Origin of the sequence: Spongiibacter pelagi (assembly GCF_014705705.1) — a bacterium.
In the GTDB taxonomy this organism is placed as follows: domain Bacteria; phylum Pseudomonadota; class Gammaproteobacteria; order Pseudomonadales; family Spongiibacteraceae; genus Spongiibacter; species Spongiibacter pelagi.
The window spans coordinates 230,687-346,029 of record NZ_JACXLD010000003.1 but is presented as its reverse complement, the minus strand read 5'-3'; the positions used below and the strand labels follow the sequence as shown (position 1 = coordinate 346,029).

The 115,343-nt window shown below is 51.6% G+C and carries 97 protein-coding genes (1 of these 97 cut by a window edge); 33 read left to right on the top strand and 64 right to left on the bottom strand.

Annotation, left to right across the window (positions count from 1 at the left end; genetic code table 11):
• On the bottom strand, positions 1-1,340 hold the 5' portion of the coding sequence (roxC, locus tag IB286_RS07780; RefSeq protein ID WP_190764210.1) for a putative rubber dioxygenase RoxC. It extends 1,123 nt beyond the left edge of the window; 1,340 of the gene's 2,463 nt are visible here — the first part of the coding sequence; its start codon is at positions 1,338-1,340; the stop codon falls past the left edge of the window.
• Positions 1,341-1,526: 186 nt separating this feature from the next.
• Positions 1,527-3,593: a rubber dioxygenase RoxB gene (gene roxB, locus IB286_RS07775; protein WP_190764208.1), complete on the bottom strand. Its 2,067-nt coding sequence runs from the start codon at positions 3,591-3,593 to the stop codon at positions 1,527-1,529.
• Positions 3,594-3,686: 93 nt separating this feature from the next.
• Between roxB (IB286_RS07775) and IB286_RS07770 the strand changes: the two genes are divergently transcribed.
• The 3 genes from IB286_RS07770 (at position 3,687) to IB286_RS07760 (ending at position 5,886) form a co-directional block, all read left to right on the top strand.
• Positions 3,687-4,337 carry a TetR/AcrR family transcriptional regulator gene (locus IB286_RS07770; RefSeq protein WP_190764206.1) on the top strand — a complete coding sequence of 217 codons (651 nt, stop codon included), beginning with the start codon at positions 3,687-3,689 and terminating at the stop codon, positions 4,335-4,337.
• 67 nt (positions 4,338-4,404) lie between these two features.
• Entirely contained in the window at positions 4,405-4,848 is a 444-nt protein-coding gene (locus IB286_RS07765; protein WP_190764204.1) for a DUF4334 domain-containing protein, read from the top strand.
• Between the two features lie 510 nt (positions 4,849-5,358).
• On the top strand, positions 5,359-5,886 hold the full coding sequence (locus IB286_RS07760) for a DNA-binding protein (RefSeq protein WP_190764202.1): 528 nt from the start codon (positions 5,359-5,361) through the stop codon (positions 5,884-5,886).
• 65 nt (positions 5,887-5,951) lie between these two features.
• Here the strand turns inward: IB286_RS07760 and IB286_RS07755 are convergent, their stop codons facing one another.
• Positions 5,952-7,097 (bottom strand): acyl-CoA dehydrogenase family protein, encoded by a 1,146-nt coding sequence (locus tag IB286_RS07755; RefSeq protein ID WP_190764200.1) that lies wholly within the window; start codon positions 7,095-7,097, stop codon positions 5,952-5,954.
• A gap of 195 nt (positions 7,098-7,292) precedes the next feature.
• Here IB286_RS07755 and IB286_RS07750 point away from each other — a divergent pair, with 195 nt between their 5' ends.
• Positions 7,293-8,315 carry an AraC family transcriptional regulator gene (locus IB286_RS07750; RefSeq protein ID WP_190764198.1) on the top strand — a complete coding sequence of 341 codons (1,023 nt, stop codon included), beginning with the start codon at positions 7,293-7,295 and terminating at the stop codon, positions 8,313-8,315.
• A 16-nt stretch (positions 8,316-8,331) separates the two neighbouring features.
• Here the strand turns inward: IB286_RS07750 and IB286_RS07745 are convergent, their stop codons facing one another.
• The gene (locus IB286_RS07745; protein WP_190764196.1) at positions 8,332-9,351 is read right to left on the bottom strand and encodes an AraC family transcriptional regulator; all 1,020 of its coding nucleotides are present in this window, start codon (positions 9,349-9,351) and stop codon (positions 8,332-8,334) included.
• A 187-nt stretch (positions 9,352-9,538) separates the two neighbouring features.
• On the opposite strand from IB286_RS07745, the gene IB286_RS07740 reads away from it, so the two are divergent.
• Positions 9,539-10,588, top strand: coding sequence for an AraC family transcriptional regulator (locus IB286_RS07740; protein WP_190764194.1), 1,050 nt, complete (start codon positions 9,539-9,541; stop codon positions 10,586-10,588).
• A 178-nt stretch (positions 10,589-10,766) separates the two neighbouring features.
• Here the strand turns inward: IB286_RS07740 and IB286_RS07735 are convergent, their stop codons facing one another.
• The 10 genes from IB286_RS07735 to IB286_RS07690 all read right to left on the bottom strand — a co-directional run bounded on the left by IB286_RS07735 (position 10,767) and on the right by IB286_RS07690 (position 23,577).
• Positions 10,767-11,882, bottom strand: coding sequence for an acyl-CoA dehydrogenase family protein (locus IB286_RS07735; RefSeq protein WP_190764192.1), 1,116 nt, complete (start codon positions 11,880-11,882; stop codon positions 10,767-10,769).
• Between the two features lie 2 nt (positions 11,883-11,884).
• A complete protein-coding gene (locus tag IB286_RS07730; protein ID WP_190764191.1) occupies positions 11,885-13,090 on the bottom strand; it encodes an acyl-CoA dehydrogenase family protein in 1,206 nt (401 codons plus the stop codon).
• A 54-nt stretch (positions 13,091-13,144) separates the two neighbouring features.
• Complete coding sequence (locus IB286_RS07725; protein ID WP_190764189.1) at positions 13,145-13,576, bottom strand: acyl-CoA thioesterase; 432 nt, start codon at positions 13,574-13,576, stop codon at positions 13,145-13,147.
• Between the two features lie 35 nt (positions 13,577-13,611).
• Positions 13,612-14,598 (bottom strand): NAD(P)H-dependent flavin oxidoreductase, encoded by a 987-nt coding sequence (locus tag IB286_RS07720; RefSeq protein ID WP_223826196.1) that lies wholly within the window; start codon positions 14,596-14,598, stop codon positions 13,612-13,614.
• A 276-nt stretch (positions 14,599-14,874) separates the two neighbouring features.
• On the bottom strand, positions 14,875-15,807 hold the full coding sequence (locus IB286_RS07715) for an alpha/beta hydrolase (RefSeq protein ID WP_190764187.1): 933 nt from the start codon (positions 15,805-15,807) through the stop codon (positions 14,875-14,877).
• A 90-nt stretch (positions 15,808-15,897) separates the two neighbouring features.
• Positions 15,898-17,094, bottom strand: a complete 1,197-nt coding sequence (locus tag IB286_RS07710) for an iron-containing alcohol dehydrogenase (protein ID WP_190764185.1) — start codon at positions 17,092-17,094, stop codon at positions 15,898-15,900.
• 48 nt (positions 17,095-17,142) lie between these two features.
• Positions 17,143-19,623 (bottom strand): rubber dioxygenase RoxB, encoded by a 2,481-nt coding sequence (roxB, locus tag IB286_RS07705; protein ID WP_190764183.1) that lies wholly within the window; start codon positions 19,621-19,623, stop codon positions 17,143-17,145.
• A gap of 204 nt (positions 19,624-19,827) precedes the next feature.
• The gene (locus IB286_RS07700; protein ID WP_190764181.1) at positions 19,828-20,415 is read right to left on the bottom strand and encodes a Crp/Fnr family transcriptional regulator; all 588 of its coding nucleotides are present in this window, start codon (positions 20,413-20,415) and stop codon (positions 19,828-19,830) included.
• Between the two features lie 19 nt (positions 20,416-20,434).
• On the bottom strand, positions 20,435-22,585 hold the full coding sequence (locus tag IB286_RS07695; protein WP_190764179.1) for a c-type cytochrome: 2,151 nt from the start codon (positions 22,583-22,585) through the stop codon (positions 20,435-20,437).
• 359 nt (positions 22,586-22,944) lie between these two features.
• Entirely contained in the window at positions 22,945-23,577 is a 633-nt protein-coding gene (locus tag IB286_RS07690) for a MarC family protein (protein WP_190764177.1), read from the bottom strand.
• Between the two features lie 153 nt (positions 23,578-23,730).
• On the opposite strand from IB286_RS07690, the gene IB286_RS07685 reads away from it, so the two are divergent.
• The 3 genes from IB286_RS07685 to roxB (IB286_RS07675) all read left to right on the top strand — a co-directional run bounded on the left by IB286_RS07685 (position 23,731) and on the right by roxB (IB286_RS07675) (position 29,825).
• On the top strand, positions 23,731-25,995 hold the full coding sequence (locus IB286_RS07685; RefSeq protein WP_190764175.1) for a TonB-dependent receptor: 2,265 nt from the start codon (positions 23,731-23,733) through the stop codon (positions 25,993-25,995).
• Positions 25,996-26,191: 196 nt separating this feature from the next.
• Complete coding sequence (locus tag IB286_RS07680; protein WP_190764173.1) at positions 26,192-27,490, top strand: mechanosensitive ion channel family protein; 1,299 nt, start codon at positions 26,192-26,194, stop codon at positions 27,488-27,490.
• 268 nt (positions 27,491-27,758) lie between these two features.
• The gene (gene roxB, locus IB286_RS07675) at positions 27,759-29,825 is read left to right on the top strand and encodes a rubber dioxygenase RoxB (protein WP_190764171.1); all 2,067 of its coding nucleotides are present in this window, start codon (positions 27,759-27,761) and stop codon (positions 29,823-29,825) included.
• Positions 29,826-29,953: 128 nt separating this feature from the next.
• On the opposite strand, the gene IB286_RS07670 is transcribed toward roxB (IB286_RS07675), so the two are convergent.
• Both IB286_RS07670 and IB286_RS07665 read right to left on the bottom strand, forming a co-directional pair.
• On the bottom strand, positions 29,954-30,439 hold the full coding sequence (locus tag IB286_RS07670; protein WP_190764168.1) for a GNAT family N-acetyltransferase: 486 nt from the start codon (positions 30,437-30,439) through the stop codon (positions 29,954-29,956).
• Positions 30,427-30,699, bottom strand: coding sequence for a type II toxin-antitoxin system TacA family antitoxin (locus IB286_RS07665; protein ID WP_190764166.1), 273 nt, complete (start codon positions 30,697-30,699; stop codon positions 30,427-30,429). Before IB286_RS07665 ends, IB286_RS07670 begins: the two co-directional genes overlap by 13 nt.
• A 256-nt stretch (positions 30,700-30,955) precedes the next feature.
• Between IB286_RS07665 and IB286_RS07660 the strand changes: the two genes are divergently transcribed.
• From IB286_RS07660 to IB286_RS07645, 4 genes are all read left to right on the top strand, one after another.
• Entirely contained in the window at positions 30,956-33,319 is a 2,364-nt protein-coding gene (locus IB286_RS07660; RefSeq protein WP_190764164.1) for a TonB-dependent receptor, read from the top strand.
• Between the two features lie 209 nt (positions 33,320-33,528).
• Positions 33,529-35,838, top strand: coding sequence for a TonB-dependent receptor (locus tag IB286_RS07655; protein WP_190764163.1), 2,310 nt, complete (start codon positions 33,529-33,531; stop codon positions 35,836-35,838).
• Between the two features lie 75 nt (positions 35,839-35,913).
• On the top strand, positions 35,914-36,168 hold the full coding sequence (locus tag IB286_RS07650) for a type II toxin-antitoxin system HicA family toxin (protein ID WP_190764161.1): 255 nt from the start codon (positions 35,914-35,916) through the stop codon (positions 36,166-36,168).
• Positions 36,165-36,503: a type II toxin-antitoxin system HicB family antitoxin gene (locus IB286_RS07645; protein ID WP_190764159.1), complete on the top strand. Its 339-nt coding sequence runs from the start codon at positions 36,165-36,167 to the stop codon at positions 36,501-36,503. Before IB286_RS07650 ends, IB286_RS07645 begins: the two co-directional genes overlap by 4 nt.
• A gap of 13 nt (positions 36,504-36,516) precedes the next feature.
• Here IB286_RS07645 and IB286_RS07640 read toward each other — a convergent pair whose 3' ends face one another.
• The 7 genes from IB286_RS07640 to IB286_RS07610 form a co-directional block, all read right to left on the bottom strand.
• Positions 36,517-37,989, bottom strand: a complete 1,473-nt coding sequence (locus IB286_RS07640; RefSeq protein ID WP_190764151.1) for a flavin-containing monooxygenase — start codon at positions 37,987-37,989, stop codon at positions 36,517-36,519.
• Positions 37,990-38,006: 17 nt separating this feature from the next.
• Positions 38,007-40,466: a c-type cytochrome gene (locus tag IB286_RS07635; protein WP_190764149.1), complete on the bottom strand. Its 2,460-nt coding sequence runs from the start codon at positions 40,464-40,466 to the stop codon at positions 38,007-38,009.
• Between the two features lie 208 nt (positions 40,467-40,674).
• Positions 40,675-46,101 (bottom strand): thrombospondin type 3 repeat-containing protein, encoded by a 5,427-nt coding sequence (locus IB286_RS07630; RefSeq protein ID WP_190764147.1) that lies wholly within the window; start codon positions 46,099-46,101, stop codon positions 40,675-40,677.
• Between the two features lie 235 nt (positions 46,102-46,336).
• Entirely contained in the window at positions 46,337-47,227 is an 891-nt protein-coding gene (locus IB286_RS07625) for an FAD:protein FMN transferase (protein ID WP_190764145.1), read from the bottom strand.
• Between the two features lie 20 nt (positions 47,228-47,247).
• Entirely contained in the window at positions 47,248-48,465 is a 1,218-nt protein-coding gene (locus IB286_RS07620) for a DUF3570 domain-containing protein (RefSeq protein WP_190764143.1), read from the bottom strand.
• A 15-nt stretch (positions 48,466-48,480) separates the two neighbouring features.
• Positions 48,481-48,696: a DUF4266 domain-containing protein gene (locus IB286_RS07615; protein WP_317889725.1), complete on the bottom strand. Its 216-nt coding sequence runs from the start codon at positions 48,694-48,696 to the stop codon at positions 48,481-48,483.
• Positions 48,693-49,217: a TlpA family protein disulfide reductase gene (locus IB286_RS07610; RefSeq protein ID WP_190764141.1), complete on the bottom strand. Its 525-nt coding sequence runs from the start codon at positions 49,215-49,217 to the stop codon at positions 48,693-48,695. The genes IB286_RS07615 and IB286_RS07610 overlap by 4 nt, the downstream gene beginning before the upstream one ends.
• A 307-nt stretch (positions 49,218-49,524) precedes the next feature.
• Between IB286_RS07610 and IB286_RS07605 the strand changes: the two genes are divergently transcribed.
• Positions 49,525-51,078, top strand: coding sequence for a long-chain-fatty-acid--CoA ligase (locus tag IB286_RS07605; RefSeq protein WP_190764139.1), 1,554 nt, complete (start codon positions 49,525-49,527; stop codon positions 51,076-51,078).
• A gap of 198 nt (positions 51,079-51,276) precedes the next feature.
• Positions 51,277-52,302 carry an SDR family oxidoreductase gene (locus IB286_RS07600; RefSeq protein ID WP_190764137.1) on the top strand — a complete coding sequence of 342 codons (1,026 nt, stop codon included), beginning with the start codon at positions 51,277-51,279 and terminating at the stop codon, positions 52,300-52,302.
• Positions 52,303-52,365: 63 nt separating this feature from the next.
• Here IB286_RS07600 and IB286_RS07595 read toward each other — a convergent pair whose 3' ends face one another.
• Positions 52,366-52,959, bottom strand: a complete 594-nt coding sequence (locus IB286_RS07595) for a hypothetical protein (RefSeq protein WP_190764135.1) — start codon at positions 52,957-52,959, stop codon at positions 52,366-52,368.
• 9 nt (positions 52,960-52,968) lie between these two features.
• The gene (locus tag IB286_RS07590) at positions 52,969-53,265 is read right to left on the bottom strand and encodes a hypothetical protein (RefSeq protein ID WP_190764133.1); all 297 of its coding nucleotides are present in this window, start codon (positions 53,263-53,265) and stop codon (positions 52,969-52,971) included.
• Positions 53,266-53,402: 137 nt separating this feature from the next.
• Here IB286_RS07590 and IB286_RS15790 point away from each other — a divergent pair, with 137 nt between their 5' ends.
• Entirely contained in the window at positions 53,403-53,540 is a 138-nt protein-coding gene (locus IB286_RS15790) for a CopG family antitoxin (RefSeq protein WP_223826228.1), read from the top strand.
• 110 nt (positions 53,541-53,650) lie between these two features.
• Here the strand turns inward: IB286_RS15790 and lipA are convergent, their stop codons facing one another.
• The 19 genes from lipA to IB286_RS07490 form a co-directional block, all read right to left on the bottom strand.
• The gene (gene lipA / locus IB286_RS07580; RefSeq protein WP_190764129.1) at positions 53,651-54,604 is read right to left on the bottom strand and encodes a lipoyl synthase; all 954 of its coding nucleotides are present in this window, start codon (positions 54,602-54,604) and stop codon (positions 53,651-53,653) included.
• Entirely contained in the window at positions 54,601-55,299 is a 699-nt protein-coding gene (gene lipB, locus IB286_RS07575) for a lipoyl(octanoyl) transferase LipB (RefSeq protein ID WP_190764127.1), read from the bottom strand. The genes lipA and lipB overlap by 4 nt, the downstream gene beginning before the upstream one ends.
• Positions 55,299-55,571 carry an HP0495 family protein gene (locus IB286_RS07570; protein ID WP_190764125.1) on the bottom strand — a complete coding sequence of 91 codons (273 nt, stop codon included), beginning with the start codon at positions 55,569-55,571 and terminating at the stop codon, positions 55,299-55,301. Before IB286_RS07570 ends, lipB begins: the two co-directional genes overlap by 1 nt.
• A 5-nt stretch (positions 55,572-55,576) precedes the next feature.
• Positions 55,577-56,692, bottom strand: a complete 1,116-nt coding sequence (locus tag IB286_RS07565; RefSeq protein ID WP_223826227.1) for a D-alanyl-D-alanine carboxypeptidase family protein — start codon at positions 56,690-56,692, stop codon at positions 55,577-55,579.
• A gap of 131 nt (positions 56,693-56,823) precedes the next feature.
• Positions 56,824-57,672, bottom strand: a complete 849-nt coding sequence (locus IB286_RS07560) for a septal ring lytic transglycosylase RlpA family protein (protein ID WP_190764121.1) — start codon at positions 57,670-57,672, stop codon at positions 56,824-56,826.
• A 2-nt stretch (positions 57,673-57,674) separates the two neighbouring features.
• Positions 57,675-58,703, bottom strand: coding sequence for a lytic murein transglycosylase B (gene mltB, locus IB286_RS07555; protein ID WP_190764119.1), 1,029 nt, complete (start codon positions 58,701-58,703; stop codon positions 57,675-57,677).
• A 37-nt stretch (positions 58,704-58,740) separates the two neighbouring features.
• The gene (rodA, locus tag IB286_RS07550; RefSeq protein WP_190764117.1) at positions 58,741-59,886 is read right to left on the bottom strand and encodes a rod shape-determining protein RodA; all 1,146 of its coding nucleotides are present in this window, start codon (positions 59,884-59,886) and stop codon (positions 58,741-58,743) included.
• Positions 59,879-61,753: a penicillin-binding protein 2 gene (mrdA, locus tag IB286_RS07545; protein ID WP_190764115.1), complete on the bottom strand. Its 1,875-nt coding sequence runs from the start codon at positions 61,751-61,753 to the stop codon at positions 59,879-59,881. The genes rodA and mrdA overlap by 8 nt, the downstream gene beginning before the upstream one ends.
• Positions 61,754-61,770: 17 nt before the next feature.
• Positions 61,771-62,238 carry a 23S rRNA (pseudouridine(1915)-N(3))-methyltransferase RlmH gene (rlmH, locus tag IB286_RS07540; protein WP_190764113.1) on the bottom strand — a complete coding sequence of 156 codons (468 nt, stop codon included), beginning with the start codon at positions 62,236-62,238 and terminating at the stop codon, positions 61,771-61,773.
• Between the two features lie 8 nt (positions 62,239-62,246).
• A complete protein-coding gene (rsfS, locus tag IB286_RS07535) occupies positions 62,247-62,594 on the bottom strand; it encodes a ribosome silencing factor (RefSeq protein ID WP_190764111.1) in 348 nt (115 codons plus the stop codon).
• A 39-nt stretch (positions 62,595-62,633) separates the two neighbouring features.
• The gene (gene nadD / locus IB286_RS07530) at positions 62,634-63,281 is read right to left on the bottom strand and encodes a nicotinate-nucleotide adenylyltransferase (RefSeq protein WP_317889724.1); all 648 of its coding nucleotides are present in this window, start codon (positions 63,279-63,281) and stop codon (positions 62,634-62,636) included.
• Positions 63,278-64,534, bottom strand: coding sequence for a glutamate-5-semialdehyde dehydrogenase (locus tag IB286_RS07525; protein WP_190764109.1), 1,257 nt, complete (start codon positions 64,532-64,534; stop codon positions 63,278-63,280). Before IB286_RS07525 ends, nadD begins: the two co-directional genes overlap by 4 nt.
• Positions 64,535-64,644: 110 nt before the next feature.
• Positions 64,645-65,298 carry an LON peptidase substrate-binding domain-containing protein gene (locus IB286_RS07520; protein WP_190764107.1) on the bottom strand — a complete coding sequence of 218 codons (654 nt, stop codon included), beginning with the start codon at positions 65,296-65,298 and terminating at the stop codon, positions 64,645-64,647.
• A 6-nt stretch (positions 65,299-65,304) separates the two neighbouring features.
• Positions 65,305-67,914 (bottom strand): efflux RND transporter permease subunit, encoded by a 2,610-nt coding sequence (locus tag IB286_RS07515; protein ID WP_190764105.1) that lies wholly within the window; start codon positions 67,912-67,914, stop codon positions 65,305-65,307.
• A 78-nt stretch (positions 67,915-67,992) separates the two neighbouring features.
• Entirely contained in the window at positions 67,993-68,616 is a 624-nt protein-coding gene (locus tag IB286_RS07510) for a flavin prenyltransferase UbiX (protein ID WP_190764103.1), read from the bottom strand.
• A 26-nt stretch (positions 68,617-68,642) separates the two neighbouring features.
• Positions 68,643-70,016 (bottom strand): UDP-N-acetylmuramate:L-alanyl-gamma-D-glutamyl-meso-diaminopimelate ligase, encoded by a 1,374-nt coding sequence (mpl, locus tag IB286_RS07505; protein WP_190764101.1) that lies wholly within the window; start codon positions 70,014-70,016, stop codon positions 68,643-68,645.
• Positions 70,017-70,267: 251 nt separating this feature from the next.
• Positions 70,268-71,494 carry an alginate export family protein gene (locus IB286_RS07500; RefSeq protein WP_190764099.1) on the bottom strand — a complete coding sequence of 409 codons (1,227 nt, stop codon included), beginning with the start codon at positions 71,492-71,494 and terminating at the stop codon, positions 70,268-70,270.
• A 440-nt stretch (positions 71,495-71,934) separates the two neighbouring features.
• Positions 71,935-73,647 carry a bifunctional protein-serine/threonine kinase/phosphatase gene (locus IB286_RS07495; RefSeq protein WP_190764097.1) on the bottom strand — a complete coding sequence of 571 codons (1,713 nt, stop codon included), beginning with the start codon at positions 73,645-73,647 and terminating at the stop codon, positions 71,935-71,937.
• 80 nt (positions 73,648-73,727) lie between these two features.
• Positions 73,728-75,200, bottom strand: a complete 1,473-nt coding sequence (locus tag IB286_RS07490) for a NarK family nitrate/nitrite MFS transporter (protein WP_190764095.1) — start codon at positions 75,198-75,200, stop codon at positions 73,728-73,730.
• Between the two features lie 463 nt (positions 75,201-75,663).
• Here IB286_RS07490 and nirB point away from each other — a divergent pair, with 463 nt between their 5' ends.
• The 4 genes from nirB (at position 75,664) to zntR (ending at position 79,910) form a co-directional block, all read left to right on the top strand.
• Entirely contained in the window at positions 75,664-78,213 is a 2,550-nt protein-coding gene (gene nirB / locus IB286_RS07485; protein WP_190764092.1) for a nitrite reductase large subunit NirB, read from the top strand.
• A 66-nt stretch (positions 78,214-78,279) separates the two neighbouring features.
• Complete coding sequence (nirD, locus tag IB286_RS07480; RefSeq protein WP_190764090.1) at positions 78,280-78,597, top strand: nitrite reductase small subunit NirD; 318 nt, start codon at positions 78,280-78,282, stop codon at positions 78,595-78,597.
• A gap of 165 nt (positions 78,598-78,762) precedes the next feature.
• Complete coding sequence (ppa, locus tag IB286_RS07475; RefSeq protein ID WP_190764088.1) at positions 78,763-79,290, top strand: inorganic diphosphatase; 528 nt, start codon at positions 78,763-78,765, stop codon at positions 79,288-79,290.
• A 182-nt stretch (positions 79,291-79,472) separates the two neighbouring features.
• A complete protein-coding gene (zntR, locus tag IB286_RS07470) occupies positions 79,473-79,910 on the top strand; it encodes a Zn(2+)-responsive transcriptional regulator (protein WP_190764086.1) in 438 nt (145 codons plus the stop codon).
• Positions 79,911-80,001: 91 nt separating this feature from the next.
• On the opposite strand, the gene IB286_RS07465 is transcribed toward zntR, so the two are convergent.
• The 3 genes from IB286_RS07465 to IB286_RS07455 all read right to left on the bottom strand — a co-directional run bounded on the left by IB286_RS07465 (position 80,002) and on the right by IB286_RS07455 (position 82,291).
• Positions 80,002-80,478, bottom strand: a complete 477-nt coding sequence (locus tag IB286_RS07465; protein WP_190764084.1) for a hypothetical protein — start codon at positions 80,476-80,478, stop codon at positions 80,002-80,004.
• 272 nt (positions 80,479-80,750) lie between these two features.
• Positions 80,751-81,530 carry a serine O-acetyltransferase gene (cysE, locus tag IB286_RS07460; protein ID WP_190764082.1) on the bottom strand — a complete coding sequence of 260 codons (780 nt, stop codon included), beginning with the start codon at positions 81,528-81,530 and terminating at the stop codon, positions 80,751-80,753.
• Positions 81,531-81,553: 23 nt separating this feature from the next.
• Positions 81,554-82,291 carry a M15 family metallopeptidase gene (locus IB286_RS07455; protein ID WP_190764080.1) on the bottom strand — a complete coding sequence of 246 codons (738 nt, stop codon included), beginning with the start codon at positions 82,289-82,291 and terminating at the stop codon, positions 81,554-81,556.
• Between the two features lie 119 nt (positions 82,292-82,410).
• Here IB286_RS07455 and IB286_RS07450 point away from each other — a divergent pair, with 119 nt between their 5' ends.
• Complete coding sequence (locus tag IB286_RS07450; protein ID WP_317889723.1) at positions 82,411-83,475, top strand: patatin-like phospholipase family protein; 1,065 nt, start codon at positions 82,411-82,413, stop codon at positions 83,473-83,475.
• On the top strand, positions 83,465-83,785 hold the full coding sequence (locus IB286_RS07445) for a Rieske (2Fe-2S) protein (RefSeq protein WP_190764078.1): 321 nt from the start codon (positions 83,465-83,467) through the stop codon (positions 83,783-83,785). The genes IB286_RS07450 and IB286_RS07445 overlap by 11 nt, the downstream gene beginning before the upstream one ends.
• On the opposite strand, the gene sfsA is transcribed toward IB286_RS07445, so the two are convergent.
• Complete coding sequence (sfsA, locus tag IB286_RS07440) at positions 83,782-84,528, bottom strand: DNA/RNA nuclease SfsA (RefSeq protein ID WP_190764076.1); 747 nt, start codon at positions 84,526-84,528, stop codon at positions 83,782-83,784. The two genes, IB286_RS07445 and sfsA, sit on opposite strands and share 4 nt — an antisense overlap.
• 138 nt (positions 84,529-84,666) lie before the next feature.
• Between sfsA and IB286_RS07435 the strand changes: the two genes are divergently transcribed.
• Positions 84,667-87,417 carry an AsmA family protein gene (locus tag IB286_RS07435; RefSeq protein WP_190764074.1) on the top strand — a complete coding sequence of 917 codons (2,751 nt, stop codon included), beginning with the start codon at positions 84,667-84,669 and terminating at the stop codon, positions 87,415-87,417.
• Here IB286_RS07435 and IB286_RS07430 read toward each other — a convergent pair.
• From IB286_RS07430 to IB286_RS07395, 8 genes are all read right to left on the bottom strand, one after another.
• On the bottom strand, positions 87,402-88,427 hold the full coding sequence (locus tag IB286_RS07430; protein WP_190764072.1) for a methyltransferase: 1,026 nt from the start codon (positions 88,425-88,427) through the stop codon (positions 87,402-87,404). The genes IB286_RS07435 and IB286_RS07430 overlap by 16 nt on opposite strands.
• A 12-nt stretch (positions 88,428-88,439) precedes the next feature.
• The gene (gene rsuA, locus IB286_RS07425) at positions 88,440-89,156 is read right to left on the bottom strand and encodes a 16S rRNA pseudouridine(516) synthase RsuA (protein ID WP_190764070.1); all 717 of its coding nucleotides are present in this window, start codon (positions 89,154-89,156) and stop codon (positions 88,440-88,442) included.
• An 88-nt stretch (positions 89,157-89,244) separates the two neighbouring features.
• Complete coding sequence (locus IB286_RS07420) at positions 89,245-89,721, bottom strand: hypothetical protein (RefSeq protein ID WP_190764069.1); 477 nt, start codon at positions 89,719-89,721, stop codon at positions 89,245-89,247.
• A gap of 156 nt (positions 89,722-89,877) precedes the next feature.
• Complete coding sequence (locus IB286_RS07415; protein WP_190764068.1) at positions 89,878-90,162, bottom strand: type II toxin-antitoxin system RelE family toxin; 285 nt, start codon at positions 90,160-90,162, stop codon at positions 89,878-89,880.
• Complete coding sequence (locus IB286_RS07410) at positions 90,152-90,400, bottom strand: type II toxin-antitoxin system Phd/YefM family antitoxin (protein ID WP_190764067.1); 249 nt, start codon at positions 90,398-90,400, stop codon at positions 90,152-90,154. Before IB286_RS07410 ends, IB286_RS07415 begins: the two co-directional genes overlap by 11 nt.
• Positions 90,401-90,477: 77 nt before the next feature.
• Entirely contained in the window at positions 90,478-92,067 is a 1,590-nt protein-coding gene (locus tag IB286_RS07405; protein ID WP_190764066.1) for a peptide chain release factor 3, read from the bottom strand.
• Between the two features lie 125 nt (positions 92,068-92,192).
• The gene (locus IB286_RS07400) at positions 92,193-94,862 is read right to left on the bottom strand and encodes a thrombospondin type 3 repeat-containing protein (protein WP_190764065.1); all 2,670 of its coding nucleotides are present in this window, start codon (positions 94,860-94,862) and stop codon (positions 92,193-92,195) included.
• Positions 94,863-94,907: 45 nt separating this feature from the next.
• Positions 94,908-95,948 (bottom strand): OmpA family protein, encoded by a 1,041-nt coding sequence (locus IB286_RS07395; RefSeq protein WP_190764064.1) that lies wholly within the window; start codon positions 95,946-95,948, stop codon positions 94,908-94,910.
• Positions 95,949-96,183: 235 nt separating this feature from the next.
• Between IB286_RS07395 and IB286_RS15700 the strand changes: the two genes are divergently transcribed.
• Entirely contained in the window at positions 96,184-97,506 is a 1,323-nt protein-coding gene (locus IB286_RS15700; RefSeq protein WP_190764063.1) for an ATP-binding protein, read from the top strand.
• The gene (locus IB286_RS07385) at positions 97,499-98,041 is read left to right on the top strand and encodes a response regulator transcription factor (RefSeq protein WP_190764061.1); all 543 of its coding nucleotides are present in this window, start codon (positions 97,499-97,501) and stop codon (positions 98,039-98,041) included. The genes IB286_RS15700 and IB286_RS07385 overlap by 8 nt, the downstream gene beginning before the upstream one ends.
• A gap of 64 nt (positions 98,042-98,105) precedes the next feature.
• Here IB286_RS07385 and IB286_RS07380 read toward each other — a convergent pair whose 3' ends face one another.
• Both IB286_RS07380 and IB286_RS07375 read right to left on the bottom strand, forming a co-directional pair.
• Entirely contained in the window at positions 98,106-101,084 is a 2,979-nt protein-coding gene (locus IB286_RS07380) for a choice-of-anchor I family protein (RefSeq protein ID WP_190764059.1), read from the bottom strand.
• A 116-nt stretch (positions 101,085-101,200) separates the two neighbouring features.
• Positions 101,201-102,421: an argininosuccinate synthase gene (locus tag IB286_RS07375; RefSeq protein WP_190764057.1), complete on the bottom strand. Its 1,221-nt coding sequence runs from the start codon at positions 102,419-102,421 to the stop codon at positions 101,201-101,203.
• 337 nt (positions 102,422-102,758) lie between these two features.
• On the opposite strand from IB286_RS07375, the gene IB286_RS07370 reads away from it, so the two are divergent.
• The 8 genes from IB286_RS07370 (at position 102,759) to IB286_RS07335 (ending at position 109,589) form a co-directional block, all read left to right on the top strand.
• A complete protein-coding gene (locus IB286_RS07370; RefSeq protein ID WP_190764055.1) occupies positions 102,759-103,835 on the top strand; it encodes an ABC transporter ATP-binding protein in 1,077 nt (358 codons plus the stop codon).
• A 2-nt stretch (positions 103,836-103,837) separates the two neighbouring features.
• The gene (locus IB286_RS07365; RefSeq protein ID WP_317889722.1) at positions 103,838-104,743 is read left to right on the top strand and encodes an ABC transporter permease; all 906 of its coding nucleotides are present in this window, start codon (positions 103,838-103,840) and stop codon (positions 104,741-104,743) included.
• Complete coding sequence (locus IB286_RS07360; RefSeq protein WP_190764053.1) at positions 104,740-105,549, top strand: ABC transporter permease; 810 nt, start codon at positions 104,740-104,742, stop codon at positions 105,547-105,549. The genes IB286_RS07365 and IB286_RS07360 overlap by 4 nt, the downstream gene beginning before the upstream one ends.
• Before the next feature lie 28 nt (positions 105,550-105,577).
• Positions 105,578-106,651 (top strand): ABC transporter substrate-binding protein, encoded by a 1,074-nt coding sequence (locus IB286_RS07355; protein ID WP_190764052.1) that lies wholly within the window; start codon positions 105,578-105,580, stop codon positions 106,649-106,651.
• 149 nt (positions 106,652-106,800) lie between these two features.
• Positions 106,801-107,106, top strand: a complete 306-nt coding sequence (locus IB286_RS07350; RefSeq protein ID WP_190764050.1) for a ComEA family DNA-binding protein — start codon at positions 106,801-106,803, stop codon at positions 107,104-107,106.
• 145 nt (positions 107,107-107,251) lie between these two features.
• Positions 107,252-108,286: a dihydroorotase gene (gene pyrC / locus IB286_RS07345; RefSeq protein ID WP_190764048.1), complete on the top strand. Its 1,035-nt coding sequence runs from the start codon at positions 107,252-107,254 to the stop codon at positions 108,284-108,286.
• Positions 108,286-108,924 carry a ribonuclease T gene (gene rnt, locus IB286_RS07340; RefSeq protein WP_190764046.1) on the top strand — a complete coding sequence of 213 codons (639 nt, stop codon included), beginning with the start codon at positions 108,286-108,288 and terminating at the stop codon, positions 108,922-108,924. The genes pyrC and rnt overlap by 1 nt, the downstream gene beginning before the upstream one ends.
• An 80-nt stretch (positions 108,925-109,004) precedes the next feature.
• The gene (locus tag IB286_RS07335) at positions 109,005-109,589 is read left to right on the top strand and encodes a superoxide dismutase (protein WP_190764044.1); all 585 of its coding nucleotides are present in this window, start codon (positions 109,005-109,007) and stop codon (positions 109,587-109,589) included.
• 726 nt (positions 109,590-110,315) lie between these two features.
• On the opposite strand, the gene IB286_RS07330 is transcribed toward IB286_RS07335, so the two are convergent.
• Positions 110,316-110,918, bottom strand: a complete 603-nt coding sequence (locus tag IB286_RS07330) for a peroxiredoxin (RefSeq protein WP_190764042.1) — start codon at positions 110,916-110,918, stop codon at positions 110,316-110,318.
• Between the two features lie 297 nt (positions 110,919-111,215).
• On the opposite strand from IB286_RS07330, the gene IB286_RS07325 reads away from it, so the two are divergent.
• A complete protein-coding gene (locus IB286_RS07325; RefSeq protein WP_190764040.1) occupies positions 111,216-111,413 on the top strand; it encodes a bacterioferritin-associated ferredoxin in 198 nt (65 codons plus the stop codon).
• A gap of 77 nt (positions 111,414-111,490) precedes the next feature.
• Here the strand turns inward: IB286_RS07325 and IB286_RS07320 are convergent, their stop codons facing one another.
• The 5 genes from IB286_RS07320 to grxD all read right to left on the bottom strand — a co-directional run bounded on the left by IB286_RS07320 (position 111,491) and on the right by grxD (position 115,129).
• Positions 111,491-112,018: a hotdog fold domain-containing protein gene (locus IB286_RS07320; protein ID WP_223826194.1), complete on the bottom strand. Its 528-nt coding sequence runs from the start codon at positions 112,016-112,018 to the stop codon at positions 111,491-111,493.
• Positions 112,019-112,051: 33 nt separating this feature from the next.
• Positions 112,052-112,807 carry a PepSY domain-containing protein gene (locus IB286_RS07315; RefSeq protein WP_190764038.1) on the bottom strand — a complete coding sequence of 252 codons (756 nt, stop codon included), beginning with the start codon at positions 112,805-112,807 and terminating at the stop codon, positions 112,052-112,054.
• Positions 112,807-113,457, bottom strand: coding sequence for an FMN-binding protein (locus IB286_RS07310; protein ID WP_223826193.1), 651 nt, complete (start codon positions 113,455-113,457; stop codon positions 112,807-112,809). Before IB286_RS07310 ends, IB286_RS07315 begins: the two co-directional genes overlap by 1 nt.
• Positions 113,458-113,459: 2 nt before the next feature.
• Positions 113,460-114,638, bottom strand: coding sequence for a porin (locus tag IB286_RS07305; RefSeq protein WP_190764036.1), 1,179 nt, complete (start codon positions 114,636-114,638; stop codon positions 113,460-113,462).
• A gap of 161 nt (positions 114,639-114,799) precedes the next feature.
• The gene (gene grxD, locus IB286_RS07300; protein WP_190764034.1) at positions 114,800-115,129 is read right to left on the bottom strand and encodes a Grx4 family monothiol glutaredoxin; all 330 of its coding nucleotides are present in this window, start codon (positions 115,127-115,129) and stop codon (positions 114,800-114,802) included.
• Between the last annotated feature and the right edge of the window lie 214 nt (positions 115,130-115,343).

Genomic DNA, 115,343 nt, shown 5'->3' with positions numbered 1-115,343 from the left:
TGCGCGGTGGGGTGATCCAAGTCTGGCCCGACACTGGCTAAGGATTTCAGCGGATTGGGTGAAACCCCCAAGGAATCCTGATCCAGCAAAAATGCCAGCAGCTCAAACGCGCCCACGGCATTGTTTTGTCCGCGCTGTTTTACGCCAAGGTTTAACAGCACTTCCACCGATATATTGCCGGTATAAAGCGGAATGCCCAGCGCTTGCAGTGGTGAATTGTCGGCACCCAACTGGATGTAATCCATATTGGCATTGCCCAAGCCAAAGCTCTCACGGGTAATCAGCGGTCCGTTTTCAGATTCGATCTGACCACCATGACACTGGAAGCAAGCCACTGAACCGATCTGCCCCGTCCAATTGCCCTGCTCATCTTTTAGCTGGCGATAACCTTGGGGCAACTGCCCTGATCCGCCATTATTTTGGTTGGGATCTTCGCCGGACAAGGGATAGGGGTTGTCATAGGGCGCCTCGTTCATGCCATAACGCAGCGTGAACAATTGATCGAAATTCGCTGGCCGCTCCTCCAAGCCCCACTTCTGCCACGTGGTGTTGTAAGACTCAGAATCAGTGATACTCAAGCCCTGATCTGCCAAGGTATCCACAAAGGCCAAATAGCCCCGATCCCGGCGCTGGCGATGCTCGCCACAGGTTTTTGCGTTCTGTTCTTTCAGAGGCAAATCCGCCTGACACTCTTCAAACCACGCATTGAAATAGATGGCCTTGCCATCATTGCGACCGGGTATAACGGTGCTGCGTGGATCAACCGGCAATAGGGTGCTGTCCGGTTTACCTTCACAAAAACTCTCATAAACATGGCGGGCATGACTGCTGCCGAGCAGCGGAAACTCTTCGGTAATGCTGGGCTCGGAAGTACTAAAACTACAGCTCGCTGGCGTTTCCCAGCAGGACAGCAAACTCAACATCGACTGATAGGCCGTGGAGTTTTTAGACCACGGCTTACCGCCGCTGTGCGGCTCTGCTGGATCACTGGCTTCGAGCAAGATTGGGTTAGTGGACGCACCACCACCCAAGGTAGACCAAGCGGTGTGCAGGCGGGTGAAGTCATCAAGACCATTCGCCGATAACATTAGGCCATCACCTTCATCTTGGTCGGCCACACCGCCAGACTGGTGACAGGTGCGACAGAAATCCATCTGCGGCTCAACGGATTTTACAAAGAATTGTTCCAGTGTGAGTTCACCACCACCGCCAGTATTCTCTCCCGTGTTTGAACCGGGATTGCTATCCAGCGTCACCGAGCCCGAATTTGAACTTCCTCCACCACATCCTGTAATTAATAAGAGGCCACTAAAAAGTACAGCTAGGGTTTTGCGAGTCATCGTGTAACTCCACTTTTATTATTAATTTTTTTTGAGCACCTGGCTCTCTTTGTCGAGAGAGCCACACACCGTTTCAACCTGCGCTCAAAGGCTAAAACTGTTTTTTCTTTCTTCTTAACTTCTTAACTTCTTAACTTCTTAACTTCTTTGCTTCATTCCCGCATCAGAACGAGAAATTTATTATTCTCACAAGGTTTTTAAATATTCTTTAATCGCGCGACGCTCAGCCTCGGTCAGCACCGCAGTAAAGGCATGACCACTATTGCTTTGGCTATAAAAGCGCGTGTTATAAATTTTGCGCTCTTCCAACTGTTCATTGGTCAAAATCGGCACATTGATCAGGTTCCAGGCCAAGCCGCCATTACCCCAAACCAGACCAAGCCCGTCTTGCAGGCTCGCGCCCTCTGCATCCAGCGGATTGCAATCCAACAGCGGATTAGTCACGCCTAGCAGTGGTAAAGAAGCGCCCGCCTCACAGGGTAGTTCGTCGTAACGCCAGCCCATTTTTTCTGAGTCGTAGCCGCTTTGCAGGCTGTAGTCGTAGCCCATCACCACACTGCCCTCTAAACCGGCTGGTGCCGCTGCAGATTGACGTCGCCAAATGGTCGGCCTTTTTTCTGGATTCAAAACACCATCAATATCGGGTACCGCCCCATTGTGGAAATACGGTGCCGTAGCCAAAACACCAAACAGTGGCGGAGCGAGATAACCCAATTCGCGCTCACCGCGCAGGGCTTCATCATTCCAGTTTCCGCAAATTGGCGCGCCAGCTTCATTCTTTTCACCGTCGCCGTAAATAAACCAGTTATCGCGGGTGTAATCGGCCACACGCTGGGAATTGCCGTTTAAGCGCGCACGATCGGTATCAATAATATCGATGGGCGTAACATAGGCGGCCACGCCATCCAGCAGCGGAGAGGCCAGCCATTTAGGATTATTGGTATAGCGCGGTGAGTAAGCGCCATGACAACTGGCGCAAGAACCATTACCACCCTCGGGACGCGCCACCGGATTTTGCAGACCCTGTGCCCACAGGTTTTTTTCATGAAATAGAATCGCGCCCGCCTCGGCGAGGTTTTGATCAATCGCACCCAATTTAGCTTCTGGCCAAACCGGTGATTTCAGTGAATGTAACCAGGCGTCACCGGCCTGCTGGTGATCTAACACCCATTGCTTAGCTGCTTCATAATCACCGAAGAAGTCCGGGAAGTGAAACGACAGCTCAATGCGCTTAGCATCCACCATCATGCCCGCATCAAAAAACTTCGCGGTGCGACTCCCCAAATTCCACCACACTGGTGGATCTTCGGTACCCGTTGAAGGCTCGGCCTGAATGGTCAGCCATGAAGGAATCGATTCGTAATCGCCAAAGGTGAGCACGCCAAATAATTGGAAATTAGTGATATTGCCGGTGCCACGTACCTTGTTCTGCGCCACAATCGCCAGTGCCGCTTGCTGTGGAGCAAGGCGAACCAGATCGGCGTACATCGCCGTAATATCAGACAGCGAGTTAGTACCGTACTGCGCCCCCAGACCGGGGCCATCGGCATCGCTGCCCACGGCGCCACCATGACAAATACTGCAGGACAAATTTAACTGACCCGTCCAGCGCCCGTCCGCTTCGCGCAACTGCGTTACGCCCATTGGCAACTGGCCGCTACCGCCATTGGTTTCATTGGGATCTTCGCCAGCAAGCGGATAGGGATTACGAATACGAGAGAGCGGCATACCCCAACGCTGGGCTACCAACTCGTCATACTGTGCGGGGCGCTCTTCAAGCTGCCAGATGCTATTCCACATCTCCGCATAGGCGGAAGCCGGAAAGGCATATGTTGATGTAGCGGCATCACCGGAAAACATACTCGCCGCACCGGGCCGCCCCTCGGCGGCAATTAAAGCCAAACCGCGCTCGCTTTGGCGGCGCAATTCACCACAGGTTCCCGGATGATTTCCCTCTTGGCAAACCTGCCAAGGCGCATTCATTAATACCGCCCGCCCCGCGTCTACGCCGGGCACCACCAATTCACGGGGATCGGCAGGCACCACGGTCGAATCAGGCTTTCCCGCACAGAAATCATGCCAGTAATGACCGCCACGGCGGCTGACCAATAACTCGGAGTTCTGGCTAGCGCTTGGCTCATTACCGGTATTTGGGGTATTGCCTGTCGGGGACGAAGACGACGAGCTGCTGCCACCGCAGGCGGATAACGCGGCAAACATACTCAATAAGACTGCAAGGCGAAATTGGGACATACCTACTACCATTAAGTATTATTCTTTTTCTTTTGTGTCATTGCGATATTTGTACACATGTACATTTATAAAGTCAATTGGTAAACTTGCCCGATGAATGAAGCTAATATCCTAGAGTCCGCTCCCAACTTAAATACCGCTCGCCCGCCCCAGCAAGCGCGGGGTAAAGAGCGCTTTGAGCGAATTCTGGCCGCCGCCGAAGCCCAGCTAATGGCACGCAGCCTCAATGATTTTTCAATTCCGGATTTAGCGGCAGAGCTATCTTGCACCCGCACCAGCATCTATCACTTTTTCCCTAGCCCGTACGCGATTTTGAATGAGCTCACCCGGCGTCATCTGGTCAGCCTGGAGCAGGAAGTAGAGATCGTCAGCAAGGGTGTAAGTACCAAACCTTGGCGAGACATTATTGATGATGTTTCCAAAGCGGTATCGGGCTATTACAACGCCCACCCGGTCGCGGGCACCCTGATTTTGGGCAGCGTTGCCAGCCATGAAAGCCATCAGGCAATGCAGCTAACCATTCTGCATTTAGGGCGTCATGTTGAACGCCTTATGGGCCTGATGAATATCACGCTGCCCACCAATCCAGATGCAAAAGCACTCACGGTAGAAGCCGGCACTGCCTGCCTGCGCCTATCCTATTTCCTGCACGGAAAAATCACTCCGCAGTACCAGCAGGAATGTGCGCGGATGATGACCAGCTACTTAGAAAATTTTGTCGAACAAAAGGAAAGTTCTGATTAATACGCCCCAGCATTAATCAGCACTGCCAAATTACATTAAGCACTCACTGAAAGACTAGGAACACAAAATGCTGAACCCCGCTGAACTCAAAAACCTATCTGCCACGGCTGAAAAACTCACCGTTGAACAACTGCACGAGCTGTACGACACCCTGCCTGCGGTAGAGTGCGAAAGCATGATTGGCGACTGGAAAGGTAGCTGTTTTAACACTGGCCACACCGGCGAGGGCAAACTGAGCGCATTGGGCTGGGCTGGCAAATCCTTCCGCAGTGCTAATGATGTGATGCCAATTATGAGCCTGAATGAAAATGGCGAACTGGTTGAAAACCCCATTATGGGCACCGCCAGCCTGCGCAAAGTGGAATTTCGCGGTGTAGCCACGGCCACTATGGTTTATGACCAACACCCCATTTTTGATCACTTCAAAAAAGTAGATGAACAAACCGTTCTCGGCGTAATGGATGCCAAGGGCGATGCGTTTCCGCTTTACTTCCTGCTAGTTAAAGCCTAAGACATTAAGACCTTAATATCTTACTTCTGCGGCCTGACTTCCCCAAGGTTAGGGCCGCAAGTTTCCGCTCTCCCCCAGACAACTGCAATTCCCCCTCTTTTTCCTATACTGAATAAGCCAACACAGGCTTTTCTCATCGTCAATTTTATTTTCGCTATCAAATTGTAAGCATCAATCCAGACAAGAATAGTTGTCACTTGACAACCATAAGAGCGCCCTCCAATATTCACTGAGATCTGAACAAAAATGGCAAGGAAGCCACACCCGAAAAAAGAGATTCAAGACGCTATCGACTATGCCGCAGCAAAAGGCTGGCGAATAAAACCAGCAAATGGTCACGGCCACGCATGGGGAAAAATGTACTGCCCGTATCATAGTAAGGACTGCCGCTGCGGTGAATTTTGCATTAGCAGTATTTGGAGCACGCCCAAAAACGCCGGCAATCATGCGAAACAGATTAAACGAATTGTCGATAACTGTAGCGGCGGTTCAGACTCTGAGGATTAAGCAATGAAAACATTTGAATTTACCCTGAAATTTTCAATTCAAGGTGATAAAACAAATACGGACTCAATAGTTGAGAAGCTCGCAGAGGCTGGCTGCAATGACGCCCTTATTGGCTTAGGTCAAAGTGGTCGTATCGCACTGAATTTTGACCGAGAAGCAAAAACAGCCCTTGCAGCCGTTTCAAGTGCAATAACAGATGTAAAAAGCGCCATTCCGTCAGCGAGGCTTATAGAGGCCACTCCCGATTTGGTGGGTTTATCTGACCTTGCGGACTTAGCCCAATGCAGCCGCCAAAATATGCGAAAAATCATGCTGAACAGTGGCCAAAATTTTCCCGCTCCACTACACGAAGGAAAAGTCTCACTTTGGCATTTATCGAATGTTTTAATCTGGTTGCGAGATGAAAAGCACTACATATTTGATGACGCCTTACTGGAAGTCGCCAAAATTACTATGCAGCTCAATATCGCAAGAGAGGCACGGGCAATGGATGCCAGTCTTCAACACCGCATCCAGCGCTTAATGTCTTAGAAACGAGATTTTTTCTAAGAATAACTAGCGGCAGGAGCCCCCGCCGCTAGCCAATCATCTGGGACTTAACGCCCAACAATACCGCGCGAAATCACTTCTTTCATAATTTCCGAGGTACCGGCGTAGATTGTTTGAATACGCGCATCCACATAGAAACGTGAGATCGGGTATTCAACCGTATAGCCGTAACCGCCGAACAATTGCAGACACTCATTCACCGCGCGCAACTGCATTTCAGTCGTTGCCAGTTTCAGAATCGCCGCATCCTCAACAGTCATTTCGCCCTTGCCAAACTTCACCACATTTTGCTGCAGCAAAGCATTGCTCAGGGCGATGTCGGTTTTCACTTCCGCCAGTTTGAAACGGGTATTTTGGAACTGAGAAATAGGCTGACCGAAGGCTTTACGCTCTTGCACGTAAGCCGCCGCCAAATCCAGCGCACCCTGCGCCGAAGCCACTGCCTGAGTAGCACAGCCCAAACGCTCGCGGGGCAGTTCTTTCATCAGGTAGATAAAGCCTTTGTTCTCTTCACCCAGCAGTGCATTGGCGGGAACGCGCAGATTGTCGAAGAACAGCTCGGCGGTATCGCTGGCGTGCTGACCGATCTTTTCAATAGACTTACCTTTAGAGAAACCGGGCAGGCTAGTATCGACCAAGAACAGGGAGATACCTTTGGCACCCGCGCTAGGATCTGTTTTGGCACAAACAATCGCCAGATCCGCCAGAATACCGTTGGTGATAAACACTTTAGAGCCGTTAAGTACCCACTCATCGCCATCACGAACAGCGGTGGTACGCATACCGGCAAGGTCAGAACCCGCGCCGGGTTCGGTCATGGCGATACAGGACACCACTTCACCGGTTACCATTTTAGGCAGCCAGTAGGCTTTCTGCTCTTCATTGGCAATATTGTAAATATAGGGCGCAACGATATTGGAATGGATATTGTAGTTACTGCCCAAACCGCCATAACCCAGACGCGCCATTTCCCAGGCGATCAGCTGGTTTACTTCAAAGCTGGCGGCAGCCGCACCGTATTCTTCTGGCAGGTCGACACACAACATGCCCGCCTCACCCATGGTGTTCCAAAATTCGCGGGGCAGTTGGTGGTTGCGTTCCCACTCTTCGTAATGGGGTGCTACTTCCTGCTCCAGAAAGCGCAGTACCATTTCACGGAACAATTCCAGTTCTTCGTTGTTCGTCTCAGACATGTCAAAGCCCTCTGTTGAATATTGTCATGGGTTAAAAATTTAGCCGCAAAGTCTGCCCGAGCCCAGTGTCTACCGCAATGCTCAAAGCTGACCAAAAACTATCATTAACGGACATTTATTCGGTATCATGGCCGATAATTTCGATATTACACGAGCATTAATATCATTAGCGGACAAATAACCACAGCTTCGCAAGTGGATTTGGCACCCGAAGCCAAACACACCATTGCCAGCCATTTTGCGCGCGCTCATTTAGCCAACGCCCAGCGCCAAGGCTTGAACCGAGCCGCTCTGCTCAATCGCGCCGGCCTAAGCGAAGCGGTACTGGCAGAGGAGCAGGCACGGGTGGCTCCGCAACAGCTCGCCAGTCTCTTTCAAGGGATCTGGCAAGGACTGGATGACGAGCTGCTGGGGCTGTGCGAACGTCCACTAAAGGTCGGAGTCTTCGCACTCTCTGCGGAATCAATGGTGCGCTGCCACACCTTGGGCGAAGCGCTGCAAGCACAATTGCGCATTTACCAATTGATCGATCCCGGCTTTGACATTCGCTTAGAACGAACAGCCCATCATGTGCATCTCCACTTTCAACTGCGGCAACCTCAACGCGACACCCACCATTTGCTTATCGAACTGTTAATGCTGGTCTGGCACCGTTTTCCCGCTTGGCTGGTTGCCGAGCGTATCCCGCTTGAGGAAATCCAGTTCAGCTATGCACCGCCAAAACACCGCGAAGAATACGCCCTGCTCTACCCCGGCCCGAGTCGCTTTTTTCAAGACAGCAATTGCCTAACGTGGCCCCTCGAGGTTCTCGACTGGCCAGTGCGACGCAATGTAGAGCAACTCGGTAATTATTTTAAATTGGTGCCGCTGCCGTGGTTTCGCAAACAAACCTTTAATGAGAGCCTCTCCGATCAGGTTATTCGTTTACTTGAAAGCGCCCCGCCGGAAACCTTGGCAACTGTTGATGATATCGCCAAACAATTGCATATCACTGCGCGCACCCTGCGCCGCAAACTCACCCTGGAAGGCAACGCTTTTCATCAGCTCAAAGAAAATCTGCGCCGCGACCGGGCAATTTACTGGCTGAGCCAAGAGGATGTACCCATTGCCGAAGTCTCACGGCGCTGCGGCTATGTCGAACCCACCGCATTTATTCGCGCCTTTAAAAGCTGGACAAAAAAAACGCCGGGGCAGTACCGCCGGCGAATGCGAAGTTAAGACAACTGGGTGAAGATTAACTGGCGGCCTGCAATACCATGCGGTAACGGCCGGGGGCCTGTCCAAACCAGCGTTTAAACGCTTTCTGGAAAGCACTTTGATCGCTGAAACCCAGCTCGGCGGAAATATCCAGCAAGCCGATTTCAAAATCGGAAATCAGTCGGCGCGAGCGCTCCTTGCGAGCTTCATCGACCAGACTTTTAAAATTGGTTTCGGTGTTATTCAAACGGCGCTGCAAGGTGCGCGGTGCCAAACCAAGTTCTTCGGCCACATCTTCCAGCTTGGGTGCACCTTCGCGCAGGCGGTTTTGAATACACACAAGCACATCGCGAATAACCTTGTCTTCCATCTGCAATTTGGCCATTTCGTTGCGGGCGGCCTGTTGCAAAGACTGATAAATAGTAGGGTGAGGAAAGCGGATTGGGCGATCAAGAAAATGGCTATCAAAGGCCACGTAGTTGGCTTCGCTGCCGTAATGTACCGGCGCTTCGATAATTCGTTCGATCTCAGAGGTATCTGCCGGGCCAGCGTGGGCAAAGTGAATTTCACGCTTACTGCACCAGCGATCCAGCGTGGGTTTGTTTACCCGATACCAACTGGCAAAAAAGAATTCAACAACGTGACGAGATGGCAATTGGCGCTCTGGCAACGTCCACACTAAGGTGGCGGTTTCGCTCTGGCTTTCTTCGGTAAGTACCACATCGCCTTGGTCGATCAGCAGGCGGGAAAACTCCACCACTGCACCGAGTGCTGCGCGGCTATCTGGCGCGCTCATGCCCAGATAATTCACCATGCCCCACGCCTGCTTTGTGGCGTTAGCACCGGCATGGGCACCAATAAAATAATCGCCGAGCAGTACACTGCCCGCATCCAACATCATTTCAAACAAACGCAGCGGAAAGCGACCGTGCTCACTCACATAATCTTCAGGATTAAGACGCATTGCTTCACGCAGTTGCGCTTGGGTTACACCACGGGAGTACAGATACTCCAGCAGATTATCCAAGTATTCACGACAGACGGTGGGTGTTCTCATAATGGTCGCCCCAATGCTCTTATCTGAAATTATGTGGGTGAAGTGCCAGCCTTGAGCGGCTTGGTCACGGAACACAGAATACCAGTCTTAATTTGTCGTGAGCGGCAATCTTGTATCATTTTTGACAACAACAGGTTATCATTTTTGACCACAATTGCTTAAATAATCACCATAACGGGCAGTTCTTATGCAGTTATTCCAATTGGAGCATATGGGCAAACGCCGCTTGGCGATGCTTAGAAACTTGCTGGAATCGCAATTTCCCCAGATTGATGCCACCGCCTTGGCCGCGTCTAGCGAAGTACTGAGCGACTGGTCTGACGGTTATCATCACGACAGCATGTACGGTTTTCTGCGGGCCGCAGAACAACTGCGCCGCAAAGAGATTCCCGATATTAGCCTGCAAATAGGTGACCGTGCCCAACTCACCGACTCCGGTCTGCTCGGTTATGCGGTACTCACCGCGCCCACCGTCGGCCACGCTGCCAAATTGACCAGCCACGCTCTAAATTCATCGCAGTATTTGGTGCGCACCAAGCAGTCGCCCAAAGACGGGCTCAACCGGGTGGTATTCAATATTGTGAATGACGCCCGCCCCTACCGCGAGGCGCTATTAGAGATGAGTGTGCTGGCCGTGTGGCGCTGCACCCAGTCAATTCTGATCGATGGCCGCGCGGCCACACCGAGCTTTGTCACCTTTAATTATCCCGAGCCACCCCACGGTAATAAATACCGCGAACTGTTTTCCTGCCCGGTCATGTTTGACGAAGCCCATACGGTATTGGCCTACCCCGAAGAGTGGAGCAAAGAAGCCATTCCCAGCGGCAATAGTGAAATGCTGCGTATCTGCTCATCGGAAATGAAGCAGGTACTCGGCGAAGGCTATCGCGGCAATAATTTGGTCGCTCGGGTCAAACGAGCGCTGGTGGAACACCCCAAGGAATGTAATTACTCGCTGGAATCCACCGCTGAATTGCTGAATTTAAGCTCACGCAATTTGCGCCGACAATTAGCACAGGCTAATACGGGGTTTCGAGATATTTGTTTGGGGGTAAGGATGGAGTTGGCGCAACAATATTTACAGTCGACCAATATGCCGCTGAAAGCGATTGCCTTTCAGTTGGGCTATCGGCACGCCAATAATTTTCATCGCGCCTACACTGATTATTACAGTGAGTCGCCGACCCTGACGCGAGAGAAACATCTTACTCGGATCGGCGTAGAAAGGAGTCTGTGATTAATTACTGCGTTTGCAATCTTAGCCGTCGGCGGTGCTGGAAATGCTCATTTATTCGCATATACCAACAGTAGGCGCTTTAGGCGAACTCCGCGTTCTGCGCTCCGGCGACAACTAACCTTGCTGCACTCGCTACATTAATCAAGGACTCCCTAGACTAGCGTCGTTGGCATTTTAATTAAGCAGCTTTACGTATCTTAATTAAGCGGCTCAGCTGATAATCACGCCCACCTAAGATCAAATCCATCGCAGTCAAACGCTTAAAGTAAGCACCCACGCTCAGCTCATCGGTCATACCGATACCGCCGTGCAGCTGTACCGCTTGCTGACCGAGGTAACGACCGCTCTTACCAATCTCAGCTTTCAACATGGCCGCGCTTTCAGCAAATTCAGCCGTACCTACGGTTTGCAGTGCGCCCCACATCAGTGAGCGAATTTTCTCGCAGGCGATATACATATCCGCATAGCGGTGTTGGAGCGCTTGGAAGGCCGCAATCGGCATACCGAATTGCTTGCGGGTTTGCAGGTACTCGCCGGTGATGGCCATTAACTGATCCATCAAACCAACCGCTTCAGCACCCATTACCAACAGGGCTTCGTCAATCACCAGCTCAAGGCTGGCAGCGGCATCGCCGCTAAACAGCGAGGCAGACGCCGGCACTTTAACATTGTCAAAACGCAGATTAGAGGCGCGCGCACCATCTACCGTTTGGTATTCAGTGGCGGTCACGCCGGCTGCATCAGCGGCAACCAGCAGTACTTTGACCGCACCGCTTTCGTCTTTAGCCGTAACCAGATATTGGCTGGCTTGGGGCGCGGCATAAACGGCGTGTTTTTCACCGTTAATGACCAACTCACCACCTTCAGCTTTAACGGAAGTTGCCATAATCAGCGGATTGCCACGGCTGGCTTTTTCTTCGCTGGCCAGTGCAATCAACAGTTCACCGCCAATTAGGCTGGGGATCAGTTCATTTTTCAACTCGGCGTTATCACCGGCGGCCAGCAAACGACCTGCCAAGGCTAATACCGGGAACATAGGCTCCAGCACCAGACCGCGACCGAATTCTTCAGCCACACCCATCAGGTAGCCCAGATCCAGTTCTAAACCGCCGAACTCTTCGGCAAACGGCAGGCCGAACACACCCAGCTCAGCCAGTTGCTGCCAGTATTCCGCTTTGTAACCGTTACCCTCTTTGGCGAGGTGACGGCGTGATTCGTAGTCGTAATGATCCTGTACAAATTTGCGCAGGCTGTCTTTGAATTCGCTTTGTTCAGATGTGTATTGGTATTGCATGATTACGCTCCCAACGCCGCTTTTGCCAGCAGGCTGCGCTGCACTTCATTGGAACCGGCATAGATAGATGCCGCACGGGTATTTAAGTAGTAAGGCATGGCCAGCAGCGCTGACTCTTCACCAATAGGGGCAACATTGCTACCCACGACCAGAGCGTCGTTCTGCAATGGCAAACCTGCCAAACCCGCCACTTCCAATTGCAGCTCTGAGAAACGCTGCATCACTTCAGTACCCATAATTTTAAGCAGTGACGCCATTGGACCGGGGTTCTCGCCGTGTTTTAGATTGGCGTTTACGCGCTTTTCATTGTGCTCAACGGCGCGAATATCAATATCCAGCTCAGCCAGCTTGTACGACAGAATAGGATCGTCAGACAGGCGGTTACCGCTGGCATCTGGGGTATCACAAACGGCGTGAAGTTGCTCCATGGCCGGCACTAAGAAAGTACCGAAGGTGCTGCCGCCACGCTCGAATTCCAGAACGTATTTGGCCACAGTCCAGCCTTGGTTTTCTTCACCGATACGATTGCGCTTAGGCACGCGCACATCAGTAAAGAACACTTCGCATTGCTCTGGCTCACCGTCCAGGCCAATGATCGGACGCACTTCCATGCCGGGCAGCCCCATATCCAGCAGCAGGAAAGTAATACCTTGCTGAGGCTTGCCTTCGGTGCTGGTGCGCACCAGCGCAAACATTTTATTGGCGTGGTGGCCGTAAGTCGTCCAGGTTTTTGAGCCATTCAGAATGTAATCATCGCCATCGCTTTCCGCGCGGCATTTCAGGCTCGCCAAGTCAGAACCAGCGCCGGGCTCAGAGTAACCCTGACACCAGAAATCTTCGCCAGACAGCATTTTTGGCAGGTATTCCGCCTTCTGCTCATCGGTGCCAAAACCCAATACCGCAGGGCCAACCATCTGGATATTTTGAGGCAACAGCGGTGGCACGCCACGGCGGTTACATTCCTGAGTAAAAATATAGCGCTGCTGGATATTCCAGCCGGTTCCGCCGTATTCCTGCGGCCATGACGGAGCAACCCAACCCTTGTCATTCAGGATTTTTTGCCAGGCCATAGTTTCTTTAAAAGGCGCAAATACGCTGGTGGTTTTGCGGCCAGCTTCAAGAATTTCCGGGGTTGGTGCCGTTTCAAGAAAGGCACGCACTTCCTGACGGAAGCTTTCCAGATCGACGGATTGGTCAGTAGTACTCATGATTTTCTCAGTTCCTTGGGATCGGAGCTTTAGATTCAGGCGAGAAGGCCAGAATCACACTGCAGCATTGAGAGGCGAATAATTGATACGCTGAAAGTCCAGTATCTCGTTTTCAAAAACTTTCTGTACGGACTCACTGATCGGCATGGGATTTCCGTAAACCGGGTCGCGGCATTCCAACTCACTGTGGCCGACCACGCACAGGCGCTTGCCCTGCACAATTCGGCAACCCAGCAATAAACTGGAACGGCGCAGTTCGGAAACCGCCACTTCGATACTGACTTCACCCTCACCCTGACACTCGCTGAAGTAATCAAGGTGGAGTGAGATCGGCGACCAACGCATTTTGGCGCTGGCCGTCTGATTTTTTAGTGTTGCGAGATATTTACCCTGAACCTGCTCAAACCAGTCAGACAGCACGCTCTTGCGTAGCTGGCCGTTCTGATCGACATCGTTCGCCGCAGGTTGAAAGTGATAAAGAGGCATCGCGCAACACTCAAACTAAAACCGCCGCAGCGGAATTAGCCAGTCACCAACATGGAAGCCAAACGCTTGCCCATAATTTCTTCGGCATCGCGCACCATACGGCTCAGCAGTTCTTCACAGCTTGGGATATCGTCGATCAGACCCATCACCAAACCAGCAGTCCATACGCCGTCATCGGTGTCACCGGCAACCAGTACACGCTCACGACCACGGGTGCCCGCTACCAGCGGTTGCAGTTCGCCGAATTCGGTATCACCGGGCTTGCCTTCAATTTCCAGAACTTGCTTGGCGATATTGTTTTTGTAGATACGCGCGGTGTTGCGCAGGGTACGGAAGATCAGCGCCGTATCCAGCTCAGAGCTTTCTACCATCATTTTCTTCACGTTTTCGTGTACTGGCGCTTCTTTAGTCGCCACGAAACGGGTACCCATGTTCACGCCTTCCGCACCCAGTGCCAGCGCAGCAGCCAGACCACGGCCATCGCCAATACCACCAGAAGCCACCATAGGAATGGTCAGCTTGGAACCGGCGCAGGGCAGCAGCACCATGTTTGGTACATCGTCTTCACCGGGGTGACCGGCACATTCGAAACCGTCCACACTGACTGCTGAACAACCGATTTGCTCCGCTTTCAGAGAGTGGCGCACAGAAGTACATTTGTGGATAACGTGAACACCGGCTTCTTTCAGCGCAGGAATGTATTTCTCTGGGCTGCGACCGGCGGTTTCAACCACTTTCACGCCGCTGTCGATGATGACTTGAATGTATTCATCGTAAGGCACGGGGTTGATGGTTGGCAGCAACGTTACGTTGACACCAAAAGGCTTGTTAGTCATTTCACGGCAGCGACCGATTTCCTGACGCAGCGCTTCAGGAGTTGGCTGAGTCAGTGCAGTCAGAATACCCAGACCACCGGCATTGGAAACCGCAGAGGCCAGCTCAGCCAGACCTACGTGCATCATGCCACCCTGAATAATCGGGTGATCAATTTCCAACATTTCTGTAAGTTTTGTCTTAATCATTGGATGTCTCTTTTTAAGCGCCGCGCACCACAGTGGCGACTGACTTGTAGAAAGTTTTGGTTGCTGACTCCAAGTGCAATACCGCGGAGCCGGTGTTTAACCTGAACACACTTTAGCTTTTGTTAGTAATGCGGGACAGGTCGATGGGCGACAGGGCTTGTCAGAAAACGTCAGTGCTATCTAAACAAACCCAAACCGGGGGCAATTGTAGGAGATTTTGTCGCTAATTTGAGCAAAAAAAGGGCGATATCGCCCTAAAGCGATTAAAAGTCGGGCTTATGCCTGCACCGACTTGAGCCACTTGACGGCATCGGCAATCATAATTTTTCCTGTAGGAATCACCGCAAACAAATTCCAGGCGCCATGAATGGTGCCGTCATAGCGTTTGCTCTGTACAGACACGCCCTGCGCAGTCATCGCCGCCGCATAGTTTTCACCGTCATCGCGCAGCGGATCAAACTCACAGGTTGCCACCCACGCTGGCGGCAACGCCGATAAATCCGCCGTCGCACCCGGCGATAAATCCGGCTGCAATACATCCACATCCTCGCCCACATAATTGGACATAAAATAATCCATATCACCGCGCGTCAGCAGATAACCTTCCGCATTGACCGTCATCGATTCGGTTTCCACCGAGGCATTGGTCACCGGATAGATCAATAATTGGCCCGCTAAGGTAGGGCCGGATTCACGCAAGCTGCGCTGCGCCATCACCGCCGATAAATTTCCACCGGCGCTATCGCCACCCACAATCAGGCAGTCGACATTTCCATTAAAGCTGGCTGCGTTTTCCGCCACCCAGCACAATGCCGCGTAACCGTCGTTGGGCGCCGCCGGAAATGCCGCTTCTGGTGCCAAACGGTATTCCACTGATACCACGACATAGCCAGATTGGTGGCAAAGTTCGCGGCATACGGGGTCGTAATCCTGCACCGAGCCCACCACAAAGCCACCGCCGTGGTAATACACCAGTACCGGAAATGGCCCCTGACCTTCGGGGGTATAAATTCGCACGGGAATATCGCGATCGGAAAGAGAGATCACGCGATCTTCAATCGCCACATCGGGCTGCTCTTGCGGCGCAGTGATTTGGCATAGCGCACTAAAAGACTGGCGGGATTGCTCGGGGGGTAAATCAGAAAATGCTGGCGCGCCTTTGCTGGTCAGCATTTTCAAAAAACCTTCGGTATAGGGATCTAAGGACATGGGGGCTCCGCTTTTTTATTTTCAATGATCGCGACATTATCCCCCGCCCACGGGCGATTGTGAATTCGCCCTATTGTGTTTGGCTTGCTGTCAGGCCGACAAACACTGACGCAAAATCGCCTCACAATCTTGCTTGTCCATCAAAATGGGCACGGGCAGCCAACGGCCTTCATTCACCGCCGCATCAATAATATTGTCGAAGTCCGCTTGCTTTAGTTTCTCAAGGCTGCGAGGAATGCCAATGCTGTCATTCAATGCCACCACGCCGGCAATAAATGCATCGGCGGCCGCACTATCTGCGGTAGAAGCCTCAGCCAAACCTACCGCTCGCGCCAAATTTGCCAAACGCGCTGCAGATGCCTGCTTGGTAAAACGCAATACATAGGGCAACACCACCGCATTGGCCAAACCATGAGGAGTGCTGTACACCCGACCAAACTGGTGGGCGATGGCATGAACATTACCGATATTGGTGTCGTTAATGGCCAGACCGGCGTAACACGCCGCCAGCGACATTTGTCCGCGAGCGGCCACATCGGCACCATTGCTACAGGCAGTTTGCAAAGAAGCGAATACCATTTTTACCGCAGACAGGGCATAGCTTTCTGAACGCGGATTAGCCCAACAACTAATATAGGATTCAATAGCGTGAGTGAGTGCATCCATACCGGTAGCGGCAGTAATATGAGGCGGTAAACCGGTAATCAGTGTTGGATCAAGCGCGACCGCCTGGGGCAGCATTTTGGGGTCGGCGACATAGCTTTTTTCGTGGGTATCCGAATCAGCAATCACCGCACCCACGGTCACTTCTGAGCCTGTGCCTGAAGTCGTAGGAATCGCAAACAGCGGCAGTGGCGCAATTTTTACTTTGAAATAACCGGCCAATGCTTTCGGTTGAAAACCGTTGGTTGCTGCTGAAGCGATAGTTTTACCAGTATCAATAGAAGAGCCACCACCAATGGCCAGTACCGCCTCAGATTTGGATTGTTTCAACAATTCCAAACCGCCTTCCACGACTGCAAAGGTGGGGTCGGGCAACACGCCATCGTAAATGGTGACGTCAACACCCGCGTCTTGCAGGTTTTGTTTTAGCGGCTCAACCAAGCCCAGCTCCACCAGTGGCTTATCGCTCACAATCAACAAGCGCTGAATACCTTGGCGAGCAATGTGCTGGCAAAGTTGAATCGCACTTTTCTCGCCAGAGAACACAAAAAAACTGAGCGGCGGCATAAAGCGCATCAGCACTGACATAACCGCCAGATACAGTTTGTGAATAACAGATTTCATTTCCCTACTCTCCCGACGGGGCGCAGGATTTACGCCCCAGAAAATGACTTACAAGGTTTTCAGGTATTCGATAATCGCGCGGCGCTCAGTATCGGTTAGCACGGCGGTGAAGTCGTGACCTTCGTTACCTTGACTGTACAGATTGGTGTTGTAGATCTTGCGATCTTCAACCTGCTGCGGCGTCATTTGAGTAAATACGGGGACCTGTCCAAGGTTCCACGCCAAAATCAAATTGCCGTAAAGTGGCTCCAGAATTTGCTGAATAATCGGCTCACCGAGTCCCAGCGGATCACAATCCAGGAAGGGAATGGTGGTGGTGCCGCTGGCACAAGCCAGGCTGTCGTATTTCCAACCCATTTTACTTTCGTCGTAGGCACGCGACATGCTCACGTCGTAACCCATAACTACCGTGTCTTGGCCTGCGGGTTTAGGGGTAGAAACCCGACGCCAGATTTCTGGGCGATCTTCCGGTTTGAGCAGCGACCAAACATCGGGCACCGAACCGTTATGCAGGTAAGGCGCAGTTGCCCACACACCGTAAAGCGGCGGTGCTAAATAGCCCATCTCACGATCGCCGCGCAGCTCGGCACGGTTGCGTGGGCCACAGTCATTGTCTGTACCCACGGTTTCACCAAAACCAAGAAAGCTATCGGCACCGTATTGGTTTACCGCTTCGTTGTTGGTGTCGACACGCGCGCGGTCGGTACGAATGACATCGTTTGGCGTGACATTACTGGCCACCCCTTCCATCAATGGATCGGCGAGGAAGTTAGGATCATTCACATAGCGTGGCGAGTACGCACCGTGACAGCTCGCACAAGAACCATTACCGCCTTGGGGCTCGGGCACTGGATTATTCAGGCTGGCTTCCCACAGGTTTTTGCTGTGGAACAACACCGCGCCCTGCTCGGCCAAGGATTCATTAACTGCCAGCGGGTATTTGGGTGACTTTAAAGACACCATCCATTTATCGGCATCTTGGGCGTGATCACGCACCCAAAGCTCACCTTCTGCGTCGCCGGTCAGGGCATCCAGCGGTGTGTAGAAAATCAGGTCTACGCGGCTGGAATCCATGGGGAAGAACGCGTCTTGGAATTTCACCGGACGGTGACCCATATTCCACCAAGCCGGCGTATCGCCAGAAGCGGTTGAGCCCGAGGTAATCACCTCGAACAATTCCTGATCAAGGGTTCTATTTTGCTTGTTAGCCAGGAAGAAAATATTCACATCGCTGGCGTTATTGGTGCCACGACTGGTACCAAACAGGCTGAAAATACTACCAAAGCCTTCGCCGGTCAGTCCTGCGGCTGAACTCATGCCCAGCTCTTTAGACATCAGCGCAATATCTTGCAGGGAGTTACCGCCACCGTATTGAATACCGGTGTCCTCACCCTCACCGGGCAAGCCCGCAGCGCCGGTGTGACAAGCGTGACAGGTATAACCCAGCGTGCCAGTCCACTCGCCATTATCGCCACGCATTTGCGTCAAAAATACCGGCAACTGACCAGAGCCACCATTTGCGCCCGGCGCATTGGGATCTTCGCCGTCCAGCGGATACGGATTTGGCGCATCGCCCATAGGCATACCGTAGCGCTCAGCCACCAACTCGTCGAAATTATCGGGACGCGAGGTCAAACCCCACAACATCCACAGACGGTTATACGCCTCAGAGGAAAGTGCTAACAGTGCGTCTGTGTCGTGATAATCCGCATCAAAGAAAGTGCCGGAACCGGTCTCGCCATTGCCGACCATAAGCTCACGACCATGCTCCCAACTTACCCGCAATTCGCCACAGTTTTTTGGGTGGGCACGCTCGCCGACCAAAACCGGATCAACATGGCAGTCCGCCCAGTATTCATTGAAGTGAACCGCTTTGCCGTCACTCACACCGGGCTGAACCAGTGCGCGTGGATCAGGTGGCAATAAGGCGCTATCTGGGCGGGCATTACCGTTGCCGTCATCGGCACAGAAATCAAACCACTTGTGACCGCCGTAGCTACTACCCAGCAGCGGCAATAATTCCTCTGCGCCACCGCCGTTATTATTGCCCCCCGCCAAGCTGCAGTTTGCCGGATTATCCCAGCAGCTCATCAGCGTAATCATGGCATCGTAAGCAACACTGCCCACCGGCCAAGGTTGACCACCATCGTGCGACTCACTGGGGTCGCTCACCTTAACCACCAAGGGGTTAGTCGCCACGCCTTTACCGAGGCTTTCCCACGCGGCGTAAAAATTCGCAAAGTCCTCAGCGCTATTGCTGCTCAGCATCAAGCCATCGCCTTCGGGCTTGTCCGCTACACCACCGGGAATGTGGCAGGTACGGCAAAATCCACCCGCACTTTGCAGATTTGTTTGAAAAAATTCTTGCTGAGTAACGCCGCTGCCGCCGTTATTTCCGCCGCTATCACCACCATTATTGGCGCCAGAATTACTGGACGGAATGCTGTTGGTGGAACCACCGCCGCCACAGGCAGCAAGTATTAAACAGGTCAGGGCAACTACCAGACCGCGAGATTGGAAACTATGCATTATGACTCCCGGCGAACTCTTTACACACTCGAGGAAATAAACAATGGTGATTATTAATTGTTGAACTTTCAGCAGATAGCAGGATGGCGACAGGGATTGTCTGAGGACACCGAAAGTGATCATCAGCGACAAAAGCCCCATCCAGTGCTGGAGGGGCATCCTATGAAATCGGCGTTAAATTCGCCTTGATTTTTGTTAAGACGGCTAACGATCTGACTTGGTAATTTGTCGCTTTGTGCGACTGAGGGATTCCGGCGTCATCCCCAAATACGAGGCGATATGCACAGCCGGCGTGCGCTCAATAATGGCGGGGTCGGTATGTTCCAAAAAGAAGCGAAGACGCTCTTCAGCGGATTTGTACTGAATCATCAGCAGGCGGTTTTCCATCGCCAGAAAATGCCGCTCTGCCACATTGGTGGTCAACCTTTGCAAAGGGGGAAAGGCGTCAATTGCCGCGTCCATTTGCGCACGGGAAAACCAGAACCCCTCACAGGGCTCGAGCGCCTGAATATACTCCCGGCTCACCGTTCGCTGAATATAACTTGAGTAGGCCAAAACCACGGAGGGCTCGGCCAGCAGACGTAGGTTTACTTCTTTATCTTCATGCAGGTAGTAACAGCGCACCAAGCCCTTAATCATCACAAAAAGGTGATCACAGGGGCTGCCCGCATTAAATAAATGCTCGCCCTTGGCAAAGCTACGCGGCTGCGCCACTTGTTCAAGTAGCGCTTCCAGTGCCGGATCAACCTCAAGGAAATTTGAGGCGAATTCAATTAAAGCTTTAATCGACACTACCTACCTCACAACGAGCTTAGAGTGTTTTTAGATACTCAATAATCGCACGTCGCTCGGTATCCGTCAGCACCGCCGCAAAAGCGTGGCCCTGATTTCCCTGCGAATAAATATTGGTGTTGTAGACCTTGCGGTTTTCAATTTGCTGATCGGTGAAGGGCAAATTGCTTAATTCGTCCACCGGCAAATTCCACAACAATGCCACTTGGGAATAAATGCCGCCCAATAAGGTTTGCAAGGTTAGCAGTGTTGGGTCAACAGGATTACAAGCCAGCAAAGGCTGGGTTTGCAGGAAATCCATTACACAGTCGCGCTCGGTGTACTTCCAACCCAATTTATCTTGGTCATAAGCGCGGTCGAAGTTGGTATCAAAACCCATCACCACACGGCCTTCCATACCTTCTGGCGCTGGCGCCGAATCACGAACCCAAATATTGGGGCGGCTGTCGTTGCCGCTCAAAAGTTGCCAGATATTCGGCACAGAGGCGTTGTGCAGATACGGCGCTGAAGCCCAAATACCATACAGTGGCGGCGCCATAATCACCGGTGCATTGCCCTCGGTTTCAGCAAAATCACCCAAGCCGCAATTCAGGAAGGGCACATTTTCTGAACCACGCGCGGGAGTGCCATCAGCATTGCGCAGACTTTGCATGGCATCGGCATAGACCGGGTCGGTATTGATGTATTCGGTGCCGATCATATTGGCGGCAATACCCGCCAAAGCCGGATCGTCAAGATACGTCGTATTGTTGGCATAGCGCGGTGAGTACACGCCATGACAACTTGCGCAGGAACCATTGCCGGCATTTTCAGGCTCTGGCTCAGGGTTATTCAAGCTCGCCGCCCACAGGTTTTTAGCGTGGAACAATACCGCGCCGGCTTCGGCCAGTGGCTGATTGATCGTTCCGGGATACTCCGGCGCTTTCAGCGATTCCGCCCAAATTTGGAACGCATAAGATGACTCGTCAACCCAGCTCACCACCTCTTCCGCATCACCAAACTGTGCAAACAAGAGTGGCGTGTAAGCCGCCATATCGATGCGGGAAGAGTCCATAGGCAATACCGCACCGTGGAACTTCTGCACCCGGTGACCCATATTCCACCACGGTGGGCTTTTGATATTACCGATAGCTTGGCTTAACCAAATTTTATCGTTGGTGTATTCCTCAAAGGTGCCGCCGTTAAAGGCAAGGAAACCCACTTGGAATTGGTCAATGGCGCCAGTACCACGGTTGGGCGCAATAGTAATCAGCCCAGACAACAATCCAAAACCCGGATTCATGCCCGCTGCGGCAAAGTCACGAAACGCCACAGTGAAGTCACCAATTGTGCCGCTACCGCCCCAGATTTCTTTCATATCCGGCGCGCTATTGCTGATCACTTCGCCATCGTGACAGAAGGAACACAGCTTCACACCGATATTGCCGGTCCAAGTGCCGTCCGGCTCACGCAATTGCGTTAAACCCACAGGTAACTGGCCTGAGCCACCGTCAGTGGTATTGGGATCTTCACCCGGCAGTGGGTAAGGATTGGGGGTGGAGCCCAATGGACTGCCGTAACGCTGGGCCACTAGCTCATCAAAATTCTCTGGTCGCGCTGGCATCGCCGGTGCCAACACATAACCCGACCAGTATTGCCAAACGTTATTGTAATCTTCCGCAGAAATGGTGAAGTAAGAACCGCCACCGCTGTACGTGGTTGGGTCAGCAAAATCCAAGGCTTCGTAGCCCTGCCCGCTGAACATATGGGCAGTGCCGGGCTCGCCGTGACCAAGCGCCACTAAACGGCCTTTTTCCCATAAAGTACGGTATTCACCACAAGTGGTCGGCCGCTGGGGCACATTGCTTTCACAGCTGCGCCAATCCAGATTAAACACCACGTTTTTGCCGGCATTAACACCGTCGACCATCAGCTCGCGAGGATCTTCTGGCAGGACTTCGTTATCGCCACGAGTCGCGCAGTACTCCGCCCAAAGATGGCCGCCACGGGTAGAACTAAGTAGCGCAGGCTCAGTAACCGTGCCGCCATCACCGCCATCACCGCCATCACCGCCATCGTCGACATTGGCGCTGCCACCCGTTTGAACACTGCCGCTACTGGAACTGCCACCACAGGCGGCTAGTATTAAGGCGAGGAGAACAACAGCAAAAACATGAAATTTTGTTTTCATTATTGGGATTTCCATTGATATCGGCGCTAGAAGACGGCATTAAATACCGGCGTTTTATCAGCCAAACATTTATGATTTTTATCGGGCGTAGATAAGCAAAACGACTCGCTCATCCCACAGGAATTCTGACAATAATATTAACAAAGACTCACACGGCCATATCTGTAATCCCGGCTCTCACACCCTCACGCTGGCGCAACAAACCAAAATGCGTCAGCCGGGAACAACAGAAGATTACAGACCTAAACACCTGTGAATTTGTGGGCGCTAAATTCTTAAGGCCGAAAGAGGGCTAAACAAAATTGAGCTAAACAAAAATAGCGCTAAACAAAATAGCGCCGCAATAAAAAGACATGCCCTTATTGGATAAAAAGGGAACTCTGACTCACCCCGTCGAAAATAAACTGCACGGCCAAGGCCGACAACAACACGCCCATAATCCGGCTGACCACATGCATACCGGTCACACCCAACAGGCGGTGAATACGAGCAGCTAACAACAAGGCGCAGAAGGTCAGCAACAGAATAAACAACAGCGCCGCCAGTACAATTAACTGGCCGACCATATGGCCCTCTTCGTTGGCCATTAGCAGAATCACCGCGCCCATCGCCCCCGGCCCGGCGATCAGCGGCGTTGCCAGCGGAAACACGGAAATATCATCCCGATCCATCGCCTCTTGGTCTTCTTCCTCGGTGGTTGTGGTGCCGCCAGAAGTGCGGGCAAACACCAGCTCAATACCAATCAATAACAGCAATATCCCGCCAGCGGCCCTCAACGCCGCCAGTGAAATACCCAAGCTGCTTAACAGGAAATCGCCAATCAAGGCGAAAGTAATCAAAATCCCCGCCGCGATTAAACTGCCGCGCACAGCCATTCTGCGGCGGTCGGAGGCATCTTCACCGGCGGTTAAAACCGCAAACATGGTCGCCACATCCAGCGGGCCAATAGTGGCGAAAAAAGTGGCCAAGGCAACGGTTGCCGTTTCTAACATGCCATTATCCTATTACTTACAAAATTTATTTGAGCGTCCGATATGTGTCGCTAAAGGCAATGGCCGGCGCCTCGGAGCTATAGCCGGACATTAAACTCACCTACACTTTGCTAATCTACCACTATCACCAAGAACGATAACAGGACAGCCACCATGAGGAAGTTCGCTCTTTTACCATTGCCCGCCGCAATGTTGCTGGCGTTGCCGCTGGTTACTCAGGCCGAATCAAAGCTACAACTTGAAGAAGTGATTGTCACCGCTCAAAAGCGTAGTGAATCCCTCGGCGATGTACCGGTGTCGGTAACTGCGGTTTCTGCTGAAAAGCTCAACGAGGCGGGGATTGAAAACCTGTCTGACCTCTCCGAGTACACCCCTAACTTTAAAATGGTAAAAGGCGGCCTCGCACCCAATGTCTATATGCGCGGTATTGGCTCCGGCTCCAACCTCGGCTTTGAAATGTCAGTGGGCATTTTCTCGGACGGCATTCACCTCGGTCGCGCCCAACAAACCCGCGCTGCCTTTATGGATGTGCAACGGGTAGAAGTCTTGCGCGGCCCACAATCTATTCTGTTTGGCAAAAACGCCATTGCCGGTGCCATTAACGTAATTTCCGCCACCCCCGGCGATGAGTTTGAAGGCATGGTTTCCGGCATCTACGGTGTTGAGCTGGAAAACCGCGAAGGCGATATCGTACTGTCCAGCCCATTAACCGACACCTTGGGTGCACGCTTGGCGGTTCGCTACCGCGAAGACGAAGGCTATATCTATAACGAACAACTAGACCGTGACGACGGCGGCTCAGAAGAAACTTCGGCCCGTTTGGTCGTCAGCTGGACGCCTTCAGATTTGGTCGACACCACGCTGAAGCTGGAAAAAACCGAGCTTGAGCAAATTGGTCGCACACTGCAAATTACTCACCCCAGCGCCCTGACCGGCTGCTCAGGAGAGAACACCAGCCGAGATCGCATCCGCAATAGCGATGCCGATGAGCGTGTTAAACTGGAAAACTACAACGGCACCTTGAATGTAGATGTGCACATGGATGCCGGCACTTTCACCTCGGTAACCGGCTTTACCGGTTTTGAAAACGATGAAGTTTTCGATCCCGATTCCAGCAGCTTCAACACCTCGATTTTTGACGGTATAGAAAAACTCGATCAGTTCAGCCAAGAATTGCGCTTTGCCTCTCCGGGCGGCGAATTTATGGACTATATCGGCGGTGTTTTCTACCAAGAAAGTGAAGTCAGCTCAGACGTACAAGCGCCGTTGCGGGTTCGCACCGGTGCCGTACAGGACACCGGCGTTTGTGCGCTTAACACCCAACAATTGGTTAGCGCCGATCTGGATCGCAAATATTATTTAGACAGCCAAGCGTGGTCGGCCTTTACCCAACTGACCTTTAACTTCAATGAGCGCTGGCGCAGCACCGTGGGTGTGCGTTATGTCAGCGAACACAAAGAAGGCCAGCGGATTTTTAACCTTTACGAATCTGGCACCACTATTCCGGTAAACCCGGTTTCCGCACTGATCTTCGATCAGCTAAACGTTGGCGCTCACGAGCTGCAGGGCGAACGCGACAGCAATGTGGTGCTGCCGCTGGTCAATATGCAGTTGGATCTGTTCGACAATATTATGGCCTACGCCTCTTATACCCGCGGCGCTAAATCCGGCGGCTATGATGCTCAGGGCAATAACGACAAAACCGGCCCCACCGGCGGTGCCACCACCTTCGAGTTTGACGACGAGATTGCCAACGCGTGGGAAATTGGTGCAAAAATGCGACTGCTCGACGGCGCGGCGGATTTGAATTTAGCCTTGTACCGGGTTGAATACGACGATATGCAGGTCAGCGTGTTTGACGGTGTTGCCGGCTTTAGCGTAACCAATGCGGGCCAGGCCTTGACCCAAGGTATTGAACTGGATGGCCGCATGTTAGCCGCCCGCTGGTTGATGTTTACCGGCTCGCTGGCCTATCTCGACTTTGAATGGCTGAAGTACGAGCAAGGCCCCTGCTACCCAGGCTCACCGGAAGAAGACCCCAACACCGGCACCTGTAATTTCGAAGGCAAGGTTAACCAGCAAACACCAAAATGGACGGGTAGCCTGTCGACCATCGTGACTTTGCCTCTGGGTGATGCCCACATGCTGGAAATGGCGGCCGATGTGAACTTCCGCGATGAGCACTATATTTCTGGCGACCTTGACCCTCGTGGCCTCGAAGATGCGGTAACCAAATACAACGCCCGTGTGCGCGTGTTTGATAACGCCGATACATGGTGGCTGTCGCTGGTCGGCAAAAACTTGAGCGATGAATTAGTGATGGGCTTCGGCGGTGGTACCGGCCTAGACGTTGGCGGCTATCGCGCAGCGGCAGAACCCCCTCGCTCGGTTTATGTTGAAGGCGGCTTGCGCTTTTAAGACCTTCCAAACTTTTCTCAGCGTTTATGGCCCGGCTCGCTTGCGACCGGGCCTTTTTTATTCTGCGCGATTAAAATCCCATATTCCCGTATAAACGTAGCAATGCGTTTCTGATTGGATTGGCCAAATGGGTAACGTATAGTGATCACAAACCCTATTTATAAGAACGCAGAACAAAACAGGTGCTTCACCAAGCATGGATAAAACCCATTTTTTAAGCACGCTGGAAAGCCAGTTTTACAGCGTGATCGACAAACTGGTTCAGGGCCAACTCTACAGTGAGCTTGGCGCCATATTATCGGTTTATATACTTGCCTGGCTGATCGCCAACCGCATAAAAAAAACCATCCCGCTGTTTCGTACTGCGCCAGAACCTGCTGAACAATTTCCGATAAAACATTTGGCTTACCGCTGCGGCAAACTCCTGTTCCCCATTCTGGCCATCATGCTGCTGCGTATGCTGGTGGAATACAGCGCTTGGTTTACCGATGAAGCCTGGGTAGTCAAATCCGCGCTGGTCATCGCCATCATTCTGGTGTTTTTGTCCTTCGTAAATATTGCAATCACCAACAAGTTGGTCGCCAACTGGTTCCGCTGGATCGGTACGCCACTGCTGGTGCTGCACTTGGGCGGCGTGTTGGATGATATTGTTGCCATGCTGGATGCCATTGCCGTGGAAGTCGGCAATATCCGTATCTCCAGTTACGGCGTCTTAAGGCTGCTTATTTTCGGCACCCTGCTGTTCTGGCTGGGTCGGGTTTCATCCACCACCGGGCAAACCATTATTCGTCGTCAGGAATCCTTGGATTTCCGTACCCGAGAAGTGCTCGCCAAGCTGTTCGAGATTGGTCTCACCATTGTTATTGTGTTGCTGCTTCTACAAGTCATGGGCATCAACCTCACCGCACTGGCCGTGTTTGGCGGCGCAGTCGGTGTCGGCCTCGGCTTTGGTCTACAGTCCATCGCCTCCAATTTCATCTCCGGTATTATTATTCTGCTCGACCGCTCGGTGACCGTTGGCGACTATGTTGAATTGGAAGATGGCCGCACCGGCATTGTTACCCAGCTGAATATGCGCTCCACCACATTGGAAACCTACGACGGCAAAGACATTGTTGTTCCCAATGAAAAATTCATCACCTCCAGCTTTACCAACTGGACCCACAAGAATAATAAACAGCGTTACCGCGTGGATTTTTCCGTCGCTTATAAAACCGATGTGCGCACGATGGTCGAGCTGGTGAAAGAAGCCGTGGCTGAACACCCACAGGTTTTAGCCGGCCCACATATTCCCCTTGAAGAAAGACCCGACTGTGAAATAGACAGTTTCGGTGACTCTGGCATTAATATGTTTGTCGAGTTTTGGATGGAGGGCATTGACGATGGCCGCAACCGCGTTGGTGGCGATCTACTGCTCATTATTCTAGAAACCCTGCAGAAAAACGGCATTGAGATTCCATTCCCGCAACGGGAAGTGCGAATTATCTCCGACTAAACCTCAGCTCGATCAAAGCCCGGCTTGTTTATGCACTCAGCCGGGCCAAATCCCCCACTGTGACATTGTCCGTAAAAACCTATTTTCGTTTTTAACTGACAGCACTTCTCTAATCGCAAAACAATTGTGATCCAACGCGCTGTTTTCTGCGCCGCGACAAATTAATAATCTCCCACCGCTTTAGCGGACAGAAAAATAAACCATAAAAAATTTGCACAGTGCGTTACGGCGCTCAGTGCAGGGTGCTGACAAACCGGGAGAAATTTCGATGCTATACCGCATATTAAGGAATGCCACACTAAGGAGTGCCGCCTTAAGCATTACCACCCTTAGCGCAAGTTTAACTGCCAACGCCTTTGTTTATGACGACGACCCCAACGCCCTGCTAGGCAGTTCGCGCGGCGGCTTGGCGATGCTGGATTACTGCTACGGAAAAAGCGATGACACCTTGGTTCCAACCGATCCGCGCTCGCTTGTTCAGCCCGGCATCAGCAACGGCAAGGCGGTGCACTTCAACGCCTATTGGGCCGAGTGTCACGCTGACCCCGAAGCGGTGCAGGAATACAGTGACCCAAATACCTGTGGTGAATTGCGCAGCCAGTGGTACGCCGGTGAAAAACTGATGGATACCGGCAGCGAAAATGTTGCTGCTCTGTTTGCCAGTAATAATTATCGCGGCCCAGAATCGGCCGGCGGCATCTCCACCTTCTCCGCCGAGCAGTACAATATGCTGTGGACTATTTGGGGTGGTTATACCGCACGTCCTGCCAATTTTGATGAGCTGGTCAGCAATCGCTACGGCACCGGTATGGATGAAGAGCGCAACCCCTACCCACTGCCCGGTGAAGATCCCAATCAAACCAATGGCGGTAGCGGACAGCTCCCGGAAATGTTTACCCAACTGCGTGAAACCGATGGCTCATGGAGCGGCCGTATCGGCGTAACGTGCAATGGTTGTCACAGCGGTGAAGTGGGCAGCAAGGCCGATGGCGATGATTTGGGCTTTTTGTTTGGCGGCTCCAGTGCCACCGATCTTAACCTGTTCCTGCGGGATATGTATCCGTTGGGCTATATGGCCTCCGGCGTTACTCCGCTCAATCTGACTCAAACACGCGGCACCAATAATGCCAGCGCGGTGAATATCGCCTTCCTTTTCCCGATGGAAGGTTTCCCAAACCCCTACAGTTTTATGCAGATTTCCCAGTCCGGCTCTACCGGTAGCATGGATTCACCTAACTGGTGGAATATGGGGCACCGCCCACTGAAATTTGTCGACGGCTTATTCCCTATGGATGCGCCGCGTGTCGACTCGGTATTTTATGCACCGTTCTTCGGATTGTTTGGCGGCTCTTCCGGCCCACTGGGCGCAGAAGGCCAAAGCTGGATGCGCGAACACGGCCCGCAAATTAACCGCTGGGTAGAGAGCCTTAAAGCGCCAAAATATCCAATGCCGGTTAATACCGAACTGGCTGAACAAGGCGCCGTGCTGTTCCACGAACTCAATATGTGGGATGAGTCGCGCAACAACGCCGTTCGCCAACCCGAAGGCAATGGTTCTTGCGCCAGCTGTCACGGCGCTTACGCTCCGCGCTATGTCAATAACGAGGATTACCTGAGCGATCCACGCCTAGAAGGTATGGCGGGCTATATTGTGCCGCTGGAGATTATTGGCACCGACGAACGCCGCGTGCTGACCAATACCGAAGGTATGCAGCAAGCCGGAGCGGATAATTTCTTTGGCTACCCACCCACCAAAGGTGCGCCACAGGGATTTGATTGCGGCCCACAAGGTCAAGAACGGATTCGTGGCGACCGTGAAATTGGTTATCTGGCACAACCCCTTTACGGTGTTTGGGCCTCGGCACCCTACCTGCACAACGGTTCTGTTCCCACCGTATGGGAAATTTTGAAACCACAAGATCGTCACCCGATCTGGCGTCGCAAATCGGCACCGGCTCCTGCAGGTTCAGCATCGACCGTGGTAATGGGTTTCGACACCAATCTGCAACGCGCTTACGACAGCCAAAAAATGGGCTGGAAGTACGACAAGATTCAGTGCAACGCCTACCCGCCAATGGTCACGCCGTTCTACAACTGCGACCCATTTAATATCGACAACACGCCCTATCCGCAGCAGATGAAAAACATCGCCTACGGCAATATGACCGGCGCATGGAATATTGATTACCCGCCGATTGTGACCAATGAGCATATGGAAAATCGCAAGATTTATAACAGCCATCTGTACAGCCAAGGCAATGGCGGCCACGAGTTTACCGCCGTTCTGACCGATGCCGAGCGCTATGCAATTATTGAGTACTTAAAAACACTGTAAGAACAATCGTAAACCCAGTTCTTATTTGGTTTGGCCTCCCTCGGGAGGCCTTTTTTATCCCGCTCTACCCCACTTTTCCTGTGTGAGATCAGACCGTTCCCAGTGCGTGGAAAGTCTTACTGCGCGATTCAGGCAAGTGGCATCATCATCGTTCTTGGTTCAATAGGTGATTCAATGAAGCCATGGTATTTGTAGAACTCCATGGCAGCGTTATCTATGGCGTGACAGAGCAGGGCTCGTATACCCATTTGTTCAGCAATACGCTGACTACGCAACAAGGCATCTTTTAGCATCCCTGCGCCAAGACCTTTTCCAGCGTGACTTGAATCAACCACCAAACGGCCAAGCACTGCGATAGGTATGGGTTCTGGCATATTCCGCTTTATGCGTCCGGGGGAAATGGAATGTGAAACCGAACCCGCACTTAGCGAGTAATAAGCGACAACATTTCTGGGGCCACAAGTCACGGCATAGACTCTGGATGCGCCGGTCTTATTGTTTTTACGCGCTCTTTTTTTTAACCAATCATCAAGGGATGGCTGGGCACAAGAGAACTCGTCTAATACAAATGCGTCCTCAAGGATTCGCGGGGGGTAATATTTCAGCTTTCCCATGGTGCCTTACGAGAAAGCAGGCGTTCAACACTCTTTCTAGATGATGCCGGCAGCGGTTGGTCACAAATGTTGTTGAATCGCTCCATCTGCTCATCGGAGAGTGCAAAATGCACGCGGTCAAGCAGCACTTCACGGGCTTTCTCTTGAGCAGCCTGAATGGCAAATTCTGATTTGTTACTACCCACGATTTCAGCAGCCTGTTGAATAAGGCGCTTAACATCCGTGGTAGTACGAATATTCAACGTAGTCGTGGTAGCCATTTCCTTTCCTCTATTTGTGCGCACACTGTACCACATGAAAACTATAGGGAAAAGCGCTGCCAAAATAGCCCACGGACCGACGCTATCCAAATGTAAGCGGCCCATAAATTTAGTTTCGAGATGGCAGATTTGGTTAGCCGACGACACCATTGTTGTTAAAGCCTTGCCGATAAAAATTCATTGCCGATAATGCCAATTCCAATAATCAGAAAATCTGCGATCTACCCAAGGTCGCCGCTTCAACAGGTACACGCCCATGATTCGCAAACCACAGCAGAAACCGCTGGCTGTTTTTATTGCTGCCCAATGCCTTGCACTGACGCTTGGCAGTCAAACAGCTCACGCTCAGGACGAGGATTTCGCGCCAAGTAAGGCCGCCCCCAAAACCCAGTCGCGCCTGATGGAAGAAGTGGTGGTTACCGCTCAGAAGCGTACTGAAAATGTGCAAGATGTTCCGATTTCGCTGCAGGCCTTTTCTGCAGAAAAACTCGACGCACTCGGCATTACCGACCAGATTGAATTGCAACGCATCACTCCCGGCTTAAACGTCACTGAGCAGGTGAGCTATACCATTACCTTCCTGCGCGGTGTCGGTACCGATGCCAGTATTGCCGCCGACCCCAGTGTCGCCACCTATATCGACGGCATCTACTACCCCTTCTCTTCAAACCTTGCGCAAAACTTTGGCGCGGTGGATCGCATTGAAGTTTTGAAGGGCCCACAGGGCACGCTGTTTGGTCGTAACGCCACCGGCGGCGCCATCGCCATTTACACTAAAAATCCAGAGTTCGATGGTTTCTGGGGTGAGGCACTGGCAGAGCAAAGCAGCTTTAATACCACTCAGGGCCGCTTGCATTTGAATATCCCTCTAGGCGAAACCGTGGCCATTAGCGCCAGTGCGCTGTACACCGAATCTGATGGTTTCTACGAGGGCAAACACGACAATGCCAGTCGCGATCTGCACGGTGACCGCGCCTGGGGTTATCGCCTGAAATTCCGCGCGCAACCCACAGAAAATCTCGACATTAATCTGGCCATGTCGCATCTGGAAATGTATCTGGGCGCGGGCACCATCAGCTACAACAATGAGCCGTCTGACTTTGTTGGATCTCAAGTTTTTGGCATCGAACCACAAACTGGCTACTACGGTGAAATTGATGCCGAGGTGCTAAACGAAACCAATCCCAATGAAGTGATTTACGGCTCGATGGAATACCTGGCGCCGTGGTTCACTGTAAAACTTTTGGGTAGCGATCAGCGCATGGATACCAAAGGGATTCGCGATCTCGACGGCTCACCACAACCTATCGCCATTCTGAACACTCCAGATCAATACATTGACGCGCAGTCGGCAGAATTGCAGATTCTGTCTAACGGCGAATGGGGCCCAGACTGGATGGAGTGGATTTTGGGCGCGTTCTACTTCCAAGCCGAGCAGGGTTTTGGCGAGGTCGACTTCCAACTTTTAGGCCTCGATCTCACTCAAGGCACTATTAGCGGCATACAGTTACCAGCGGCGCTGGTTAATTTATTAAACACCGCCACCATGAATAATTTACCCAGTGGCGCATTTGATCTGACGGGTCTAGTTGGCACCGAATCTCGTGCGGCGTTTGCCCAAGCAACCTTCAATCTGACCGATTGGCTGGATCTGACCTTGGGCGGCCGTTATCAGGAAGAAGAACGCTTTATTGTTTCTTCCACGGTAGGGCTGGATACCGGCAATGGCCGCATCGAAGTTGCCGATCAAAGCAACTCGGCCACCGACAGTAACGGCAACCCCTACCCGGCTCACGACATTCAAAAAGACTTTACCCCTAAAGTCTCGTTGCAAATGCGTCCCTTCGATGACGACACCATGATTTATTTGTCATGGCAAAAAGCCATCAAGGCCGCTACCTACAACACGGTCGCCATTACCGAAGAGCCCGACTATGTTGCGCCAGAAGAACTGACCGCCTATGAGCTGGGGATTAAAACCAACTTCTTTGATGGCCTGATTCAATTGAACGCCGCAATCTTCGACTACAGCGTGAAGAATCTGCAAACCTATTATCTGTCTACCTTCGCCGGCGGCATTATCAGCTTCCAAAACGCCGGTGCCGCTAAAATTCAGGGCGCCGAATTCGATGTAGTCATGCCGATTCTGCCCCAGTGGTTTGATAATTTGGTGCTGCTGGGCGGCGCCGCCTATTTGGATGCGGTCTATGAAGACTTCGACAATGCCTACGGCTATGCCGAAGATGGCAGCTTCCAAAATGGTGATGCCAACTACACTGGCAACCGGGTTATTCGCACGCCCGAACTCACCGGTAACCTGTCTTTGAGCAAAACTTGGGATTTCTGGGGCGGGCCATTTGAAGTGGCGTTCGATGCCTACTATTCAGATGAATTTTACTTTGAAGCCAGCAACCGTGAAGCCTCACACCAAGAGGCCTATTGGTTACTCGGCAGCCGCGTAAGCTACCTGTATGAAGATTGGGATTTGCGTGTTACCGCAGGCGTAAGAAACCTCACAGACGAGCGCTACTTCACTGGCTTCTTTGCCTCTGACTGGGGAACTCAGGCGACTTTATCTGCACCTAAATCCTACAGCTTACAAATGCTCTGGAACTTCTGATTTTCTCGTAAGCCTGAAATGAATATGCCGCCCAAGGGCGGCTTTTTTAAATCTCTAACCCCATCTCCAACCCCATCCCTCACCACCAATTACACACACTTTAATATACGAGTATTTATTCTCATTTTGCGCTAGAGTGACACTTCCCTGTGAATAAAAAATCGCAGGGCCCGCAAGATAATAATGTTAATAAACGCCGAGGTATGTGGATGAGAGTATTCAAGTCGACCAGCGCTTTCGCGGCTGTTGTAAGCCTGTTTTGTAGTGATGTGCTAGCCCAGAACCCAGCCCCCGTTAAAAACCGATTAATTGAAGAAGTGATCGTCACCTCACAAAAGCGGGAGCAAGATGTTCAGGATGTGCCGCTGGCAGTATTGGCGTTTAGTGGTGACCGACTAGACGCCATGGGCATCACCGAACAAACCGATCTTCAGCGCATCACACCGGGCTTGAATGTGACCTCTCAGGTCAGTTATGTGGTGACCTTCCTCAGGGGCGTGGGAACAGATGCGGTAACGGCGGCTGATCCCAGCGTGGCAACCTATATTGACGACATCTATTACCCCTTTGCCTCTAACCTTGCGCAAAACTTTGGCGCCGTAGAGCGAATTGAAGTACTCAAAGGCCCCCAAGGCACCCTGTTTGGGCGTAATGCCACAGGTGGAGCCATCAACGTACACACCAAGGACCCGGACTTTGACGAGTTTTACGGCGAGTTCTTGTCTAATCGCGGATCGTATAACTACCAGTTAGACCGCCTGTATACCAATATTCCAATTACTGACTCATTTGCCATCAATCTATCAGCGATGTATCAAGTCACCGACCTGCTCTATGAAGGAACGCGGGGACTGGATAAAGATCCGTTTCCCAAAGACAGAACGCGCGGCTATCGAATAAAAGCGCGCTGGCAACCCAGCGATTATGTAGATATTAATCTGGCCACATTCAAACTCAGGCTGAACGGTGCCGGGGCGAATGTCGCGTTTAATGCCGACCCATCAGAACTGGGAAGACTCAATGGCATTGAGGCGCAGACTGGTTATAAAGGCTCAATCGATGCCCCCGTGTACACGCAAACCGAAGACAACACCGTGTATTACGGTGATATCAAACTGAATACGCCTTGGTTCGACATCAAACTTGTCGGTAGCGACCAGCGGATGGATACCGCAGGCGTCAGGGATTTTGACGGTTCACCCGAAGCCATTTCCACCTTCGACACGCCCAGCCAATATATCGACGCACAGTCGGCTGAGATTCAACTTCTGTCGAATGGAGAGTCAGGGCCAAGCTGGATGCAGTGGATCGTGGGTGGATATTATTTTGAAGGCGTTAACGGTTTTGAAACCCTTAATTTTATTGTTAATGGCATTGATCTCGGTGCCGGCCAGCTCGCGGGAATTCAGCTTCCAGACGCCTTCACAAACATCCTGAATCAAGCCAATGTTCTCGGCGTCGATGGCGCCATTAACCTGTCAGGCCTGACCGGAACCGATTCCTACGCGTTCTTTGCACAGACCACCTTTACCCTAACCGACTGGCTGGACATTACCCTTGGAGCCAGGCAGCAAGTAGAAGAAAAATATATCTACAGATCAACCGTAGGTTTGAACAATCAAGATGGTAGTCAAACTCAAATTGCAGACAATAGTAATCGCGCCACAGACAGTGATGGCAACCCCCATCCAGCGCGAGACGAGCAAAAAAGCTTCTCTCCCAAGGTGTCATTCGAGTTTCGTCCCTTAGAACAAGACATGCTGTTCTACCTCTCATGGCAAGAGGCAGTTAAATCCGCCGCCTACAATACCGTGGCCATTTACGACGAGCCGGACTATGTTGCACAGGAGGAGATTACCGCTTGGGAACTGGGTATGAAGAGTACCTTTTTCGATGGGACGGTAAGGTTCAATGCCGCCGTCTTTGACTACGACTTAGCCAATTTACAAACCCCTTACATCTCTCTGTTTGCCGGCGGTGTTATCGCCTTTCAAAATGCTGGCGCCGCAAAAATTCGAGGCGCCGAATTTGATGGCATGGTGGTGCTGCTCCCCAAGTTGATCGACAACCTCGTTCTCAGCGGGGGAATGTCTTACCTCGACAGCGAGTACCTGGATTTTGACAATGCTTCCGGCTTTGATGACGACGGTAATTTCCAAGAAGATCTCAATTTTACCGGCAACCAAGTGATTCGCTCACCGGAAGTCAGCGGCAATATCGCGTTAAGCAAAACCTGGGGACTAAGCAACGGCGAAATTGAAACGACCATCGACGCTTACTATACCGACAGCTTCTACTACGAACCCAGCAATCGGCAAAACACCGTGCAAGACGAGTATTGGCTGGTCGGTGCGCGTGTCAGCTTCTTGTACTCCCCTTGGGATTTAAGGATTACCGGCAGTGTAAAAAACCTTCTGGATGAGTTTTATACCAATGGTATTTTTGTCACCGATTACGGTGTGCAACCCAGCCTAGCGCCACCAAGAACTTATTCAGTACAAGCCGTAGTCAATTTTTGAATTTGAGCACTGCGCTCAATTCAAACGGCTATTTGCATTTCTTGACATGGTACTAATAAACGGTACCATTCAGATATGAAGCGCAAGCACCAGAAAACTCTGGAAGCAGTCTTTGCTCGCCCTATAAGCGCCAATATCCAATGGCGCGACATCGAAGCATTGTTCACCGAGCTAGGAGCAGAGATATCGGAACGCGAAGGCAGCCGGGTTGCCGTGGTGCTTTTCGGTGAGGTTCGAGTTTTCCATCGCCCTCATCCAAATCCAAATACTGACAAAGGTGCTGTAGCCAGCATTCGCAAGTGGTTAGAGCAGCATAGGGTATCACCATGAATACAATGACTTATGAGGGTTATCACGCCAAAATTGAGTATGACGCAGAGCTAGATACATTTAGAGGTGAAATTCTAGGCTTGAATGGCGGCGCAGATTTCTATGGCCGCAACCCAAAAGAACTTCGAGCAGAATTCAAGAAATCGTTGCACGTCTTTCTTGAGGTATGCAAAGAGAATGGCATTGAACCTCGCCGTCATTATTCAGGCAAATTCAACCTCCGAATCCCTCCTGAGCTGCATGAACGATTGGCCATTGCAGCGCAAGTAAAAGGCACAAGCGTCAATAAACTCGCGCAAGAGGCACTTCAGAAAGAGTTACGAGATGCCGGCTAAAGCGACCCACCTTCTATGAAAACCGAAACTCACTAAAGTCCGGGGTTTTCATCTCCTTAAAATACCGGCTGGACAGCCACGGATAAAGATTCGGCAACCCCGATTTATCCAGATACCAGCTATTGCAACCGCCGTGATACCAACTGGTGTTTACCACCGCTGCATTCATAGCCTCGTTGTAGTTTTTAAAGGCCTCTTGGGTCGGTGCCATCCACGCCGATTTACGCGCATGCATTTCATTCAAGCAGCGAATAATGTAATCCACCTGTGATTCTGAAATAGCAATGAGAGAGAAATTACCAATCGGCCCGGTTGGCCCTTCCACCATCCAGAAATTAGGAAAACCCGGCATAGCCACAGCACGGTGTGCCCTTGGCGAACCGTCCCACACTTCGCTAAGTTCCTGCCCATTTTCGCCAATAACCTGCGTGGGAAGAATAAAACTACTGGCATCAAAGCCCGTGGCCAACACTAGAATATCCAAGGGATGCAAAACACCATCATTGGTGCGCACGCCTTCAGCTTCTATCCGCTCAATACCCTCGGTAACTACACTGGCGTTTTCACGAGAAATCGCCGGATAAAAATCCGAGCTGTAAATCAGGCGCTTACAACCCACCACATAATCGGGCGTAAGTTTTGCTCTAAGTACGGGGTCGGGCACATATTTTTTGAGATGCCAGCGCGCAATCACATCAATCAATTTCACTAAGGCTTTATTGCCGGCATTAGCGCGCCCCAGTGTGTTTTCTGCATAGGCACGCCAAACCACCTTGCTCAGCACGCTGCGGAAGGGCCACACTTTTCGCAGCCAACGGGTGAAGTTGGAATAGGCTTTTTGCGGCGAGGGCATAACCCACTGAGCGGTGCGCTGAAACAAAGTGAGGTGCTGGGCATCCTTGGTTACAGCGCCAACAATCTGGCACGACGTTGAGCCAGTGCCGATCACACCAATGCGCTTACCGTGATAATCCACACTGTGATCCCAGTGCGCAGAATGAAAAGACGCACCGGCGAAATCATCAAGGCCGGGAATAGCGGGCATTATTGTGCGATGCAAAATGCCCGTCGCTGAAATCACAATATCAAATTGCTCTGGCTCGCTGTTTTGGCCATTGCAGTACAACAGCCAATGGGGCGCTTGATAAACCAAGCGGGTGACCGCCGAATTGAAACGCACAATATCAGTGACACCGTATTTTTGCGCGGTGCGCTCCAGATAGGCTTGAATTTCAGGGCCGTGGGCACAGCGATGATGCCAGTCAGGATTCGGTTCAAAACTGAAGCTATACCAATGCGAGGGAATATCGCAGGCCAAACCGGGATAGGTATTTTCTCGCCAAGTACCGCCCACTTTATCGGCTTTTTCAAAAACCGTAAGTTGAGAAAATCCGGCTTTCCGTAGTTTTACCACCGCCGCGATGCCGGAAATTCCGGCACCGATAATGGCAATGCGCGGTTGCCACGCTGATTGCGCTGAAGCCAATGAGTACCTCCTTATTCTTATAAGGTTTTTAAGTACTCGATAATGGCGAGACGTTCTTGATCGGTCAAGACATCACTAAACACATGACCGCCATTGCCTTGGCTAAACATGGCGGTATTGTAGATTTTGCGGTTCTCAATATCGTCATTGCTCAAGGTTGGCGGATTGGTCACATTCCAGCTTCCCAGCAGGCTGCCGTACAACTCCGAGAGGAAGAACTGACTTTCCAGCCCCAACGGATCGCACTGATACGCAGGAATAGATGCGCCGATTTCACAGCTAATAACTTCGTAATTCCAACCCATTTTTTCTTGGTTATAGCCTTTGCTGAAATCACTTTCAAAACCCATTACCACTTGGCCAACTTGGTCGGCACGGGCTTCTTTGGACTGGCGCTTCCAAATGCTTGGACGTTCCGACGATTTCAACAAGCCCCACATATCGGGCACCGAACCGTTGTGTAGATAAGGCGCTGTTGCCCACACACCATACAGTGGCGGCGCAGCATAACCGATGGGGCGATCATTGCCGTTAGCATCAGGCTGCATACCGGGAATATTTTGCACACCGCAGTTATCAATGCCCTCTACACCTTGAGTTTCGGGATAGCCCACTGAGGTATTTGAATTTGCCTCATTCGTCCCCTCATTGTAGGTGTCAGAACGTACGCTATCCGTCTGGATAATTGCCAGTGGCACCACATAACTGGCGATCCCCTCTAGTGCCGGATCTCGCAAATAAGCCGTATCGTTGATATAGCGTGGTGAATACGCACCGTGACAGCTTGCACATGAACCGTTACCGCCCATGGGCCGAGGAATATCGGTATTTAATCCATCCGCCCACAGGTTTTTGCTGTGGAACAAAATCGCTCCCTGCTCTGCCAGAGCCATGTCGATAGTTCCGGGATATTCCGGAGAGCGGCGCGACATAATGTAGTGGTCGCCATCCTGCACGTGGGCGCTGACCCAGCCCCCGTTGCGCTGCTGATCTGGAATACCCTGCTTGTCTGTCAGCAGCGGCGTAAACAGAGCATAGTCCACCCGCACTGCATCGCCGGGGAACATCGCATCAACAAACTTCACCGGACGTCGGCCCACATTCCACCAAGCGGGCGTATCGCCCGTACCGGTTGCGCCGTTTTGAACCACATCCGCCAACTGAGTTTCAGACTGCACTCCACTCGCTGCCGTAATATTTGAGAACTGCGCATTATTGGTGCCGCGCACACGACCGGCCAAACCGGCACGGTCAATCAATACCCCAGCAATAGAACCCAGCGCAGCAAAATCACGTGAGCTGACCGTGGCATCCAACATCGCACCGCCAGCACCGTTGTGGAATTGGTCGCCAATTTGAACACTGTGACAGCCCTGACAGTTTGTACTGATTTCACCGGTATAACTGCCATCGGCATTGCGGGTTTGAATCAGACCATAGGGAAGATGCCCGGAACCACCATTGGTCGCGTTGGGGTCTTCATTGCCTACGGGATAAGGATACTCGGCAGAGGGCGCACCAAAACCATAGCGCTCAGCCACCAGCTCATCGAAATTATCTGGGCGACCGGGTAAGCCCCAGGTAATCCATAAATTGTTGTACTGCTGTGCGGTCAGCGCCGCAACGGGGTGAGGATTGTCACCGCCAAAGGTAGTTGCCGGACGAATAATTGCGCCAGCATCAACGTGATTTAACCAATCGGGATAGCGTTTGAATTCGCCGTTTTCGTCTTCCATGGGATCTTCACCCATGATGACAGCACCGCGATCGATACTGGCTTTAAACTCGCCACAGGTTTCGGGATGAGGATATTCCCCCACCAATTCTGGGTCCATATGGCAATCGCGCCAGAAGGCGTTGTAATAAACGGCCCGACCATCGTTATAACCCGCTCGAACTAGAGAGCGAGGATCGACAGGTAGCTCCGCATCTGGGTTCCAATTATTGGCCTCGCAAAAATCGACCCAGCCATGACCACCATGAGCGCTCTGAATCAACGGCTCCAGCTCAATACCGCCACCATCGCCATTGCTGCCGGTACACGCCACCGGATCATCCCAGCAGGAAAACAAGGTTTCCACAGCTTGATACACCGCGCCGTTTACCGGCCAAGGCTTACCACCACTGTGAGGCTCGCTGGCATCACTGGCTTCCACCAGAATCGCGTTATCAGTAACGCCGCCGCCCAAACCCTGCCATGAGGCGAAGAAATTCTGGTAATCCTGAGTCATATTCGAGCTCAGCATAAATGCCCTGCCGTCATCGACATCACCCACACCGCCGGGGATATGACAGGTACGGCAAAAACCTACCGCACTTTGCAGATTATTTTCGAAGAAGGTTTGCGGCTCAAAATCGCCACCACCGCCGCCATTGCCGTCACCGGGAGCAGGAATACTGTTTGTGGAACCGCCGCCACCGCAGGCGCTTAATAGAATTGCCAGACCCAGTCCGGACAGGATTTTATTAGCAGACATGTACAACTCCGACCACGTTCCAGCGCCACGGGCTTTATTGCCGTTATCAGTGCGCTGCTTATTAGATTTATATGCACATTATTCTTGAATTGTGTAAATACGGATTTGCCGAAGGTGACAGGAATTGTTTTGAGATACGCAATCCGAAAACAAAAAACGCCGGCACAGAGCCGGCGCAAAGAGGACAAACACAACTATTTAAAACAAGTTAAAGCGTTTTTAGGTATTCGATGATGGCCTTTCGCTCGGTGTCGGTTAAGACATTAGTGAATGTGTGGCCTGCATTACTCTGGCTATGCATACCGGTGTTATAAATCTTACGGGCTTCAATATCCTGCTTTGTTAACACCGGGGGATTAGTCACATTCCAGCTCAGTAATATACTGTCGTAAAACTCCTTAACAACTGGCTCAGCTGTGGATAGCGCCGTTTCCAACAAGCTACACTCCAGCGCGTTGCTACCAAGACAGTCAATTTCTTCATACATCCAGCCCATAACTGTCTCATCAAATGCGTCAAGACCAGAATCAAAACCCATTACAAAATTGCTGCCGAGGTCATTTGTTTTGGAATTTCTACGCCAGACTGGAGGACGTACTTCGCTATTCAGTACGCCTTCAACCGAGGGCACAGAGCCATTATGAAAATACGGCCCCGTCGCCCAAACCCCATAAAGTGGGGGCGCAGCGTAACCTAAAGCACGATTTTCTCCACGGTGATCGGTTTGCTGGCCATCTAAATTTTGTGCTCGACAATCCCCACTATTGAAATTGCCATTCTGATCAGTGGACTCATCTAAGCCAGCAGTTTCGGCGTAGAAAATATACTCCTCTGAATTTCCCTTATTTACGCCAGAGTTATAACTGCCCTCACTATCGCCCCCGATTTCTCCAGAGTTCATCGCGGATAGATAATCGTAGGTAGAGGCCATATAGGTATCAAATCTTACTCGATCAGTCCCGATTGCATTAATAGGAACGACATAACTAGCGATACCTTCCATCGACTTATCATCCAAATAATCTGGATCATTTACGTATCGAGGGGAATAGACGCCATGGCAACTTGCGCAAGATCCGTTACCGGTATACCCCTTGCTTTCCATTTCATCCCAAGCCGCAACGGCCTGCTCTTGCCAAGTGCCGGCTTCAGCTGATTCATTAAGCAAAGCCTCTCTCAAATCTTTACTATGGAATAAAATGGCACCAGCCTCAGCAAGACCAAAGTTGATATCAAAGGGATATTCCGGTGATTTCAGCGTCATCAGCCAGTGATCGGCATACTGTGCATTTTCCCCTACCCAACGCACAGCAAACTCAAATGAACTTTGTGAGCTACTGGTAGACTCAGAGTCAGGCTCTTCACTATCACCACCCTCTCCTTGGCCAATTGTGCTTGCCCCAGTAAGGAAGTTATACCAATCCGTTTCGGTCATATTTGCTGGGTTTTGCTGAAAGCCACAGGACATCCAATCATCAAAGTCAAATGGTCCACCATACAAATATGCCTCACAAGGCTCACTCGGATAGTAAGCAAAACCCGTTTGCTCACTAAACTGCTTCCAACCAGAAAGGAAGCACTCCGCTTGAGCCTCAGAATCTGACGCTATCGCCGGATTTTCACAAGCCGAGGTATCAAAGCCTGTTAGCTCACCAAAATAAGCCCCGCCAGCAAGCATGCACCCCATTGGATTATAGTCTGGGGAGTTTGGCATACAGCTAGACGGTGCCGGAGGAGTAAAGGCAAAGAGAGGGAAAAACAGGGCCATATCGACCCGAACCGCATCACCAGATGTCATCGCATCGACAAACTTTACTGGACGTCGCCCAACATTCCACCATGCAGGGGTGTCACCAGTAGCTGTTGAGCCACTGGTAAGCACATCAATTACACCGGAGGGATCTTCCTCTGTTAAAAGCAAACTTTTGAACTCAGCATTTTCTGAATATATTGCTCCAACGGCAGAAGTCACATTCGAGAATTGAGCATTATTGGTACCACGCACGCGCCCGGAAACACCAACACGATCAAGACCAAAACCCACGCCAACAGGACGATCAGTCTCTGGATCAAAACCGGTCATATACTGAGCGTAGTAGGCATTTACCGCTTCCAAATCCGCCCCAAAGGTTGCCAGATCAAGCATGGCGCCACCACCGCCCCACACAAACTCGGTTCCTATGGTTATGCCGTGACAAGCCTGACAATTAATGCCGATATTGCCGCTGTAATTTCCATTTTCATCGCGAAGCTGAATCAAACCTACGGGAAGTTGCCCAGAACCACCTTTGGTTAAGCGTTTTGTCAATTCTCCATTTTTATCCATAGTCTCGACAAAAGTACTTGGGTCATTAGGGTCCTCACCTTTGAGCGGATAGGGATTATCATAATTTTCATCCCAACCCATGCCATAGCGCTCAGCCGCAATCCGGTCAAAGTTTTCAGGCGGGGTTTGCGCTGCTGGATCCCATACCTTATAAAGCAAGTTGTAAGCATCAGCAGCAATAGCGCCGGCGCTATCGTGTTCATAAGCCGAGAATGTTGATCCCGGACGAATCAGTTCACCCAAGGTATTACAGAAAGGGCTATGCAGAACATTATCTGGATCGGAACAATCCATTCGTGGATCGCCTGGAGCTGGCAGAGGAGTAACGCCCATCACCACTTTGCCACGTTCAATGCTTAATTTAAGCTGGCCGCAAGTTTTGGGGTGAGCCTTCTCGGTGATAATCCCCTCCGAAGTGGCCTGCAATTCTTCAGGCGTGCCATCACCATCTTCATCAATATGACAGTTCTTCCAGAAGGCATTGAAATATGCCGCTTTTTCATCACCTGTCTCATCCCATATGCCCTGATTCACGCCGGGCTTTATCATGGTTCGTGGATCTTCAGGTAATTCGGTATTAGCGCCTACACCGTCAAGATATTCAGTAGTACCTTCAACGAAGCAGGTATCAAACCAAATATGGCCGCCGCGACTACTCCCGAGTAACGGCAGCTTTTCGTCAGGAACTACTCCTTCTACATCGCAGCTTTCACGATCATCCCAGCAGATAAGTAACTTCGTAACATTAACCTGACCCACACTACCCAAAGGCAACTGCTTACCACCTGTATGCGAAGTTTCGGGGTCGCTGGCCATCGACAGGATAGAACTGTCAGAAACACCTTTACCCATATCAACCCAGTCATCATAAAGTTTCAAATAACTGGCATCTGTACTGCTGGAAGTGAACTGTAAGCTTTTACCTTCGTCCTTATCCGCTACACCATTCTGAACATGGCATAGGCGGCAGTCATTTAACGCTGTGTGAACACCGCTCTCATAGAAGTTAAACAGCTGATTTTCGCCTGCGCTTCGCTGCTCGGCGGAACAGCCCTGCGCATCAATTAGAGCAATATCGATAACCGTAGTACCGGGACAAATATCCAAATCATTGAAGACGCCGTCTCTGTCTGGGTCATCGGGATTAGCCCGATCAGCATCTGAACAACCTTGCGAATCAAGACCTACTTGATCAGTCGTCGCAGGACAAAAATCTTGCGCATCGCTGATGCCATCATTATCGCCATCGCGCTGACTAGCACTACATCCCACATCATCTGGATCTTCATCTGCAGGGGTATTATCGCAAGTATCATCTAAATCACTGACACCGTCTGCATCACTATCAAGCTGAGAAAGGCTGCAGCCATTACTATCAGCCGTTTCATTTGCAGGAGTGCTTTCACAGTCGTCATCGCTATTTGCGACTCCGTCACCATCATCATCTGGCGCGGCTAGATCATCGGTAGAACAACCTTGAGCATTAAGGCCAGCTTGATCAACCGTATTTGGACATTGATCTACATCATCATAAATACCATCGCCATCAGCATCGCGCTGGCTAAGCGCGCAACCATTGTGATCAACAGTGCTTCCGCTGGGCGTGGCTGAACAGTCATCCTGCGAGTTAGCTACTCCATCGCCATCATCGTCGGGCTCTGCACGATCGTCATCAGAACAGCCATTGGCATCTAAGCCGGTGGTATCAGTGGTGTTTCGGCAATGATCTAAATTATTTGTTACGCCATCATCATCGCTATCCGCCAGCTCGCAATGATTCATATCTTCCCAGCAGACAAGGACCTTCTGCATAGCAATATATGGAGCGCTATCTGTCGCCCATAATTTGCCACCGGTATGATCGCCGTATGTATTTGCGGCTTGGGTCAAGATGTCGTTATTGCTTACCCCTCTACCTAAACCGAACCAAGCAAAATGGGTATTTTTTAAATCGTGTATGCCGTCACTATCGAGCATAAAGCCCCGACCTTCTGGCACATCAGCTTGCCCTGACGGTTGGTGACAAGCTCGACAGACAGCAAGATTACTGTCTACATCTGATTCGAAATATGTGGCTATATCTGAATCATCACAGGCATCGCCCAAACCGTTACCATTACTGTCGGCTTGATCTGAATTCGCATTATTAGGGCAGTTATCTACGCTATTGGCTTTGCCATCACCATCCAAGTCACTAGGATCTAGCGTGTCGCAGGCATCACCAATGCCATCACCGTCACTGTCCGCCTGTTCCTCTTCTGGCTCACCCGTATCTTTTAGTGGACAAAGATCGTTGTCGTCATCAATACCATCACCGTCCGAGTCTTTGCTTCTTGAGGCATCTAAGGGAAAAGCATCGGCGGAATCATCTACGCCGTCTTCGTCACTATCACTTTCTAAATCGCTGGTTCCGATTTCGCTCTCTTGGGTTTTGCTTAAGCCATCGCCATCGGCATCGCTGTCGCAGGCATCGCCGCGCTTATCACCGTCTAAATCGTTCTGGTCACTATTCGAAACAGCGGGACAGTTGTCGGCATTGTTTGGAATACCGTCGGCATCATCATCGGCTTCTTGCGCAGCTTGATCTGAGCAGCCATTAAATTGAGCAACACCTTTTTGATCAGGGCATTCATCAACCGCATCGTTTACACCATCAGCATCACTATCGACACCACCATCATTGTCGTAATGCTCATCGCTAATATCTTTTTGTACCGCGTCAATATGAGCAGCGGCTGTCTCAGCGGAAACCAAAACACGGCTACCCCCTTGCTCTTCACGCTTATCAATAACGAATTCACTGATGGGCAAAGTTTCAAAATTACTTCCAGCTAACTCACTAGCTGTAAAATTCAACTCGCCGGCCTTACTTTCCGCTTCAGCAATCAGCGCCGGTGTTAGCGTAATGCCGTTATCTGGATTTTGGTCGGCATCAAGAGACAGAAGCAGCCGCGCCAAATTGATCTCGAAGGCGTCTTTCTGCGAATTAGTCAGCCCAGTTGTATTTGCGGCAAGGGTTTTAAGAGTGACAAAAGGCTGGCCTTGGGCGCGCCCAATTTCTTTACCCGCAAAGAAAAAGCGAATGGTCTCACCTTCAAGATATTCAAATTCCCCCTGGGCATTGGTGTACAACACCTCGCTCGAATTTGCGCGGCGATACGGCACGCCAATAAGGTGATTGTCTAGCAGAAGGCCTGTTTTTAAGGTGTTATCCGTTGGCGATGGCTTATCGCCTCCGCCACCGCCGCCGCAAGCAACAAGTACGCAGGACAGAAAAACCATTGGCACATTCAACAGGATCCGCTTCATATCTTTACCGTTATTCGCTTTATATTTATCTGATGTTCACTGAGCAAAGAGGGAGCGCTCAGGTAAACTTTTCTGCATTTCTTATTTTTATTTTTCGGCTAGGACTACTGCCACCGAGGTATAAAAAATTTCCAGAATGAAGGGTAAGAGGTTTAGCTAGGAATGAATTGTCTCAACAATGCACATATGTGTCTTTGTGCGCCACGGGCTTAAGCGGAGTGTGAGAAGAGCCGAATTAAGACTGAATTACCTGCCCATCTGGTGCCACCAAAAGAAAAGGTAACTCAAGCGAATTCAACCAGTTACGAGCTTCAACCTGCCCCTTCAGCATCGCCACAGTTGCACCAGTTCCCGCCAGCAGGCAAAGCGGCGCCACCACGGAAACAGCGGAAAAACTCTCGGTAATTGGCCAGCCGGTTTTAGGGTTGAGAATGTGGCTATAGCGTTGACCATCCACAACCATAAAGCGCTCATAGTCGCCACTGCTGGCAAGGCCGCCGGATTTTAGAGGGAGAACTGCAATCGCATTTTCTGGATCGCGGGGGTGACGAATCCCAATTTGCCACGGGCTGCCATCGGGGTGCGGGCCCATCGCATGTATATCTCCGCCCAACTCAACAAGCCCATATTCAATGCCCGCTTCTCGGCAAATTCGCGCCGCTGAATCCGCCGCCCACTCTTTGCCGAAGCCACCGAAATCCAGTTGCATGCCGGGCTGAGTGAGCAAGATTTGCTGCCCATCCCAGTGCACTTTATCCCAACCGACGAGGGGCAAAATATCAGCGATAGCAGAATCAGAAGGAAGCTGACCCGATTTGAAATCCCAAACCCGGCGCAACACGCCGGAGGTAATATCAAATAAGCCATCACTTTGTTGATAGGCGGTGGCGGCGTAATTCAGGAGTGCTGCCGTTTCAGGATCGACAGCGATTGGGCCGAGCCCTGCCGCCGCATTGATTCGACTAACAATGCTATCGTCGCGATAGCGGGAGTAGGTTTGCTCAATACGGAGCACTTCTGCCTGAGCTAGCTCCGCAGCCTTATTCGCCACTGAGGCCCGCTCGGCATAAAGGCGCAGCTCACAGGGGCTGGCCATGGCGCTAAAGGAATAGCGAAACTCTTTCATATTCAAAGAGCGGCCAAAACTTAGAGCTCCCAGTGAAGGCCCAATGTCAGAATATCGAACTCAACCAAGGCCGGGCTTTCCAGCTCGACTTCCTTCAAAGAATAATCGGCGCTGGCTTTGTAGCTCTCCCATTCCAAATTGGTAGATAGCTTGCCCCAATCCTTGCTGAGTTTTAGGCGAAAGCTAATCGCACCGTAGGGCGAAAGTCGGTAATCCGATGAACCGTAACCGTCGCTGCGCGCATCAATATAATACGGCGCATAAAAGTAGGCCTGGGTTTGACTGTAATAGCGGAACGAGGGCGTTAATTGCCAGTCGTTGGGTAAGTTTTGATACCACGATGCATCAAAGGTATGAGATACCACATCCCAATCATCATCGTAGTAGCGGTAATCCAAATGCAGCGCCGCTTTGGCAGCGGGCACATAGTGGCGCAAACGCCCTTCCAGAATAATCGGCTCGCGCTTATCTGGGCGGCTGTCCATCAGCGCATTGCTTTGATTCACCACCCAGAATTTTTTGTAGGGATCAGAGAGAAAGCCATCGTGAAAAGCCAAACTCAAACTGCCCTGCACTACGGTGCGCGCATTAATAATCTGGCTGATCCCAACAAACATATTCACCGAAGATTTGTCTGCGGTATCCACCCGATCAATCATGGTGCGACCATCAGTGGGTTCCATATGGTCATCACTAATACCAAAGCCCGCACTGAAGGTACGCTGCTTTTCAAACTGTTCGTAATCTACTGCTGCGCCCACATTAAACGCTTGGTAGTCGTTCTCGTCAGAGAAACCCGCTACAGCAGTGATCACGGTTTGCTTGTCGTGAAAGTGCTTCAGGCTGGCCTGAATATCTTTGCGCTCTTCTTTGATACTGGCGCCACTCATTAACTGCACAGGACGCCCCGTATTAACCTGCGGCATGACGATCCAGGGCGACGCGCCACTCATGGTTTCATAAGCAAAATCGATATTCAGTTCCTGATTTTCACCCACGGGTGACACATAGCGGAACAAATGGCTGTCGATTTCATATCGCGATGTCGTTGATCCATTTACCACATTATTACGATCTAAATCGGCCTCACGGTAGGCCGAAAATTTATAGTCCAAGCTGGACTCAGTTGCCGGCGCTGCCGCTTCGGCTTTACTCACAATACCGGGAATAGCGAGCGCCGCCGCACCCAGCGCCAACAGCGCCTGACTGCCTTTATTCTTGTTCTGACCTTGACTCACAATCGTCTCCCCTGATCAGTTACAGCCGCAACCGCCGCCACCTGCGGTAGCGCCACCATTGCTGGTTTCTTTGCTGAAGTACACATGGCTGCGCTGGGCGGCAGTTTGAGCATCGGGATCCCACGCCATTTCAGGGCGAGCCAAATACCCGCGCTCCCAAGGCTTTACCTCGGTAATACCGCAAGCCTGCAGACCTAGGGCCATCACTAAAATCAGCAAGAACTTATTCACTGACCTTCCTCCAATAACTGGATTATTTTTGCTCTTAACTTTTTCTCATCGCCGGAGCGAAAACCTTCGTGGATGTAGCGCACCTGCCCGGTGCGATCAATCAAATAAGCGGTAGGCATCCCTTTCACCCCAAACAACTCCGGCAAGCCCTGTTCGGCGTCGTAAAGTACCGGATAGTCCACCGGCTTCTTCTTCAGAAAGTCGAGACCGTCTTGTTTCTCAGTATCTACATTCACCGCCACCACCCAAAAACCACGGCTGGAAAATTCGGCAAATAAGGTATTTAGGGAAGGCAAAGAAACCCGACACGGCCCGCACCAAGACGCCCAGAAATCGACATAAACCACACTACCCAACAGGTCGGGGCTTTCAAAAAGGTCGCCGGCATTGGCCTGTAGTTGGGGGTTGTCCTGCATTAAGGGGATGCGAAAACGGGGAGCCGCATCATTCACATTTAAGGCGTGAGCAGTGCTAAACAAACCAAAGAAAATGATGAAACTCAGGATTCTGAAAACGGGCACAATACCTTCCTGACAGCAGTTATATTTATAATTCAAAGACTAACGGAATTTGCGCAAAAACAACTGGTTGCAGATGCCGGCCAGTGGCCCAAGGCGACAGGCCCATCTCCACCAGACAAGCCCACAGAAGTGTGGCACAGACTGAGCTAGCCGCAAAGTGCTGGCGCAAAATCCCGTAATGGCAGTAATTCGCCGCCAAATTATGTCCTGATACCCTAATTTCGGCCAAGACTATGATTCTGGGTCTGGGCAAAGCCCGGTTGGGCAAGTAAAGTTGGAAACAATAACAAGCTCGGGGATGTTTAACATGCAGGTTCATCAGTATTTCGATTATCACAGCCGTCGCTTTCCTGAAAACGACTGTCTGATTTTTCAAGGAAAGACCTACAGCTACCAAGACATGCAGACCATGTCTCAGCAGATTGCCAATGGCCTGCTGGCGTTGGGCGTTAAAGCAGATGACCGCGTTGCCGTCCTGTGCGAAAACTGCCCCGAATTCCTCGGCCTGCTCATGGCCTGTAGCCGCATCGGCGCGGTTACCGTACCGCTAAACTATCGCCTTGCCCCACCAGAAACCGCGTTTATTCTGGAAGACAGCAAAGCACACATTTTGCTATCGCCCGATGAAGCCATGAATCCATTACTGGAAGCCATGGCAGAAAGTACCGCCAAACTGCAAACCGTCATTAGCTGCACCACCGCCACTAACTGGCAAAACTGGCTGGCTCAGCAAAGTGCAGAGCCGGTAAAAGTCGATACTTACCAGCAAAAAGGCTTCTTGCAGCTTTACACCAGCGGCACCACCGGCAAGCCCAAGGGCGTGGTACTGAGCCACGCGAATATCTCATCGCTGTTTACCAAGAGCTTGGTGTCTTCAGACAATAAAACCCACGCTGGATCACGCGATCTGGTATGTGCACCGCCATTCCATATCGGCGGCTCTGGCACCCTGCTATTACCAATTTTGGCTGGCGGCAGTGCGGTTCTGCACAAAACGTTTGATCCCTTTGCCGTGGTTAACGATCTGGAAAAATACAAGATCGAAAGCTCGTTTATCGTACCGGCAATGATTCTGGCCATTATTTCTATGGTGCCAGATCTCGACAAGCGCGACTTCAGCTCACTGAAACAAATCATGTACGGCGCCTCACCCATCAGCCCCGCGCTGCTTGAGCAAGCCATCAACATTTTCGGCTGTGACTTCTATCAGGCTTACGGCATGACCGAAACCACCGGCACCATCGTGGTATTGATGCCAGAAGATCACCGCAACGCCCTGAAAGGTCGCCCAGAATTACTCGAATCTGCTGGCCGCCCACAAGCCGGCGTGGAAGTAAAAGTGGTCGACAGCGAAGGCAATATTCTGCCTCCCGGCCAAATCGGCGAACTGTATGTGCGCTCGGAATCGACCATGCTGGGCTATTACAACCGCCCCGATGCCAATGCCGAAACCTTTGAAGATGGCTGGCTGAAAACCGGCGACTCTGCCGAGATCAATGAAGAGGGCTACATCTTCCTGCGCGACCGTATCAAAGACATGATCGTCAGTGGCGCCGAGAACATCTACCCCATCGAAATTGAAAACGCACTGTGCGCCCACCCCGCCATTGCCGACCTCGCCGTTATCGGCATCCCCGATGAAAAATTCGGTGAAACACCGCTGGCTTGCTTGGTGCTCAAACCCGGACAAAGTATCGAAACCGAAGAAATGATCGAGTTCTTACGCGGCAAATTGGCGGGTTACAAAATCCCTCGCCAGTTGAAAATCTACGATGTATTGCCTCGCAACCCATCGGGCAAGATCCTGAAAAAAGATCTTCGCGCGCCCTTCTGGGAAGGCCGTGAGCGTCAAATCAACTAATCTCAGTAAGTTGATTTATTAAAAAAAAATTCCAAGGGCCTTAAGGGCCCTTTTTTATTCTCGATAAAAAAGTACCTCTGATTAAAGCAGCCTCTGATTAAACGAAGAGGCGTATAAAAACAAAATTCGTCCCCCTAATTCACAACCCGCCATCAGGAAACTTGTACTCTGCTAATAACATAAAATGGAGAGTGCACGATGAGCCAAACTGTTCTAGTTACCGGAGCTTCCGGATTTATTGCCCAGCAATTAATCATCGACCTGCTTGAACAGGGGCATAAAGTCCGCGGCACCATTCGCTCGCTAAGCAAAGCCGACACACTAAAAAAGACCCTGGCCGAACACAGCAACCATATCGACAATCTTGAATTGGTCGAAGCGGATCTGGAATCCGACAAAGGCTGGCCCGAAGCCATGCAAGGCATTGATGTGGTTCAACACCTTGCCTCTCCCTTTCCCATGGCGTCACCCAAGAATCCTGACGACCTTATTCGCCCCGCACGTGAAGGCAGTTTGCGCGTATTAAGAGCGGCAAAAGCTGCCGGTGTGAATCGCGTGATTCTAACGTCAAGTTTCGCCTCGGTTGGCTACGGCTGGGGCGACGCCCTACCAGAAATGACTACCGAAAAAGACTGGACCAATACCGACAACGCCAAAGATTGCACCACTTACGTTGCCTCTAAAACACTGGCAGAAAAAGCCGCATGGGACTACGTAAACGGCGAAGGTAAAGGCATTCAACTCACCACCATTTTACCCGTTGCCGTGTTTGGCCCCATTCGCTCGGCACAAGTCAAAACCTCGGTCAGTGTGGTTTCGCAAATGCTGGCCGGCAAACTGCCCATGTTGCCCAACGTCGGCTTTCAAGTGGTAGATGTACGCGATGTTTGCGCCGCCCATATCGCCGCAATGAACAATCCTGAAACCATTGGCGAACGCTATATCCTCGCCGATGAATTTACCGATATGCAGGGTTTTGCACACATCCTCAAAGAAGGCTTCCCAGATTTGGCCAGCCGTATCGCCACCCGCCGTATGCCCAACTGGCTGGTACGCTTTGGCGCGCTGTTTAACGGCGAGCTAAAGACCATGACGTTGGAATTAAACAAACGCAGACAGGGTTCTTCTCAAAAAGTTAGAGCACTACTAGGACGGGAATTGATTAGCAGCAAAGAAGCCATCTTGGCCTCGGGCGAGACCTTAATTAAATACAAAGCGGTTTAAGGTTTGGGGGCGGTTTACCTGCCCCCATCACGAAGGCAACCTGTATTCACTAGCCGTCACCCTTTAGGCAACGGCAGCAACAATATTTTTCAGTTCTTTCATTCGTTTCGAACGCTTATTTACCAAGATATCGTCGTTGATCTTGAGAATGATGCCTTTAATGAGATCAGTGGTATTCTCGATTTGAGAAATGGCTTTCAAGGCATCAAGTTCTTCGAGAATCCTGCGTCCTTTTAACGAAAGCCGCTTATCTGCTTTACCCTGAGCAAGCTCACTCTGCAAGAGGTTCACTATTTTTTGAGCGGCCTTTTCGTCCGATGCAAGAGCATGTATATAGTATTTCATCAAGCTCGGCACAAAATCAGTTGAGCCACCCAACTCATATGTAGCCAGATTCAAAATATCCACCAAATGCGCTGGCAATCGGCTTTCAATCGGCTTGCGTTGAGCGTCCAATTGTTTTTTGACCGCAGGCGTAGATTGATGTGGTAACAAACAGACCTGGTCACATTTATCACAGATACCGACTAGCACGTTCTTCACCACACCAGAGCCGTCACTGAACGGAACATCCCGCAATTTGAAGGTCGCATTTTCAAGCGAACGGCAGTGCTCACAGATCGCCTTTTGCGAATCGCCCACTTTGAAAATTTTCATAACGCCACCTCAGTGATGCACACTAATAAATACGCTGTTGGGCTCAATGAAATACCACTTGATGTACCAGTCTTCGTCACCATACTTGGTTTTGATAATGTGGACTTCCACATCGTCAACCACATGATGGGGGCTAGAGCTATATTGGCTTCCTCGTGACCGCCCAATTATGGTCGCAACGTCATCCAGTGAAACTTGGCCGGTTGCCAATAGATTCTTAACATCAATATCTGCCCTTTCCTGGTGAGAAACCGCGCCATCCTTCAGGCAAGCCAAAACTTGTGCCTTAACGTCCTTGTACCCCATACGCCCTCCAAATTGTACGACATTTATCGTACATTTCAATTGGCAAAGCTACACCAACATATCCATTTGTTAAATTAGTATACAAAATCAATACCTTAGCCACACTGAGATTGCACCCCTCAACTTCATTGTAAAGCCTGTGCATCAAAGCTAAAAAATCTGTGACTTTTAGACTCAGCGAAGACATGTTTGACTATTTCAAGGAGATGGCAAAGGGCTCTGGCGTTCCCTGCCAAAGTTTGATTAATTTATATCTGCGCGATTGCGCCACTTAGAAGCGAAAGCTGGACATTCAGTGGAAGTCATAAACTAAATTTAGGGGCGGTTTACGTAATTCAAAACATAGCAATTACGTAAACCGCCCCCAGAATTTTTTAGGCGTAAGTTATTTACCCATCAACAAACTTAGGTCGACCTGTTTATCTGCGTGGTATGAAGATCTAACAAGCGGACCGCTGGCCACGCTTTTAAAACCGAGTTCTTCAGCAATACGGCCAAACTCTTCAAACTCTTCTGGGGTAACGAACCTTTCTACCGCCAGGTGATCACGGCTTGGCTGCAGGTATTGGCCCAAGGTGATCATGTCGATATCGTGCGCTCGCATGTCTTTCATTACCTGAATAAGTTCTTCAGGGGTTTCACCCAAGCCCAGCATCAAGCCGGATTTGGTCAGTACATCGGGGCGGCGCTCTTTGTATTTTTTAAGCAGGTCGAGTGACCATTGGTAGTCTGAGCCGGGGCGGATTTTTTTGTAGAGGCTAGGCACTGATTCAAGGTTGTGATTGAACACGTCTGGCGCTTCTTTTTCGAGAATATCCAGCGCAACGTCCATACGCCCACGAAAATCTGGCACCAGTACTTCAACCCGAATACCGGGCGTGCGAGCACGGGTTTCGCGAATACAGTCTGCAAAATGCTGGGCGCCACCATCGCGCAGGTCATCGCGGTCTACCGAGGTAATAACAACATATTTAAGCTGCATTTCGGCAATGGCTTCGGCCAGTTCTACCGGCTCGTTTTCATCCAGTGGATTGGGGCGGCCGTGGGCCACGTCGCAGAATGGACAGCGGCGGGTACAGACTTCGCCCATAATCATAAAAGTTGCGGTGCCGCCGCTAAAACATTCACCCAAGTTTGGGCAAGCGGCTTCTTCGCAAACTGAGGCCAGTTTGTGCTTGCGCAGAATTTGTTTGATGCGGCTAATTTCTGGGCTGGCTGGCAGTTTGGCGCGAATCCACTTGGGCTTTGCCGGCAGCTCGACGGTGGGGATCACCTTTACCGGGATACGTGCGACTTTTTCAGCGCCACGCAGTTTTTCGCCCTGCACGACTTTTTTCATGATGCTTGTTTCTCCGCTGCCACCGTTGGCAGATTATTATCTTTGCTAGCTTCGATTGTTTGATAGCCTAATTTCTTTGCCAATATCTCGCCCAGTTTTTGCGACACAATGGTCATGGCAGGCGCTTCTCCGCGCTGCTGGCTGAGGTCGGTCACTTCTAGGCCTTGGTGGCCACAGGGGTTAATGCGCTTAAAGACGCTGAGGTCCATATCGAGATTCAGGCTAAGGCCATGAAAACTGCAGCCCCGGCTAACCCGTAAACCAATCTGGGCAATTTTGGCACCGCTTTCAACATAAACACCGGGCGCATCGGCACGGGGATGGGCTTTTAGATCCAGCCCAGCAAGGTATTCAACAATGCTTTCTTCAATAGCGGTAACCAGCTCACGCACGCCTAGGCCTCGGCGACGCAGATCGATCAACACATAGCCCACTAATTGACCGGGGCCGTGATAGGTAACCTGCCCACCGCGATCTACTTGTACAACGGGAATATCGCCAGGCATTAAGAGGTGTTCGGCTTTGCCCGCTTGCCCTTGGGTAAACACGGCGTCGTGTTCGAGAAACCACAGTTCATCGTGGCTGTTTTCGTCGCGGGTTTCGGTATAGCCCTGCATGGCGTGCCACACAGGTTCATAGGGCTGATGCCCTAACTCGCGAATATACAGTGTGCCGGTATTTTTCTTTTCAGCCATTACAGCACCATTTTCACAATGCCAGTGGCTTTGAGGTCGGTAAAAATATTTTCTAACTGGGGTTGGCCAGTGGCTACAATCGTTATGGTCACAGCAAGAAAGCGCCCTTCGCGGCTCATACGCTCGGTAATTCGCTCTTCATATACTACGTCGGCATGATCGCGCATGATTTCAATAACGCGGGTACGAAGGTCGGCCTCGGCATCCCCAATGACTTTAATGGGATAGTCACAGGGGAATTCAATTTTAGGCGGTTCTTGCTGTTGGCTCATGGCGGTCATACCGGAATCAGACCAATGAAAAACAGTACCAAGGCATCCCAAATTCGTTTGAAGATGCTGCCTTCTTTCACGCTTTCAAGCGCCACCAGCGGCACGCGCAATTGTTCTTCATCGTTAAGGGTAACCACCAACTCACCGTAGGGTTGGCCCTGTTCGATGGGCGCGGTGAGTTCATCGTTAACAATCAGTTCTGCATTGAGCGCTTCGCTCTTACCGCGAGGAATAGTCAGATAGACATCTTCTGCCACACCGAGGCTGACGCTATCTTTGGCGCCTTTCCACAGTTTGCTGCTGCTCAGTTCATCACCGGCGTTGTAAAGGTGGTGGGTTTCAAAATAGCGGAAACCATAAGACAGCAATTTCTGTGTTTCACGCTCACGCGCAGATTCACTAGAGGTGCCCATCACCACAGAGATTAAACGCATTCCGTCACGCACTGCCGAGGAAACGAGACAGTAACCCGCTTCTTGGGTGTGACCGGTTTTCAGGCCGTCGACACTGGGGTCACTCCACAGCAGGCGGTTGCGGTTTTTCTGTTTGATGCCGTTGAATTCAAATTCTTTTTCGCTGTACAGCTTGTACTCTTCTTTCTGACCGATAATGGCCTTGGCCAGAATCGCCAGATCACGAGCTGAAGTGTAATGTTCTGGGTTCGGCAGGCCGTGGGAATTTACATAATGGGTATTATCCATACCCAACATTTGCGCATGTTGATTCATCATACTGGCGAAGGCATCTTCACTGCCCGCCAAATATTCCGCCACCGCAAGGCTGGCATCGTTACCGCTGGAGATCACAATCCCTTTATGCAGTTCACCCAAGCTGACTTGCTTGCCCACCTCGATCCACATCAGGGATGAGCCGTTAAAAATTGGGTTTTGCGCCCAGGCATTTTTGCTGATGGTGACCATATCACCGTTGTTAACTTGACCGTGTTCCAGCTCATAGGCCAGCACATAGCTGGTCATCAGTTTGGTTAAGCTGGCGGGGGGCAAACGCTCATCGGCATTTTCTTCAACCAGTACGGCGCCACTATCGGCATCAATCAATAAATACCCGGAAGCGGCAATAGCCGGTGCGGCGGGAATCAGATTAATCTGGGCCTGAGCCAATCCGGGCAATAGCGCCAGTAAACAGTAAATTACGAGGTTTTTTACAGACGTTGCCGCCCGAGTTTTATTCACAGCTAAAATCATCGTTACCTTGACGTTTTTTTGAGTTCGGCACCGTATTGCCGAACAAATTAAAAGTTAGCTTCAACCGTACTGTTTTCAACCAACAACTGCGGCTGACCTGACCATACTTTGGCCAGATTTTTACGTGCGTCCTGCACAGTAGAGAAGTCTTTCAATGGCCCCACTCGCACTCTATGTATTGCCGAGTCACGCTGGGAACTGGAGGCAATCTGCACAGGAAAGCCCAAATTCGCGCTTAATGAGGCTTCCAACTGCTGAGCAGAGCGCAACTGCTGAAATGCCGCCACTTGTAAGAAATACTGCGTTGGCTCGCCAATTAACGGGCTATTATCCGTGTCAATGACCTCAATTTCCACCGCTGCAGTACCCTTATTCGCGAAGCCAAGTTTGACCGCAGCGGAATAAGAAAGGTCAATAATTCGATCATCATGGAAAGGGCCGCGATCATTTACCCGCACGACCGCCTGCCTGCCGTTCTCCAAATTAGTAACGCGAACAAACACCGGAATAGGCAGGGTTTTATGGGCGGCGCTCATTGAGTACACATCATAGACCTCGCCATTTGAGGTATAACGGCCATGAAATTTAGTGCCGTACCAAGACGCGGTACCACGCTGACTAAAGCCCTTGTGATCTTCAATAAGCTGGTACTGCTTGCCCGCGACCACATAGGGAGTTTTATTGCCACGGGGCAAAATCGGCTCATTGCGCGGCTGGGCATCTTGCATTTCAGCAGCGGTAGGTGCGCGCAGCGGCGTACCATCTTTTTGGCTGGCAAAGTCACTTGCACTGCTCCCAGCCTTGTTTGCCGGGGGAGTTGTGGAGCAAGCCGCCAATAATAAGGCCGCCGCAAATACCAGTCCCTGGGTGGAAAAGCCCAGATCACCTACTCTCATTATCAACGGCTCGCGGTCATGCTGGCGTGGTATTTTTCAGCGACCAATTGGCTGAGTTGCCAAGCGGCCATGGCGTACATTGCACTGTGGTTGTAGCGGGTAATCACATAAAAATTATTCAGTCCAACCCAGTATTCATCCCCCTCAGCGCCGTCCAGTTTCATGGCTGTCGCCTTTAGCTCACCGGCGAGCTTCGCTTCCGGGCGAATGCCCACCTTCGCCAGTTCTGACAGGGTTTTTACCGGTTTCAAACCGGTGTTGAACTGGGCATCATCCACCGATTTGGCCAGCAGAGCGGGAAAGGCAACGGGTTCGCCTTTCTTCCAGCCGTGCTCAGCAAAATAATTGGCGACACTACCGATGGCATCTACGGGATTGTTGACAATATCGGCCTGATTATCGCCGTCAAAATCGACGGCGTAAGCGCGATAACTGCTGGGAATAAACTGACCATAGCCCATAGCGCCGGCATAGGAACCCACCAGCGAGAACGGCTCAAATTGCTGCTCGCGCACCATCAACAGGTATTGCTCCAACTGGCCGAGGAAAAACTTGCCGCGCTTGGGATAATCAAAACCCAGAGTGGCTAGCGCATCCACTACCCGGTAGCTGCCTTTATTGCGACCGTAACGGGTTTCTACGCCGATAATGCCCACGATCATTTGGGCAGGCACGCCGTACTCAGCTTCTGCGCGCTCTAGGGCATCGCGGTAGGTATTCCAAAACTCAACACCTTGGTCAATGCGGGTGTCTTGAATAAAGATGCGACGGTAACGGCCCCAGGTCATTACCGATTCCGCAGGGCGGGCGATGGCATCCAGAATAGATTGTTTTTTCTCAGCACCGGCCAACACACCATTAACCCAATTAGCGTCAAAACCATGTTTCTTGGTCATGGTTTCAATAAAGCTCTGCGCCTGAGGATGCTCACTATAATTCGCCATACTGACCGCCGGCAGAGATACCGCTGCGGCCACTGCCAGTTTAGCGAGTGCGGATTTTACCCAAGCTGATTTAACGGTATTACGCATTTTATTTTCTAACCTCATTACTCGCAGAACATTTTACCTACTGATGCACTAAACGCTCATCGGCAAAGATGCCCATTAAAATTCCAAATCCGATCAACAAACTCACCAGCGAGGTTCCGCCCTGACTCACCAAAGGCAGAGGCACACCCACAACTGGCAACAGCCCGGAGACCATTCCCATGTTAACAAACACATAGACAAAAAAAGTGAGGATAATACTCCCGCCCAATAATCGGCCGAAGCTGTGCTTGGCCTGTGCGGCAATCCACATTCCCCGCAAAATAATCAGTCCGTAGAGCAGCAATAGCAGCAAAACCCCGCGTAAACCGAACTCTTCGGCCAATACCGCGATAATAAAATCGGTGTGGCTTTCTGGCAGAAAATCCAGATGGGATTGGGTGCCGAGCATCCAGCCTTTGCCTTCAAAACCACCGGAACCAATGGCGGTTTTAGATTGAATGATATTCCAGCCTGCACCGAGCTTGTCGCCTTCGGGATCTAGCATGGTAAGAATCCGGCGGCGCTGGTAGTCGTGCAGCACAAAGGTCCACATCGGCCATGCCGCCAGCGCGAGAGCCCCAATACCGGAGAGAATGAACCACCAGCTCAAACCGGCGAGAAACAGCACAAAGAAACCGGCGGCAGCCACCAGAATCGAGGTTCCCAAATCCGGCTGCATCGCCACTAAGACGGTGGGAAGGCCAATAATGACCAAACTGCCTGCGGTAAATCGCCAGTTAGGCGGCAACGGGTGGCTGGACAGATACCACGCCACGGTTATCGGCAGCATGAGTTTAGCCAACTCGGAAGGCTGGAAACGAAAACCGCCTAAACTCAACCAACGCTGTGCGCCCTTGGCACCAACGCCAACAAACTCTACTGCTAGCAACATCAGCACACAGATCACAAATCCCGCCGGTGCCCAGCGGCGAATCTGCTCCGGGTGGAACTGCGCCACAATAATCATTACCACAAAGGCGACGGACATATAGCGGCCCTGACGCATCACTGCGGCTTGGCTGCCATCACTGGCGCTGTAGAGAACAAACAGCCCGGTGCCCGCAAGTAGTAGTAGAAGAAATAACAGTACCGGATCGATCCGTAAGCGCTGCGACAAGCTGCGCTCACGGGGCATAGTGCCGTGACTGTTTGGCAGTTGGCGGACAAAATCGGTATTACTCATCGGAGTCCTCGCGACTCATCTTCAGCGCTTTAGCGCTGGTGTCACCAAGTAGGTAAGCATCAATAACAGCGCGAGCCACCGGCCCGGCCACACTGCCACCATGCTCACCATTTTCAATTACCACGGCCACCGCAATTTCCGGCTTTTCTGCCGGGGCGAAAGCAATAAACAGGGCGTGGTCACGCTTGGCGATGGCCAAGGCCTCGGCATCGTATTTTTCATCGGCGGCAATACTCACTACCTGAGCGGTACCGGTTTTGGCCGCTAGGGTATATTCAAGCCCCCGCTGCAAACCGCGCGCAGTGCCGCGCTGACCATAAATTACCGCTTCCATACTGGCGCGCACCGCATTCCAATCCGCTTGGGAAACATCTTCAATTTTACCCAGAAGCGGGGCTTGCACCGGCTGGCCGTCTACTGCGGCCAGTAAACGCGGCGCACGCAACTCACCCTGAGATGCCAATACCGAGGTTGCCACGGCTAACTGTAAGGGTGTGGTCAGCATAAATCCCTGACCGATACCGATATTAATAGTCTCACCGGGATACCAGTGGCCGCCGTACACGTTTTCTTTCCACTCCCGAGAGGGCATCAAGCCCCGGCGCTCATTGGTGGTGTCTATGCCGGTGGCATTACCCAGTCCAAAACGCACACCAAAATCATGCAGGCGATCAATACCTAAACGGTAGGCCAGCTCGTAATAGTAAACGTCGCAGGACTGTTCTACTGCCTGCTCTAAATTAATGGAGTAGCCATGACCGCCCACCTTCCAATCGCGGTAGCGGCGCTCATCATTAGGCAGCGAGAACCAACCCGGATCGACAAAACGGGTATTGGGCGAAACCACGCCATAATACAGACCCGCCAATCCCCAAATCGGTTTTACCGTCGATGCTGGCGGATATTGACCCTGCAATGCCCGATTAAACAGCGGCAAGTTGCGGTCGCCACTCAGCGCTTGGTAATCCTTGGAGCTAATGCCGTTTACAAACTGGTTGGTGTCGTAACTGGGCGTGCTCACCATGGCGATCACCCCACCACTTCTGGGGTCGATGGCGACGACCGCGCCGCGCCGTCCGGCCATGGCACTAAATGCCACTTCCTGCACCTGGCTGTCGACATGCAGTTGAATATCGCCACCGGGTAGCGGGTCGTGCTGTTCCAGCACCCGCAGAATACGGCCGTGGGCATTACTCTCGGCATTTTGATAACCGACGATGCCGTGCAGCAAATCTTCGTAGTATTTTTCAATACCGATCTTGCCGATAAAGTCGGTGCCGCTGTAATTGACCGGATCAATAACCTCCAGTTCCTTCTCGCTGATGCGGCCAACATAGCCCAGCAAATGGGCAAATAATTCGCCCTTGGGGTAATGCCGAACCAGCTGGGCATCCACCTCAACACCCGGCAGGCGATAACTGTTCACCGCCAGCTTGGCGATTTCTTCTTCGGTCAGCCGGAATTTAAGCGGAATGCCCTGATAGGGGCGGCGATGCCGCAGGCGGCGTTCAAATTGCTCAACATCTGACTCGTCTAGGGCGATGATTTCAGCAATCGCGGCGAGCGTATCATCAAGGGATTTAATGCGCTCACGGGTCAGCGTTAGGGTGTAGCTGGGAATATTTTCGGCCAGCAATTCGCCGTTGCGGTCAAAAATCAGGCCCCGCTTAGGCGGCAATGGCAATAATTGAATGCGGTTGCGGTCAGACTGGGTTTTGTAGATGTCGTAATCAATTAACTGCAAATGACTGTAGCGGTACACAATAACGCCGATCAGTGCACTGACAAACAGGAGGCAGTAGATCATTCGGCGTTTGTATTGCCGACGTTCACGCTGGGTGTTTTTTAATTGTTGTCGTCTGGGCATGCCGCAAAAAGTCCGCCCTACCGGTGATAGGGGTGTTTAGCCAGAATCGTCCATGCCCGATACAGTTGCTCAGCCAATACCACGCGTACAAGCGGGTGCGGTAAGGTCATGGCCGACAGCGACCATTTTTGCTTGGCGATCGCAAGGCAGTCGGCGCTAAGCCCGTCGGGCCCACCCACCAATAAGCTGATATTGTCTCCGTCCATTTGCCAGCTTTCGAGACTGCTGGCCAGCGATTCCGTGCTGATTGATTTTCCTTTTACATCCAGTGCCACCACAGTGTCGCCTTTGGGGATTGCAGCCAACATGGCTTCTCCTTCCTGGGCGATAGCGCGGCGTATATCGGTGTTCTTGCCGCGCTTTGACAGCGGCAGATCGCGAATCTCAAACTGAATTTCCGGGGGCAGACGCTTGCGGTATTCCGCAACACCGTCATCGACCCAAGCTGGCATTTTACCGCCAATACAAATCAGCGAGACCCGCATAACCGGCGTTATTCCCCGGCGGTATCAGGTGACGCAGGAACCGACCAGAGGCGCTCCAGATCGTAAAACTGGCGGGCATCGGGCTGCATAACGTGCACTACTACATCGGCGAAATCGACCAGAATCCAATCGCCAGAACGCTCACCTTCCATGCCAATGGGGGTGTAACCCTGTTTCTTGGCCTCGCTCCAAACATTGTCGGCCAGCGATTTCACATGGCGGCTTGAGGTACCACTGCAGACCACCATATAGTCGGTCACGCCGCTGATTCCTCGCACATCTAGCACGACAATGTCTTTGCCCTTAACATCCTCAAGGGCATTCACGATTACTTGTTTTAAATTATCAACATCCATCCAGGGTTTTACTCATCAATCAAAAAACGCAAATCAGTATCAGCGGCGATAAAGCTGCTGCTGATTTATAAAATCAATTACCGCATCGGGTAGCAGGTAGCGCACCGATTGCCCGCCGACCAAACGCTCGCGAATATCCGTGGCTGAAATCGCCAACTGCACCAACTTCAGCTCACAAAATCCGCCACGGGATTGCAAGCCCAACTGCGATTTATCACAGGCCGCCTTGCCCAATTGATCGGCCACCGCCGCATCCAATTGCAGCTCGTAATCAGGCCGACCCAAGGCCAGAATATTGGCCAAACTCAATAGACGCTGCCAATCGTGCCACTGGTGCAGTTTATTCAGCGCATCACTGCCAACAACTAAAGTCAGGGCAATGTCCTCGCCCACTTCTGCGCGAATTTCACTCAGCGTATCCACCGTGTACGAGGGGGTATCGCGCAGCAATTCGCGGGCATCCACCCTTACACCCGGCTCGCCGTGAACCGCCGCCATCACCATGGCCAAACGCTGTTCGCTACTGGCCGTTGGGCGATCACGTAACGGCGGGCGATTACTTGGCAACAACCACAATTCATCGGCAGCCAATTCTTCTCGCACTTCCACCGCCGAACGCAAATGGCCGTTGTGAATAGGGTCGAAGGTGCCGCCAAAAATAGCGATATGACGCAAGGGCTTACTCACTGACGAATATGGCCGTCGCCAAGTACCACATATTTCTGGGAAGTCAGCCCTTCAAGCCCAACCGGACCTCGGGCGTGAATCTTGTCGGTGGAAATGCCAATTTCCGCACCCAGACCATATTCAAAACCATCGGCAAAACGGGTCGAGGCGTTAACCATTACCGAGCTGGAATCCACTTCCCGCAGAAAACGACGGGCGGTGGTGTAATTTTCGGTAATGATGGATTCGGTATGGCGAGAGCTGTACTGCTCAATATGCGCCATGGCCTCATCCAGCCCCTGCACCACGCGCACAGAGAGAATCGGCGCCAGATATTCGGTGGCCCAATCTTCATCAGTAGCGGCAACCGCGCCATTTAATACCTGACGTGTGCGTGGACAGCCGCGCAACTCCACCCCTTTTTCCACTAACAGCTCGGCAATGGGTGGCAATAATTCTTCGGCACGACTTTCAGCCACCAAGAGTGTTTCCATGGTGTTACAGGTGCCATAGCGATGGGTTTTGGCATTGAGGGTGATGGCAATGGCTTTTTCCGCATCGGCCTCATCATCAATGTAAACGTGGCAAATACCGTCGAGGTGCTTGATCACCGTGACAGTGGCATCGTTAGCAATGCGTTCAATCAAGCCTTTACCGCCACGGGGCACCACTACATCCACATATTCTGGCATGGTGATCAATTCGCCCACCGCCGCCCGGTCGGTAATTTCCAACACTTGTACTGCGGTTTCAGGCAAACCCGCTTCAGCTAAACCGGTGCGCAGGCAAGCCGCCAGCGCCTGATTGGAATTCAGCGCCTCTGAGCCGCCACGCAAAATTGCCGCATTACCGGATTTCAGGCACAGGCTGGCCGCTTCAACAGTTACATTGGGACGGGATTCGTAAATGATGCCAACCACACCCAGTGGCACACGCATTTTGCCAACTTGGATGCCGCTGGGACGATAATTCAGATCACTGATTGCTCCTACGGGGTCCGCTAGTGAGGCGACCTGATGCAGACCTTCAATCATGCCGTCGATGCGTTCTGGAGTCAGAGCAAGACGATCTAGCAGCGCCGCATCTAAACCGGATTGTTCTCCGGCCTGCAGATCTTTTTGATTGGCGGCAATAATCACCTCGCGGCTGCTATCAATGGCCGAAGCGATGGCCAGCAGCGCACGATTTTTAACGCCGGTATCGGCGGCAGCCACAATACGCGCCGCAGTACGGGCCTGTTGACCCAGTTGGCGCATATAGTCTGTTACTTGCATTGTTGTTCCTCAGACCTGCTCACAAAGCGAGCGGCAGATAAAACGGGCATTATAACGAAAGCGGGGGCTCGCCTCTATGTAAACCGCACGCTTCAGGCGAGCGCAGTGATTCAATCCGAGGCGTGATCGTCGGCGTATTCGCCAAGTAGGCTGTGCAGCTCTTCCAGCAAGCCCAATGGCGTATTGAATTCGAGCAATGGATAGGTTGCCGATGGCGGCATCGGCAGCAATTGCGCTAGGCGATACACCAAGCCGGCAATATCGGTAACGGTAATATCAATCCCCAAGCGCGCAACATGAGGATGCTCGCTCAAGGCCTCCAACAGGGCGCGATTATTAGCCAGCAAACCCTCGACAATTTCAGGCGCCAATTCACTCTGGCACTCACTGTCATCGCCCTCGTCGCCCAGCTCACACCACTCAATATCGCCGCGATTCAGACCGCTTTCTGCCAGCCAGAATTGCTCCAAGCGGAAGCGGCGAACGCCCTCAATGGTGATACTCAGCAGGCCGTCTTTGGTTTGATCCCAATCGACAATGCGCGCCTCAACACCGTATTCGGCCAGCTCGATTTCATCGCCACCCTCGGCAGCCACCTCGGCGCCCTGATGCAACCAAACCACCCCAAAGCCTTGATCGTTGCGCAGACAGTCCCGCACCAAATCCAGATAACGGCGTTCAAATACCCGCAATGCCATTCGGCCGCCGGGAAACAGCGGCATACCCAGCGGGAATAAGGGATAGTCTTTTTGCAGCTCAGCCATTTGCGTTTATTCCGCCGTCTTAACTACCACGTCAGCTGCTACACCTTCTGGCCCCAAAGGTTTAAAGACCAGTACCAGTTTGGGCAGCAACAGCATGGCCCCGGCCAGTGCGGCAATCATTGCCAGCGCGGTAAGCAGGCCGAAGTAGATGCTAGGCGTGAAGTTCGACAGCATCAGAATGGAGAAGCCGAAAATAATAATCACCGAGGTGTAGTACATGGCCCGCCCGATACTGCCGTGACAGCGATACATGGTTTGCAGGTAGTTTCGATCTTTTGGAAACTCGCTGATAAAGCGGTGCACATAGTGGATGGTGTCATCCACGCCAATACCCACGGTAATCGCAGCAATGGTAATGGTCATCATATCCAGCGGAATGCCCGCCAAGCCCATGCCTCCCAACACCGCACCGGCGGCCAGCAAGTTGGGCGTGAGCGCAATCAATGCCAGGCTAAAGGAGCGGAACAACACCATAAACATGGCGAGAATAGCCACAAACACCGCGCTCAGCGTCAGAATCTGCGACTTGAACAGGCTTTGCAGCATATTGTTGTACAGCACCAACATGCCAGTGAGATGCACTTGCTCAGGTTCAAAGCCCAAATCATCAATCAGATGAGCGCGAACCTGTTTCAGCAACTCATTGCGATGCAAGGTGCGGCTGGTTTCTTTAACCCGCAGGCTAATCCGCGCCTGATCCGCCTCGACCGAGAGGTAGGGGTCGATCAGAATTTCATTGATGGATTCCGGCAGGGAACGCGCCGCCAATGCCAATTGCAAATCATCGACATTGCCCATCACCATTTGCATCACCTCGTAGAACGTCGCCAGTGATAGCACCTTACCGGTTTCTTCAAGGCCGTCCATATAATCGTGGACTTCCTGAATGCGCTTCAGGCCCGCCACGGTGAACCAATAGCTATCGGAAGTGCTGGCGGAAGAACCAAAGCTGCCCCCAAAATCCTCAGCGAAAGGATCTGTGGCAAAAGGATCATCCGCAAAATCATCCCCCGCAAAATCGTCATTAGCGAATTCATCATCGGCCAGATCCGCTGCGGGCGCGGTTGCGCTTGCCACTGGCGTATCTACTTCAACTTCAGCCGTAGGCTTGGGCATATCTAAAATAATATCCAGCCCGATAGTACCGCCCAGCTCGGAGTCGATGGTTTCCATGCCCTGATAAATTTCAGTGGTGTCGTGGAAGTAATCAATAAAGCGATTTTCCACTTTTAACTGGGAAATTCCCCAACCACTCAACGCCAGCAGCAGCACCGAAACCACAATAATCACACCGCCATAATGCTCCGTTGCCTTGGCAAACATCAGTGTGAATGAGGTTTTACTGGCTTCTCCGCCGCGCTCTTCCTTGCGTGGCAACAGCATTAAAACACAGGGCAAAATTACAAAAGCCATTACTAGGGCGGCCAATACGCCCATGGTCATCATCCAGCCAAAATCAATAACCGGACGAATACCGCTAACTACCAAGGAGGCAAACGCCACCAAGGTGGTCAACGCGGTATACAGGCAGGGCCGCAGCATTTTTTGCACGGTTTGCAGCACAATGTCGTACTGACTGGCCTTGGGAAATTCATTGGCCAATTCGCGATAACGCACCACCAAGTGAATGGTAATGGCCAAGGTCAAAATCAGCAGCAGGGCGACAAAATTGGCGGAGATAACCGTGAGCCGCCAATCCAGAAAGCCCAACAAACCCAGCATAAACACCACCGTGCCCAAGCAGGTGGAAAGCGGAATCAATACCCAGCGCAGGCTGCGGAAAATCACCGCCAGCATAGCGACAATAAATAGCAAAATGCCGGTGCCGAATAATTTCAAATCGCCTTTAACAAAGTCGATCATATCTACGGTAATCATCGGCACACCGCCGAGGAATAGCTGGGCATCGCCACGATATTCCTCAATGATGCCCCGCGCAGAAGCCACCAATTCCTCTGAGCGCTCATGGGCTTCTGCGGTGTAATCCGCAAAGGCCTTTTCCGCAGCGTGCAATTTCAGCTCGGATTCAATATCGCCCATTCGAGCCGCATCACGCAGATCGTTACGGATATTCATCAACTCAAAGTATTTTTCATCGCGCTGCAGATTGACCTGCAATACCGTGGTTTTGCCATCAATACTGGTCAGCAATTGGCGATAAATCGGGCTGCTGGTAAATTCTTTCAGCGCCAGCTCCCGGTCAATTTTAGGGTCACGCAGAGTAGGAATATCACCGCCCGTCACTTGGCTCAGGCCCACCCGTGGGCTATCTAGCAGCGGCACATCCAGTATGGTTGTTACGCCGGAAACACCGGGCAGTGCGGCAAACTTGGCACGCATGGCATCAATGGTTTGCAGCTGCCGGTCAGCCAGTAAAAAACCATTGGGGCGATAGGTCACTACCAAAAAATCTTCGCTGCCATAGCGCTTCACTATCTGCCGGTAATAGGCCAGCGAGGTGTCCCCCTCCAGTACCAGCGCTTCGGAAGACGCATCCAATTTCAAACTGGGAATGTAACTGCCCAACCAACCGAGCACGGCAACCAGAATCACCATGGCTAAGGCCGCATGGCGCAGTAAAATTTTCTGGTAGAGCGATTCCACTATCGCGTTCATTTATGATCCTTTAATACAGTTCAGGCTGTTCAGCAGCCCTTCCATTTCTTTAATTTTTGTTGATCGCAGCAACGCGAACTACTCACCCCAACGCGGCACCAACGTTTGCGCAATGCCCAAATGATCCAGCACCCGCGCCACCACAAAATCCACCATATCAGCAACCGATTGCGGCTTGCGGTAAAACCCCGGCGAGGCCGGCATAATGGTTGCGCCCATCTGACTCAGGCTCAACATATGTTGCAGGTGAATGGTTGAAAGCGGCATTTCCCGTGTTACCAGTATTAACTGCCGACGCTCTTTGAGTACAACATCCGCCGCCCGTTCAATTAAATTATTACTGGCGCCACAGGCGATGGCTGAGAGCGTGCCGGTGCTGGCCGGACACACCACCATAGAAGACGGCGCGCCACTGCCAGAAGCCACCGGCGCCATCCAGTCTTCCCGGTCGTGAACAAACAATTGTTCAGCGCGAGATTCGGCGCCACAGGCTTGCAAGAGCTGGGACTTTAATTGCCGACTATTGGCAGAAAATTGCAGCTCGGTTTCCGTGGCGATCACCAATAATGCCGCCTTGGAAATCATCACATGCACCTCGCACTCTGCCGCCAATAAACACTCCAGAAGGCGCAGGCCATATTGCGCTCCCGAAGCGCCAGTGATGGCTAAGGTGACTCGTTTACGTTCACTTTCCGATTTCACGTTCTCGCTTTCTCTTACTCTTGCTCTTACTCTTGCTCTAGCGCCTTCACCACTTTTTGGTGAACACCCCCAAAACCGCCATTGCTCATAATCACTAGATTATCCCCGGCGCGTAACTCTGCAACGAGCTCAGCAACAAGTTGATCCAGATTGGAACTCAAACGCGCCGGCACCGGACTGTTTTCAATCACGCTGTCTAGCGACCAATCCAAACCGGGCGGCTGATACCAAATCACCGCATCGGCATCGGCACAGCTCGCCGCTAATCGATCCCGATACACTCCCATACGCATGGTATTGGAACGCGGTTCAATCAAAGCAATAACCCGCCCGACTCCAGCAGCATCAACTCGGCCCCGTACACCCGCCAGCGTGGTTTCAATTGCCGTGGGGTGATGTGCAAAATCGTCGTAAACACGAATACCGGCAATATCAGCCAGTAATTCCATACGCCGTTTTACGCCCTGAAAACGACTGAGTGAGGCCACCGCCGTTTGCGGAGTAACCCCAACATGGCGAGCGGCAGCCACCGCCGCCAGCGCATTATTAATATTGTGCTCGCCGGTATGCGCCCACTGCACCGTGCCCATTGACTGGCCTTCGAACAAAACCTCAAATTCAGAGCCATCGGCCGACAAGGATTTAGCCTGCCACTGCGCTGGCTCCCCTGCCGCACTAAAGCGTTCACACTCGCTCCAGCAACCCATCGCCAATACTTCATCAATAGCGGGCACGGCCACCGGCGCGAGCAAACGCCCGGTCGCGGGTACCGTGCGAATCACATGATGAAACTGGCGCTGAATTGCGGCCAAATCAGGAAAAATATCCGCGTGATCAAATTCCAGATTATTAATAATCAGCGTGCGCGGACGGTAGTGAACAAACTTGGAGCGCTTATCAAAAAAGGCGCTGTCGTACTCATCGGCCTCAATCACAAAAAAATCTGAACCGCCGATGCGCGCAGAAATACCAAAGTCTCCCGGCACACCGCCAATTAAAAAACCCGGCTCATAGCCGGCGTCTTCCAATAACCAAGCGAGCATACTTGAGGTTGTGGTTTTACCGTGGGTACCAGAGCAAGCCAAAACCCAACGCCCCTGCAAGACATGCTCATTCAACCACTGCGGCCCAGAGGTATAGCGCAAACCGCGATCCAGCATATATTCCACAGCGGGATTGCCGCGACTCATGGCATTGCCCACCACCACCAAATCTGGCTCGGGCTGCAAATGGCTGGGATCGTAGCCCTCCATCAGAGTAATGCCCTGCTCTTCCAATTGGGTGCTCATTGGTGGGTAAACATTGGCATCGGAACCGGTCACCGTATGACCGAGCTGACGCGCCAAAATCGCCAGACCACCCATAAAGGTGCCGCAAATGCCGAGGATATGGATATGCATAAACAAAAATGCCACTCAAAAATATGAGTGGCATGGTATCACTGCTTAGGAATAGAAAGCAGCCGTTGCAGTTAGCACCCGGCTTAAGAAAGCTCTAGAAGTTAAAGGCGAACCTACAAATAAGGAATAACGTCACGAGCGATGCAAGCTTGGTCGCCACCGGAACGGAAGAAGCGGAATTTATATGTAATAAATGAGCATTCCGAGTACCGCTGGCGGCCAAGATTGCGAGCGCAGTAGCAAATCCAAGCCTAGAACTTGGCGCCTACCCACACCCATAGTTTATCGGTATCAACTAACGTTGAGGCTGAGTCCGCCGAAAACGCAGCATACTTAATACCCGCATAGTAGTTTTTGCCGAAAGCTTTGCTATATACCGCATCAACTTCGCTGCCGTAATCCGAAGCACCAGCGCTGTCATCATCAACCGCAAAGTCGTGATAGATCACACTCCAAGCACCACCGCCCAGCTTACCGCCAACAGAGAGGTAGGTATCTTCCAGACCTGCCGCCGGTGTCACCAGAAAGTTATCCGCCCAGCCGTTAAATTTATGCATTGTCGCCAGCGGCGTTTGGAAGGCATCGGTAGCGTCATCGGAGCCAAGCAACTCATAACCCAACTTCACGGTGATGCCGCTTACCACCACACCACCTTCAAGCAGAGCGTAGTCGGTATCGGTTTTCGCACCCGCCGCTGGCTCTTTACTTTGCGATGCATATTCCGCAGTGTAAAGAAACTTCACATCACCGCCGGTAGAGCCACTAAAGCTGGCCCCCATAGTATCGCGCTGCAGGTCAGTAGCATCGTCTTCCAGCATATAGCTGTAGGCGACAAACTTACCGATAGCGGAGTTATAGGCAATATTGAACAGCACATCGCTGGAATCCATATCCGCTGCTTCTGCGAAAATACGGTTGCGCTTGTAGAGATACGCCGCGTTTACCGTAACTTCTTTACTGGGTGAATAGCTCAGGCTCAAACCATCAAAGGTTTGCTTGTCTTGGCGCCAACCCACGTGACCGATAAAGCGGTGACCGTCGTAAGTTAATACCTGACGCCCCAACTTGCCGGTAAAACCTTTGTTTTTATACTGAATAAAACCTTGATCCAGCTCAGTGGTTTCCGCATCGGCAATCACTGAATATTGACCGGTCTTGTAGCCGGCTGGCGGTACAGAATAATCCCCTTCCCCCGCGACAATGCGAACGTCTTCCGCTTCAATGGTTGCAGAAAATCCATTCAGGGTGCCGGTGGTGTAGCCAAACTGGGAACGCAATGTTAACGCCGTGGCATCCTTGAGCGCGTTATCTTGCTCAACAGATTCATAGCGCAGGCGAAAATCGCCATACGCCTTACCATTTGCCAATGCGTAGGCAAAATCATCGGCATAGGCCGAAGGTATTGCCGCCACACTTCCCATTATCGCTGCCGCCAACAGGCCCTTTTGCATCTTTGAGGCTTCTTTCAACTTCAACATGGTTACTCTCCAAAAGCGTTGTACAATTTTTGTTTTTTACTGCTAGAAAAGCGGCTATTTTTAGCTCGCCTTCCAGCCAGGGATTGTTATTGGATTGCACCGACAGCATGAGAAGTCTCTCCACCTCAACACGACCACGATGCCTTTACCCAGTGGCTGAAAGGGGTTTAGCAAGTGACGCGCCAAAATAAAAAAAACGAGAAATTAATTTTAAAAATTGTTTTATTTCATTAAGTTACAGCGATTAAAAATTTCCAATCTGCGATTTCAAGCCATCTTCCGCACCAAAAAGCCCCAAGCCAGCCAAGGCGGAAATAACCAAAACAGTTCACGCGCGCACCAAAAAAAGATTTCCGGAAAGGCAATGGAAATAAATCGCGCACCATTTTGCAGCGCACGCCAAACCTAATTTGATACGCGCAGACCTGCGCAAAAAGAGCTTAGCGACTGAGCGACCAGAACAAGGCCAGTGCTAAAACAAAGGAAAGCCCCTGCCAAAAACGCAGAGGATGACGCCGCACCAGCGGCTGATATTCCGGCTGGCAAAAGGCCGGATTGGGGTGTTTGAGATCGTGAACAAATTCAGCGATATCGTTGTAGCGAAGCTCCGGACTGATGCTCAACGCCTTTTGTAGGGCTTTATCCATCCACACCGGAATCAGCGAATTGTATTTACAGGCCGAAATATAATTCAGGCGATTAAAGGCCGTGCTACTGCGACAAGACTCCAACCTACCCTCGTAGGGCAGCTTGCCAGTCAGCATTTCAAAGGCGATCACCGCCAAGGAAAACTGATCAGAGCGCGCCCCCGGCTTACGCCCCAGCACGTGCTCAGGCGCAGAATACTGGGCCGTGCCCAACACCACATCGCGTTCAATCGGGGTGACTATTTCCGCCACACCGGCAACATAACAAGCACCGAAATCAATCACTTTGATGCTGTCGTCGGGCAGCACCATAATATTGTCCGGCTTAATATCTTGATGCAGCGTATCGCGACGATGCATGGCCAATACCGCCTTGGCAATGCTCTCGAACATGTCGATGGCGTCATTAATGGCCGGCCGCCCGGTCTCAAGCCAACGCCCCAGCGTTTTACCTTCAAGATATTCCGATAGGTAATACAGCGAGCGCGGCGCCTGCGGCCCATCGACAATTTTCACCACCCCGGCATGATCAATGCGCCGACCAATCCAACTTTCCAAAATGAATCGCTCAATATACGCGGGATCATCCTCATAATTGGCCGAGGGGGTTTTCATCACATAATGCCGATCGGCATTGGCATCGTAGACTTTATAAAGCTGACTGCGGGTACTGGCGTGCAATTCTTCCACCACCACCAAGCCGTCGATCACCGCCCCTTCCGTCAATGGCGGTGGAAACGGTAACTCGGTCAAACGCCGATACACTTCCTGAGTATCTTCCAGAGGCAAGCCGGTAACACGCACCAACTGACAGCTCAAATTATCTCGACTATCTGCCGCCAAAGCGGAATCAAGCAAACTTTCAGCAATCAGCCCCAGATCAGCATCGCCCTCAAGCGCCGCCTGTAATTCACTAGCCGTTAGCGAATCATGTACGCCGTCACTGCTCAGCAGATAGACATCGCCCAGCTCAATATCAATGGCGCGATAATCCACATCGAGGCTGATATCCAGCCCCATCGCTCTTGTTAAATAGGTTTGCTTGCGCCCGATCTGGCGCGCATGATCGCGGGTTAACTGCTCGAAAATACCCTGCCGCAGGCGATAAACCCGCGTATCGCCCACATGAAAAATATGCAGGGTGCGCGATTTAAATACCGCCACACTCAAGGTAGAAACATAGCCTTTTTCAGCGGCGTTATAGCTTTGCCCCTGCGCGTAAAGCCAGCGATTCAAGGCATTCAATACTTGCTGAGCCGAGCGCTTTACCGACCAAGTATCCGGGGTGGAATAGTAGTCGTTCAAAAAACCGGTGACACAGCTTTCAGCGGCTTCTTTACCCGCCTCCGCCGCCGACACGCCATCGGCAATCACCACCACCGCACCCTTGGTCGCCAATTGGTGATCATCGGGCACACGAATACCAATGCTGTCTTCATTGACGGGTTTGACCCCAGCACGACTGTGCTGAGCAACATCCAGTTTCAAACCATCGTCAAAATACATTCAGCATTTCCAAAACAAGAAAAACGGCGCTCACAAACTGCAAGCACCGCTAATACGCTAATTTTCAGCGCCCTAATTAATCAGCTCACTTCAATCAGCGCAACTGAACCGTCTTCATTGTATTCAGCAATATGCCCTTTGGGTTCGGTCATAAACTGCACCGCCACAAAGATCACCGCCGCACAACCTGCAATCAGCATAAAGAAAGTAGAGGCATCAACAAAGCTTAATGCGGTCAGGAAGATTACCGCACCGACATTGCCGTAAGCACCGGTCATACCTGCAATCTGCCCAGTCATGCTGCGCTTAACCAGTGGCACAATCGCAAATACCGCACCTTCACCCGCTTGTACAAAGAAAGAACAGCACATGGTGGCAATAACCGCCAACCAGATTGGCCAAGCAGACGTGATTTGGCTCAGCACCAGATAACCAATTGTCAGACCACAAATCAGAATAGACAGCGATTTACGACGGCCCACTTTATCTGACAAATAACCACCACCGGGACGCGCCGCCAAGTTCATAAAAGCAAAGCCCGAGGCCAACATACCCGCTTTAACCGCATCAAGCTGGAAAGTATCCATGAAGAAAAGGGGCAGCATAGACACCACCGCCAACTCTGAGCCAAAAGTAACGAAGTAAGCCACATTCAAAATAGCCACTTGCTTGAACTCATACTTCTGCATTTCAGGGATTTCCACCCCATTCAACACATCGTGGTTCACGCGCAAAATCTGGCTGATTTGCACCACAAACATCACCGCAAGAACAATATAAACCGCCAGCGCCGCACCGTTGCTTAGCAAAGCCAAATTCACCGGTGACAATTTCCAAGTTAGTACCGCCAGCGCCAAATACATGGGCACACACATAACAATGTAAAACACCAAATCGTGCTTGCTAGTCACTACCAGCCCGCCAGATTTTTTCGGCTTAAAATAGGTTGAACCTTTGGGGGTGTTACGCGCCTTGATATAAAAGAAAATACCGTAAACGCCGGCAATCACACCGGTCATCGCGGTGGCATAACGCCAGCCATCATCACCGCCAAACATCAGGGCAATGGTGGGCAAGCTCAGCGCCGCCGCTGCGGAACCAAAGTTACCCCAACCGCCGTATACGCCCTCGGCCAAGCCCACTTCTTTAGCGGGAAACCACTCACCCACAAGGCGAATACCAATAACAAAACCGGCACCGATAAAGCCCATTAAAAAGCGCATCAAGGCCAGCATTTCATAGCTATTGGCAAAGGCAAAAATACAGCACACCACACTGCCCGACATCAGCAGTCCGCTGTAAACAATGCGCGGACCAAAACGGTCCACCAACATGCCGATAATTACCCGCGCCGGAATGGTGAGCGCCACATTCAAAATCATCAGCGCTTTAACCTGCTGCCCGGTTAAATCAAAGGCTTCTTTAATAGAAGCCAATAGCGGGGCGTGGTTAAACCAAACTACGAAGGTAAGAAAGAAGGCAAACCAGCTTATATGAAGTAATCGAATTCGGGCCTGCTTTAAATCCAGCAGATTGAGGCTTGGTGAAGACATGTACTGCTCCTGTCTCAGTTTTGATCATTTCAGAGCATCTCGCCCTTTTCGGGGCCCACTGCTCGGCTTGACCGGTCTTTAGCAAGCCCTATGCCATCCGCAAAAACAAGCTTCCGCAAGCCCCGCAATACAGGCATATCTATTTGTTTTAATTAGATAATTTTAATTTCTCAAAAAACCGGAAACAAAAAACGCACCAAAAACAACCACACAAGCCGATCAAGCCAAACAAGAAAAACGCACCAATTCGGATCACCTGCGCACAATTTAGACCATTTTTCCGCTCACCCAGCCCAAGCAAAAGCACCAAAAGCAGGCGCAATAAATTTTAACTTCAATAATTTCAATGGCTTAAAAACAAATTAGAACAATGGCACATTCATTGCTAAGTACCAGTCGATGTCACCATCCACCAATAAAAACACAATCGGATGGCGTAAAAAAATTGAAAGGGAGAAGTACGATGTCTGACAAAAAGCACCTGATAGTGGTTGGTAACGGCCCCGTAGGCCACCAGTTTCTAGAATCGATTGCCGCCAGCGGTAAAGCCGGCGACTACCATATTACCGTGATTGGCGAAGAGCCCCGTCACGCCTATGACCGTGTTCATCTGACCGCATGGTTTGAAACCCGCGAAGCCGCCTCTCTTAATATGGTTGCTGACGGTTTCTATGAAGAGCACCAGATCACCGCGATTGCCAATGAGAAAGTAGAAGGCATTAATCGCGCTGACAAAATCATCAGCACCGACAAGGGCAACACCTACCAGTACGACACCCTCGTGCTGGCCACCGGTTCGTTCCCCTTTGTCCCGCCGGTGCCCGGCCACGAGCGCGATAACTGCTTTGTTTACCGTACGATTGAAGATCTGGAAGCCATTACTGCGGCCTCTAAAGATGCCAAAGTTGGCGCGGTTATCGGCGGTGGTCTGCTCGGCCTTGAAGCGGCCAAAGCCATTAAAGACCTTGGCCTTGAAACCCACGTTATCGAATTTGCGCCACGCCTAATGGCGGTACAAGTTGACGATGGCGGCGGCGCACTACTGCGGAAAAAGATCGAAGATCTGGGCGTAAAAGTACACACCCAGAAAAACACTCAAAATATCGGTGATGGCGAAACCGCCAAACATAAACTCAGCTTTGCCGATGGCGCGGAGCTGGAAACCGACATTCTGGTATTTTCTGCCGGTATCCGCCCGCAAGATGCACTGGCCCGCCAAAGTGAGCTGGAGATTGGCGAGCGCGGCGGTATTGTGATTAACGACAACTGCCAAACCTCTGATCCCGATATTTACGCGATTGGTGAATGTGCATTGTGGGGCGGTCGTATTTACGGTTTGATCGCTCCCGGCTGGGATATGGCCCGCGCAGCGGCTGATCACGTACTCGGCGGCGCAGAAGGCAAAACCTTCACCGGCGCTGATATGAGTACCAAGCTCAAGCTAATGGGCGTAGACGTTGCCTCCATTGGCGATGCCCATGCCAACACCCCCGGCGCCAAGTGCTACACCTTTATTGATGAGCAGGCCGAGGTTTACAAAAAGATTGTTGTTAGCGAAAGCGGCGAGCACCTGCTGGGCGCAGTATTGGTTGGCGATGCCGAAGACTACGGCAATCTGCTGCAATTCGCGCTGAACAAAATCACCCTGCCCGAACACCCAGAGGCGATGATTCTGCCCAATCTGGACGGCAGCGCCAGCGTCGGTTTGGGCGTGGATGCCCTGCCCGACACCGCACAAATCTGTAGCTGTAATAACGTGAGCAAGGGCGATCTTTGCGCGGCAGTTCAAGGCGGTGCCACTACTGTTGGCGATCTTAAAGCCTGCACTAAAGCGGCCACCACCTGTGGCGGCTGCACCGCACTGGTCGGCCAAGTACTAAACGCCGAACTGACCAAGCTCGGCGTGGAAGTGAACACCGATATTTGTGAACACTTCCCTTACACCCGCCAGGAAATTTACCACTTGGTGCGCGTTGGTCAGATTAAGAGCTTTGAACAATTGCTGGAAAAACACGGCAAAGGTCACGGCTGCGATATCTGTAAACCTGCGGCGGCCAGTATTTTAGCCTCCTGCTGGAACGACTACATTCTGCAGCCAGAACACGCCGGCCTGCAGGACACTAACGACCGCATGTTGGCCAATATGCAGAAAAACGGCACCTACTCTGTGGTACCGCGCATGGCCGGTGGTGAGGTCACGCCAGATGGCTTGATTGCCGTGGGTACCGTTGCCAAGAAATACAATCTATACACCAAAATCACCGGTGGTCAGCGGATTGACCTGTTTGGCGCCACCCTCGACCAACTGCCACTGATCTGGAAAGAATTGATCGACGCCGGCTTTGAAACCGGCCACGCCTACGGCAAATCACTGCGTACCGTGAAAAGCTGCGTTGGCTCAACCTGGTGCCGTTACGGCGTGCAAGATTCGGTTGGTGCGGCCATCGATATCGAAAACCGCTACAAGGGCCTACGTTCACCGCACAAACTGAAAATGGCGGTTTCTGGCTGTACCCGTGAATGTGCCGAAGCACAAAGCAAAGACGTGGGTGTTATCGCCACCGAAAAAGGCTGGAACCTCTATGTTTGCGGTAACGGCGGTATGAAACCTCGCCATGCGGATTTGTTTGCTTCAGATATCGACACCGAAACCCTGATCAAATACGTCGACCGCTTCCTGATGTTCTACGTGCGCACCGCAGATCGCCTGCAACGTACCAGCGTATGGTTGGACAACCTCGAAGGCGGCCTCGACTACCTGAAGAAAGTCATTATCGAAGACTCGCTAGGCATTGCCGCCGAGCTGGAAGCCGAGATGGCGCTGGTCATTGATAACTACCAGTGCGAGTGGAAAACCACCATCGAGAACGAAGAGCGGGTCAAGCAATTCCGCAGCTTTGTCAACGTAGACGGCGGCGACAAGGACATTGTCTTTGTACAGGAGCGCGGCCAAATTCGCCCCGCGACCGAGGAAGAAAAAGCCCGCAACGAAGACCTGATCGCGGTGGCTTAATCGCCCAGCCTTTTATCTGATCATATCCGGCCGCCCTGTATTGGGCGGTCTAAAGGAGAAACACCCATGTCCTGGACAACCATTTGCAGCCTCAGCGACATCAACCCCAATGCTGGGGTTTGCGCCCTGCTCGGCGAAGAACAAGTCGCCATTTTCAAAGTTAACGGCCAAATCTACGCTATTGGCAATAAAGACCCGTTCAGCAATGCCAATGTACTGTCACGCGGCATTGTTGGCAGCTTGAATGACACCTTGGCCGTTGCCTCACCCCTTTATAAACAGCATTTCAATCTCGAGACTGGCATTTGTCTCGAAGATGAAACCGTCTCTGTGCCGTGCTATCAGGTGCGCACCGAGGGCGATCTGATTCAGATCGCTATTTAGCCTGGCTACCCGCTAGACTAAAGTCTCCCCCCTTGGGCCGCCTCGTGCGGCCATTTTTATTTATAGCACCGCCAAGCTCAGCCCCCGCGAGCTTTGGAAATCAGCGGGCACAGGGTTTATAATCGCCGCTGCTTTTTTCATCAAAATCCACAATGGAAACCAACCATGAGCTATAACAGCATTCCAGCAGGCAAAGAACTGCCACACGACATCTACGTTGCCATCGAAATTCCAGCCAACAGCAGCCCCATCAAATACGAAATCGACAAAGATGCCGACTGCCTGATGGTTGACCGCTTCATGGCCACCCCCATGTTCTACCCAGCCAACTACGGCTACATCCCCAACACTCTGTCTGAAGACGGCGACCCACTGGACGTACTGGTTGTAACTCCTTACCCAGTTGTACCCGGCTCTGTAATCCGCGCTCGCCCCATCGGCATTCTGAACATGAGCGACGAAGCCGGTAAAGACGCCAAACTGCTGGCCGTACCTCACGACAAACTGAGCGTACTGTACAAAGACGTTAAAGAGCCCTCTGACCTGCCAGAACTGCTGATCAAGCAGATCGAACACTTCTTCGAAAACTACAAAGATCTGGAAGTGGGCAAATGGGTTAAAGTTGATGGCTGGGCCGGCAGCGCCGAAGCCATGGCAGAAGTAGAGAAAGCCGCCGCAGCCTACAAAGGCTAATAGTCGCGACTGTTCTCACTATCTTGGCCACCCCCGGTGGCCAAGATTGCTCTACTTTTCCTCTTTCTTGCTCCTTCATCCCCGCCTCCTCCTTTCCAATTCTTCTAGGGCCAACGCTTGACCTTAGATTAAACTCCAAGGTTTACTGTAATGGCATCGCATCACGAATCGGAGATGTCGCCATGACATATCGCATTGGAGAACTCGCTCAAGCACTCGACTGCTCAGTCGACACCCTGCGCTTTTATGAAAAACAGGACTTGCTCAAAGCCAGCGGCCGCAGTCCTAATGGCTACCGGTTTTACAATGACAATGCCCGCCGCCAATTGGCTTTTATTCTGCGCGCCAAGGCGGTGGGATTCAGTTTGGAAGAAATTCGTGAGCTGCTGGAAATTCGCATTCACCCAGCGGCGAATTGCTGCGAAGACGTCAAAAGTATTGCCCAGCGCAAATTGGAACTGGTCAACGCCAAACTCCAAGAGCTTGAAAAGATTCGTCGCGCCTTGGATCAGATCGTCGACGCCTGTGTTGGCGGTTCATTACCCGCCACTGAGTGCAGTATTTTGGAAGCTTTAGAGTTAGAGGCTTTAGAGCTAGAAACGGAAGAACCTGAGGCTTAAGGAAAAGGCTAATGGTGCAGCGTAACAACAAAAACGGCGACCATGGGTCGCCGTTTTAGATTTTGATGTATCGCTTTAAGAGACTTTCACCTTATGAAACCTTTGGCTTAGCTTCTATCAGGCGTTGAAACAGTTTGGAGTTTTTGTGGATGCCCTTGTGCTTGGCATAGGCATCAACCGCTTTTTTCCACGCTTCTTCACTGCCATGAGCATTGAGAGAGAAGCTAGTGCAGACGGTTTTCTTTTCAATTTGCGAGGCCACACCCACTTGGAAAATAGGGGTCAGATTGCCGCTTTTCTCGGTTTTAACCAGATAGCTGATGCCTTTTACTGAGCCATCAGGCTTGAAGCAGCGGTCTTCTTTGGTGTCATCCAAAAAGCGAGACCGCTCAACTTCCAATTCTTTGTCGCGTGCCAAGGCTTCATTCTCAACCTGCTTTTTCAAGCGGCCATCCAAACGCTTACCTTCGCGCTTGAGAGAGAAATATTCTTGATACAACTGACCGGCGACTGTGCGCCTTACCCGATATCCATAAAAGGCTTTATTGTCTAATAGTTTGACACTCATGATGCACCTTCCCGCAATAGTGATTTCTGCTCTATCGGCCTTAGTCCAATGATATGGCTGGGGCTCTTTTTAGCCGTTGACTTATTAATTTCCATTAATAGCTGAAGGCTTTTTTATGGCCGTGACTTCTTTTCTTAAAGCCTTCGCGCCTTTGTCATGGCCACAATTTTATGTGACTTTGTAATTTTTCGATTCTGACAGATTTACACTGTCGCGGCAATCCAAAACGGTTGAGCTTAGTGAGATCGGGCTCACAAATCGTCCAAACCGCTCTAAATACTTTGGTCCATCTCCAAGGCCGGAATATTCTGGCTATTTCCGCCCACCGGCGTTGCCGGTACTCCCGCCACAGTAGTATGCGGAGCGACGTCTTCCAGCACCACACTGCCTGCGGCGATTTTGGCACCCTCGCCAATCGTGATATTGCCCAATACTTTGGCACCGGTGCTAATCAGCACGCCATCGCCAATTTTTGGATGCCGAGGCCCCCGGCCGCTACCGCAGCCCCCCAAGGTCACGGAGTGCAGCATGGACACATTATTACCCACTACCGCGGTCTCACCAATCACCACCCCGGTGGCGTGGTCGAGCATAATGCCGCTACCTAGTTTGGCGCCCGGATGGATATCAACGTCGAACACCGCCGCAATGCGATTCTGTAAATACAGCGCTAGCGATTTGCGGTTATGAATCCATAGGTAATGAGCAATGCGCTGAGCCTGTATCGCCTGAAATCCCTTGAAATAAAGAAACGGCATTCCGTAGTGATCACAGGCCGGATCGCGCTCATAGTGCGCGCAAATATCCGCCACCGCCATTTCAATAATCGCGGGCTGGCTAATATAGGCATTGTGAAACACCTCGCGAACCAACATCGCGGGCAGCGAGTCGCTGTCGAGTAGTGAGGCAAGGTGATAACTCAGGGCATCGGCAAAATTGCCGTGATGCAAAATATGAGCGTGGTAAAAGCTGGCCAGCACCGGCTCGCTAACGCCGAAGCGCTCGGCTTCTTCGCACAGATGTGCCCACAATTGTTCGCTGTTTACACTCATATTATTCGTTACATCAAAAAATATTAAACGCCAACCAGTTCCTGTCGAGGCTCCAACAAAGCCGCATAGGCCGAGGGATAGCAGGAGGCCGGCACATCCACATAACGCTCGAAAATGTCATCGAAATGCTTCAGCACAAGGTCTTTCAGTTGGATATCCGCAGCCTCAATTGCCGCGCGCAGCACTTTTTTATTGCGCGCATGTTCACAACGGGCAGATAGCGGCGCAAAACTTAAATGCCAACGCTCCGGGGCGACACCACCACGATCTTCATCATAAGGCCGAAAAAAACCGTAACCGGCACCAATCCCTAAGCGCGTGTCCAGCCATTGGTGCATTGGGCCAAAAACCCCATCGTCGGCCACTTCTTCGGGGCTGAGTTGCACCTGATAATCTTCCGCCACCGCAGCGGCATCGTAAATATCAATATCACTGCCCCAGTGATGTCGAGAAGCGCCGGGCAAGGCTGACCAACGTAAAATTGCCCACAGCACCGCTTCTTCGCTGAGGCTGGCAAAGTCCAGCAATTCACCGTGTTCATCATAGAGCGGGCGCTGCCCCTGCGCCTTGGCATTCCAAATCGCCAATTGCCGCTCAAAGCTGCGAAAACCGCTAACCACTCGCAAATCAAAACCTTCGCGTTCGGCATCGGTTTGCAAGGCGGTAAGTGGCGCGACCAAATCGGGATGCATCACCCTGCCCATATGGCAGACCATGAGCGGCTCATCTTGCCCTAATAACAACGCATCACTTATGACCATTGGCGTCTTTTCCATCGGCTTCCGGTGTTTTCGCTTGCTGAAAAATTTCGATAAGGCATCATAACAACAATATTAATCCCTGCGACAAACTTTACTAGACCCTTTACCAGATCAAAACCGTGGAACAACGACAGCCCCGCCCAAAAAAAATCGCCCTCGCACTCGGCAGTGGTTCTGCCCGAGGCATGGCCCATATTGGCGTTATTCAGCAATTAAACAGCATGGGCATCCGCCCGGATATTCTCTGTGGCACTTCTGCCGGTGCCGTGGTCGCCGCCTGCCAAGCGCTGGGCAAGCTCGACCAGTTTGCCGAATGGATACAAACCCTCAACAGCCCCTCTATTTTGCGCTATCTCAGTATTAATTTCGGCGCGATTGGCGGCATGGCTGACGCCTCGCGTTTGATTGATTTCTTTTGTCGCGAATTTGGCAATCCCGATATTGAAGATCTGGATACGCCGTTTGCCGCCGTAGCAACGGATTTAGGTCGCGGCCGCGAAGTCTGGTTACAAAGCGGCCCAATCTGGGATGCCGTTCGCGCCTCAATCGCACTGCCCGGCATTCTTACCCCGGTTTTTCACAACGGCAACTGGCTGATTGATGGCGGGCTGGTTAATCCGGTGCCGGTATCGGTGTGCCGCGCATTGGGGGCAGATATTGTGATTGGCATCGACCTCAACAGCGACTTGCTCAGCAAACAAACCCGCCCCGCAAGCCCAACGCCTATTTCTGAAAAAGCCGAACAAGTTGCCGAGGAAGAAGAGAGCGAGGAAGAGAACGATTCCGGCTTCGGTAATGCCCTGAACCGCTTTGGACAATCGGTTATGGATCTGGCTGGCGGCCTGCGTTCCAATGATATTCCCGAGCACAAGCCTGCACCCAATGCGCCAAACACCATGAATGTGATTATGAGTTCCATCAATATCATGCAGGATCGCATTACCCGCTCACGTTTGGCCGGCGAACCTGCCGACGTGATGCTGTGGCCGCGACTGCGCGAGATTGGGCTTATGGAATTTAATCGCGCCGAAGAAGCCATTGCCGGCGGCCGAGAAGCGGTTGAACGAATGCGCCCCGCTATTCTCCACATTCTCGCCGAAGAAGGAATAACCCCGGTTAGCCCAAGCAGCAAACCTCAACACATAGAACATATTGAGCCTGCCCCCATCACTGATGACAACTAGAATCAAACTCTGCAATCTGGATGAGCTTCCCGAGCCCGGCTCAAAAAGTGTGACCCTTGGTGAACAAGCCTGCTTTCTGGTTCGCCACGGCAAAGGCGTCGCGCTCTACCAAAACCGCTGCCCCCATCTCGGCATCGAACTGAATTGGCAGGAAGATGTTTTTCTCGACCACGAGGAAATGTTTATTCAGTGCGCCACCCACGGCGCGCTATTTATTATGGAAACCGGGGAGTGTGTGGCCGGGCCCTGCTTAGGCGAAGCGCTAACTTCAATTCCCTGCACAATTGAAGAAGACGGTATCTACGCCTAAAGCAAAACCGGAATCGCTTGAGTAAGCGCAATACCCTGCGGATTTATCTCAGCGCGGTAAGCCAACAATTCCACGCCCTGCTGTTTTGCTTCCAGCAATAAATCCGCATACACCGGATCGATATGCCGGGCAGGTTCAACCCGGTCAATTCCCGTGTGCAGTACCGCAAAAAATAAAATCGCCCTCGCCCCCTGCTTTTGCAGCGCCATTAACTCTTCCACATGGCGGCGTGCACGGGTGCTTACCGCATCTGGAAAAGCGCCTAAGCCATCTCCCAAATGCAAGGTGACCGATTTCACTTCCAAATAGGTTTCCCTAGCACTTTCACCAGCAGGCAGATAAAAATCGACCCGGCTGCCAGAGGGCAATTTCACCTCTCGCCGATAAGCCGCTCGATCAATCCCGGCAATCCCAGCAATCTCACTAATCTCACTAATCTCACTAATCTCACTAATCACATTGTGATCAAGCGCCTCAGCCACCAGATCATTGGCCAGCGCCGAATGAATACAAATGGTTTCGCCCTCAACCACCACGCATTCCCAGGTGTGGGCGTATTTGCGCTTGGGATTGTCACTGCGGCACAACCATACCGGGCTATCTGGCACATCACAGCCGGTCATCGCACCAGTATTCGGGCAGTGAACCGTTAGCAGCTCACCGCTGTCCAACTGAACATCCGCCAGAAAACGTTTGTAGCGGCGCAATAATCGGCCTTGTAGTAGCGGGCTAGGCCAACGCATCGACAATCCTTAGTTCAGGTTTCGGGAAAATTGGGTCTTATTGTATTGCACATCCACTTTCATCCTTACAAACTTGTGGTGTGAAAAACCCTAGCGACATTCCAAATAAGCGACATTCAAAATAGATAAAGGCCCCTCATGTCTAAACAGGCCCCACAAGCCAGCCCCCAAGAAAAAGCACCCAAAAAATCCTCGGTGCTCAAAAAAGTGTTTTTCGGCATTGGTATTTTCGTTTTACTTATTTTTGGCTGCCTCGCCACCGTCATACTAAAACCCAATGTGCTGCGCGGCGCGATCCACGCCGGCGGCGAGCGTTTTGCTGGGCTGGATATAGAAATTGGCGCATTAAAATCCCGCGCTGCGCCAATGCGTTTGGAAATTACCGGCCTGCGTATCAGCAACCCCAATTGGCCTGAACCCACCTTGCTCACCCTCGACAGTCTGTCGCTAAAACTGCTGGCCTCGCCGCTAGGCAAAAGCCCTTTTTGGGCGGTGGAAAGCGATGGTCTCAATATCCGCATTGAAAATAATGACAAGGGTGAACTGAACTGGCTAACCGCGACCCTGCAAGCCTCGGCAGAATCTTCCGAAGAGGAACCGGAAGAGGACAAACCCAGCACGCTTAAACTGCCCGGTGATTTCAGCTTTGAACATATTCTGCTGCGTAACACCCAGTTTCAGTTAATTACCGCCGAGGGTGAAAACTATCAGCTCGCGCTGCCAGAAATCAGCGGCGAACGCGAACACGCGGGCAGTGGTGATTTAGTCATTGAACTGGATTACCGCCAGCAGCACATTACCGTGAGCAGCACCGTCGATTTGTTTGATCCCGCCGCAGGCATACTGGATTATCGCCTCGCCCTGCAACACGCCGACGCCACCCTAAACAGCGAAGGCAGACTGGCCCTGAACCCCACACTGGAAGGCAGCCGTATTAGTGTGGCGCTCGCCATAGAAACGCTGGATCAACTTACCACCCTTGCAGACTTTACCGCTCCGGCACTGCCCCCGAGCAAGCTCGAAACCACGCTAAACATTGGCAGCGCTTACCAGCTCACGCCGCTGACGATAGCTATAGGGGAAAATCAAATTGATGGCGACATTCAGCTCTCGCCGGATTTCAATAACATCGTCGCCAGCCTAAATAGCAAAAACTTGGATATCGACGCCTTGTTAGCCGACCTCACACCGGCAGCAGAAGCACCTGAGCAAGCCGTAGAACCAGCTCCCAGCGAGGAGAAAAGCACTGCGGAAGCGGAGATGGATTGGGGCTGGATGGCCAACCGCGATATCACGCTAAAGCTGGATATCGCCGATCTTTCTGCCAGCGGTTGGTCGCTCAAGTCTTTAAACGGCGAATTGAATAGCCGCGATGCCATCACCTTAAAATTGCAAATTGCCGAGTTACTAGAAACCGCCACTGGGCGGCAACTGAATGAACTCGCCAGCGCTATAACGCTGACACCCTTAGCGGATAAAACCCAGGGCGCCGATGCCAAATTAGCACTTGCTCTAAACCAGCAAGACATCACCCTGAAAGCCAACGGCAAGGTCAACATCAACGGTATTGCCGGCACCCAGCTCAATATTGAGAGCACCGCCCCGCAAAGTCTTGAGCTATGGAAAATCGCCCTGTTGCCCTGGCAGGAAGCCGGCGCAATGAACATCAATGCCAATATCGAAACCACCGCTGAGCAATATCAGCTTAAGGCCGACGCCACCCTCGGTGAGCAAAGTACCAAGCTGGCACTGAATTACCAACCCGGCCAAGGCGAACAGCTGGCAATGCTAAAAGGCGATATCGCGCTGAGCAAAACCACCGTTGATTTTATGTCTGCGCCAACCGAGCAAACACCGGCAGACAGCACCCCAAAAAGCGAGACCAGCAACACGAAAAAAGGCGGCAAATTAATTAGCAACGAGCCCCTCGCCTTAGATGCGCTTAAACAACTGAATGCCGATCTGACTCTATCGCTAAATCAGGTGGATACCGGCTACGCCTTTATCAATAGCGCCAAGCTCAAACCCAAGCTGCGTAACGGTGTATTTCAGCTTGATGATAGCCGCTTGAATCTCGATGGCGCTGAGGCCTATATCCGCGCCAAGCTCGACGCCAGTGGCGAGCAAGCAGCGCTGAGCACCGAGCTAAAAATCGACGGTACGGATTACGGCAAGTTGGGCTTGGAGAAAACCGCCGGCATCAGCAAGGGCCAAGGCAAAATTCGCGTGATCTTAGATGGCAAAGGAGCCAGCCCCGCTGCGCTAGCCGCCTCACTAGGCGGCAAGTTGGATATTAAAATCACCGATATGCAGGCCAAGGGCAATGCCTTAAACCTGATCGGCAGCGATGTATTGATGGAAACCTTCGACAAGCTCAACCCCTTCGCCGAGAAGAAAGAAAATACCGAGATCGAATGTTTGGCGGTGCACTTTAAAGGCGATAAAGGGCGCTTCACCACCGATGACGGTATTGCGCTGGAAACTGATGGCAGCAAGATTATCGGCACTGGCTTTGTCGATCTCGGCAGCGAAAAACTGCAACTCGGCGTATCGCCCATTGCCCGTAAAGGGGTTGGTGTAAATGTGGGCGCCGCTGCCAGCTTAGTGCGCTTGGGCGGCACCTTTAGCAAACCCAAGGTGGAAGCTGACCCCGGCGGTATGTTTACTTCCGGCCTGTCTACCGGCGCGGCGATTTATACCGGCGGCTTATCGTTATTGGCACAGGGTTTAGTTAAACGCGCGCTTTATGCGGGTAGCGCCTGTGACGGTGAACTGGATGAAATTCCAAGCGCAGATGAAGTGCCGGAAGAAATATTACATCCGACTCCGCCTGCACTTGAGCCGGAAGCACAGCCAGAATCACAAGCCGGCAATCAGCCCGTTAACTGAATAATATGAAACCCTTCGCCCTCGTATAAGCGTTCCGACGAGGCGAAAATTCCCTGAGCCTTGCGCTCAAGAGGAATAAATTGATTGACCACAAACAGCGCCTGACCACCCGGCTTAAGGCGCTGTTTCGCCGCCGCAATAAAGCGATCGGTTAAATCACCGTCCACCGAAAAACCCTGATGAAAAGGTGGATTACACAACACCACATCCACTTTTTCAGTAATGCCCGAGGCACAATCCGCCAGCACGCAGCATGCTCGAATCGTGTGTTCTGCACAATTTTTCTCGGCAGCTAACAGCGCGGTCGCATTATTGTCGGTCAGAATATAGTCGGCTTCTGGCAATGCCTTGGCTGCCATTACCGAGAGATAGCCATAGCCACAGCCCAAATCTAAAAGCGTCTGCGGCTTGCGAGATAATCCTTGTAAAAACGCGGGAAGTTGCTCAATCAACAGCGCCGAACCCCGATCTATTTTCTGCCAACCAAAAATTCCCGGTTTGCTATACAGCACCGGATCATCTGCAATTTGCTGCAACTGAGGGTAATTACCATCAGGCAAATTACTGCTGGGTTCGGCGTACTTTTCAATGCGCGCTAAATACGCCTCGCCATCGAGTTTCTTAATCTCGGCCTTGCCGCCCACCAGTTTGGCCGCCTTGTCGGCATAGGTTTTCAAGCCTTCGTTTTTCTTACCCGCCAACCACAGTACACCGCCGATTTGTAAGTGCGCCAAAGACTGGTTAATCAAATAATGCACTAACAACTTTTCTTTGGAGACACGGTATAAAACCCGGTCTACCGAGGCTTGCGGCAAGTCAAAATCATTAAGCGTAACGATAAAACCGGCTTGCTGAAGTTGCGCAGCACTATCGCAGCGATTGGTCCACACAGGGCAATCTGCAGATGCGCGAGGGAGCGGGGTTTGTAAGTGCTCATCCACCAGCCACCAGGTACTGCCTTCGCTATTTTCCAGTTCGCGATAAATCGCCTGCAAGGCGCTGTCTTTCATGTTTTCTCGCCCTTACACACTGGCAATTTCATCCTCGGTTAATGGGCGGTATTCGCCTTCGGCCAAATCCGCATCCAGAAAAATATCGCCAATTGCCTCACGGTGTAACACCTCCACCGCATTGCCAACCGCACCGAGCATTCGCTTCACCTGATGATAGCGGCCTTCGCAAATCTGCAAACGACCTTCAAAATCACTCAAAATTTCCAGCTTCGCGGGCAGAGTTCGGGTTTTCTCTTCTTTTAAAAATACCCCGCGCTCAAATTGCCGAATCACATTTTCGTCCAGCGGCTCAGCGCACTGAAACCAATACTGTTTCCAGCACTCCCGATTCGGCGAAGTAATTTGGTGTGACCACTGGCCGTCATCAGTCAGCAAAACCAAACCGGTGGTATCAATATCCAAGCGTCCCGCCACATGTAGACGCTCTGGATTGTCTTCATCGAGAAGATCAAGCACCGTCAGATGGCGACGATCACGGGCAGCACAAATATAGCCCTGCGGCTTGTGCAGCATAAAATAACGCGGCTTGGGCGCTCGTAATGGGCTGCCACGCAACAACACTTCAGCATCTGGCGAAATTAACTGCCCGGCATCACTGGCTACCCGCCCTTCCACCTCAATCTCACCGGCTTTGATTAAGCGTTTGGCCTCACTGCGAGAAAAATCGGTGACCGTCGCGATAAAACGATCCAAACGAAGATCAGCGGAAGGCTTGGAACTCGCCATAGAAATTCAGAACTCACACGCACAAATAAAAAATCTAGCCATAAAAAAAGGGGCCAACGGCCCCTTTCGGTAGATCAGCAATCGGTGTTTATTTTGCGCCAGCTTCTACGTTGGCTTCAACACTGATATTGCCCAAACCTTTCAATTGCTCTTTTTTCTCTTTCCAGTTGGCTTTAGCTTCTGCACGTGCTTCAGCATTGGCCTGCTCTTGCTCTTTTTGCTTGGCTTCACGCTCAGCACGTTTTGCTTCAGCTTCGGCTTTACGCTCTTCGTATTTCGCTTCGGCATCCGCTTTCATTTCAGCGTGCTTGTCTTTCATCTCACCTTTGTGAGCTTCGGCCTTGGCTTTCATCTCGGCGCTAACTTCTTTGCCGTGGTTATAGCCATCTTCCATTTTCTTTTCAGCGTGGCTGGTGTCTACATCAGCTTTGGCTTCAACCTTGGCTTCAGAAGAACCGCCGAACAAACGGCTGAAAAAGCTGCCCTTGGCTTCGGCTTCAGCGGCCAAGCTAACAGAGCTGGCTACGGCCAGCGACAGGGCAAGTGCAGTGTGTTTAAAAGTCATATATTTCTCCTTGTTTTCACTCTATAAGGCGTATAAACACGCTTTTATTTGGCAGTGCTATGCTTGGCGAAAAGCCGAATTGAAACAAGGATTGATTGCAGGAATATTTACTGGATGTGATTCAGGTTTGATTCAGATTCGAATTTTGTTAACCACTTAAACCCGCTTAGACGCGTTCTTATACACCTGATTACGCTCACGCTTACCCACAGCCACTACAACAACCGTGACAATATTTTCGTGAACTTCATAAACCAGTCGGAACCCGGCTTGGCGCAGTTTAATTTTGTAGCGATCTTGTGAGCCGGATAAGCGAGATGAAGGTACTCTTGGATTTTCACATCGCTCAATCAGCTTCTTTTTAAACTGATCTCTAACGACCGGCGACAACTTATCCCACTCTTTCTTAGCCTCTTCACGAAAGGCCAGTTTATAAGTCATCAATATCGACCTCGATGATGGCTTGATGCTGACGCGCATCGGCAATCGCGTTCAGCTCAACATCTTCAAGGCGGTCAACAATCTCTTCCCAGGCCGCAGCGGGAATACAGTAAAAATCAGGTTCATTGCGATTGAGCACCGCAACCGGAAACCCCTCGCCCTGTGACACCACGGCGCTGGGGTTCTTTTTTAATTCGGAAATGCTGACACAGGTATCAGCCAAAACTTGACGAGGCATGACAGCTCTCCAGACCAGTTAGGAGACCTAATAATAGGTCTCCTCAATCCATTTGACAAGCTGGAGGCAATTTAAGATTAATGCTCGCGGGTAGCGCGGAACCGCACTTCTGGGTGGCGCTCTTCCGCCAGTGCCAAATTCACGCGGGTTGGCGCTAGATAAGTGAGGTGACCGCCGCCATCAATGGCGAGGTTGTCGGCGCATTTGCGTTTGAATTCCTCAAAGGCCTTAGGATCATCGCACTCCACCCAACGGGCGGTATGGATATTAACCGGCTCGTAAATCGCATCGACTTTATATTCATCTTTCAAACGATAAACCACCACATCAAACTGCAGCATACCCACCGCACCCACAATCAGGTCGGAGTTTTTCTGGGGCATAAAGACCTGGGTTGAGCCCTCTTCGGAAAGCTGTTGCAGGCCTTTTTGCAGTTGCTTGGATTTTAGTGGATCAGCCAGGCGAATGCGGCGGAACAGTTCCGGCGCAAAGTGGGGAATACCGGTGAATTTGAACTCATCGCCCTCGGTAAAAGTATCGCCAATCTGAATGGTGCCGTGGTTGTGCAGGCCGATAATATCGCCGGATACCGCTTGTTCCACCAGCTCGCGATCACCCGCCAAAAAGCTCACCGCATCGGCGATTTTCACATCCTTGCCAATGCGCACATGACGCATTTTCATGCCCTTGCTGTATTCACCGGAACACACGCGCATAAAGGCGATACGGTCGCGGTGTTTGGGGTCCATATTGGCCTGAATTTTAAATACGAAACCGGAGAAGGTTTCATCTTTGGCGGGAATAATACGCGCCTCAGAGGCCTGCTCCACTTCACGATCCAGCGGTGCCGGCGCCCACTGCACAAAATCATCCAACATTTCGCGCACGCCAAAGTTCGACAATGCAGTGCCAAAAAATACCGGGGTTTGCTGACCGGCCAAATAGGCCTCTAAATCAAACTCGTGGCTAGCGCCGCGCACCAGTTCAATTTCATCGAGGAAATTATCGTATTCATCATCAAGCAGCGCCTTGGCTTCATCGCTCTCCAAACCGTTGATGCGAATATCGTCGGCAATCACCGAACCCTTACCGGGTTGGAATACATGCAGGGTATCGGTGTAGAGGTTGTACACCCCTTTGAATTCACGGCCCATGCCCATCGGCCAATTGATGGGCGCAGCGGCAATCCCCAGCACCTCTTCAATTTCATCCAGCAATTCGATGGGGTCGCGGATATCCCGGTCCATCTTGTTTACAAAACCGATGATTGGGGTATCGCGCAGACGACAGACATTCATCAGTTTGATGGTGCGGTCTTCGACACCCTTGGCGCCGTCGATCACCATTAGCGCTGAATCCACCGCGGTGAGTGTGCGATAGGTGTCTTCCGAGAAATCCTCGTGACCGGGGGTATCCAGCAGATTGACCACCCGACCGTTATAGGGAAACTGCATCACCGAAGATGTGACAGAAATACCCCGCTCTTTTTCCAGACTCATCCAGTCCGAGGTCGCCGCCTTATCGTGCTTTTTGCCCTTTACCGTACCGGCAACCTGAATCAACTGGCCCAATAGAATCAGCTTTTCAGTAATGGTGGTTTTACCGGCATCGGGGTGAGAGATGATGGCAAAGGTGCGGCGCTTGCCGATTTCGGATTGGAGCGACATGGTGAAATAAGACCGGGATAAGGAAAGCCGGCCATTTTACGGAAAATGGCCGGGGATTGCATGGGTTGGGAGAGGGGAGAATTTTGGTCAAAAAAAAACGCCAGCGGAGCTGGCGTTTGAGGTTATCAGGGAGCAGCAAAACAGACCGTAGGATCCGACTGAAAGTTCTCAGCCAAGCAAGTGAATGTGTCGGCCGGATTTGAATCTCCAACAAGCCCCTCTAAAACACCTGTTATTGGGTCGCCGCCTCCTGCATCAAAACACACAGTAGGATCTGACTGAAAGTTCTCAGCCAAGCAAGTGAATGTGTCGGCCGGATTTGAATCTCCAACAAGCCCCTCTAAAACACCTGTTATTGGGTCGCTACCTCCTGCGTCGAAACACACCGCAGGATCTGACTGAAAGTTCTCAGCCAAGCAAGTGAATGTGTCGGCCGGATTTGAATCTCCAACAAGCCCCTCTAGAACACCTGTTATTGGATCGCCACCTCCCGCATCAAAACACACCGCAGGATCTGACTGAAAGTTCTCAGCCAAGCAAGTGAATGTGTCGGCCGGATTTGAATCTCCAACAATTCCCTCTAAAACTCCTGCAAAAGCAGCTGCTGGGTCTGGCGCATCTGAAGGTGGAACCACCCTTAACTCAACCTCAGTACATAACTCATGTACCCGCAGCGCTTCTTCCAAATCTACTGTCAAGAAATCAGAACTAACAGTGATTTCCAGCTTGTGATAAGGCACACCTTCATCATTCAACATTCCAAGCAGGTAAGTTCCTTCAAGCGCGCTTGTATCACCCGGCAAAGAAGTCGGCACTTCCCCACTTGCTGGATCAGGTGAATCATTAGTTGAGAACAACTGAAGCTGCAGAACCGAGAGCGTAGAGTTACTACCAGTTTTGGGCTCATCCCAAATTGGCAGGCCGTCAATATCATAGGCCATCAAACTGAAGTTTCTCAGCAAGCTAACATCAACGGTATCTTGCGGATTACTAACCACAAAGCCAATGATATCCCCAATGTTGCCATTGATTTCTATTGGACTGCCTTGATCATCCCTTACTTCAACAGTCAGAGAAACCGCACCGCCTTGGCCCCCTAAATCGAACAGAGGATCAAGGATGCCAACATCATATTTCAGTGTTGCATAACTGTTAAAGCTGCCATCCACCGCATTGTCTTTGTTGATAACATCACAAGTATCAATCAGACCGCCCAGAGGAGTGTTAGTAAGCATGCAAAGCGGCCCTGATTCTACAGGAATCGCCACAGTAGAACCTACTGGCGCACCTTGAACACACTGATAGTACTGCTGAACGGCAGATACGCTATCACAGGCATCACCGATACCATCTCCATCGGTATCAAGTTGGTTATCCGGATCTGCACCATTTGCAACAATTCGGCAATTGTCATCTACATCTAGGACGCCATCATCGTCATCATCAGTGTCACAAGCGTCACCGACCTCATCATTATCTTTTACAGAGCCATCTTCATTGTAAGTAACATCACTGTTTTGCTGGTATGGATTGAAATCGCTAGGGCAATTATCTGCACCATCTAAAACCCCATCACCGTCTGCATCTGCCTCACAAGCATCACCTTCTGGTGTACTAGTATTCGCATCTTGTTGACCGGGATTAGGGACAAACGGGCAGTTGTCTGAAACACCAGGTGCAGTAGGATTATCCAATACACCATCGTTATCTAGGTCATCATCACCAACGGTTTGCTCACAAGCGTCACCGGTTGCATCGCCATCGGTGTTTTTCTGATTAGTATTCACGACATAAGTACAGTTATCGTACTCATCGACAATACCGTCTGGAGCAGGAGCACCACCTTTAACACCGGTATCAGTATCCGAATCATCACAAAGGTCGCCGATACCATCAGCGTCTATGTCGTCACCTTGCCCATCTGGATTGAATACCAAAGCACAATTATCAGTATCATCAGGGATTCCATCGCCATCAGCATCACCTTCACAGGCATCTCCCTTAGTAGGATCTCCATAGGTATCCTCTTGCTCAGAATTTGGCACTAATGGGCAATTATCAATTTCAAAATTATCCTCAGCACCGTCACCATCTAAATCTGGATCACAGAGATCACCAATGCCATCACCATCTTGATCTCTTTGATTTGGATCAGGATCATTTGGACAGTTGTCTGATGGGTTGGGAATACCATCACCATCGGTATCATCGCAGGCATCACCTACACCATTGCCATCCGTATCTGTTTGGTCATTTGGTGTTGATGGACAGTTATCCTCATCATTTAATACGCCATCGCCATCCCAATCCGTTTCACAAGCATCACCCGCAGGAGTTGTAGGATTAACCGTATTAAGTTGATCTGTATTAGCAACATAAGGACAGTTATCCGATTGTCCTGTAAGTTCTACCCCATCGCCATCAATATCAGGGTCACATGCATCACCAACTTCATCTTCATCGGTATCACGCTGATCGGCGTTTTGCGTAGTGGGACAATTATCTAATGGTTCGCCCTGCGCAGTATCTTTGTTATCAGGAACACCATCACCATCAGTATCCTGACAGGCATTACCTTTGGAGCCGCCATTCGTATTCCACTGTCCGGGATTAGAAACCCCCGGGCAGTTATCAACATCGTCAGCAGCACCATCCCCATCAAAGTCACGGGTTGTGCCACCACCAATTAAGCCACCCGCCGGATCATCGGCTGATTTACCACCGCCACCACAGGCGGTGACCAGAACCATGGAGCTAACCATAAGCAGTGCTGCTAAAAATCTGCTGTTATTCATGGAGTTTGTCCTCAACATATTATTTCTCTCATCATTCCTTCGTGATTAACGTGGAATCAGGCGCATTTCTACGCGGCGATTCTTATCACGTCCTTCCTTGGTGCTGTTATTGGCGATTGGCTCACTCTCGCCGTAACCCTTAGCGGTGATACGGTTGGCGGCAATGCCATTAGCGACAAAGTAGTTTTTAACCGACTCGGCCCGGCGCTGTGACAGGCTGCGGTTGTATTCGTCTGAGCCGGTGCTGTCAGTGTGACCGGCAATTTCGGCATCGAGATTGGGTTGTTTGAGCAGGAAAGTCAGGGCTTTTTGCAGTACAAATTTTGCACTAATCGTTAGCTCAGCAGAATTGCTTGGGAAGGTGATGTCATCCATAGTGATGGTTTGTTGCTGCACTACGCAGCCGCGACCATCAACCTTGGCACCGGCAAGGGTATTAGGGCAATCATCGTAGCTATCGATAATGCCGTCATTGTCTGAGTCTTTAGGTTCAACCTGAATGGTCTGGGTTTTGTAAACCACTTTCGGCTCAGCCGCAGGTTCGTCTTTTTTACCCAGCGCGACTTCAATACCAATACCAAAACGCACATCGCTCATGCCATCGAGATAGTCATCTTGAATGTAACGCGCTTCTGCGCGGTAACGCAGGTAATCGTGGTCGAACAGCGCACCGACAAAACCGAGGCCAATATTGGCGTACATGGTGTCGTCGTCTAGTGCGTCTGGAATCACGTCATTTTTCAGCGCGCCACCACCCAGCATAATGAAAGGGGTGAAGTCGTGGCGATCGCCAAAGCTGTACACCAAATCCAAACCACCACCGGTTTGGTAGAAGTCGCCGTAGAGGCCATTGGTTTCCAGCGTATTGTCGATATAGAGCGCTTCGATATAAAGACGACGAGAGATAGGCAGACCAACACCCAGCGAATAGCCGGTAGTGTCTAAATCCGCGCCACGATCTTCGTCCATCTCACTAAAGGTGGCCAAACCAAACAGGTAAGCCTCACCTTTATCGTTATCTTGCGCTATTACAGGTGAAGCCATCAGCGCTGCCGCACAGCCGGCCAGCCAAAATCCCCGGTTCATTATCTCTCCTTAATGAGGCGATTCACTTTTTATATTGAGCAGCCTGCTACCGAAATATCGCCATCAGCAACACCCCCTGACGGAGCAGGCCCAAGAGGTTTCTTCCTAACATACCGAATTAGCAAATATGGGTCAAAAGAATGTGTAATATTTAGATCGTTATTTTTATGTATTAGGAACTGCATCCCATCGCAAATTTGTCACATTTGCGACACAACTGCGGCATTTTGTCTCAGTGCCTACCGTATGCCAGACGCTGCCGTATAATGCGGCCATGAAAGCCACCTCGCCCCTGCCTAACAATCAAAATCTACGTCAGCTCAGCGCCATACGTGTGGTGCTGCTTTGCGTGCTGTTTGGGGCGCGCCACTACGCAGAAATCAAACTGGCTTGGATGCTGCCTTATGTGACATTGGATTTGCTGTTTTTGGCGCTGATGGGCTTTGCGCTACTAGCTTGGTGGCGCAGCGCTCAAATTTGGCCGGTCAGTGAAATTGAGCTATTCGCCCATTTTGCGATTGATGTGCTCGGTTTTTCCGGAGTCTTGTATTTCTCGGGTGGTGCCAGCAACCCCTTTGTGTCTTATCTCTTGGTGCCGCTGTGCCTTGCAGCTGTAGCGCTGCCCCGCCGCTACGCTTGGTTAATGAGCGCGCTCTGCCTTTTCAGCTACACCCTGCTGTTGTTTTACAATGTGCCGTTGCAGTCACTGGCCCCCGAGCATCATCACGGCAGCAATCAGGCGCATATTCTGGGTATGTGGCTTAACTTCGTTTTGAGCGCCGCATTGATTAGCTATTTCTTGGCCACTATGGCTCATCGCCTGCGCCGGCGTGAACAAGAGCTAGCAAGCATTCGCGAACAGGAGCTACAGAACGATCAATTACTAGCGGTAGCAACCTTGGCGGCTGGCACTGCCCATGAGCTGGGTACACCGCTGTCGAGCATTCAGGTGATTGGCGAGGATTTGGAAGAAGAGTTATCTGATAGCGATTTTGCCGACGATATTCGCGCCTTAAATTTACAGACAGCCCAATGCAAACAAATTTTGAATAAGCTGGTAAGCACCGCCAGAGAATTAAGCAGTATTCAGACTCAGGCGATAAACGGCGCGACCTTCTTTACGCAACTCCGAGAAAGTTGGCAGGTATTGCGCCCCGACTGTTCGCCTATTTTTAATATCAGTGACGAAGTTGCCGGGCTAAGCTTTGAGCTAGACGGCACTCTGCAACAAGCGGTGCTCAATCTGCTCAATAATGCCGCCGATGTTTCCGCAAACGATGTTGAATTACGAACTGAGATTAACAAGCAGGAGTTAGTCATCACTATTCTGGATCGCGGCCCCGGCATGCCTGCTGATAACTTCGACAACCTGCGCCGCGCCTTTGTCAGTACCAAGGGCAAGGGCATGGGCTTGGGCCTGTTTTTGAGCAACAGCACCGCCGAGCGCTTTGGCGGCAATTTACGCTGGCTGGCCCGCGATGGCGGCGGCAGCCAACTGGAGCTGCGTTTGCCGCTGTCTCGCATCACTAAAATGCCGGACGTCGCTAGCCATGACTGAAACCGTGTTGATTGTCGATGACGATGACATTTTTCGGCAAACATTGTCGCGTTCCTTGGAGCGGCGCGGGTTTGCCACGGTGGATTTTTCGGGCGTGGAAGCCGCTCTCGCTAAAATCCATTCTTTGCATATCGACAAAGCGGTTATCGATTTAAAAATGGGTAGTGAAACCGGCCTGCGATTGATTCCCGCGCTGCGAGAGCAATTTCCCAAGGCCAGTATTTTGATGCTGACCGGTTATGCCAGCATTGCAACTGCGGTGGATGCGATCAAACTTGGCGCAGATAATTATCTGCAAAAGCCTGCCGGCACCAAGGCCATTCTTGAAGCCCTTGAAAGCAAAGACAAAGCAGCTACAGAAGTGCGTTCAGATGAGCAAGCGATTGCATCACCCTCGCTGGATCGCCTGACCTGGGAATACATTCAGCGCGCCTTAAACGACAATGACGGCAATGTATCTGCCACCGCCCGCCAATTGGGTATGCACCGACGAACCCTGCAAAGAAAGCTGCAAAAACGGCCCGTTAAAGAATAATTTTTTGCAAATAAAAACGGCCGCCGAAGCAGCCGTTATTTGAAGCAGAGAAATGGCGCGCAGCTTATTTGCTGGCTTCCACTTGAAAGATACGCACATTGTTGCTCTGCGCGTTAGGCACCGCCAAATAACCAATAGACGATTGGAAGAAGGCGCTCACACCCTGTGGAGACAAATCGCCCGCCCCCGCAAAATCACGGTTATTCACGTACTGCACAAACTGCACACCATAAGGCGAGGTAATATCGTAAATGATAACGCCGCCAGTGGTTTCCAGAGTGATAAAGGCATAAATACGATTCAGGCTAGCAACTAGGCTGATCGAGTTTGGCTGTGCGCCACGATCTTCACTTACGCTATCGCCATCGTTAAACCCAGCCTCACCTAACAACGCCAATGTGGTGCGCGCCATATCGCTGCCGCTGTCGTAAATCAGGCTGCCTTCTGCATCCCAAATCGCAAAGGAACGGCCACCAAAGGCGGTAATTTCTTCAAAGGTGCCGTCACCACCATCACCGGTTTGATCACTCACCGTCAGATTAGCTAACTCGCCGCCGCTGGCCGCCGCTCCAGCACTATCGTTGTTTGGATCAACAGATAGGTTTTCAGCTTTGGTCACTTCGGTAAACGCGCTATTTTCACGCGCTTTACCGGTATTCGCGGTCACGAAATAGTTTTTGCTTTGATACTGGTAGGCGCCAACATCACCGGGCTGGAACATACCTACAACGCCCGGCCAACTATCGAGACTGGCAGTGCCGTTGTTTTCAACATCCAGCTCATAGCCCTCTTGGCCAAAGTCTTTGCCACCGAGCGCTAAGATCGTGTCGATTTCCAAGTTAGCCAAATCAATAACCGCTACCGCATTATTAATTGGCATACTGATAAAGGCAGTAACACCATCCAAGGCCAGCGACACCGCTTCTGGCTGCAGATCTTCTGCCACTTCGGTATTGCCGGAGCCATCGCCGAATACGCGCACCTCAGCATCCAACTCAGCCGCGCGGCTGCCACCAGTATTGAAGTCTTCAAAATTCAGGGTAGTCGCCGTGGCCACATCCAAGCCGCTGCTGTAATCCACAATGGTGATCGAACCTAGTGGATCGGTGCTGTAGTCATCGCTGGGCTCACCGCTATTGGCAATAACCAGCTGACCACCGAGCAGGCCAAAGGCCATTGCGCGAGGGGCCGCGCCAATCTCAAAGCTATTTTCAAACGCCAAGGTATCAGCGCGATACACCGCCACCATACCGTTGGTTTGAGGGTTGCTGGCATCAAAGGCGACAGCCACATAGCCACTGCCCACGGCCACAGCTTGTGCTGCACCTGCGGTAATGCCAGACGCGGTTGCGGCAGCAGCAATATCCAAGCTGCCAGTGCTCACCACAGGACTCAGCGGATCAGTGAGATCAAAAATCTTAACTTCTGAGCTTTGACCGTCGATCACAAAAAGCTGGGAATTGGTGGAGTCCGCCGCGACAGCCTTGGGGCTAAAACCAGATAGATCCAGATCACCAGAGCCGGTATAGCTCAACTGCGGACGATAAGGCAGCGTGCTAGACACCACAAAAGCCCCCAGCGGCATCACCGCCAAGCGGCCTTTTACGCCATCCAAGCCCCAGTTATTGTCATTGCTCAGCAAGGCAAAATTGGAGTTAAGCATGGCGAAGCCTTCGATATTTTCTTCGAGAAGATTAATCGTATTGGGGCTTGCCGTACTGGGCAGGTCGGGATCTCTTGGCGCCACGTAGCTCAACGTATCAATACCCAATTGCTTAGTTACAAAGGGCACGTCTTCAATCAAATATTGGTTTTCTGCTGACGCTGAGCCGGTCGCAGTTTCCCACACTGTGTCGGTAATGCTGGTCGCCGTGGCCAGATTCACCCGGTAATACTTGCTGACCTTGCGGCCCTGCTCAACGATAACCAGTAGGTCTTCATCCAACGCCACCGCTTCATTTACGGTGATTTCAGATTGCGAAATCGGCTGACCGCTTTCAAGATCGCCTTGCTCTGTTGTGCTTCCCGCCTTGCTCACCACACCGTATTGATCTGGAGTATCAAGGCGGTACAGGTATTCGCCTTCCAAGCTGGTGATATTGCCATCGCTATCAAGCGCCAGTTTAGCAATGCGAATCACCCGTGAATTGGCATTAGGCGAATCCAGCGGCGACTTGGTGACATAGTAGAGAAAATCTTCATTGGGGCTGAGTGCCAAGGCGGCAATACCGCCGTCTAAATCACGGCGCCGCAAAGACTTGGGCAAAACACTATCGTTCACTGTGACTGTAGAGCTGGCGTAGTCTACATCGGCGCCCGCAGGAAGTTCGCGGCGAGAAACCGTGCCATCTTCCTCTACCAATAACAGGCTGGGGCCGTATTGTTCAGCCACCCAGAAGCGCCCATTGGAGAGTTTCACCAAGGCTTCGGGATCAACGCCGTTGGGGTCAGGCTGAATCACTGCACCATCTTTATCGTAGGCGGTTTCGGTGCTGGCAGTAGTGCGCTCATTGGGAATACCGCTTAAGGCGCCCCCAAAATCATCTCGCAGCTCAAGGCTGTAAAGCTTCTCTAGGCTCAGCTTGGTGCTGATGCCGGTTAATTTCCACGCAGTAATGCTGGGGGTATAGCCCTCACCTAGCGGAAATACTCGGCCAGTATTGCCACCACCGCAGAAATTACTTTGGCCGATACGCGCCGAAGTTTCATCACAGGGAAAGCTGGGGCCGCGATCGCTAATGGTGTAGAAAAGATTGCTGTCTTCTTTAGTAGAACGGAAGGCGCCGCTACCGGGGTTTTGGGTAAAGCTCAGATTGGTGCCACCCACCGCAACGGTGGCCAAGGCATTATCCGTCAGCAGCACATCCTCAAGAAAGAATTGCTTAGTGCTGAACTCTACGCTGGGCAGAGAATACCCGCTACCGCTATTACTGCCGCTACACGCTGCCAGCCCCGCAGCCATGCCCAAGGCCAGACCAATCTTGCCAGTGTTTTTTTGGAAGGAGGTCACGCCACGAGACGCAACAGACAGCAAAGCCTTCATGCATAAATCCAATTGTTGGGGCGATGTCGGAAAGCACCGCGATGGTTATCGTCGTTATTTAAACCGAACTTATTTACAGAAAATAAAGGGGGATTTATTTACTCCCCCTTGTTGGCTTAGAGCTGAGAACGGCCTTTGTTTGCGGCAATCCGCAAGCGCAGTGCATTCAGCTTGATAAAGCCCTCTGCATCTTTCTGGTTGTAGGCGCCGGCATCGTCTTCAAAAGTGGCGATGGCCTCATCAAACAGAGAATTGTCTGATTTGCGCCCCACTACGACCACATTGCCCTTGTAGAGTTTCAAACGCACAGTGCCATTTACAAATGCTTGAGATTCATCAATGGCCGCTTGCAGCATACGGCGCTCAGGGCTGAACCAGTAACCGTTGTACACCAGCTTGGCGTAACGGGGCATCAGCTCGTCTTTCAGGTGAGCCGCTTCACGATCCAAAGTAATAGACTCAATGGCGCGGTGAGCGCGCATCATTACGGTGCCGCCGGGGGTTTCGTAACAGCCGCGTGACTTCATGCCTACGTAGCGGTTCTCAACCAAGTCCAAGCGACCAATGCCATTGGCGCCGGCAATTTTGTTCAGCGTAGCCAGCATCGTGGCGGGGCTCAGTTCTTCGCCGTTCAGCGTAACCGGGTCGCCATTGCGATAACCCAGCTCAATATAAGTGGGTTGATCCGGTGCAGCCTCAGGGCTCACGCTCCAGCGCCACATATCTTCCTCTGGTTCCCAGTATGGGTCTTCCAGATTGCCGCCCTCGTAGGAGATGTGCAGCAGGTTGGCATCCATAGAGTAAGGCGATTTCTTCTTTTTATTGGAGAAATCAACCGGGATATTGTGCTTTTCACAGTAGGCCATCAGCGTTTCACGGGAAGTCAGATCCCACTCACGCCAAGGCGCAATCACTTTAATACCGGGCTTGAGCGAGTAGGCGCCCAATTCGAAACGCACTTGGTCATTACCTTTACCCGTTGCGCCGTGAGAAATGGCATCAGCACCGGTTTCGTTAGCAATTTCAATCAGACGCTTGGCAATCAGCGGACGGGCGATTGAGGTACCCAGCAGGTATTCACCTTCGTAAATCGCATTGGCGCGGAACATGGGGTAAACGAAGTCGCGTACAAACTCTTCGCGCAGATCGTCGATGTAAATTTCTTTAACACCCAGTGCTTCGGCCTTGGCGCGGGCGGGCTCGACTTCTTCGCCCTGACCGATATCCGCCGTAAAGGTCACCACTTCGCACTGATAGGTTTCTTGCAACCAGCGCACGATTACTGAAGTATCCAGACCACCTGAATAGGCCAGAACAACCTTGTTTACATCCGACATTGACGACTCCGATCGACTTGTGAGCCCTGATTCCGCGCGCCGGGGCGGTACAAAAATAAGATGCGCGGGTACGGCAAAAATAAAAGCCGCTCATTCTACCGATGTTTAGCAGTAGACGCCACGCCCAGCCGCCGCCCCCAGCCCTTTGTGCCGATAAAACAGCAGATCGAGTCAGGTCGGGGCCTCACGCCCCATTTCAGTGCCCTAAATTTCTCTCCAAAAAGGGCGCAAAAATAACAAAAAATAGCCTGAAAAAATTCGCATTCAGGGATTGACGCACCGCCCACTCTGCCCAAAAATTGCGATTTTTCACACTCATACCGGAAGCGCCTCCCTGGTGTTAGAAATCATCGATGTTTCCCGCAGCTTTGGCGACTTTCGCGCGCTGGATCAAGTCAACCTAAAAATCGAGAGCGGTGAGTTTTTCACCCTGCTCGGCCCCTCTGGTTGCGGCAAAACCACCTTGCTTCGCTGCATTGCCGGATTCGAGCAAATCGACAGCGGCAAAATCCTTTTGGATGGCCGCCCACTCACCGATATCGCGCCAGAAAAACGCCCGATCCACACGGTATTCCAGAGCTATGCCTTATTTCCGCATATGACCGTAGCGGAAAATATCGCCTTTCCACTGCGCATGGCCAAACTGGATAAAACCGAGATCAGCCGCCGCGTAGCAGAAGTATTGGAAGATGTACGCCTACCCGATAAGGCCAATCACTACCCCGACGCCCTTTCCGGCGGCCAAAAACAGCGCATTGCCATTGCCCGCGCACTGGTAAATCGCCCGCGTCTGCTGTTATTAGACGAACCGCTCTCCGCGCTGGATGCCAAGCTGCGCGAGCAAATGCAGATTGAGCTAATTAACCTGCAACAGGAAGTCGGTATTACCTTTATTTATGTCACCCACGACCAAGGCGAAGCGCTGGCGCTGTCGCACCGCATTGCGGTAATGAATCAGGGCAATATCAGCCAGATCGACGAACCCTCGGTGATTTACAGCTATCCCAAAAATCGTTTTGTGGCGGACTTTATCGGCCAGTGCAATTTGATTGAAGGCCGCCTTGAAGGCTGGGAATCCGGCTGGCGTTTCGCCATTCCCGGTTTGGATAGTATTCCAGTACAAAACAACAACGAAGCTTTTAGCTCTGGCCAAGATTGCGCGCTGAGTTTACGCCCGGAAAAAATCCGCCTTGCCAGCCGCTTGGATGCCAGCCCCGACGAATGCCTGTTCAGCGGCACCGTGCACGATATGCTCTATCTTGGCGATGTCACCGTATATATCGTTGAGCTGGGCAACGGCCTGCAAGTAGAGGCACTGCTAGCTAATAGCGCACCAGGCCGTACCCGCCTGTTTGAAAAGGGCGATGCAGTTCAGATTGCCTGGCGCCACGACGCCGGACATTTGGTGAATTAAGCGTGAGTCGCGCGCTGCCCAAACTGTCGGCCAAGACCCTATTGAGTCTGCCCCCCGCCGCTTATCTATTCCTGCTGTTTGCCCTGCCCAGCCTGATGATGCTGTTCGCCTCGTTTCGCTACCCCGGCGAATACGGCGGTTTGGCACCGTGGTATTACCTAGAGGAAGGCAGCCTTAGCTTTGACCTCACCTTAGAAAACTGGCTGCGCCTGTTCGAGAGCGATATTTATCTCGGCCTGCTGATTAAATCGCTATTTATCGCCCTGCTCACCACGGCGATTTGCGCGCTCATGGCCTACCCGGTTGCGCTCACCATTGCCCGCGCCCGCAAAGGCCGCCGGGAACTGTTATTGCTACTGGTGATTCTGCCGTTCTGGAGTAATTTTCTGGTGCGAATTTACGCTTGGATGATTATTTTCAGCCCGCAGGGCGCAATGACGATTGCGATTAACGAACTGCGCGCGCTGTTCGATCTCGCTCCGATTTCACTGATGTTTAGCAATGTCGCCGTTATCACCTGCCTGGTATATGTGCACCTGCCATTTATGATTCTGCCGCTGTACGCGAATTTGGAAAAACACGACCCGCGCCTGCTGGACGCGGCGCAAGATTTAGGTGCCAGCCGCAGCCAACGCTTTTGGCTCATCACTTGGCCGCAGGCTTTACCCGGCCTTTTTGCCGGCGCGGTACTGGTGTTTATTCCCTCGCTGGGCATCTTTGCCATTCCCGATCTACTCGGCGGCACCGACGGCATTATGATCGGCAATGTCATCAAGCAGCAGTTTGTCGAATCCCGCGATTGGCCCTTCGGTAGTGTACTGTCGTTAGTACTAACCGGCTTTACCCTGTTATTGATTGGCTTGGCTGCGCACTTTGGCCGGGCACGCGGCAGTGAGGGCAAAGCATGAAGTCTGAAAAAAGCCTGATACTGAGCAAATTTTCCGCGAGTCGTGGCAATAAAGGCGTCATCGCCGCTGCGGTTTTGGTGTATTTATTTCTCTACCTACCGCTGGCCGTGGTGGTGATTTTTTCCTTTAACGACTCACGCCTCAATGCCGAATGGGTCGGCTTTACCCTCGACTGGTACCACAAATTATTTAATAACCGCGACATGCTGCAAGCAGCGGGCAACTCGGTTTTAATCGCCTGCATCAGCGCCCTTATGGCCTCGGTGCTCGGCACCTTGGCCGGCATGGCCATTCATCGTTTTCGTCAGAAATGGCTGTCGGCGCTGGTACTTGGCCCGGTCGCCATGCCAGATATTCTGATCGGTGTTAGCTTATTGCTGATGTTTATGCTGCTGAATGTCACGCTGGGCACCGTTTCTATTATTCTGGCCCATGTCAGCTTTTGTATTGGCTTTGTTGCGCTCGCCGTGCAAGCCCGTATGGCCGGCATGGACGACAGCTTAATTGAGGCCGCCCGCGATTTAGGTGCCAGCCCTTGGCAGAGCTTTCGCCTCATTACCCTACCACTACTTCTGCCCGGCATAATTGCCGGTGGCTTAATGGCCTTTACCCTCTCTATTGATGACTTTGTTATCACCTTTTTCACCGCTGGTGTCGGTAGCTCAACCTTGCCATTGGAAATCTACTCCATGGTTAAGATCGCCGTTACGCCAGAGGTAAATGCGGTATCAACTTTGTTGATGCTACTCACCCTGGTGCTGATTCTGGCAATTTCGCGAATCTCACCACAAGCACTGAGAAACTAGGCCCCGGCCACTTTTGAGGATATTCACCGTGAAAAAGTTCGTTTGCTGTTTCGCGTTAACCCTGTGCCAATTTCTGGCACCACAATTGGCCGCAGCGGAAAAAGTGCTGCACCTGTTCAACTGGAATGACTATATTGCCGACGACACCGTTGCCGGTTTTGAAGCGGCCTGTCAGTGCAAACTGGTGCAGGATTATTATTCTTCAACGGAAGAAATGATGGCCAAACTGCTGGCCGGCGGCGGTGATTACGATGTGGTCATCCCCACCCAAAACGCGGTTGAAGCACTGATTAAGCAGGGCTTTTTGATGCCGCTGGACAAAAGCAAGCTGAGCAATATCGGCAATATGGCTAGCGGCTTTTTGAACAAGGCCTATGATCCAGACAATATCTACTCCCTGCCTTACGCTTTCACCACAACCCTGCTGGGCTACAACGAAACCAAGTTGAACGAGTTGGGCCTGAAAGCCGATGACTGGGCATTGATTTTTGACCCTGCCGTGCTGAGCAAAATCAAAGGCAAAGTGACAGTAATGGATGACTCCGAAGAATTGCTGGCCGCCGCCATGCTTTACCTCGGCTACAGCATTAACGACACCGACGAAAAGCATCTGAAAGAAGCGCAGCAAGTTATTATCAAAGCCAAACCTTACTGGGCAGCGTTTAACTCCTCCAGCTATATCAAGGAACTCACCGTTGGCAATATCTGGGTGGCCCACGGCTATTCCAGCGATATGTTTCAAGCCCGAGCCGATGCGATGGATGCAGGCCGCGCCTTCAGTGTGAACTTCGCCCTGCCAAAACAAGGCGCGGTACTGGCGCTGGACAATATGGTTATCCCAAAGAAAGCCCGCAATCCTGAGCTGGCGCTGCAATTCATCAACTTTATGATGGAACCAAAGAACGCCGCCGAACTGACCAATGTCATTGGCACCGGCAACCCCAATGCCGCCGCGACTGAATATATTCTGCCGGAAATTAAATCCATCAGCGCCATCTTTCCGGATGCCGAATTGCAAGCCAAGTTAGACACCCTGGCCGCTCGCACCGCTAAACAGCGCCGCTTCCAAGGCCGCTTGTGGACCGAGATCAAAGTTCGCTAAACGCGATATCGCTTTTCCAAGGCAGCCATTTGGCTGCCTTTTTTATTTCTCACGCGGCAAAACTTGGCAAGTTTAAAATCCTGTCCTATCTTGAAGACAGCAGGCAATGGAACCGCCTGTTTTCTCCAAACCAGCAAAAGGATTTTGCGATGCAGCCACAGCACACTCACACCCTAAAACAACTCTTTCGCACCAGTTGCCTTGGGCTGGCGCTAAGCGCGCTGTCGTCTACTGGCTTCACGCTGGATATCAATACCGCCTCAGCGGAAGAATTAGAAACACTGCGCGGCGTTGGCCCTCAACGCGCTCAAGCCATTGTCGAATACCGCGAGCAGAATGGGCCCTTTGAAAACGCCGAGGATCTCAGCAATGTAAAAGGCATTGGTGAACGCGTTATCACCATGAACAAAAAAGAATTGGAGCTGGAAGCCGCAGCTGCTAAACGCCCCAAATAGCACCCAAAAATAACTCCCCCCTTCCTCCAGCCCATTGTCCCCTCCTCCGCAATGGGCCTTTTTTTTCTTGGTACAGACACGCCCCCAGCTTTAATCAAACCCCTGATTCCTGTAGCATTCAGCCTGAATTCAACAAGGCTTTCTCATGCAAACCCTAGACATTACTCGCCCCGATGACTGGCACATCCACCTTCGCGATGGACTGGCCCTGAAACACACCGTCGGCGATGCCAGCCGCTATTTTGGCCGGGTAATCGTAATGCCGAATCTCACGCCGCCGATTCGCAATTTATCTGAAGCCAAGGCCTATCACGGCCGTATCAGCGCTGAAATTCCCGCAAGTAATACCCACTTTCAGCCGCTGATGGTGCTGTATCTCACCGACAACACCAGCCCGGCAGACATTGCCGAAGCGGCACAGTCTGGTTTGGTTTACGCCTGCAAACTCTATCCCGCTGGCGCCACCACCAACTCCGATTCTGGCGTTACCGATATTGAAAAATTATCGCCGGTACTCGCTGCCATGGAAGAGCACAAGCTGCCGCTGCTGGTTCACGGCGAAGTTACCGATGCTGAGATTGATATTTTCGACCGCGAAGCGGCGTTTATTGATCGCCACCTGCGTCCTATCGTGAGTCGCTTTCCTGCATTGAAAGTTGTGCTGGAGCATATCACCACGGCTGACGCTGCCGCTTTTGTCAGCGATTCACCCAGCAATGTTGCTGCAACTATCACCGCCCATCACTTGCTGTATAACCGCAATCACATGCTGGCCGGTGGCATTCGCCCCCATTACTACTGCTTGCCAATTTTGAAGCGCAACACACACCAGCAAGCCCTGATTGCCGCCGCTACCTCCGGTAGCCCCAAATTTTTCTTGGGCACCGATTCCGCGCCGCATATTCAAAGTAAAAAAGAAACCAGCTGTGGCTGCGCCGGCTGCTATACCGCTCACGCCGCTATCGAGCTGTATGCCGAAGCCTTTGAGCAAGCCAACGCGTTAGATAAACTCGAAGCCTTTGCCAGCTTTTACGGCCCAGACTTTTACGGTTTGCCGCGCAACACCGACACCATCACTCTGAGCAAAACCGCTTGGCAAGTTGCTGAACAACTGCCCTTGGGCGATGACGTACTTCGCCCCTTGCGCGCCGGCGAAACACTGCATTGGCAGGTTGTCTAATGGTGGTTGAACTGGACAATAGCAAAAGCATGATCGCCCAGCGTTTTCGCGGCTTTTTGCCGGTGGTGATCGATGTTGAAACCGGCGGCTTTAACAACCAAACCGATGCCATTTTGGAAGTTGCCGCCACGCTTCTGCGGATGGACGATGCCGGTCAACTCGAACCTGACGAAACCCTGAGTTACCACATCGAGCCCTTTGAAGGCGCCAATCTCGATCCTTCTGCGCTGGAATTTACCGGCATTGATCCCTACGATCCCGCGCGCGGCGCTCAGAAAGAAATTACCGCAATCGGCGAATTGCTAAAGAAAATTCGCCAGCAAGTGAAAGCCTATGACTGCACCCGTGCGGTACTGGTTGGGCACAATGCCCACTTTGACCTTGGCTTTATGATGGCCGCCGTCAACCGCTGCGGAATTAAACGAAATCCGTTTCACCCCTTTTCAGTGATGGACACCGCCACCCTGTCCGGGCTAGCCTATGGGCATACCGTCTTGGCGCGCGCCTGTCAGATTGCTGAAATCGAGTTTGATAACAGCGCGGCGCACAGCGCGGCCTACGACGCCAACAAAACCGCCGAACTGTTCTGCCAAATCGTCAACCGCTGGCAAGACCTCGGCGGCTGGCGCTGGCTATAAGCGCATCAACTATTTGCAGTAACAAACCATAAGGGGATTAACCCCAACACCTTTAACCCCATCAAGCCTGGAGGATAGCAATGGCTTTTGAATTACCAGCCCTGCCTTACGACAAATCTGCACTGGAACCCCACATCTCTGCCGAGACGCTGGATTTCCACCACGGTAAACACCACAACGCCTACCTGGTTAAACTGAACGAACTGGTTCCCGGTAGCGAGTTTGAAGGCAAAACTCTGGAAGAAATCATCAAAACCTCTAGCGGCGTGCTGTTCAACCAAGCTGCTCAGGTTTGGAACCACACCTTCTACTGGAACAGCCTCAGCCCCAATGGTGGCGGCGCACCTGCTGGCGACTTGGCCGCAGCGATCGACAGCGCATTCGGCTCTTTTGAAGAATTCAAAACCGCCTTCAATGCAAAAGCCGTTGGCAACTTCGGTTCTGGCTGGACTTGGCTGGTGAAAAACAGCGATGGCAGCCTGGAAATCGTCAACACCGACGACGCCGACACCCCAATCGCTCGCGACGGTCAAACGCCACTGTTCACCGCCGACGTATGGGAACACGCCTACTACATCGACTACCGCAATGCCCGTCCTAAGTACCTGGAAGCCTTCTGGAATCTGGTGAACTGGGAATTTGCAGCGGCCAACTTCGCGGCTTAAGTCCGGCGCCAACGTTCGGTGCCTTTGGCGTGCTCCACGCCGAAAGCATGATAAAGAGCCTCACTTCGGTGGGGCTTTTTTTTGCCCTAAGCGGGACGGCTTAAGAATTTTTTGTCCCGGCGGGACGGCAAAGAATGGGTTTCGCCCTTCTTGGGCGACTTACTTCTTTTTTCGTGAAAAAGAAGTAAGCAAGAAAACACGCCCCGCATTGCCGCCGATGGCAAACAGCGCCATCGGTACTCTGCGCGCTTTGAACCTGAACGGGCGCTGCGGAACTCTCTTCGCTAACGCTCCGTTCAAACAGTCCTCGCGCTATTTCCGTTCAGATTCTTCAGTGCTCGACGGCCCTGAAGGGGGTGATCGGTGCCACCCCAAACCCCGTCCGAACTCGCCGAACATCGTAGAAATTCAATGAAAGGGGTTCGCGAGGACTGTTTGAACGGAGGCCCAAGTCTTTATTTGGGCCGGAGAGAGTTCCGCAGCGTTTCATTGAATTTTAAGAAGTGAGGGTAGCCGTAGGCCGAGTGAGCGGGGAAGGTTTCTTTTGCTTCGTTTTCTTTTAAAAGAAAATGAAGTCGCCCAAGAAGGGCGAAAACCATTATTATGCCGCCCCTCGGGGCGAAAACAATTCTCTGCTGTCCGCTCAGGACAAAAAAAAGCCCAATTACCTCTCGGCAATTGGGCCTCTTTCAACTGGCTATCTGGCGGCCATAACCGCCAAACCAATTACAGCTTGTCTGAATTCTCAGACAGGTAAGCCGCAACACCTGTTGGTGATGCATCCATACCTTTGTCGCCTTTGTTCCAACCAGCTGGGCAAACTTCGCCGTGCTCTTCGTGGAATTGCAGTGCTTCAACCAGACGAACCAGTTCGTCTACGTTACGGCCCAGTGGCAGGTCGTTAACCAGTTGTGAGCGAACTACGCCTTCTTTGTCGATCAGGAACGCGCCACGGAAAGCCACGCCGCCTTCAGCTTCTACGTCGTAGGCACGGCAAATGTCGTGACGTACGTCAGCTGCCATGGTGTAAGTCACAGGACCGATACCGCCATCTTTGATGGCAGTGTTGCGCCATGCGTTGTGAGTGAATTGTGAATCGATAGAAACAGAAATCACTTCTACGCCCAGCTCACGGAATTTGTCCATGCGGTGGTCCAGAGCGATCAGCTCGGAAGGACATACGAAAGTGAAGTCCAGCGGGTAGAAGAACAGCAGGCCGTATTTACCTTTGATTGCGTCGCTCAAGGTATAGCTATCAACAATCTCACCGTTACCCAGAACTGCCGCGCAAGTGAAATCGGGAGCTGGCTTACCTACTAATACACCCATGTTAAAACCTCCAAGTGGTTATTGATTAGCGCGTTACCGCGCCAGAAACGAAAACTAAAAATTTAGGATCAGCAATATTACACAGGGCGCCGGCAGACTCCAGTTGGAATTACCAATCAGGTTGATAATCACTGCCTATGCAAGCAATTTTTATCCGCAACCGTGCCGCCGGCTTCTGCAATTAACAGTATAAGCACAAATCTTACTCATTCTTAATTGACAACGGTTATCATTTCAATTAACTTTACCAATAAGACAAGTCGCCCCGACGCGCTTACCATTATTGAGATTGAATTGATGTACGTCTGTATCTGCAAAGGAATTACTGACACACAAATCCGCGATGCCGTTGATAACGGCGTGAGCAGCTTTCGTGAGTTACGTCAGCAATTGGAATTAGCCAGTTCTTGCGGCAAATGTGGCACCATGGCGCGGGAAATCTTCGACGAGCATCTGGGCAATTACAATCCCGATCTCTGTTATGCGGTAGCCTAAGCGCTTAACTAGCAAGCAACTAGACAGTTAGAAAACAAAAAGCCCGGTCATCAGTACCGGGCTTTTTTATGGCTGATCTAACGTGCTTTTTTAGGAGAAACATACATATCTATACTGGCGGTAAACACAATTTCACCCGCCTGGTTTTTCACCTCTACCGCCACCGGCACTTCTGATTTTTCACCAACAACTATCTCGCGCATGCTGGCATGGGCGGTCATTTTGCCTTTAGCGGCGGCCAAATAACGCACCTGCATACCCGCAGGAATCCAGCGCATACCGTCAGGCATAGACACTTCAGCCGTTAAACCCGCTGCCGCCTCGGCCAAATTACACAGCGCAATTGCGTGTACGCCGCCCAAATGGTTATGCACTCGCCGGGTGTCGCGCATAGTGACCACACCACGCCCCGCTTCTAACACTTCCCAGCGTGGACTAATGCTAGAAAAATACGGGGTTTTAAAGGAAACGGCTTTAGAGAACAGCATTTTGCCGGCGGGTTTGCCGGAGAGTTTCTGCCAGGTATTGAGCACGGTATTCATGGCACTGCCTTTTTGTAGGGGAATCAGTAGCCAAAACATAGCAGTGGAATTGAACCAAGCCATTGACCGGCTTGACGGGGTATTAAACGCTCTCGGTCAACGCCAGCGGCCGGGCTTGGTAATCCAAATCCAGACGCCCGCCCCCGCAATTGCCAGCAGACACAGGGCGGCAAGATCGACCAGCAACACGCCAACAGTGCCAAACAAACGACCACTGTGAAGGTCTAGCAAAACCCGCTCAAGATTAATGCCCTCACCACGATACTCTGCCAATAACGTGGTTTTTACACTATCAGACGTCGCAACAGATTTGGGGTAGCTCAAGCCTGCCTCAGGCAAGTCAGCGGCGGTAAATTGAAAAGCCAGCGCATCAAAACGATAGGCCCGATCAGCAATGACCCACAACTGCTCTCCGGCCAACGCCAAACCGGTACTCGCCTCTGGCAGCCCTAGCGTGGGCGTGATTTCGTCAAGTAGCGCCGCATCAAACGTCAGCGGATCAACTTGAAACAACGATAAGGTATTACCACACAGTACGGCTAAACCATCAGCTATCGCCAAGGCAGACTTCAATTCACCATCACAGGAGTACAGCAGCTTGTTGTCGAGATAAATCGACCGGCCAATACCGTTCACAATAGGCTTGCCGACCTCAAAACTTTTTATTTCTGGTGTCTCAATACCATATTGCTTGAGTAACCAAGGCGACTGCACAAAACGCTGGTCGAGCTGAAAGGACTCACTGTGATTTAGGGAGATGCCGGTAACCACCCACATGGCAACAAAGCCAATAAGCAACACCCCAACACGGCGGTGCCAGGTGAGCATAAAACGGCGCAAAACCCGATGCATTAGGGCGCGCTCCCTTCAAGAGCCGTGCTTTCAACAGCCAGTTCTTCGCTAGTCAGTTCTTCACTAGTCAAGGATTGATCAAATAACAGCGCCAGACGCGCGACTTTACTCACTGCACGCACCGAGAGGGTCGCACCAGTAATACTGTCGATATGACCACTAAGACGCTGACTACCATCTAAACCCAAGCGATCAAATTGGCGAGTAAAAAACGGATGGCGCACTTCCCAGCCACGGCTTTCGCGGAAGGTCAAAATAGATAGCTGAATTATTTTGCGGTCTTCAACCACCACACCCACGGTAATGGGCTGCTCCTTACCGATTTCATCCAACACCCAAGCCGTACGCTTATCAGACTGCCAATAGCGAATACGCAACCGGGGATAGGCCTGACCGTAATCCTCTCGAATTTGCTGCTTTAAGGTTTCATCCAACCACAGCGTACCCGCCGAAGGTTCCTGATCAGGAAAAGCCCGCTCCAGAAAATCCGGCAAGCTCAGATATTCACCCGCCGCACCACCGGCGCGCGCAAAATCAGAGAACAGTACGCCCGAGAAAATCAGGCTTACAAACACCGTTCCCAGAAACAGAAAAACTGCCGCGAACTTACGCTCGCGACAGCTATCTTTATTGCGGCTATTCAACTGCAAATTTAGAAGCTCCAGCCCACTCCCAGATTAAAGGCATCATCATCCTTGGCACCGTCTTGCTCGGTCAGGTCTGCCTTTAATACCACGGTGGGGGTTAACCAGTAATTGACACCGACATCGGTCTGCTCGATCTCGGTATCCACGGAGTTACCCGCTTTATTATCCCATTCGCTCTGACGCACAAATACGCCCAGCTTAGGTGTCACTTTATAAGACGCCTCTAAATATGCGCCCTCTTGCACATCGGTTCCCGCAGTATCAAACGCGGCACCGTCGATATCCCACTCTGCCGCCAACGCCGTCAGTGTCAGGTTGGCAATGGTGTAGCGAATATGCGCTTCCAGCAAGTTTGCCTCGCCATCCGCCGCTGCACCTTGAGAAATATCCTGCTGATGATGCGCAGTCGCAGCCACTTCCAAGCCCGCTACGCCGGTATAAGCCAAGCGCAGGGTGTAGGCCAAATCTTCAGCGGTGGCATTGGCCGATTTCTGACGACCACTGCGAACGGTCGCACCGGGATCAGCCGCTAAACCACTGTGCAGCGCGGCATTGTATTTCAAGCCGGGAAGAATCTCACCACTGAACATCACACCGGTTTCCCACCAAGTGGCAGGGATAATGTCTTTCTCGACGTTGTTGCGCTCAGTGCCGTAGAAGGTATCTGGCTCATGGGTTTCATTGATAATCCCCACGGGCACCAAAAATTGCCCCATGGTCAGGCTGTGGCCTGGTGTAAAATCCCACTGGATATAGGCTTGCTCTAGCTCAACTTCGCCAGGACCACTCCCGTCATCCGTGTCTTTCACTAAGCCGTGTTCAACTTCAAGCTCGGAGAAAAAGCGCACGGTATCGCTGAATTGGTTGCCTACGAACAATACAAAGCGATGAGCATCAACCTTGTCGTCTTTGTCTTTAAAGTGATTAAAGTGGTGTTCGCCGTAACCGCCCAAGCTCACACGACTGGCCCAGCCATTACTCATCGCACCGCTTTCAACGGCATCGGCTGTCGCTTCAACTTTGGCGTCGGTGTTCTTTTGCTCTTGCTTCAGGCGTTCAATTTCACGTTGTTGCTCTTGAATTAATTTCCACATTTCAGCAGCACTGGGGGCTTGTTCAGCCATAGCCAATGGTGCAGCAATCACAGCGCCTGCCAGCACAGCAGCAGTAAAGGGGGCTCTCATGGGTCTCTCCTAATTCTCATTTTTCTGTGTTTATTCCACAGTTGCGCGGCATCCTATCAAATCTAAATCTAAACGAAAACATTTATCATTTATATTTTGAAGCAAGACACAAAAAAACCGGCAGACCCTTTCGGGTGCCGGTTTCTGTATAACCGTAGGGCTTATTCGGCGGCGCTGGCAGCCGCCGCTTCTTTTACCAAGGGTAGCAATTCACCGCTTTCATACATTTCACAAATGATGTCGCAGCCACCAATCAACTCACCCTGAATCCACAACTGGGGAAAGGTTGGCCAGTTTGCGATTTCGGGCAACTTGGCGCGAATTTCTGGATTAGCCAGAATGTCCACAAACGCGAAACGCTCACCACAACCCATCATCGCCTGTGAGGCGCGCGCAGAAAAACCGCACTGGGGCTGATTAGGTGAACCCTTCATATAAAGGATGATCGGGTTGTTCTCAATTTGTTGTTTGATTACTTCAACTGTGTCCATATACCACCTTCTTGGAAGCGCAGCTGAGAAGCGACATCTCAGCGTGTCGAGAAAGGGCTTCATTTTATCAGGGCCGCCAATAAAAGTCCGCATCGGAGCGGTAGTTGCGGCCTAGTATTTTATCTTGCTTCCTTATATGATTTAGAACAAAGGGGCAGCAGTCGCTGCCTCTTTGCGTTTCGGCTCACTCCGAGCCTGCTTCCTTTGAAGAATT

What these genes read in the sequence shown, in the direction of transcription:
- nirD (WP_190764090.1), top strand. Translation starts at nt 78,280, where the DNA reads ATGTCCTGGACAACCATTTGCAGCCTCAGCGACATCAACCCCAATGCT.
- IB286_RS07665 (WP_190764166.1), bottom strand. Translation starts at nt 30,699, where the DNA reads ATGGCTACCACGACTACGTTGAATATTCGTACTACCACGGATGTTAAG.
- zntR (WP_190764086.1), top strand. Translation starts at nt 79,473, where the DNA reads ATGACATATCGCATTGGAGAACTCGCTCAAGCACTCGACTGCTCAGTC.
- IB286_RS07625 (WP_190764145.1), bottom strand. Translation starts at nt 47,227, where the DNA reads ATGAAAGAGTTTCGCTATTCCTTTAGCGCCATGGCCAGCCCCTGTGAG.
- IB286_RS07330 (WP_190764042.1), bottom strand. Translation starts at nt 110,918, where the DNA reads ATGGGTGTATTAGTAGGTAAGCCAGCTCCCGATTTCACTTGCGCGGCA.
- IB286_RS07710 (WP_190764185.1), bottom strand. Translation starts at nt 17,094, where the DNA reads ATGAAATCTGTTATTCACAAACTGTATCTGGCGGTTATGTCAGTGCTG.
- IB286_RS07420 (WP_190764069.1), bottom strand. Translation starts at nt 89,721, where the DNA reads ATGACTTTTAAACACACTGCACTTGCCCTGTCGCTGGCCGTAGCCAGC.
- IB286_RS07325 (WP_190764040.1), top strand. Translation starts at nt 111,216, where the DNA reads ATGTACGTCTGTATCTGCAAAGGAATTACTGACACACAAATCCGCGAT.
- rsuA (WP_190764070.1), bottom strand. Translation starts at nt 89,156, where the DNA reads ATGGCGAGTTCCAAGCCTTCCGCTGATCTTCGTTTGGATCGTTTTATC.
- IB286_RS07395 (WP_190764064.1), bottom strand. Translation starts at nt 95,948, where the DNA reads ATGAACCGGGGATTTTGGCTGGCCGGCTGTGCGGCAGCGCTGATGGCT.
- IB286_RS07350 (WP_190764050.1), top strand. Translation starts at nt 106,801, where the DNA reads ATGCAGCCACAGCACACTCACACCCTAAAACAACTCTTTCGCACCAGT.
- IB286_RS07760 (WP_190764202.1), top strand. Translation starts at nt 5,359, where the DNA reads ATGAAAACATTTGAATTTACCCTGAAATTTTCAATTCAAGGTGATAAA.
- IB286_RS07730 (WP_190764191.1), bottom strand. Translation starts at nt 13,090, where the DNA reads ATGAGTACTACTGACCAATCCGTCGATCTGGAAAGCTTCCGTCAGGAA.
- IB286_RS07405 (WP_190764066.1), bottom strand. Translation starts at nt 92,067, where the DNA reads ATGTCGCTCCAATCCGAAATCGGCAAGCGCCGCACCTTTGCCATCATC.
- IB286_RS07375 (WP_190764057.1), bottom strand. Translation starts at nt 102,421, where the DNA reads ATGTCGGATGTAAACAAGGTTGTTCTGGCCTATTCAGGTGGTCTGGAT.
- IB286_RS07445 (WP_190764078.1), top strand. Translation starts at nt 83,465, where the DNA reads ATGACAACTAGAATCAAACTCTGCAATCTGGATGAGCTTCCCGAGCCC.
- IB286_RS07720 (WP_223826196.1), bottom strand. Translation starts at nt 14,598, where the DNA reads ATGATTAAGACAAAACTTACAGAAATGTTGGAAATTGATCACCCGATT.
- IB286_RS07630 (WP_190764147.1), bottom strand. Translation starts at nt 46,101, where the DNA reads ATGAAGCGGATCCTGTTGAATGTGCCAATGGTTTTTCTGTCCTGCGTA.
- IB286_RS07635 (WP_190764149.1), bottom strand. Translation starts at nt 40,466, where the DNA reads ATGTCTGCTAATAAAATCCTGTCCGGACTGGGTCTGGCAATTCTATTA.
- IB286_RS07645 (WP_190764159.1), top strand. Translation starts at nt 36,165, where the DNA reads ATGAATACAATGACTTATGAGGGTTATCACGCCAAAATTGAGTATGAC.
- IB286_RS07735 (WP_190764192.1), bottom strand. Translation starts at nt 11,882, where the DNA reads ATGCAATACCAATACACATCTGAACAAAGCGAATTCAAAGACAGCCTG.
- rnt (WP_190764046.1), top strand. Translation starts at nt 108,286, where the DNA reads ATGGTGGTTGAACTGGACAATAGCAAAAGCATGATCGCCCAGCGTTTT.
- IB286_RS07600 (WP_190764137.1), top strand. Translation starts at nt 51,277, where the DNA reads ATGAGCCAAACTGTTCTAGTTACCGGAGCTTCCGGATTTATTGCCCAG.
- rsfS (WP_190764111.1), bottom strand. Translation starts at nt 62,594, where the DNA reads ATGGATGTTGATAATTTAAAACAAGTAATCGTGAATGCCCTTGAGGAT.
- IB286_RS07490 (WP_190764095.1), bottom strand. Translation starts at nt 75,200, where the DNA reads ATGTCTTCACCAAGCCTCAATCTGCTGGATTTAAAGCAGGCCCGAATT.
- IB286_RS07605 (WP_190764139.1), top strand. Translation starts at nt 49,525, where the DNA reads ATGCAGGTTCATCAGTATTTCGATTATCACAGCCGTCGCTTTCCTGAA.
- IB286_RS07695 (WP_190764179.1), bottom strand. Translation starts at nt 22,585, where the DNA reads ATGAAAACAAAATTTCATGTTTTTGCTGTTGTTCTCCTCGCCTTAATA.
- IB286_RS07685 (WP_190764175.1), top strand. Translation starts at nt 23,731, where the DNA reads ATGAGGAAGTTCGCTCTTTTACCATTGCCCGCCGCAATGTTGCTGGCG.
- IB286_RS07515 (WP_190764105.1), bottom strand. Translation starts at nt 67,914, where the DNA reads ATGAACGCGATAGTGGAATCGCTCTACCAGAAAATTTTACTGCGCCAT.
- IB286_RS07315 (WP_190764038.1), bottom strand. Translation starts at nt 112,807, where the DNA reads ATGCATCGGGTTTTGCGCCGTTTTATGCTCACCTGGCACCGCCGTGTT.
- IB286_RS07745 (WP_190764196.1), bottom strand. Translation starts at nt 9,351, where the DNA reads ATGAGAACACCCACCGTCTGTCGTGAATACTTGGATAATCTGCTGGAG.
- IB286_RS07560 (WP_190764121.1), bottom strand. Translation starts at nt 57,672, where the DNA reads ATGAGAGTAGGTGATCTGGGCTTTTCCACCCAGGGACTGGTATTTGCG.
- mltB (WP_190764119.1), bottom strand. Translation starts at nt 58,703, where the DNA reads ATGCGTAATACCGTTAAATCAGCTTGGGTAAAATCCGCACTCGCTAAA.
- mpl (WP_190764101.1), bottom strand. Translation starts at nt 70,016, where the DNA reads ATGCATATCCATATCCTCGGCATTTGCGGCACCTTTATGGGTGGTCTG.
- ppa (WP_190764088.1), top strand. Translation starts at nt 78,763, where the DNA reads ATGAGCTATAACAGCATTCCAGCAGGCAAAGAACTGCCACACGACATC.
- IB286_RS07430 (WP_190764072.1), bottom strand. Translation starts at nt 88,427, where the DNA reads ATGAAAGACAGCGCCTTGCAGGCGATTTATCGCGAACTGGAAAATAGC.
- IB286_RS07380 (WP_190764059.1), bottom strand. Translation starts at nt 101,084, where the DNA reads ATGAAGGCTTTGCTGTCTGTTGCGTCTCGTGGCGTGACCTCCTTCCAA.
- sfsA (WP_190764076.1), bottom strand. Translation starts at nt 84,528, where the DNA reads ATGCGTTGGCCTAGCCCGCTACTACAAGGCCGATTATTGCGCCGCTAC.
- IB286_RS07305 (WP_190764036.1), bottom strand. Translation starts at nt 114,638, where the DNA reads ATGAGAGCCCCCTTTACTGCTGCTGTGCTGGCAGGCGCTGTGATTGCT.
- IB286_RS07680 (WP_190764173.1), top strand. Translation starts at nt 26,192, where the DNA reads ATGGATAAAACCCATTTTTTAAGCACGCTGGAAAGCCAGTTTTACAGC.
- rlmH (WP_190764113.1), bottom strand. Translation starts at nt 62,238, where the DNA reads ATGCGGGTCTCGCTGATTTGTATTGGCGGTAAAATGCCAGCTTGGGTC.
- IB286_RS07570 (WP_190764125.1), bottom strand. Translation starts at nt 55,571, where the DNA reads ATGAGCCAACAGCAAGAACCGCCTAAAATTGAATTCCCCTGTGACTAT.
- IB286_RS07335 (WP_190764044.1), top strand. Translation starts at nt 109,005, where the DNA reads ATGGCTTTTGAATTACCAGCCCTGCCTTACGACAAATCTGCACTGGAA.
- IB286_RS07770 (WP_190764206.1), top strand. Translation starts at nt 3,687, where the DNA reads ATGAATGAAGCTAATATCCTAGAGTCCGCTCCCAACTTAAATACCGCT.
- IB286_RS07595 (WP_190764135.1), bottom strand. Translation starts at nt 52,959, where the DNA reads ATGAAAATTTTCAAAGTGGGCGATTCGCAAAAGGCGATCTGTGAGCAC.
- IB286_RS07755 (WP_190764200.1), bottom strand. Translation starts at nt 7,097, where the DNA reads ATGTCTGAGACGAACAACGAAGAACTGGAATTGTTCCGTGAAATGGTA.
- IB286_RS07320 (WP_223826194.1), bottom strand. Translation starts at nt 112,018, where the DNA reads ATGGCTTGGTTCAATTCCACTGCTATGTTTTGGCTACTGATTCCCCTA.
- lipA (WP_190764129.1), bottom strand. Translation starts at nt 54,604, where the DNA reads ATGAAAAAAGTCGTGCAGGGCGAAAAACTGCGTGGCGCTGAAAAAGTC.
- IB286_RS07590 (WP_190764133.1), bottom strand. Translation starts at nt 53,265, where the DNA reads ATGGGGTACAAGGACGTTAAGGCACAAGTTTTGGCTTGCCTGAAGGAT.
- IB286_RS07690 (WP_190764177.1), bottom strand. Translation starts at nt 23,577, where the DNA reads ATGTTAGAAACGGCAACCGTTGCCTTGGCCACTTTTTTCGCCACTATT.
- IB286_RS07500 (WP_190764099.1), bottom strand. Translation starts at nt 71,494, where the DNA reads ATGTTGAAGTTGAAAGAAGCCTCAAAGATGCAAAAGGGCCTGTTGGCG.
- IB286_RS07525 (WP_190764109.1), bottom strand. Translation starts at nt 64,534, where the DNA reads ATGCAAGTAACAGACTATATGCGCCAACTGGGTCAACAGGCCCGTACT.
- IB286_RS07740 (WP_190764194.1), top strand. Translation starts at nt 9,539, where the DNA reads ATGCAGTTATTCCAATTGGAGCATATGGGCAAACGCCGCTTGGCGATG.
- IB286_RS07495 (WP_190764097.1), bottom strand. Translation starts at nt 73,647, where the DNA reads ATGTATTTTGACGATGGTTTGAAACTGGATGTTGCTCAGCACAGTCGT.
- cysE (WP_190764082.1), bottom strand. Translation starts at nt 81,530, where the DNA reads ATGAGTGTAAACAGCGAACAATTGTGGGCACATCTGTGCGAAGAAGCC.
- IB286_RS07725 (WP_190764189.1), bottom strand. Translation starts at nt 13,576, where the DNA reads ATGCCTCTTTATCACTTTCAACCTGCGGCGAACGATGTCGATCAGAAC.
- IB286_RS07415 (WP_190764068.1), bottom strand. Translation starts at nt 90,162, where the DNA reads ATGACTTATAAACTGGCCTTTCGTGAAGAGGCTAAGAAAGAGTGGGAT.
- IB286_RS07410 (WP_190764067.1), bottom strand. Translation starts at nt 90,400, where the DNA reads ATGCCTCGTCAAGTTTTGGCTGATACCTGTGTCAGCATTTCCGAATTA.
- nirB (WP_190764092.1), top strand. Translation starts at nt 75,664, where the DNA reads ATGTCTGACAAAAAGCACCTGATAGTGGTTGGTAACGGCCCCGTAGGC.
- IB286_RS07660 (WP_190764164.1), top strand. Translation starts at nt 30,956, where the DNA reads ATGATTCGCAAACCACAGCAGAAACCGCTGGCTGTTTTTATTGCTGCC.
- IB286_RS07715 (WP_190764187.1), bottom strand. Translation starts at nt 15,807, where the DNA reads ATGTCCTTAGATCCCTATACCGAAGGTTTTTTGAAAATGCTGACCAGC.
- grxD (WP_190764034.1), bottom strand. Translation starts at nt 115,129, where the DNA reads ATGGACACAGTTGAAGTAATCAAACAACAAATTGAGAACAACCCGATC.
- roxB (WP_190764183.1), bottom strand. Translation starts at nt 19,623, where the DNA reads ATGCATAGTTTCCAATCTCGCGGTCTGGTAGTTGCCCTGACCTGTTTA.
- rodA (WP_190764117.1), bottom strand. Translation starts at nt 59,886, where the DNA reads ATGAGTAATACCGATTTTGTCCGCCAACTGCCAAACAGTCACGGCACT.
- IB286_RS07465 (WP_190764084.1), bottom strand. Translation starts at nt 80,478, where the DNA reads ATGAGTGTCAAACTATTAGACAATAAAGCCTTTTATGGATATCGGGTA.
- IB286_RS07400 (WP_190764065.1), bottom strand. Translation starts at nt 94,862, where the DNA reads ATGAATAACAGCAGATTTTTAGCAGCACTGCTTATGGTTAGCTCCATG.
- IB286_RS07765 (WP_190764204.1), top strand. Translation starts at nt 4,405, where the DNA reads ATGCTGAACCCCGCTGAACTCAAAAACCTATCTGCCACGGCTGAAAAA.
- IB286_RS07435 (WP_190764074.1), top strand. Translation starts at nt 84,667, where the DNA reads ATGTCTAAACAGGCCCCACAAGCCAGCCCCCAAGAAAAAGCACCCAAA.
- IB286_RS07360 (WP_190764053.1), top strand. Translation starts at nt 104,740, where the DNA reads ATGAAGTCTGAAAAAAGCCTGATACTGAGCAAATTTTCCGCGAGTCGT.
- mrdA (WP_190764115.1), bottom strand. Translation starts at nt 61,753, where the DNA reads ATGCCCAGACGACAACAATTAAAAAACACCCAGCGTGAACGTCGGCAA.
- IB286_RS07655 (WP_190764163.1), top strand. Translation starts at nt 33,529, where the DNA reads ATGAGAGTATTCAAGTCGACCAGCGCTTTCGCGGCTGTTGTAAGCCTG.
- IB286_RS07650 (WP_190764161.1), top strand. Translation starts at nt 35,914, where the DNA reads ATGAAGCGCAAGCACCAGAAAACTCTGGAAGCAGTCTTTGCTCGCCCT.
- IB286_RS07520 (WP_190764107.1), bottom strand. Translation starts at nt 65,298, where the DNA reads ATGGCTGAGCTGCAAAAAGACTATCCCTTATTCCCGCTGGGTATGCCG.
- IB286_RS07455 (WP_190764080.1), bottom strand. Translation starts at nt 82,291, where the DNA reads ATGGTCATAAGTGATGCGTTGTTATTAGGGCAAGATGAGCCGCTCATG.
- IB286_RS07385 (WP_190764061.1), top strand. Translation starts at nt 97,499, where the DNA reads ATGACTGAAACCGTGTTGATTGTCGATGACGATGACATTTTTCGGCAA.
- IB286_RS07670 (WP_190764168.1), bottom strand. Translation starts at nt 30,439, where the DNA reads ATGGGAAAGCTGAAATATTACCCCCCGCGAATCCTTGAGGACGCATTT.
- roxB (WP_190764208.1), bottom strand. Translation starts at nt 3,593, where the DNA reads ATGTCCCAATTTCGCCTTGCAGTCTTATTGAGTATGTTTGCCGCGTTA.
- pyrC (WP_190764048.1), top strand. Translation starts at nt 107,252, where the DNA reads ATGCAAACCCTAGACATTACTCGCCCCGATGACTGGCACATCCACCTT.
- lipB (WP_190764127.1), bottom strand. Translation starts at nt 55,299, where the DNA reads ATGGCTGAAAAGAAAAATACCGGCACACTGTATATTCGCGAGTTAGGG.
- roxB (WP_190764171.1), top strand. Translation starts at nt 27,759, where the DNA reads ATGCTATACCGCATATTAAGGAATGCCACACTAAGGAGTGCCGCCTTA.